Origin of the sequence: Streptomyces sp. NPDC050549 (assembly GCF_040655035.1) — a bacterium.
Classification (GTDB): domain Bacteria; phylum Actinomycetota; class Actinomycetes; order Streptomycetales; family Streptomycetaceae; genus Streptomyces.
This window is the reverse complement of the sequence record NZ_JBFAJD010000011.1, coordinates 112,180-223,597: the sequence shown is the minus strand read 5'-3', so window position 1 is coordinate 223,597 and position 111,418 is coordinate 112,180. Positions and strand designations below refer to the sequence as shown.

General features: G+C 71.6%; 108 protein-coding genes and 3 pseudogenes (2 of these 111 running past the window's edge). 49 read left to right on the top strand and 62 right to left on the bottom strand.

Features of this window, described 5'->3' with window-relative positions; translation table 11 throughout:
* On the top strand, positions 1-24 hold the end of the coding sequence (locus AB0I51_RS18975; RefSeq protein WP_362976460.1) for a GntR family transcriptional regulator. Its footprint begins 717 nt before the window's first position; only the last 24 of its 741 coding nucleotides appear in the window; its start codon lies beyond the left edge, outside the window; it ends in the stop codon at positions 22-24.
* A gap of 63 nt (positions 25-87) precedes the next feature.
* On the opposite strand, the gene helR is transcribed toward AB0I51_RS18975, so the two are convergent.
* Both helR and AB0I51_RS18965 read right to left on the bottom strand, forming a co-directional pair.
* A complete protein-coding gene (gene helR, locus AB0I51_RS18970; protein ID WP_362976458.1) occupies positions 88-2,262 on the bottom strand; it encodes an RNA polymerase recycling motor ATPase HelR in 2,175 nt (724 codons plus the stop codon).
* Between the two features lie 95 nt (positions 2,263-2,357).
* Positions 2,358-3,593 (bottom strand): glycosyltransferase, encoded by a 1,236-nt coding sequence (locus tag AB0I51_RS18965; protein ID WP_362976456.1) that lies wholly within the window; start codon positions 3,591-3,593, stop codon positions 2,358-2,360.
* Positions 3,594-3,844: 251 nt separating this feature from the next.
* Between AB0I51_RS18965 and AB0I51_RS18960 the strand changes: the two genes are divergently transcribed.
* Both AB0I51_RS18960 and AB0I51_RS18955 read left to right on the top strand, forming a co-directional pair.
* On the top strand, positions 3,845-4,264 hold the full coding sequence (locus AB0I51_RS18960; protein ID WP_362976454.1) for a YciI family protein: 420 nt from the start codon (positions 3,845-3,847) through the stop codon (positions 4,262-4,264).
* Positions 4,261-5,406 (top strand): DUF6596 domain-containing protein, encoded by a 1,146-nt coding sequence (locus AB0I51_RS18955; RefSeq protein WP_362976452.1) that lies wholly within the window; start codon positions 4,261-4,263, stop codon positions 5,404-5,406. The genes AB0I51_RS18960 and AB0I51_RS18955 overlap by 4 nt, the downstream gene beginning before the upstream one ends.
* 7 nt (positions 5,407-5,413) lie before the next feature.
* Here the strand turns inward: AB0I51_RS18955 and cynS are convergent, their stop codons facing one another.
* The 3 genes from cynS to AB0I51_RS18940 form a co-directional block, all read right to left on the bottom strand.
* Positions 5,414-5,860 (bottom strand): cyanase, encoded by a 447-nt coding sequence (gene cynS, locus AB0I51_RS18950; RefSeq protein ID WP_362976450.1) that lies wholly within the window; start codon positions 5,858-5,860, stop codon positions 5,414-5,416.
* Between the two features lie 82 nt (positions 5,861-5,942).
* Entirely contained in the window at positions 5,943-6,668 is a 726-nt protein-coding gene (locus AB0I51_RS18945) for a class I SAM-dependent methyltransferase (RefSeq protein ID WP_362976448.1), read from the bottom strand.
* A gap of 5 nt (positions 6,669-6,673) precedes the next feature.
* Entirely contained in the window at positions 6,674-7,237 is a 564-nt protein-coding gene (locus AB0I51_RS18940) for a PadR family transcriptional regulator (protein ID WP_362976446.1), read from the bottom strand.
* Positions 7,238-7,307: 70 nt separating this feature from the next.
* On the opposite strand from AB0I51_RS18940, the gene AB0I51_RS18935 reads away from it, so the two are divergent.
* The gene (locus AB0I51_RS18935) at positions 7,308-7,706 is read left to right on the top strand and encodes a nuclear transport factor 2 family protein (RefSeq protein ID WP_362976444.1); all 399 of its coding nucleotides are present in this window, start codon (positions 7,308-7,310) and stop codon (positions 7,704-7,706) included.
* 21 nt (positions 7,707-7,727) lie between these two features.
* Here AB0I51_RS18935 and AB0I51_RS18930 read toward each other — a convergent pair whose 3' ends face one another.
* The 5 genes from AB0I51_RS18930 to AB0I51_RS18910 all read right to left on the bottom strand — a co-directional run bounded on the left by AB0I51_RS18930 (position 7,728) and on the right by AB0I51_RS18910 (position 13,956).
* Positions 7,728-9,638, bottom strand: coding sequence for a hypothetical protein (locus AB0I51_RS18930; RefSeq protein ID WP_362976442.1), 1,911 nt, complete (start codon positions 9,636-9,638; stop codon positions 7,728-7,730).
* Between the two features lie 297 nt (positions 9,639-9,935).
* Positions 9,936-10,724, bottom strand: coding sequence for an SDR family NAD(P)-dependent oxidoreductase (locus AB0I51_RS18925; protein WP_362976440.1), 789 nt, complete (start codon positions 10,722-10,724; stop codon positions 9,936-9,938).
* Positions 10,721-12,022: a histidinol dehydrogenase gene (gene hisD, locus AB0I51_RS18920; protein ID WP_362976530.1), complete on the bottom strand. Its 1,302-nt coding sequence runs from the start codon at positions 12,020-12,022 to the stop codon at positions 10,721-10,723. Before hisD ends, AB0I51_RS18925 begins: the two co-directional genes overlap by 4 nt.
* Positions 12,023-12,058: 36 nt before the next feature.
* A complete protein-coding gene (locus tag AB0I51_RS18915; protein WP_362976438.1) occupies positions 12,059-12,994 on the bottom strand; it encodes a VOC family protein in 936 nt (311 codons plus the stop codon).
* Positions 12,991-13,956: a fumarylacetoacetate hydrolase family protein gene (locus AB0I51_RS18910; RefSeq protein ID WP_362976436.1), complete on the bottom strand. Its 966-nt coding sequence runs from the start codon at positions 13,954-13,956 to the stop codon at positions 12,991-12,993. Before AB0I51_RS18910 ends, AB0I51_RS18915 begins: the two co-directional genes overlap by 4 nt.
* A gap of 228 nt (positions 13,957-14,184) precedes the next feature.
* On the opposite strand from AB0I51_RS18910, the gene AB0I51_RS18905 reads away from it, so the two are divergent.
* The 8 genes from AB0I51_RS18905 (at position 14,185) to AB0I51_RS18870 (ending at position 21,917) form a co-directional block, all read left to right on the top strand.
* The gene (locus tag AB0I51_RS18905; protein WP_362976434.1) at positions 14,185-14,490 is read left to right on the top strand and encodes an antibiotic biosynthesis monooxygenase family protein; all 306 of its coding nucleotides are present in this window, start codon (positions 14,185-14,187) and stop codon (positions 14,488-14,490) included.
* A gap of 36 nt (positions 14,491-14,526) precedes the next feature.
* Entirely contained in the window at positions 14,527-15,651 is a 1,125-nt protein-coding gene (locus tag AB0I51_RS18900; protein ID WP_362976432.1) for an FAD-dependent monooxygenase, read from the top strand.
* Positions 15,648-16,655, top strand: coding sequence for an amidohydrolase family protein (locus AB0I51_RS18895; RefSeq protein WP_362976430.1), 1,008 nt, complete (start codon positions 15,648-15,650; stop codon positions 16,653-16,655). Before AB0I51_RS18900 ends, AB0I51_RS18895 begins: the two co-directional genes overlap by 4 nt.
* The gene (locus AB0I51_RS18890; RefSeq protein WP_362976428.1) at positions 16,652-17,632 is read left to right on the top strand and encodes a cyclase family protein; all 981 of its coding nucleotides are present in this window, start codon (positions 16,652-16,654) and stop codon (positions 17,630-17,632) included. The genes AB0I51_RS18895 and AB0I51_RS18890 overlap by 4 nt, the downstream gene beginning before the upstream one ends.
* 8 nt (positions 17,633-17,640) lie before the next feature.
* On the top strand, positions 17,641-19,011 hold the full coding sequence (locus AB0I51_RS18885) for an FAD-binding oxidoreductase (RefSeq protein ID WP_362976426.1): 1,371 nt from the start codon (positions 17,641-17,643) through the stop codon (positions 19,009-19,011).
* Positions 19,012-19,014: 3 nt separating this feature from the next.
* The gene (locus tag AB0I51_RS18880; protein ID WP_362976424.1) at positions 19,015-19,971 is read left to right on the top strand and encodes a fumarylacetoacetate hydrolase family protein; all 957 of its coding nucleotides are present in this window, start codon (positions 19,015-19,017) and stop codon (positions 19,969-19,971) included.
* A gap of 157 nt (positions 19,972-20,128) precedes the next feature.
* Positions 20,129-21,109 carry a LysR family transcriptional regulator gene (locus AB0I51_RS18875; protein ID WP_362976422.1) on the top strand — a complete coding sequence of 327 codons (981 nt, stop codon included), beginning with the start codon at positions 20,129-20,131 and terminating at the stop codon, positions 21,107-21,109.
* 37 nt (positions 21,110-21,146) lie between these two features.
* Complete coding sequence (locus tag AB0I51_RS18870) at positions 21,147-21,917, top strand: SDR family oxidoreductase (RefSeq protein WP_362976420.1); 771 nt, start codon at positions 21,147-21,149, stop codon at positions 21,915-21,917.
* A 48-nt stretch (positions 21,918-21,965) separates the two neighbouring features.
* Here AB0I51_RS18870 and AB0I51_RS18865 read toward each other — a convergent pair whose 3' ends face one another.
* Complete coding sequence (locus tag AB0I51_RS18865) at positions 21,966-23,765, bottom strand: FAD-dependent oxidoreductase (protein ID WP_362976418.1); 1,800 nt, start codon at positions 23,763-23,765, stop codon at positions 21,966-21,968.
* 64 nt (positions 23,766-23,829) lie between these two features.
* Positions 23,830-24,795, bottom strand: coding sequence for a zinc-binding alcohol dehydrogenase family protein (locus AB0I51_RS18860; protein WP_362976416.1), 966 nt, complete (start codon positions 24,793-24,795; stop codon positions 23,830-23,832).
* A gap of 111 nt (positions 24,796-24,906) precedes the next feature.
* Between AB0I51_RS18860 and AB0I51_RS18855 the strand changes: the two genes are divergently transcribed.
* On the top strand, positions 24,907-25,389 hold the full coding sequence (locus tag AB0I51_RS18855) for a MarR family transcriptional regulator (RefSeq protein ID WP_362976414.1): 483 nt from the start codon (positions 24,907-24,909) through the stop codon (positions 25,387-25,389).
* 10 nt (positions 25,390-25,399) lie between these two features.
* Here AB0I51_RS18855 and AB0I51_RS18850 read toward each other — a convergent pair whose 3' ends face one another.
* Positions 25,400-26,359: an NADP-dependent oxidoreductase gene (locus AB0I51_RS18850; protein WP_362976412.1), complete on the bottom strand. Its 960-nt coding sequence runs from the start codon at positions 26,357-26,359 to the stop codon at positions 25,400-25,402.
* A 153-nt stretch (positions 26,360-26,512) separates the two neighbouring features.
* Between AB0I51_RS18850 and AB0I51_RS18845 the strand changes: the two genes are divergently transcribed.
* Positions 26,513-27,355 (top strand): helix-turn-helix transcriptional regulator, encoded by an 843-nt coding sequence (locus AB0I51_RS18845; protein WP_362976528.1) that lies wholly within the window; start codon positions 26,513-26,515, stop codon positions 27,353-27,355.
* 13 nt (positions 27,356-27,368) lie between these two features.
* Here the strand turns inward: AB0I51_RS18845 and AB0I51_RS18840 are convergent, their stop codons facing one another.
* From AB0I51_RS18840 to AB0I51_RS18805, 8 genes are all read right to left on the bottom strand, one after another.
* Positions 27,369-27,503, bottom strand: a complete 135-nt coding sequence (locus tag AB0I51_RS18840) for a hypothetical protein (RefSeq protein WP_362976410.1) — start codon at positions 27,501-27,503, stop codon at positions 27,369-27,371.
* A 40-nt stretch (positions 27,504-27,543) separates the two neighbouring features.
* Positions 27,544-28,800 carry an RNA polymerase sigma factor gene (locus tag AB0I51_RS18835; RefSeq protein ID WP_362976408.1) on the bottom strand — a complete coding sequence of 419 codons (1,257 nt, stop codon included), beginning with the start codon at positions 28,798-28,800 and terminating at the stop codon, positions 27,544-27,546.
* The gene (locus tag AB0I51_RS18830; protein ID WP_362976406.1) at positions 28,797-29,138 is read right to left on the bottom strand and encodes a YciI family protein; all 342 of its coding nucleotides are present in this window, start codon (positions 29,136-29,138) and stop codon (positions 28,797-28,799) included. Before AB0I51_RS18830 ends, AB0I51_RS18835 begins: the two co-directional genes overlap by 4 nt.
* Entirely contained in the window at positions 29,135-29,779 is a 645-nt protein-coding gene (locus AB0I51_RS18825) for a YciI family protein (RefSeq protein WP_362976404.1), read from the bottom strand. The genes AB0I51_RS18830 and AB0I51_RS18825 overlap by 4 nt, the downstream gene beginning before the upstream one ends.
* A 142-nt stretch (positions 29,780-29,921) precedes the next feature.
* Positions 29,922-31,454 (bottom strand): MFS transporter, encoded by a 1,533-nt coding sequence (locus AB0I51_RS18820; RefSeq protein ID WP_362976402.1) that lies wholly within the window; start codon positions 31,452-31,454, stop codon positions 29,922-29,924.
* Positions 31,455-31,465: 11 nt separating this feature from the next.
* Positions 31,466-31,879 carry a VOC family protein gene (locus tag AB0I51_RS18815; RefSeq protein ID WP_362976400.1) on the bottom strand — a complete coding sequence of 138 codons (414 nt, stop codon included), beginning with the start codon at positions 31,877-31,879 and terminating at the stop codon, positions 31,466-31,468.
* Positions 31,880-31,885: 6 nt separating this feature from the next.
* Positions 31,886-32,656: an SDR family oxidoreductase gene (locus tag AB0I51_RS18810; RefSeq protein ID WP_362976398.1), complete on the bottom strand. Its 771-nt coding sequence runs from the start codon at positions 32,654-32,656 to the stop codon at positions 31,886-31,888.
* Between the two features lie 162 nt (positions 32,657-32,818).
* The gene (locus AB0I51_RS18805; protein WP_362976396.1) at positions 32,819-33,739 is read right to left on the bottom strand and encodes a zinc-binding dehydrogenase; all 921 of its coding nucleotides are present in this window, start codon (positions 33,737-33,739) and stop codon (positions 32,819-32,821) included.
* A 99-nt stretch (positions 33,740-33,838) separates the two neighbouring features.
* On the opposite strand from AB0I51_RS18805, the gene AB0I51_RS18800 reads away from it, so the two are divergent.
* From AB0I51_RS18800 to AB0I51_RS18790, 3 genes and pseudogenes are all read left to right on the top strand, one after another.
* Positions 33,839-34,666 carry a class I SAM-dependent methyltransferase gene (locus AB0I51_RS18800; protein ID WP_362976394.1) on the top strand — a complete coding sequence of 276 codons (828 nt, stop codon included), beginning with the start codon at positions 33,839-33,841 and terminating at the stop codon, positions 34,664-34,666.
* 286 nt (positions 34,667-34,952) lie between these two features.
* Positions 34,953-36,095, top strand: a complete 1,143-nt coding sequence (gene rho, locus AB0I51_RS18795) for a transcription termination factor Rho (protein ID WP_362976392.1) — start codon at positions 34,953-34,955, stop codon at positions 36,093-36,095.
* A 172-nt stretch (positions 36,096-36,267) separates the two neighbouring features.
* A pseudogene (locus AB0I51_RS18790) lies at positions 36,268-37,083 on the top strand (serine hydrolase); the annotation flags it as partial.
* A gap of 59 nt (positions 37,084-37,142) precedes the next feature.
* Here AB0I51_RS18790 and AB0I51_RS18785 read toward each other — a convergent pair.
* The 12 genes from AB0I51_RS18785 to AB0I51_RS18730 all read right to left on the bottom strand — a co-directional run bounded on the left by AB0I51_RS18785 (position 37,143) and on the right by AB0I51_RS18730 (position 49,133).
* Complete coding sequence (locus tag AB0I51_RS18785; protein WP_362976390.1) at positions 37,143-38,519, bottom strand: glycosyltransferase family 87 protein; 1,377 nt, start codon at positions 38,517-38,519, stop codon at positions 37,143-37,145.
* Positions 38,516-39,910: a polyprenol phosphomannose-dependent alpha 1,6 mannosyltransferase MptB gene (mptB, locus tag AB0I51_RS18780; protein WP_362976388.1), complete on the bottom strand. Its 1,395-nt coding sequence runs from the start codon at positions 39,908-39,910 to the stop codon at positions 38,516-38,518. The genes AB0I51_RS18785 and mptB overlap by 4 nt, the downstream gene beginning before the upstream one ends.
* A gap of 124 nt (positions 39,911-40,034) precedes the next feature.
* The gene (locus AB0I51_RS18775; protein WP_362976386.1) at positions 40,035-40,967 is read right to left on the bottom strand and encodes a glutaminase; all 933 of its coding nucleotides are present in this window, start codon (positions 40,965-40,967) and stop codon (positions 40,035-40,037) included.
* Positions 40,968-41,002: 35 nt separating this feature from the next.
* Positions 41,003-42,412 carry an aspartate ammonia-lyase gene (gene aspA / locus AB0I51_RS18770; protein ID WP_362976384.1) on the bottom strand — a complete coding sequence of 470 codons (1,410 nt, stop codon included), beginning with the start codon at positions 42,410-42,412 and terminating at the stop codon, positions 41,003-41,005.
* A gap of 122 nt (positions 42,413-42,534) precedes the next feature.
* Positions 42,535-43,554: an asparaginase gene (locus tag AB0I51_RS18765; RefSeq protein ID WP_362976382.1), complete on the bottom strand. Its 1,020-nt coding sequence runs from the start codon at positions 43,552-43,554 to the stop codon at positions 42,535-42,537.
* Between the two features lie 31 nt (positions 43,555-43,585).
* Entirely contained in the window at positions 43,586-45,025 is a 1,440-nt protein-coding gene (locus tag AB0I51_RS18760) for an amino acid permease (protein WP_362976380.1), read from the bottom strand.
* Complete coding sequence (locus AB0I51_RS18755) at positions 45,022-45,699, bottom strand: FadR/GntR family transcriptional regulator (RefSeq protein WP_362976526.1); 678 nt, start codon at positions 45,697-45,699, stop codon at positions 45,022-45,024. The genes AB0I51_RS18760 and AB0I51_RS18755 overlap by 4 nt, the downstream gene beginning before the upstream one ends.
* 172 nt (positions 45,700-45,871) lie before the next feature.
* Positions 45,872-46,708 carry an undecaprenyl-diphosphate phosphatase gene (locus AB0I51_RS18750; RefSeq protein WP_362976378.1) on the bottom strand — a complete coding sequence of 279 codons (837 nt, stop codon included), beginning with the start codon at positions 46,706-46,708 and terminating at the stop codon, positions 45,872-45,874.
* 88 nt (positions 46,709-46,796) lie between these two features.
* Positions 46,797-47,171 carry a fluoride efflux transporter CrcB gene (crcB, locus tag AB0I51_RS18745; RefSeq protein WP_362976376.1) on the bottom strand — a complete coding sequence of 125 codons (375 nt, stop codon included), beginning with the start codon at positions 47,169-47,171 and terminating at the stop codon, positions 46,797-46,799.
* Positions 47,168-47,548 carry a DUF190 domain-containing protein gene (locus AB0I51_RS18740; protein WP_362976374.1) on the bottom strand — a complete coding sequence of 127 codons (381 nt, stop codon included), beginning with the start codon at positions 47,546-47,548 and terminating at the stop codon, positions 47,168-47,170. Before AB0I51_RS18740 ends, crcB (AB0I51_RS18745) begins: the two co-directional genes overlap by 4 nt.
* Positions 47,545-48,006 carry a fluoride efflux transporter CrcB gene (crcB, locus tag AB0I51_RS18735; protein WP_362976372.1) on the bottom strand — a complete coding sequence of 154 codons (462 nt, stop codon included), beginning with the start codon at positions 48,004-48,006 and terminating at the stop codon, positions 47,545-47,547. The genes AB0I51_RS18740 and crcB (AB0I51_RS18735) overlap by 4 nt, the downstream gene beginning before the upstream one ends.
* Before the next feature lie 164 nt (positions 48,007-48,170).
* On the bottom strand, positions 48,171-49,133 hold the full coding sequence (locus AB0I51_RS18730) for an SMP-30/gluconolactonase/LRE family protein (RefSeq protein ID WP_362976370.1): 963 nt from the start codon (positions 49,131-49,133) through the stop codon (positions 48,171-48,173).
* Positions 49,134-49,312: 179 nt separating this feature from the next.
* Here AB0I51_RS18730 and AB0I51_RS18725 point away from each other — a divergent pair, with 179 nt between their 5' ends.
* Positions 49,313-50,152: a ribonuclease BN gene (locus tag AB0I51_RS18725; RefSeq protein WP_362976368.1), complete on the top strand. Its 840-nt coding sequence runs from the start codon at positions 49,313-49,315 to the stop codon at positions 50,150-50,152.
* 20 nt (positions 50,153-50,172) lie between these two features.
* Here the strand turns inward: AB0I51_RS18725 and AB0I51_RS18720 are convergent, their stop codons facing one another.
* Together AB0I51_RS18720 and AB0I51_RS18715 are read right to left on the bottom strand one after the other, a co-directional pair.
* On the bottom strand, positions 50,173-50,454 hold the full coding sequence (locus AB0I51_RS18720) for an ArsR family transcriptional regulator (RefSeq protein WP_362976366.1): 282 nt from the start codon (positions 50,452-50,454) through the stop codon (positions 50,173-50,175).
* Positions 50,455-50,759: 305 nt separating this feature from the next.
* Positions 50,760-52,781: a beta-galactosidase gene (locus AB0I51_RS18715; protein WP_362976364.1), complete on the bottom strand. Its 2,022-nt coding sequence runs from the start codon at positions 52,779-52,781 to the stop codon at positions 50,760-50,762.
* Between the two features lie 175 nt (positions 52,782-52,956).
* Between AB0I51_RS18715 and AB0I51_RS18710 the strand changes: the two genes are divergently transcribed.
* Positions 52,957-53,988 carry a LacI family DNA-binding transcriptional regulator gene (locus tag AB0I51_RS18710; RefSeq protein ID WP_362976524.1) on the top strand — a complete coding sequence of 344 codons (1,032 nt, stop codon included), beginning with the start codon at positions 52,957-52,959 and terminating at the stop codon, positions 53,986-53,988.
* A gap of 39 nt (positions 53,989-54,027) precedes the next feature.
* Here AB0I51_RS18710 and AB0I51_RS18705 read toward each other — a convergent pair whose 3' ends face one another.
* Both AB0I51_RS18705 and AB0I51_RS18700 read right to left on the bottom strand, forming a co-directional pair.
* Entirely contained in the window at positions 54,028-54,201 is a 174-nt protein-coding gene (locus AB0I51_RS18705; RefSeq protein ID WP_362976362.1) for a hypothetical protein, read from the bottom strand.
* A 48-nt stretch (positions 54,202-54,249) separates the two neighbouring features.
* Positions 54,250-54,642, bottom strand: a complete 393-nt coding sequence (locus tag AB0I51_RS18700; protein ID WP_362976360.1) for a hypothetical protein — start codon at positions 54,640-54,642, stop codon at positions 54,250-54,252.
* Between the two features lie 83 nt (positions 54,643-54,725).
* Between AB0I51_RS18700 and AB0I51_RS18695 the strand changes: the two genes are divergently transcribed.
* Positions 54,726-55,028, top strand: coding sequence for a hypothetical protein (locus tag AB0I51_RS18695; RefSeq protein WP_362976358.1), 303 nt, complete (start codon positions 54,726-54,728; stop codon positions 55,026-55,028).
* An 830-nt stretch (positions 55,029-55,858) separates the two neighbouring features.
* On the opposite strand, the gene AB0I51_RS18690 is transcribed toward AB0I51_RS18695, so the two are convergent.
* Positions 55,859-57,400, bottom strand: a complete 1,542-nt coding sequence (locus AB0I51_RS18690) for a nitrilase-related carbon-nitrogen hydrolase (protein ID WP_362976356.1) — start codon at positions 57,398-57,400, stop codon at positions 55,859-55,861.
* 143 nt (positions 57,401-57,543) lie between these two features.
* On the opposite strand from AB0I51_RS18690, the gene AB0I51_RS18685 reads away from it, so the two are divergent.
* From AB0I51_RS18685 to AB0I51_RS18675, 3 genes are all read left to right on the top strand, one after another.
* Positions 57,544-58,755 (top strand): histidine kinase, encoded by a 1,212-nt coding sequence (locus tag AB0I51_RS18685; RefSeq protein WP_362976354.1) that lies wholly within the window; start codon positions 57,544-57,546, stop codon positions 58,753-58,755.
* Entirely contained in the window at positions 58,752-59,450 is a 699-nt protein-coding gene (locus AB0I51_RS18680) for a response regulator transcription factor (protein ID WP_362976352.1), read from the top strand. Before AB0I51_RS18685 ends, AB0I51_RS18680 begins: the two co-directional genes overlap by 4 nt.
* Positions 59,451-59,525: 75 nt before the next feature.
* Entirely contained in the window at positions 59,526-60,524 is a 999-nt protein-coding gene (locus tag AB0I51_RS18675; RefSeq protein WP_362976350.1) for an NAD-dependent epimerase/dehydratase family protein, read from the top strand.
* A 49-nt stretch (positions 60,525-60,573) separates the two neighbouring features.
* On the opposite strand, the gene AB0I51_RS18670 is transcribed toward AB0I51_RS18675, so the two are convergent.
* Both AB0I51_RS18670 and AB0I51_RS18665 read right to left on the bottom strand, forming a co-directional pair.
* Entirely contained in the window at positions 60,574-61,686 is a 1,113-nt protein-coding gene (locus AB0I51_RS18670) for a HAMP domain-containing sensor histidine kinase (protein ID WP_362976348.1), read from the bottom strand.
* A gap of 2 nt (positions 61,687-61,688) precedes the next feature.
* Positions 61,689-62,444, bottom strand: coding sequence for a response regulator transcription factor (locus AB0I51_RS18665; RefSeq protein ID WP_362976346.1), 756 nt, complete (start codon positions 62,442-62,444; stop codon positions 61,689-61,691).
* Positions 62,445-62,549: 105 nt separating this feature from the next.
* Here AB0I51_RS18665 and AB0I51_RS18660 point away from each other — a divergent pair, with 105 nt between their 5' ends.
* The 3 genes and pseudogenes from AB0I51_RS18660 to AB0I51_RS18650 form a co-directional block, all read left to right on the top strand.
* Positions 62,550-63,302 (top strand): glycosyltransferase family 2 protein, encoded by a 753-nt coding sequence (locus AB0I51_RS18660; protein WP_362976344.1) that lies wholly within the window; start codon positions 62,550-62,552, stop codon positions 63,300-63,302.
* Positions 63,299-63,916, top strand: a complete 618-nt coding sequence (locus AB0I51_RS18655; protein ID WP_362976342.1) for a DUF2064 domain-containing protein — start codon at positions 63,299-63,301, stop codon at positions 63,914-63,916. The genes AB0I51_RS18660 and AB0I51_RS18655 overlap by 4 nt, the downstream gene beginning before the upstream one ends.
* Positions 63,913-64,527: pseudogene (locus tag AB0I51_RS18650) on the top strand (class I SAM-dependent methyltransferase); the annotation flags it as partial. The gene AB0I51_RS18655 and the pseudogene AB0I51_RS18650, both read left to right, overlap by 4 nt.
* A 59-nt stretch (positions 64,528-64,586) precedes the next feature.
* On the opposite strand, the gene AB0I51_RS18645 reads toward AB0I51_RS18650, so the two are convergent.
* Both AB0I51_RS18645 and AB0I51_RS18640 read right to left on the bottom strand, forming a co-directional pair.
* Positions 64,587-65,066 (bottom strand): hypothetical protein, encoded by a 480-nt coding sequence (locus AB0I51_RS18645; protein ID WP_362976340.1) that lies wholly within the window; start codon positions 65,064-65,066, stop codon positions 64,587-64,589.
* A complete protein-coding gene (locus AB0I51_RS18640) occupies positions 65,066-66,304 on the bottom strand; it encodes a molybdopterin-dependent oxidoreductase (RefSeq protein WP_362976338.1) in 1,239 nt (412 codons plus the stop codon). The genes AB0I51_RS18645 and AB0I51_RS18640 overlap by 1 nt, the downstream gene beginning before the upstream one ends.
* A 113-nt stretch (positions 66,305-66,417) precedes the next feature.
* On the opposite strand from AB0I51_RS18640, the gene AB0I51_RS18635 reads away from it, so the two are divergent.
* The gene (locus tag AB0I51_RS18635) at positions 66,418-67,845 is read left to right on the top strand and encodes a hypothetical protein (protein WP_362976336.1); all 1,428 of its coding nucleotides are present in this window, start codon (positions 66,418-66,420) and stop codon (positions 67,843-67,845) included.
* Positions 67,846-67,865: 20 nt separating this feature from the next.
* On the opposite strand, the gene AB0I51_RS18630 is transcribed toward AB0I51_RS18635, so the two are convergent.
* Complete coding sequence (locus tag AB0I51_RS18630) at positions 67,866-69,089, bottom strand: cation:proton antiporter (RefSeq protein ID WP_362976334.1); 1,224 nt, start codon at positions 69,087-69,089, stop codon at positions 67,866-67,868.
* A gap of 5 nt (positions 69,090-69,094) precedes the next feature.
* A complete protein-coding gene (locus AB0I51_RS18625) occupies positions 69,095-69,580 on the bottom strand; it encodes a TrkA C-terminal domain-containing protein (RefSeq protein WP_362976332.1) in 486 nt (161 codons plus the stop codon).
* 144 nt (positions 69,581-69,724) lie between these two features.
* On the opposite strand from AB0I51_RS18625, the gene AB0I51_RS18620 reads away from it, so the two are divergent.
* On the top strand, positions 69,725-70,645 hold the full coding sequence (locus AB0I51_RS18620) for a YihY/virulence factor BrkB family protein (RefSeq protein WP_362976330.1): 921 nt from the start codon (positions 69,725-69,727) through the stop codon (positions 70,643-70,645).
* On the opposite strand, the gene AB0I51_RS18615 is transcribed toward AB0I51_RS18620, so the two are convergent.
* Positions 70,615-71,280: an alpha/beta family hydrolase gene (locus AB0I51_RS18615; protein WP_362976522.1), complete on the bottom strand. Its 666-nt coding sequence runs from the start codon at positions 71,278-71,280 to the stop codon at positions 70,615-70,617. The genes AB0I51_RS18620 and AB0I51_RS18615 overlap by 31 nt on opposite strands.
* 274 nt (positions 71,281-71,554) lie before the next feature.
* Here AB0I51_RS18615 and AB0I51_RS18610 point away from each other — a divergent pair, with 274 nt between their 5' ends.
* Together AB0I51_RS18610 and AB0I51_RS18605 are read left to right on the top strand one after the other, a co-directional pair.
* On the top strand, positions 71,555-71,905 hold the full coding sequence (locus AB0I51_RS18610; protein ID WP_362976328.1) for a VOC family protein: 351 nt from the start codon (positions 71,555-71,557) through the stop codon (positions 71,903-71,905).
* A gap of 96 nt (positions 71,906-72,001) precedes the next feature.
* Positions 72,002-72,403, top strand: a complete 402-nt coding sequence (locus AB0I51_RS18605; RefSeq protein WP_362976326.1) for a MarR family transcriptional regulator — start codon at positions 72,002-72,004, stop codon at positions 72,401-72,403.
* Between the two features lie 21 nt (positions 72,404-72,424).
* On the opposite strand, the gene pqqB is transcribed toward AB0I51_RS18605, so the two are convergent.
* Complete coding sequence (gene pqqB, locus AB0I51_RS18600) at positions 72,425-73,276, bottom strand: pyrroloquinoline quinone biosynthesis protein PqqB (RefSeq protein WP_362976324.1); 852 nt, start codon at positions 73,274-73,276, stop codon at positions 72,425-72,427.
* A 147-nt stretch (positions 73,277-73,423) separates the two neighbouring features.
* Positions 73,424-74,272, bottom strand: a complete 849-nt coding sequence (locus AB0I51_RS18595) for a LysR family transcriptional regulator (RefSeq protein ID WP_362976322.1) — start codon at positions 74,270-74,272, stop codon at positions 73,424-73,426.
* 347 nt (positions 74,273-74,619) lie between these two features.
* Between AB0I51_RS18595 and AB0I51_RS18590 the strand changes: the two genes are divergently transcribed.
* The 10 genes from AB0I51_RS18590 to AB0I51_RS18545 all read left to right on the top strand — a co-directional run bounded on the left by AB0I51_RS18590 (position 74,620) and on the right by AB0I51_RS18545 (position 85,035).
* Complete coding sequence (locus tag AB0I51_RS18590) at positions 74,620-75,330, top strand: lysophospholipase (protein ID WP_362976320.1); 711 nt, start codon at positions 74,620-74,622, stop codon at positions 75,328-75,330.
* Complete coding sequence (locus AB0I51_RS18585) at positions 75,327-76,172, top strand: sulfurtransferase (protein WP_362976318.1); 846 nt, start codon at positions 75,327-75,329, stop codon at positions 76,170-76,172. The genes AB0I51_RS18590 and AB0I51_RS18585 overlap by 4 nt, the downstream gene beginning before the upstream one ends.
* Entirely contained in the window at positions 76,169-77,044 is an 876-nt protein-coding gene (locus AB0I51_RS18580) for an ABC transporter permease subunit (RefSeq protein ID WP_362976316.1), read from the top strand. The genes AB0I51_RS18585 and AB0I51_RS18580 overlap by 4 nt, the downstream gene beginning before the upstream one ends.
* Positions 77,045-77,046: 2 nt before the next feature.
* Positions 77,047-77,763 (top strand): ABC transporter ATP-binding protein, encoded by a 717-nt coding sequence (locus AB0I51_RS18575; RefSeq protein WP_362976314.1) that lies wholly within the window; start codon positions 77,047-77,049, stop codon positions 77,761-77,763.
* Complete coding sequence (locus tag AB0I51_RS18570) at positions 77,760-78,728, top strand: ABC transporter substrate-binding protein (protein WP_362976312.1); 969 nt, start codon at positions 77,760-77,762, stop codon at positions 78,726-78,728. The genes AB0I51_RS18575 and AB0I51_RS18570 overlap by 4 nt, the downstream gene beginning before the upstream one ends.
* Before the next feature lie 24 nt (positions 78,729-78,752).
* A complete protein-coding gene (locus tag AB0I51_RS18565) occupies positions 78,753-79,853 on the top strand; it encodes an LLM class flavin-dependent oxidoreductase (RefSeq protein ID WP_362976310.1) in 1,101 nt (366 codons plus the stop codon).
* 44 nt (positions 79,854-79,897) lie between these two features.
* Positions 79,898-80,908, top strand: coding sequence for an ABC transporter substrate-binding protein (locus AB0I51_RS18560; protein ID WP_362976308.1), 1,011 nt, complete (start codon positions 79,898-79,900; stop codon positions 80,906-80,908).
* Positions 80,905-82,011, top strand: a complete 1,107-nt coding sequence (locus AB0I51_RS18555; RefSeq protein WP_362976306.1) for an acyl-CoA dehydrogenase family protein — start codon at positions 80,905-80,907, stop codon at positions 82,009-82,011. Before AB0I51_RS18560 ends, AB0I51_RS18555 begins: the two co-directional genes overlap by 4 nt.
* Positions 82,012-82,039: 28 nt before the next feature.
* Positions 82,040-83,419, top strand: a complete 1,380-nt coding sequence (locus tag AB0I51_RS18550; RefSeq protein ID WP_362976304.1) for an FAD-linked oxidase C-terminal domain-containing protein — start codon at positions 82,040-82,042, stop codon at positions 83,417-83,419.
* A gap of 194 nt (positions 83,420-83,613) precedes the next feature.
* A complete protein-coding gene (locus AB0I51_RS18545) occupies positions 83,614-85,035 on the top strand; it encodes a family 2B encapsulin nanocompartment shell protein (protein ID WP_362976302.1) in 1,422 nt (473 codons plus the stop codon).
* A 13-nt stretch (positions 85,036-85,048) separates the two neighbouring features.
* Here the strand turns inward: AB0I51_RS18545 and AB0I51_RS18540 are convergent, their stop codons facing one another.
* The 5 genes from AB0I51_RS18540 to AB0I51_RS18520 form a co-directional block, all read right to left on the bottom strand.
* Entirely contained in the window at positions 85,049-85,933 is an 885-nt protein-coding gene (locus AB0I51_RS18540) for a PfkB family carbohydrate kinase (RefSeq protein ID WP_362976520.1), read from the bottom strand.
* Positions 85,934-86,199: 266 nt separating this feature from the next.
* The gene (locus AB0I51_RS18535) at positions 86,200-87,204 is read right to left on the bottom strand and encodes an ADP-ribosylglycohydrolase family protein (RefSeq protein WP_362976300.1); all 1,005 of its coding nucleotides are present in this window, start codon (positions 87,202-87,204) and stop codon (positions 86,200-86,202) included.
* 36 nt (positions 87,205-87,240) lie between these two features.
* The gene (locus AB0I51_RS18530; RefSeq protein WP_362976298.1) at positions 87,241-87,948 is read right to left on the bottom strand and encodes a GntR family transcriptional regulator; all 708 of its coding nucleotides are present in this window, start codon (positions 87,946-87,948) and stop codon (positions 87,241-87,243) included.
* Positions 87,945-88,499, bottom strand: a complete 555-nt coding sequence (locus tag AB0I51_RS18525) for an isochorismatase family protein (RefSeq protein ID WP_362976296.1) — start codon at positions 88,497-88,499, stop codon at positions 87,945-87,947. Before AB0I51_RS18525 ends, AB0I51_RS18530 begins: the two co-directional genes overlap by 4 nt.
* Positions 88,496-89,977, bottom strand: coding sequence for a cytosine permease (locus AB0I51_RS18520; protein ID WP_362976294.1), 1,482 nt, complete (start codon positions 89,975-89,977; stop codon positions 88,496-88,498). Before AB0I51_RS18520 ends, AB0I51_RS18525 begins: the two co-directional genes overlap by 4 nt.
* Positions 89,978-90,195: 218 nt before the next feature.
* Here AB0I51_RS18520 and AB0I51_RS18515 point away from each other — a divergent pair, with 218 nt between their 5' ends.
* The 4 genes from AB0I51_RS18515 to AB0I51_RS18500 all read left to right on the top strand — a co-directional run bounded on the left by AB0I51_RS18515 (position 90,196) and on the right by AB0I51_RS18500 (position 94,520).
* The gene (locus AB0I51_RS18515) at positions 90,196-91,395 is read left to right on the top strand and encodes a cytochrome P450 (protein WP_362976292.1); all 1,200 of its coding nucleotides are present in this window, start codon (positions 90,196-90,198) and stop codon (positions 91,393-91,395) included.
* Between the two features lie 156 nt (positions 91,396-91,551).
* The gene (locus AB0I51_RS18510) at positions 91,552-92,823 is read left to right on the top strand and encodes a cytochrome P450 (protein ID WP_362976290.1); all 1,272 of its coding nucleotides are present in this window, start codon (positions 91,552-91,554) and stop codon (positions 92,821-92,823) included.
* 85 nt (positions 92,824-92,908) lie between these two features.
* Positions 92,909-93,691 carry a polysaccharide deacetylase family protein gene (locus AB0I51_RS18505; RefSeq protein WP_362976288.1) on the top strand — a complete coding sequence of 261 codons (783 nt, stop codon included), beginning with the start codon at positions 92,909-92,911 and terminating at the stop codon, positions 93,689-93,691.
* A gap of 169 nt (positions 93,692-93,860) precedes the next feature.
* Entirely contained in the window at positions 93,861-94,520 is a 660-nt protein-coding gene (locus tag AB0I51_RS18500; protein WP_362976286.1) for a YceI family protein, read from the top strand.
* A gap of 8 nt (positions 94,521-94,528) precedes the next feature.
* Here the strand turns inward: AB0I51_RS18500 and AB0I51_RS18495 are convergent, their stop codons facing one another.
* Complete coding sequence (locus AB0I51_RS18495; RefSeq protein WP_362976284.1) at positions 94,529-96,136, bottom strand: amidohydrolase; 1,608 nt, start codon at positions 96,134-96,136, stop codon at positions 94,529-94,531.
* A gap of 270 nt (positions 96,137-96,406) precedes the next feature.
* Between AB0I51_RS18495 and AB0I51_RS18490 the strand changes: the two genes are divergently transcribed.
* The gene (locus AB0I51_RS18490; protein ID WP_362976282.1) at positions 96,407-99,292 is read left to right on the top strand and encodes an AAA family ATPase; all 2,886 of its coding nucleotides are present in this window, start codon (positions 96,407-96,409) and stop codon (positions 99,290-99,292) included.
* 141 nt (positions 99,293-99,433) lie between these two features.
* Positions 99,434-101,056 carry a S53 family peptidase gene (locus AB0I51_RS18485; RefSeq protein WP_362976280.1) on the top strand — a complete coding sequence of 541 codons (1,623 nt, stop codon included), beginning with the start codon at positions 99,434-99,436 and terminating at the stop codon, positions 101,054-101,056.
* Positions 101,057-101,138: 82 nt separating this feature from the next.
* Here the strand turns inward: AB0I51_RS18485 and paaE are convergent, their stop codons facing one another.
* From paaE to AB0I51_RS18445, 8 genes and pseudogenes are all read right to left on the bottom strand, one after another.
* Positions 101,139-102,242 (bottom strand): 1,2-phenylacetyl-CoA epoxidase subunit PaaE, encoded by a 1,104-nt coding sequence (paaE, locus tag AB0I51_RS18480; protein WP_362976278.1) that lies wholly within the window; start codon positions 102,240-102,242, stop codon positions 101,139-101,141.
* A 67-nt stretch (positions 102,243-102,309) separates the two neighbouring features.
* Positions 102,310-102,816 (bottom strand): 1,2-phenylacetyl-CoA epoxidase subunit PaaD, encoded by a 507-nt coding sequence (gene paaD, locus AB0I51_RS18475; RefSeq protein WP_362976276.1) that lies wholly within the window; start codon positions 102,814-102,816, stop codon positions 102,310-102,312.
* Positions 102,810-103,646, bottom strand: coding sequence for a 1,2-phenylacetyl-CoA epoxidase subunit PaaC (paaC, locus tag AB0I51_RS18470; protein WP_362976274.1), 837 nt, complete (start codon positions 103,644-103,646; stop codon positions 102,810-102,812). Before paaC ends, paaD begins: the two co-directional genes overlap by 7 nt.
* A gap of 9 nt (positions 103,647-103,655) precedes the next feature.
* Positions 103,656-103,940 (bottom strand): 1,2-phenylacetyl-CoA epoxidase subunit PaaB, encoded by a 285-nt coding sequence (paaB, locus tag AB0I51_RS18465; protein ID WP_019075091.1) that lies wholly within the window; start codon positions 103,938-103,940, stop codon positions 103,656-103,658.
* Positions 103,937-104,929 (bottom strand): 1,2-phenylacetyl-CoA epoxidase subunit PaaA, encoded by a 993-nt coding sequence (paaA, locus tag AB0I51_RS18460; protein WP_362976272.1) that lies wholly within the window; start codon positions 104,927-104,929, stop codon positions 103,937-103,939. The genes paaB and paaA overlap by 4 nt, the downstream gene beginning before the upstream one ends.
* A 142-nt stretch (positions 104,930-105,071) precedes the next feature.
* Positions 105,072-105,938 (bottom strand): 3-hydroxyacyl-CoA dehydrogenase family protein, encoded by an 867-nt coding sequence (locus AB0I51_RS18455; protein ID WP_362976270.1) that lies wholly within the window; start codon positions 105,936-105,938, stop codon positions 105,072-105,074.
* A pseudogene (locus AB0I51_RS18450) lies at positions 105,935-106,689 on the bottom strand (enoyl-CoA hydratase/isomerase family protein). Before AB0I51_RS18450 ends, AB0I51_RS18455 begins: the two are co-directional and overlap by 4 nt.
* The gene (locus AB0I51_RS18445; protein ID WP_362976268.1) at positions 106,686-107,891 is read right to left on the bottom strand and encodes a thiolase family protein; all 1,206 of its coding nucleotides are present in this window, start codon (positions 107,889-107,891) and stop codon (positions 106,686-106,688) included. The pseudogene AB0I51_RS18450 and the gene AB0I51_RS18445 overlap by 4 nt, the downstream one beginning before the upstream one ends.
* A 94-nt stretch (positions 107,892-107,985) precedes the next feature.
* Between AB0I51_RS18445 and paaI the strand changes: the two genes are divergently transcribed.
* From paaI to AB0I51_RS18430, 3 genes are all read left to right on the top strand, one after another.
* Positions 107,986-108,441, top strand: coding sequence for a hydroxyphenylacetyl-CoA thioesterase PaaI (paaI, locus tag AB0I51_RS18440; protein ID WP_362976266.1), 456 nt, complete (start codon positions 107,986-107,988; stop codon positions 108,439-108,441).
* On the top strand, positions 108,414-109,775 hold the full coding sequence (paaK, locus tag AB0I51_RS18435) for a phenylacetate--CoA ligase PaaK (RefSeq protein WP_362976264.1): 1,362 nt from the start codon (positions 108,414-108,416) through the stop codon (positions 109,773-109,775). Before paaI ends, paaK begins: the two co-directional genes overlap by 28 nt.
* A gap of 146 nt (positions 109,776-109,921) precedes the next feature.
* Entirely contained in the window at positions 109,922-110,710 is a 789-nt protein-coding gene (locus AB0I51_RS18430; protein WP_362976262.1) for an SAM-dependent methyltransferase, read from the top strand.
* Between the two features lie 21 nt (positions 110,711-110,731).
* Here AB0I51_RS18430 and AB0I51_RS18425 read toward each other — a convergent pair whose 3' ends face one another.
* Positions 110,732-111,418: the end of a protein kinase gene (locus AB0I51_RS18425; protein WP_362976260.1), read on the bottom strand. 936 nt of this gene lie beyond the right edge of the window; the window shows 687 of its 1,623 coding nt (coding positions 937-1,623); its start codon lies off the right edge, out of view — the gene reads right to left on this strand; it ends in the stop codon at positions 110,732-110,734.

Below are 111,418 nucleotides of genomic sequence, written 5' to 3'. Positions count from 1 at the left end.
TTCACGGTCCCGTCGGCGGGCTGAATCCCGGGCCGGGGCATGGCGCGCGGCGGGACCGATACCGAACTCGCCGCGCGCCGCCCGGTGTTACTCGCTCGTGAGGACGACGAGCTGCTGGGTCGCCCGGGTCATCGCCACATAGTGGTCGACGGCTCCCTCGATGCCCTTGCCGAACGTCTGCGGGTCGACGAGCACGACCAGGTCGAACTCAAGTCCCTTGGACAGCTCGGGAGTCAGCGACCGGACGCGGGGTGTCGCCCGGAAGGACGGGTCACCGATGACGCAGGCGGTCCCCTCGGTGTGTGCGGCGAGCCAGGTGTCGAGGACCGGCTCCAGGTCCGAGACGGGCCCGTGGACGACAGGGATGCCGCTGCTGCGGATCGAGGTCGGCACGTTGGCGTCCGGGAGCACGGCGCGGATGACCGGCTCGGCCTCCGTCATGATCTCTTCCGGGGTGCGGTAGTTGATGGTCAGGGAGGCCAGGTCAATCCGGTCGAGGCCGATCCGCTTCAGCCGTTCCTGCCACGACTCGGTGAAGCCGTGCCGGGCCTGGGCGCGGTCACCGACGACGGTGAAGCTGCGGGACGGGCAGCGCAGGAGCAGCATCTGCCATTCCGCGTCGGTGAGTTCCTGGGCCTCGTCCACGACGATGTGCGCGAACGGCCCGGCGAGCAGGTCGGGTTCGATGCCGGGCTGGGCCGCCTCGTCGATCAGTGCGTCGCGCAGGTCCTGTCCGTGCAGCATGCCCATCGCGCCCTCGCTCTCGTCGATCTCGACGTTCTGCAGCAGGCTGTCGATGACGTCGGTCCTGCGGGCGTGTTCGGCGGCGACCGCGGCCTCCTGCCGGCGCTTACGGCGCGCGGACTCCGGGTCGCCCAGCCGCTGTCGCGCCGCGTCCAGCAGCGGCAGGTCGGACACCGTCCAGGCTTGGGCGTCCTCTCGCTGCAGCCGCTGGACGTCCTCGCGGCTCAGCGAGGGGGCGCACTTGCGCAGGTAGGCGGGCACCGTCCACAGGTCGCCGACGAGGTCGGCCGCTTCGAGCAGCGGCCAGGCGCGGTTGAAGGCGGTGAGGAGTTCGCGGTTCTGCCGCAGCGACTTGCGGAGCAGTGCGGGCGTGACCGCCCCGTCCTGGGCCGAGCCGGTGTCCTCGTGCTTGTCGACCAGGATCGTGAGCAGTTCCTGCCAGACCTGCTCGCGTCCCTCGTTGTGCGGGGTGCCGGGTTCGGCCGCCTCGAAGGCGACGGCCCAGTCCTCGGCGCTGAGCCAGATGTCGGACCAGTGAGTGGTGACGTTCATGCCCTTGGTGGGCGGCTCCTCGTAGAACCGGACGGCCGGCTCGATCGCCCCCACCAGCTGCACGGACGACTTCAGGCGGGCCACCTCCGGGTCGGCCTCGATGCCTGCCGCGGCTCCCTCGTCGACGAGGTCCCGCAGGATGCAGGTCTGCACGCCCTCCTCGCCGAGGCTGGGGAGGACGTCGGCGACGTAGTCCAGGTAGGGCCGGTGCGGACCGACGAACAGCACACCGCCCCTGCGGTGGCCGAGGCGCGGGTCGGAGTAGAGGAGGTAGGCGGAGCGGTGCAGGGCGACGACGGTCTTGCCGGTGCCGGGGCCGCCGTCGACGACGAGCGCGCCACGTGATCCCGCGCGGATGATGGCGTCCTGGTCGGCCTGGATGGTGCCGAGCACATCGCGCATACGGCCGGAGCGGTTGCCGCCGAGGCTGGCGATGAAGGCGGACTGGTCGTCGAGCGCGGCGTGCCCGGCGAAGCCGTCCGCCGTGAAGACCTCGTCCCAGTAGTCGCCGATGCGGCCACGGGTCCAGCGGTACCTGCGGCGGCTCGCGAGGCCCATCGGGTTGGCGTGGGTGGCGCCGAAGAACGGCTCGGCCGCCGGGGACCGCCAGTCGAGCAGCAGCCGTCGGCCCGTGCTGTCGGTGAGGCCGAGCCGCCCGATGTAGACGGGCTCGGAGGTGTCGGCGTCGACCATGTGGCCGAGGCACAGATCCAGGCCGAAGCGACGCAGTGTCCGCAGCCGTGTGGTGAGCCGGTGGATCTCCGTGTCCCGGTCCATCGCCGCCCGGCCGATGCCCCCGGGCGCCCTGCGCTCGGCGTCGAGGCGCTCGGTCAGTTCCGCGATCGACTGCTCCAGGGACTCCGCGATGGCAGCGAAGTGCTGCTCGTCGCCGGCGATCAGCGCCGGGTCGGCCTTGGCTGAGAGACGGTCGGGAAGGTCGAAGGCGCTGGTGGTCAGGGGGTTCACGGCATCAATTCCGATCTGCGGTCGTTCACGGCCGTGCGGGCGGCAGGCCGTGGGGACCGATGCGTACGGGTTCTCGTGTTCGGGGTCGGGCCGGTTCACGCGCGTGCGGGCGTCCTTTCCCCGCCGGCCGGGTCGAGGAGCAGTTTCGCGGCCACTGTCGTCCCGTCGGTACGGAGCCGGCCGGCCACGGTCCGGGCCCGGGCCCGGACCTCGGGGGTCAGGACGGTGGTGAGTGCGGCCGACAGGGAGTCGTAGGTCGGCGTCGGCCCGTCGTGTGCGACGCCGATGCCCAGTTCGGCAACCCGTGCGGCCCAGTATGGCTGGTCCACGATCTGCGGCACGACCACCTGGGGTGCGCCGGACTGCGTGGCCGCCGTCGTGGTGCCCGCACCGCCGTGGTGAACGACCGCGGCCACCCGGCGGAACAGCGCCTGGTGACTGACCTCGCCCACGACGAAGCAGTCGTTCCGGTCGTCGATGGGAGCCAGGCCCGCCCAGCCGCGGCCGAGAACGACACGGCGTCCCTGCGCCCGCGCCGCTGCTACGGCGTCCCGCGCCATGTCGGGCGAGGTACGGAGTGCCATGCTGCCGAAGCCCACGTACACCGGCTCCTCGCCCGCCTTCAGGAACGCCTCCAGATCCGCGGGGAGCGGGCGCTCGTCGGGCAGGATCCACGGTCCGGTCACCACGAGGTCGAGATCCGTCTGGTCCTGCCACGGGAACAGGTCCGGGTCCGTGGCCAGCCACGGCCGCTCGGTGAACGCGTGGTCGCGGACGTTGTCGACGGGCGGCAGGCCGATCGCCGCCCGGTGCCGGTTCTCGGCCTCGCGGTACAGGGCGTTCACCCGCTTGGCGTCCTCCTCCCACAGCACCTTGATGTCGGTCTCGTCCGGCGAGGACTGATGGCCGGGCCGCGTCGGCGGCCGGTACTTCGACGACGGCAGCCCTGCCGTGTGGAAGCAGGCGAACACGTAGCGGATGCCCAGTTTCTCGGCCACCGAGCGGGCGCCGGTCGGCATCAGGCCGCTCGCCAGCAGCACGTCGCAGCCCTCGGCCGCCGGCATCAGCGTCCCGTACCGGGCGGCGACCAGCTCGGGCGCGAGCCGGAACGCGGTCGCCGCCGTCGGCGGCTTCGCCGCGGTCACCACCGAGCACACCGACGGTCCGAGCGGCACCAGCGGCACCCCGGCCCTGTCCAGCAGCTCCACGAACTCCTCGTCCGGCGGCGCGGCGACGCGCACCTCCGCGCCGAGTTCCAGCAGTCGGGCCGCGAGTCCCGCGACGGGTTCGACATCCCCGCGCGATCCCCACGTCGTCAACAGCACACGCATTCCACGACTCCCATTTCCGCAGGTCATGCCCTCAGGCCGGACATTCTGCGGTACCACGGGGGCCTTGCCGCAAGCCCCCCGGTGCGCTATACGTTAAGAAGGGAAGAGGAGTGAGTACGCCTCCCTTTCCGCCCTCCCCCGCGAAACTCGCGCGAAGAAATCCGCCCGGTGATGTCGAGAACCCGCGCCCGGCTCCGTCCCCGAGGTGAACGCGACCACAATGGGTCGCACCAGCACCGAGGAGAACGACCATGGCCAAGTACCTGCTGCTGAAGCACTACCGCGGCGCGCCCGCAGCCGTGAACGACGTCCCCATGGACCAGTGGACGCCCGAGGAGATCACGGCCCACGTGCAGTACATGAACGACTTCGCGGCCGGGCTGGAGAAGACCGGCGAGTACGTGGACAGCCAGGCACTCTCGCCCGAGGGGACGTTCGTCCGCTACGACGGTGAGGGGCGCCCGCCGGTCACCGACGGCCCGTTCGCCGAGACCAAGGACGTCATCGCCGGCTGGATGGTGATCGACGTCGACAGCTACGAACGCGCCGTGGAACTGGCCGGTGAGCTGTCGGCCGCACCCGGGGCCGGCGGCAGGCCGATCCACGAGTGGCTGGAACTGCGCCCGTTCCTGGGCGTGCACTCCACCACCACGGACTGCACCTTCAAGTGAACGAAGTCCTGCTGAGAAGCCTCACGCCGAGCGTGCTCGGGATCCTCGTCCGCCGCGGAGCCGACTTCGCGGCGGCCGAGGACGCCGTACAGGACGCGCTCGTCGAGGCGGTCCGGGTGTGGCCGGACGATCCGCCGCGCGACCCGAAGGGGTGGCTCGTCACGGTGGCCTGGCGGCGGTTCCTCGACGCGACGCGCGCGGACACGGCCCGCCGCAGGCGCGAGGACCTCGTGGACGAGGAGCCGCCGCCCGGCCCCGCGCCCGCGACGGACGACACGCTCCAGCTCTACTTCCTGTGCGCCCACCCGTCGTTGACGCCGTCGTCGGCGGTCGCGCTCACGCTGCGCGCCGTCGGCGGGCTCACCACCCGGCAGATCGCCCAGGCCTATCTGGTGCCCGAGGCGACCATGGCGCAGCGCATCAGCCGGGCCAAGCGCACCGTCTCCGGTGTGCGGTTCGACCGGCCCGGCGATGTCGCCACCGTGCTGCGCGTCCTCTACCTGGTCTTCAACGAGGGCTACTCCGGCGATGTCGACCTCGCCGCCGAGGCGATCCGGCTCACCCGGCAGGTCGCGGGCATGATCGACCACCCCGAGGTCTCGGGCCTGCTCGCCCTCATGCTGCTCCACCACGCCCGGCGCGCCGCCCGGACCGCTCCCGACGGCAGTCTGGTGCCGCTCGCCGAGCAGGACCGCGACCGGTGGGACACCACGTTGATCGCCGAGGGCGTCACGATCCTCCAACTCGCCCTCGCCCGCGACCGGTTGGGTGAGTTCCAGGCGCAGGCGGCGATCGCGGCGCTGCACGCGGACGCGCCCACCGCCGGGGAGACGGACTGGGTGCAGATCGTCGAGTGGTACGACGAACTCGTCGGCCTGACCGACAGCCCGGTGGTCCGCCTCAACCGCGCGGTGGCGGTCGGTGAGGCCGACGGCCCGCGCGCCGGCCTCGCCGCGCTCGCGGCACTCGACAACTCACTCCCCCGTCATACGGCGGTGGCGGCCTACCTCCACGAACGGGACGGCGACCTGACGGCGGCTGCCCGGCTGTACGCCGAGGCGGCGCACAAGGCCCCCAACCTCGCCGAACGCGACCACCTGACCCGCCAGGCCGCCCGGCTCAACTCCCGCAGGCGTCACTGAGCCACGATCACTCCCACTGGTACTGCAGATACTTCCCGTCGAGGGTGATGACGACCCGGTCGCCCGCGGGGTCGGGCACACGGCTGACGTCGAGGCGGAAGTTGATGGCGCTCATGATGCCGTCGCCGCACTGCTCGTGGATCAGTTCCTTGATGGTGGGGCCATAGACCTGGATGACCTCGTAGAGCCGGTAGATCGTGGGGTCCACGGGAACCGCCGCGTCCAACGCGCCGCGAGTCGGCTGGAGTTGGAAGGCGAGGGCGGCGTCCTCGCCGAGTTCGAGGAGAGCGGCGGCCGTCGTCGCCTCGTCCTTGGTCATGGGGTGCTGCCCCAGCAGGGCCGCGGTGGTCCAGGCGAGCGGCCGGCCCACGGCCTCCGCCAGTTGGGCCCATGTGACACCGGTCTTCACCTTGGCCTGGCGGACGGCTTCGGCGGCTTCACCCTTGCTGAGCATGCTCAACTCCGTTCCCGGACAGTACTCCTGGTCACCCGCCCGCTCAGCGTAGGAGATCACCCGTCCCCCGACAACGGAGCCCCTACGGCCGCCGCCGTGCCGCGACCACGCGGGCCCGGGGGCTGCCGTCGGCGCGGTACCCGAACCCGGGCAGGGCGTACAGGTCCACGTCGAATCCGATCCGCCTCAACTCCCGCTGCACGAAGCCGAGTTGGAAGTCCCGGTAGTACATGACGAAGGGCGGTCGCCAGACGGCGTTGCGGATCTTCATCACCGCGTCGAAACCGGACATCATCCAGTACGCGGGCGAGGTGGCGGGCGGCGGCGCGAGGAGGGGGAACGCGAAGCACCCGCCGGGCCGCAGCACGGAGTGGACCTGGCCGAAGAGCCCCGGCAGTTCGCGGGGCAGGAAGTGGCCGAACGCGCCGAAGCTGACCACCAGGTCGAATTCGCGCCCGAACGGCAGGGCCCGGGCATCACCGCGCACCCACGACACCCGGGGTTCGTCGCTCTTCACGCGCTCTCGCGCGACCGCGAGCATGCCCGCGCTGAAGTCGACGCCGGTGACGCTCTTCCGGCACACCGTCGTCAGCGCGTCGGCGCCCGCGCCGGTGCCGCAGCACAGGTCGAGTCCGTCGTCGAAGGGCCCGATGCTCCGCAGTGCCGAGGCCACCGCGTCGAGCACCGGGGCCGGTGTCCGGAAGGGGGTGTGGTCGAACTTGGGCGCGAGCAGGTCGTACCCGTGCTCGACGGACGACAGTGCCTGGACGGCGAGTTCACGCAGACTGGGACCTTCGGGGCTGAACATCCGGGTCAGCCTAGGGCAACCCGGTGCTTCAGGATCGCGAGAACGCGTTCGCACCAGCGCAGGTTCTCCTCCTCGAAGGTGATTCCGGCCGTCAGCGTGAGATACGGCCCGATGCGGTCGGCGTCCCGGAGGTACTCCTCCTCGGTCCGCCCGCCGAGGAGGTGGTCCCGTACCCGCTCGTAGCGGTCCAGCTTGCCGCGCGCCCACGACCTGCGTTCCTCGATCAGCTCGCGGATGACGGCGGGGTCGGTGCCGTCCATGGCCTGGATCTTGATGAGGAACTCGTCGCGGATGGCGGTGGGGCGCCTGGGCGGCTCGGCGGCGAAGGTGTCGAGGTCGCGCCGGCCGGCCTCGGTGAGCGTGAACATCCTTTTGTTGGGCCTGCGTTCCTGCTGTACGACCCGTGCCTCGATGAGTCCGTCCTGGGCGAGGCGTTCCAGTTCGCGGTAGAGCTGCTGGGGTGTCGCGGGCCAGAAGTTCGCCAGCGACACGTCGAAGGTCTTGGCCAGTTCGTAGCCCGAGGCCTCGCCTTCCAGGAGGGCCGCGAGGACCGCGTACTTGAGGGACATGTGGACACGCTAACAGCGGTTGATTAGTCTCATCCACACCTACTCAACTAATTGACTACGAGGTGAGCCGATGCGTGCGTTCCGCGAGGCGGTCGAGGCACAGGACATGGACGCCGTCGAGGCGCTGCTGGCGGAGGACGTGGTCTTCACCAGCCCGGTCGTGTTCAAGCCGTACCCCGGGAAGGCGATCACCGCGGCGATCCTGCACGCCGTCGCGCGGGTCTTCGAGGACTTCCGGTACGAGCGGGAGATCGGCGACCCGGACGGCACCGACCACGCGCTGGTGTTCCGCGCGCGGGTCGGCGACCGTGAGCTGACCGGCTGCGACTTCATCCACGTCAACGAGGAGGGTCTGATCGACGACCTGATGGTCATGGTCCGTCCGCTGTCGGGGGCGCAGGCGCTCCAGGAGGCGATGGCCGCACAGTTCGAGACCATCGCCAAGGAGGCGGCGGCGCGGATCGGCTGAGCCGCGCGCCTCCGCCACGGGTCACGCCAGGGTCAGGGTGAGCGCGCCCGTGTAGGTCCGGCCGGCCGTGATGGCCGTGGCCGTCCCGTCGACCGTCAGCGTGACCTTCTTGCCCCGGGGCGCCTTGACGGTCGCGTCGGCGGCGAGGGCGAGCCGGGTCAGGTACGAGGTGCCGGTGACCGTCCAGGTCGAGCCGCTGTTCAGCTGCACGATCGCGCCGTTGTTGACCGCGGGCTGCACGGTGTTGGTGACGATGCCCAGCTCGTAGAAGGTCGACGCGTCGATGCTGGAGACGCGGTGCCTGGCCGCCGTCGCGGAGATGACGCCCTCGACGCTCGCGCCCTCGAACGTGAGGACCATGTTCTTGCCCTTGCGCATGCCGTTGTAGAAGTCGCCCTTCAAAGCGATGGAGTTGAAGGTGGCGGCTCCGTCGGTGGTGTGCACGGCGGTCGGGTCGAAGGTGGCGTCCTTCGCCGGATCGCCGGTGGGCTCGGTGTAGACGCCGATGTTCATCATCTTGCCGTTGACCGGAACCGGGCCCGGGTCGTCCAGCTCGATCATCTGGAGGATGATCCCGTCGCGCGGGTCGAGCCGGGCACCCTGGGAGCCGTCGACGCTGATCGTGGTCTGCTGGCCCTTGTTGAGGAAGGTGGCCCGCTCGGAGTTGATCACCGTGCCGCCGTCGAGGGTGAGTTGGCCGGTGCCGAAGAACATGTAGCCGAAGTGCCCGGAGTCCACGACGGTGTTGCGCTCCTGGATCGACGCCAACTCGCCCTCGGACAGCCCGAGTTCAAGCTCGGCATTGAGGGCGGAGACGGCGGACCTGCTGCTGTCCCCGTAGTGCACGACGGCAGCCGGGCCCGCGATGATGGTCGCGTAGCTGCCGACGTCGAGCCGGGAGCCGAGCACGCGCACGGTCGCGTCGCCGATCGCGTAGGTGCCGTAGCCGTACTCCCCCGTATTGCCGAAGTGGCTGTTGATCGCGGTCAGTTTGAGCCCGCTGCCGCCCTCCACGGACAGGGCGCCCCAAGTCTCCGAGAAGACGGTGGAGTTGAGATAGGTGGCCTTGCTGTTCCTGCCGATCAGGTTGGTGGCGCGGACGTTGCCGTCGAGGCCGAGCATCCAGGGCACGGACTCCATGTACGGGGTTTCCACGGTGGCCTGGTAGTCGGCGGGCAGTACACCGTTGCGGGCACGGAGGACGGAGTCCTTGACGATGACGTTGGCGCCGTCGTCGGCGATGACGGCGGTGCGGACGACTCCCCTGTTGTCGATCCGGGCGCCGTCCACGACGAGCGTGGTCGAGGAACCGTTGCCGACGACCGCCGCGCCGTAGCCAGCGAAGTCGCAACGGCCGTTGCCCGTAAGGGAGATGGTGGGCCGGTCGAGCGTGTAGGTGGCGTCCTGGACGTACACGCCGTCGAAGCACTCGCCGGTCGAGGTGATCGACACGTTCCTGGCGTAGGCGTCGGTGAGCCTGCCGCCGAGGACGGCCGCGAGGACGGACTTGTCCTTCACCACGCCGTCGCCGTCGACGTACACGGCCTGCCGGAAGGGGAAGGTGAGCGTCTCGTACGTCACCTCGTTGGCCGCGGCGACGGTCAGGACGACGTCGCCCCGGTAGGTGCCGGCCTGGATCAGGGTGGCCGTGGCGCCGGTGGCGGTGAGCAGCTGGCCGGTCTCCACGCCGTCGACGGTCAGCGAGAGGCTGAAGCCGTCAGGGGCGACGATCTTCCCGCCGGACGCGATGGTCAGCTCGCTCACGCGGGTGGTCGCGGAGACCGTGTACGTCTCACCGGGTCCGACCGAGATCCGCGTGCCCGAAGCCTTCTCGGCCGTCGGCGCGGCGGTGGCGGAGACCGCGGGCACCAGTACGGCTCCGGCCGTGGCGGTACCGGCGATCAGGACCGAGCGTCGGGTGATCAGCGTCATTGCTTGCCTTCCCAGGGATCGATGCGCCGTTGCGCAGTGTGACCGGCCGGCCGTCGAACGCGGGATGCGGACGGACCCGGCGGAGGCACCGAAGGTGCGCACGAGGGAGTGAAGCAGCCATGAGAACCAGGGAACAGGCGGGCGGCACACACATATGGGAGCCCGATGCCTCGGATCACGCCGACCATTTCATGGCGGTCACACAGAGTTGTCATAGCGGTATGTGGACTGCGCACACGACGGTGAGGCGGACGGCTCGCCGGCCGTCCACCTCACCGTTTCCCGCACGCTGTTCGGCTACGCCGGGGCGATCATCCCCGCCGACAGGTCGATGTCGGCCCCGCACAGGCCGGGCATCGCGAGCATGGCCACGAGTGCCTGCGCGACCTCGTGCTCCTCGACGAGCCGGCCGAGGGCGGCACGGGAGGCGAAGTCGCGCTCGGCCTCGGCGGCCGTGCAGCCGGTGAGTTCCGCGGTGAGCCTGAAGTTGCGGTCCATGCGCGGGCCCCGAACCGGGCCGGGGGAAAGGGAGTTGACGGCGATCCCCTGCGGTCCGACCTCCCCGGCAAGGGTCCGGGTCAGGCCGAGCAGCGCCATCTTGGAGGCGGTGTACGGGGTGCGGTTGAGCAGCGGGCGTTTGCCGCTGACGGAGGCCACGTTGACGATGTCGCCGCGTCCGGCCGCGAGCATCGGCGGCAGGAAGGCGCGGCACATCAGATAGACGCCCCGGACGTTCGCGGCGAACACGTCGTCCCACTCGTCCGGCTCGATGTCGACGAGGGGCCGGACGGGGCCCGCGACTCCGGCGTTGTTCACGAGCAACGACACGTCCTCGTCGGCGAGTTGGGCGCCCAGGGCGCCGACAGCGGAAGGGTCGGAGACATCGCACACGGCCGCACGGGCCTGGCCGCCGTCCTTGACCAGGTGCGCGGCCGCCGCCGCCAGCGCGGCCTCGTTGCGCCCGACCAGTACCACCCGGGCACCGGCTTCCCCGAGGGCCCGTGCGAAGGCACGCCCCAGCGGTCCGCCGCCGCCGGTGATCAGCGCCGTACGACCGTCCAGGGCCCTGCGGTGTTCCGAGGTCACGGGGTGTTCCAGGGCAGTTCGTCGCCCGCGGCCTTCGCGGCGCGTACGTCACCGGAGCGCGCGTGTCCCTCGAACAGCTCGATGCGGGCCGCCCGTCCGCACAGCCGGCCCAGCAGCGCCCGGGAGTCGGTGTCGGTGACCTCCTGGTAGGTCACGGTCTTGAGGTACTTCCCCACCCACAGGCCGCCGGTGTAGCGCGCGGCACCGCGTGTCGGCAGCACATGGTTCGTGCCGATGACCTTGTCGCCGAACGACACGCAGGTGCCCTCGCCGAGGAACAGGGCGCCGTACTGGGTCATGCGCTCCAGTGCGAGGCGGGGTTCGGCGGTCAGCACCTCCACGTGCTCGAAGGCGAACTCGTCGGCGAGGGCGTACAGGTCGTCGAGCGTGTCGACGACGTGGACCTGGCCGTGGTCGCGCCAGGCGGGCCCTGCGAAGTCGCGGGTGGGCATGCCGGGCAGGAGGCGCTCCACCTCGGCGACGGTCTGCTCGGCGACCTCGCGGGAGGTGGTGATGAGGACGGCCGGGGAGTCCGGGCCGTGCTCGGCCTGGGAGAGCAGGTCGACGGCGCACACGAAGGGGTCGGCCTGTTCGTCGGCGAGGACGAGGATCTCGGTCGGCCCGGCGAACAGGTCGATGCCGATCTCCCCGAAGAGCTGCCGTTTGGCCTCGGCGACATAGGCGTTGCCGGGTCCGGCGATGAGGTTCACCGGCCGCATCGTGTCCGTCCCGACGGCCATGGCTGCCACCGCCTGTACTCCGCCGAGCAGCCAGATCTCGTCGGCGCCTGCGAGGTGCATGGCGGCGACGGTGGCGGCCGGGATCTCGCCGTGGATGGGTGGCGTGCAGGCGACGACCCGGGGCACACCCGCGACCTTGGCGGTGACGATGGTCATGTGGGCGGAGGCGGTGAGCGGGTAGCGCCCACCGGGGATGTAGGCGCCCGCCGCCTGCACGGGGATGTGCTTCTGGCCGAGGCGCACACCCGGGAGGGTCTCGACCTCGAACTCCCGCAGGGAGTCGAGCTGGTGGCGGGCGAAGGTACGCACCTGGTCCTGGACGAAGCGGATGTCGTCGATGACCTGCTGCGGCACCGACGCGACGATCTTCTCGACCTCCTCGTCGGACAGCCGGAAGGAGTCGGGGCTCCACTTGTCGAACTTCTCGGAGCAGGCGCGCACGGCGGCGTCGCCGCGCTGACGGATGTCCTCGATGACGCCGGTCACGGTCTCCCGCACCTGGTCGAGGGAGGCGGTCACCTCCGACTTGGGCACGGCGTGCTTCAGGATCGTTGCCACAACTGCGGCCTTTCTCATGCGGGTTGGGTGTTCTGCTCAGACCGGCGGCGCTACGAAGAGCACGTCGGGGTCGTTGAACTGCTCCTTGGCGACCGACTCGCTCATCGGGTCGGCGGTACCCCACTGGTCCTGGGTGACCGGGTCGTCGACGTCATGGCGGCCCGGGTGCCACAAGTCCTCTTCGAGGACGGCGAGTTCGGTCGTGTACTCGACGGTGTTGCCGTGCGGGTCGTGGAAGTAGGAGAAGGTGTTGTCACCGGCGAGATGCCTGCCGGGCCCCCAGGTCAGCCGGGTCCCCGCGCGCAGTGCCCGCCCGGTGCCCCGCATGTACTCCTCGACCCCGCGCATCTCGAACGAGGCGTGGTGCAGGGAGGCATGGGGTCCCCGGGCGATGGCGAACGAGTGGTGGAGCGGGCTGCACCGCAGGAAGTACATGAGGTCGCCCATGTGCGTGGAGTACAGGGTGTCGGTGAGCCGGAACCCGAGGTGCTGGACGTAGAAGTTCCGCAGGGCTTCCGGATTCTGGGAGTTGACCACGCAGTGCGAGAGCCGGACGGGGATCGCCTCGCGCTCCTCGATCCTGCGGTGGGTGCGGGTGGCGACGTCGGCGGAGACCTCGACCACCCGTCCGTCCGGGTCGAAGAACCGGAAACCGTAGCCACCGCCCGGGGTGTCCAAGGCGTTTGGTTCGCCGAGGAGTTGGACTCCGGCCCGCCCGAGCCGCCCGTGCAGCTCGTCCACGGCGGCGGCCGAGACGGCCCCGAAGGCGACCAGGTCCATCCGCTTCCGCTCGTCCTCGCGGATACGGACGATGTACTGCTCGGGGCTGCCTTCTGCGGCGAAGAAGGCGACACCGCTGTCGCCTGCGACCTCCGTCAGGCCCCAGGTGGTGCCGTAGAAGGCGCGCTGGCGGGCGAAGTCCGGTACGGCCAGGTCGACATGGCGCAGATGGGTGATGGGCTGGAAGGTCACTGTCCGCTCCTGACGGTGTTGCGCTGGTGGCCGAGGCCGGTGATCTCCGACTCGACGACGTCGCCGGGCTTCAGGAAGACGCCCCAGTGCGCGCCGTTGCCGGCCGGGGAGCCGGTGAGCAGCAGGTCGCCGGGGCGCAGGGTGGCGGTCGTGGAGACGTACGCGATGAGCTTCGGGATGTCGAAGATCATGTCCTTGGTCGACTCGTCCTGGCGGACAACTCCGTTGTGGCGCAGGGTGATCCGCAGGTCCCCGGGGTCTCCGACGAAGGCGGCAGGTACCAGGAAGGGCCCGGTGGGCAGGAAGGTGTCGGCGTTCTTGGCGGTGAACCAGTCGGTGCCGATGGCCTTGAGGTCGGGCCGGTAGAGGCGGTCACGGGTGGTGAGGTCGTTCGAGATGGTGTATCCGGCGACGTACTCCATCGCCTCCTCGGCAGGGATGTTCTTGCCCGGCTTCCCTATGACGAGGGCGAGTTCGAGTTCCCAGTCGTGCTGTTCGCCGAGCGCGGGGAGCACGATGTCGTCGTAGGGGCCGCTGATCGCCCGCGGGGAGCCGAGGAAGACGTACGGCACTCCGTTGCGGGATCGTTCGTCCATCATCAACTCGGCGTCGGCGCGGGCCTCTTCGGGCGTGGCGCCGTGCACGCTCTCCTTCTCGGCGGCGACCAGGTCGACCACGTGCTTGCGGTAGTTGGCGCCGCTCTGCAGGATCTGGCCGGGCTCGACCGGGGTCAGGACGCGCAGCGCCGCCAGGTCGTGCCAGACGCCTTCGGAGGACCGGGCGAGGCCGCCGAGCCGGGGCAGCCAGTCGTCCCAGTCCTCGACGAGGGCCCGGACGGAGGGCACGAGGTCGGAGAGATCGCGCACTCGGGAACCGGTGACCAGGCCGGGGAAGACCGCCGCACCGGAGGCGAACGTACCCAGTGCGAAGGGTCCGGCATGGGTGGGCTGTGGATCGGGCACGGCGCTCTCCTCGTACGGGTGGGGGCTCGCCCTCGACGCTAGGCAGCCCGGGCACCCGGCGGAAATGGCGATCCGCGATGCCTGCCATCACCAGCCGCGCAGGCCCCCAACTGCGGCTCCATCGCCGTACGGGATGCATGACGTCCCCCTTGCCGATGCCTCGATCCGTTGACCGTGGATCGACCGCCCACGCAGGCTCGGAGCACCCACTTTCCCGAGGAGAAGAACGTGATAGTCGAGCATGCCGAGCTGACCGTCGAGACGGGTCGGGAGCGGGAGTTCGCGGAGGTGTTCGGCAAGGCCCGTGAGGTGCTGGCCGAGGCGGCCGGGTTCCGCTGGGCCGAGTTGCTGCGCGGCGTCGAACGGCCGGGAGTCTTCCTGCTGCTGGTCGGCTGGGACTCGGTCGAGGCACACATGGTCGGCTTCCGGGAGTCCGAGGCCTTCGCGCGCTGGCGGGCCCTGGTCGGACCGTTCTTCACCGAGCCGCCGGCCGTCGAGCACTTCCGTGAACTCGGCGTCCGCTTCTCCCGATGACCCCCACTCCGCTGTCTACGTTCGCAAGGATCGCCCATGCCCGTACAGAAGGTGCTCGTCGTCGGCGGCGGCATCACCGGTAGCGTGCTGTGTCTCGCGCTCGCCCAGCGGGGCGCCGAGGTGGAGCTCGTCGAGATCTCTCCGCAGTGGTTCGGTGTGGGCCATGGCATCACCGTCCAGGGCAACGCGCTCAAGGCGCTGCGTTCCGTGGGCGTCCTGGACCGGGTGCTGGCCCGGGCGGTGCCGTTCGACATCATGCGGCTGCGTACGGCCGACGGCGGTCTGATCACCGAGTTGAGCACCCCGCACACCGGCGGGCCCGAACTGCCTTCCACGGCGGGCGCGTTGCGCTCGGATCTGCAGGACGCGCTGTGCGACGCGGTGCGCGGGCACGGGGTGCGGGTGCGTCTCGGACTGAGCGTGGAGCGGCTCGACCGGTCGCCCGCCCATGTGGACGTGGCCTTCACCGACGGTTCGACCGGCCGCTACGACCTCGTCGTGGGCGCCGACGGCATCAACTCGTCGATGCGTGCCCTGATCGGCATCGACGCCAAGCCCAGCCCCGTCGGCATGTCGATCTTCCGGGTCGTCGCGGAGCGCCCGGCCGAGATGGACTGCGCCGAGGTGTACTATGGCGGGCCCCGCTTCAAGGCCGGCTACAGCCCGATCTCGCCGGACCGGTGCTACGCCTACCTCCTCGACGAGAACCTCGACACCTCGCTCATCGGCCCACGCGCCCCGCTCTCCCTGCTGCGCGAACGCGGCGCCGGGTACGGCGGGACCTGGGGGAAGATCCTCGCCGCGCTGCCCGACGACACGGCGGTCGACTACCGCTGGATCGAGGCGATCCTCGTCGACGAGCCCTGGCACCGGGGCCGTGCGATGGTCATCGGCGACGCCGCGCACGCCTGTCCCCCGCTGATCGCGCAGGGCGCGGCGATGTGCATGGAGGACGCGGTGCTGCTGGCGGAGCTGGTGACGGCGGACGAGCCTATGGAGAAGGCCCTGGACCGCTTCATGGCCCGGCGGCTCCCCCGGGTGCGGATGGTCCTGGAGAATTCCCTGCGGCTCGCCGACTGGGAGATCCACCCGGGAACGCCGGGCGCCGACCCGGCCCGCATCATGTCGGAGACGCTCGACAACCTGACGGCGGCGGCGTGACCGGCTCGCCCGTGGTCGACTTCCACGGCCACCTCGCCGTCCCCGCCGCCGACGCCCTGGTCGCGGCCACCCCGGGTCTCGCCGCCGAGCTGACCGCCGAGCAGCGCGCCCACTCCCCCGCGTCCCTGGCTGTCAACCGCGCCCAACTCCGGCGCCTGGCGACAAAGTTGACGGACGTCACCACCCGTCTCGCCGACCTGAACGCGATGGGCGTCGACATCCAGGTGGTCGGCCCGATGCCGATGCACCACTACTGGGCGGACCAGGACCTCGCGATCCGGCTCGCCCGTACCGTCAACGCGGTCGTGGCCGACCACTGCGCCACCGCGCCGGACCGACTGTTCGGCCTGGGCACCGTCCCGCTCCAACACCCGGACCTGGCGGTCGCGTTGCTGGACCAGGCGGTCAACGTCCATGGCCTGTACGGCATCAGCGTCTCCACGACGGTCGACGGCCGCGAACTGGCCGACCCCGCACACGACACGGTGTGGCAGCGGGCCGAGGAACTGGGCGCGGTCGTGTTCATCCACCCCTGGGGCTGCTCCCTCGGCGAACGCCTGGCGACCGGCTACCTGGGAAACACGGTCGGTCAGCCCGTCGAGACGACCGTCGCCCTCTCGCATCTCATCTTCACCGGTGTCCTCGACCGCTTCCCGCGCCTGAAGCTGGTGGCGGCGCACGGCGGCGGCTATCTGCCGACGTACATCGGACGCTCGGACCACGCCTGGCGGGTACGCGAAGACGCCCGCGGCTGCGCCGAGTTGCCCAGCTCCTATCTGCGGCGGATGTGGTTCGACGCGCTGGTGTACACCCCCCGCGCGCTGCGCCGGCTCGTCGAGGAGGTGGGCGCGGACCGGGTGGTGCTCGGTACCGACCATCCCTTCGACATGGGTGTCGACGACCCGGTGGCGCGCCTCGACGCGGCCGGTCTCGCCCCTGCCGACCGGGCCGCGATCGCCGGGGGCAACGCTCTCGACCTGCTGTTGAAAGGACACACCCGATGACGACCCGCCCCATCCTCGGCCCGATCGAGGAAGAGCTCGCCAAGGCCCGTTCCGCCTACCGCAATTGGGGCCGCTGGGGTGAGGACGACGTACTCGGCACCCTGAACTTCATCGACGACGCGATCCGTGCCCACGCGGTGGGCCTGGTGCGGCGCGGGCGGTCCTTCTCACTGGCCCAGGAGTTCAACGAGTCGGGCCCGCAGCGCGGTTTCCGCGGCCGTATCAACCCGGTGCACTACATGAAGGACACCGGCTCCGACGCGGCGGCCGGCACCCAGGGTTTCCCGCACGGCTTCGGCGGCGCCGACGACCACGTCGTGATGCCCTTGCAGGCCTCCACACAGTGGGACGGCCTCGGCCACATCTACGACAACAAGCAGGCGTGGAACGGCCGTCCGTGCACCATCGTCAACGGCGACGGCGACTCGGTCACCGGCATCGAGCACATGAAGGACGCCTTCACCAGCCGCGGGGTCCTGCTCGACGTGGGCCGCGCGGTCGGCGACGAGCACGGTGAACTCCCGGACGGATTCCCCATCCTGGAGGAGCACCTGCGGGCCACGATCGAGGCGCAGGGCGCGACGAGTTCGGTCCGGCGCGGCGATCTGGTCCTCATCCGCACCGGGCAACTGGGCCGCGTACGACGGCTCGGCGCGTGGGGCGGTTACGCCGCCGGTGACGCGCCCGGCCTCTCCTTCACCACCCTCGGCTGGCTGCACCGCACCGAGATCGCGGCGATCGCCTCCGACACCTGGGGACTTGAGGTGCGGCCGTACGAGTTCCCGCAGCCCGCGATGTCCCCGCTGCACCAGATAGCGATCCCCAACATGGGCCTCCCGCTGGGCGAGATGTGGGACCTGGAGGCACTGGCCGAGGACTGCGCGGCGGACGGCGTCTTCGAGTTCCTGCTGGTCGCCGCACCGCTGCCGGTGACCGGCGCGGTGGGCGCCCCCGTCAATCCGATCGCGATCAAGTGAGTACGCGCGTGAACCTGAACCGATTCTCGGGCACCCTCCACCTCCCCGACGACGAGGACTTCGAGGCGGCCTGCTTCGGTCGGGTCTTCAACGCCCGCCGTCCGTCGGACCGTTCACCAGCCGCCGTCCTGATGGCCGAGTCGGAGCAGGACGTCGTGGAGGGGGTACGACTGGCTCTGGAGCGGGGCTGGCAGGTGGCCGTCCGTGCCGGCGGGCACAGCTGGGCCGCCTGGTCGGTGCGCGAGGACGCGCTGCTGATCGATCTCGGGGGCTTCCGCGAGATGGCGTACGACCCGGGGACCGGGATCGTGACGGCGACGCCCAGCGTCAAAGGGGGCGACGAACTCAACCCGTATCTCGGCGAGTTCGGCCGCTTCTTCAACGGCGGGCACTGTCCCTCCGTCGGCATCGGCGGCTTTCTGCTCCAGGGTGGGCAGGGCTGGAACGCGCGAGGCTGGGGCTGGGCGGCGGAGAACCTCGTGGCGATCGATGTCGTCACCGCCGAGGGCGAGTTGGTGCGCGCGGACGAGACCCGGCACAGCGACCTGTTCTGGGCGGCGCGCGGCGCGGGCCCGGGCTTCTTCGGCGTCGTCACCCGCTTCCACCTCCGCACGCGCCCTCTGCCGAGGCATCTCGGGCACACCGTGCACGCGTATCCGCTCGGCCTGTTCGACGAGGTCATGACCTGGCTGCACGGCATGCACCACACGGTCTCGGACCTGGTGGAGATCGTCGCGCTCACGCAGACACCGCCCGACCTGGACGAACCGGTGCTGCTGGTCACGGGCGTGTCGATGACCGACACCGCCGAGGAGGCCGCCGAGGCGCTGGCGCCGCTGCACGCCAACCCGTACGCGGACCGCGCCCTGTTCCGCGTGGAGGCCCAACAGACCACGCTCGCCGAACAGTTGGCGGGTCAGCGCGCCGCCAACCCCGAGGGTCACCGCTATCTGGTCGACAACGCCTGGCTGACCGGCCCGGCCGAGAAGGTCGTACCGGCGATCCGCAAGGCGTTCACCGAGCAGCCCACCCGGCGGACCTTCACCATCTGGTTCTCCATGGCACCACTGCGCGAACTCCCCGACATGGCCTTCTCGTTGCAGTCGGAGATCTACTGCGCCACCTACGTCATCCACGACGACCCTTCGCGGGATGCCGAGTTGCGCACCTGGCTGGACAGCGCGATGGCCGACATGCAGCCGGTCACGGCCGGCCAGTACCTCGGTGACTCGGACTTCACCGTGCGGCAGTTGAGGTTCATGGGCGGCGAACAGTGGCGGCGGCTGCGGGAGATCAGGGCCGCCTACGACCCCAAGGGGCTCTTCGCGGGACATCTCAGCGCGGGGACCGTCACCAACACCAACCACTGGGAGCAGTGAGCGATGCGTTTCGCGACATACGAGTACGAGGGCGTGGAGCGCGCCGGGGCCGTCCGCGACGGGACCATTCATCCGCTGCCCGAAGGGGTCACCGTACTGACCCTGCTGGAGCAGGAGGTGCTGCACGCGGCCGGCACCGAAGCGCTGCGCCGGCCCAGTGACCTGACGGTGGATCAGGTGCGGCTGCTGCCGCCGCTGAAGCCGCCGTCCATCCGCGACTTCGTCGGTTTCGAGGCGCACATCGAGGGGGTCTCGAAGTCCCTGGACGGGCTGGAGCACGTGCCCGAGGAGTGGTACCGGGCGCCCAACTTCTACTTCACCAACCCCCATGCCGCGTACGGAGCGCACGACGACGTGCCGGTGCCCGCTGGCTGCTCGGTGCTCGACTTCGAGCTGGAGGTCGGGGTCGTCGTCGGCCGCAGCGGGCGCGATCTCACGCCGGAGCAGGCGCGCGAGCACATCGTCGGCTATCTGGTCTTCAACGACTGGTCGGCGCGCGACCTGCAGAAGCCGGAGAAGAACCTCGGGCTCGGCTTCTCCAAGGGCAAGGACTTCGCGAACACGCTGGGCCCCTGTCTGGTCACCGCCGACGAGGTCGAGGACCGGCGCGACCCGGACGGCTTCCTGGACCTGGAGATGACGGTCACCCTCAACGGGGAGCTGATCGGCCGCGACACCCTCGCCAACGTGTCCTGGACCTTCGAGGAGATGATCGCCTACGCCTCCCGCGACGCCTGGGTGCGCCCCGGGGACATCCTCGGCTCGGGCACCTGCGGCTGGGGCGCGCTGGCCGAGTTCTGGGGCCGGGTCGGCGAGCGCACCCCGCCGCCGCTCAAGCCCGGCGACGAGGTGACCCTCGCGGTGGAGCGCCTGGGCACCCTCTCCAACCGCGTGGTGCCGGGCCGCAGGGACGCATACCTGCCGCGGGCCCGCAAGCGCGGCCGGACCCCGCGGCCGTAGCCCCGCGGCGAACGCCTTCCGACCTGCACACATCCAGGGATCCGATGGCAGCTATCGGATCCCTGTGACTTGCCTCCCAGGCTCTTCCTCGGCGGGGAGGCGGTCGTTACGCTCCGGTTTCACCGAGCTTCAACGACGCGGCCGGAAGGACAGGCGCATGGGTCTGGGAGCAATCGACCTGAATCTTCTGGTGGCTCTGGAAGCCCTCCTGGAGGAGAAGAACGTCACCCACGCGGGGGTGCGGCTGTCCACCAGCCAGTCCGCGATGAGCGGCTCCCTGGCCCGGCTGCGGCGGCACTTCAACGACGAGCTGCTGGTGCGGGTGGGCCGCGAGTACGAGCTGACCCCGCTCGCGGAGCGTCTCCTGCCGGTCGTCCGGTCCTCGCTGCACAAGGCGGAGGAGGCGCTGTCGCTGACCAGGCATTTCGATCCCTCGCGCAGTCGGCAGCGGTTCTCGGTGGTGATGTCCGACTACGTCATGACCGTGTTCGTGGAGCCACTGCTGCGGGCCCTCGCGCAGGAGGCCCCGGGCATCCGCATCGATTTCCACCCGATCGTCATCGGGCAGCTGGAGACCGAGACGCATCTGCGCTGCCACGACCTGATGATCGTGCCGCTCGGCTATCAGCTGCCGGGGGTGAGCGAGGCCGTGATGCACGACCGGTTCGTGTGCCTCGTCGACCCGGACAACCCGCGGCTGGTGGACGGTCGGCTCTCGCTGCGCGACCTCGCCGAGATGCCCCATGCAGCCTGCGCCGTCGGCAAACTCACGCCCGCCGACCGGCAGTTGGAGACCCTGGGCATCACGCCCCGGGTGCAGGTGAGCACGCCCGGCTTCAACGTGCTGCCGTTCCTGGTGAGCGGCACCGACCTGGTCGCCGTGGTGCCCGAGCGGCTCGCCCGGCGTTACGAGGGATTCGCGCGCTGTGCCGTCGTACCGACGCCCTTCCCCGACGTACCGCTGGTGGAGGCCATGTACTGGCACCACAACCGGCACGCGGACCCGGCGCACCGCTGGCTGCGGGAGACGGTCCGTGAGGTGGGGGCGTCGCTGGACGACCCGACGGTGCGGGAGATCGCCGGCGCGGATGCCACCCATGCCGATCGTGCGTTTCCGGAGCTGACCCCGGCTTCCTAGCGTGGACGAGGACAGCCCGCACCCCTCGGAGGTAGTCGTGAGCCGCACGCGTCTGGCCGGTCGTACCGTCGTCGTCACCGGGGCCGCGCAGGGCCAGGGAGCCGCCGAGGTGACGGCCGCGGCCCGGGAGGGGGCGACGGTGGTCGCGACCGACGTCCTGGACGAGCCGGGCGAGAAGCTCGCCTCGTCCCTGCGCGCCGACGGGCTGGACGTCTCCTATCGGCACCTCGACGTGTCGTCCGAGGACGACTGGGCGGACCTCGCGGCCTCCCTCACGGAAGTGCACGGCCTGGTCAACAACGCGGGCATTCCCATGCGGGCGCGGCTCGGCGACGTCCAACTCGCCGACTGGAACCGGGCGTTCGCGGTGAACACCACGGGCGCCCTGCTCGGCATCCAGGCGCTCGCCCCGCTGATGCCGGCCGGATCGTCCATCGTGAACGTCGGCTCGGTCGCGGGTCTCACCGCTCATCACGCAGTCGCGTACACGACCAGCAAGTGGGCGCTGCGCGGCCTGTCGAAGGTGGCCGCGCTGGAGCTGGCCCCGCGCGGCATCCGTACGAACGTGATCCACCCCGGCTACATCGAGACCCCGCTGATGGCGTCCGCGAACCCGGTCTTCGTACAGGCCCATCTGTCGCTGACGCCCCAGGGGCGGGCGGGGACGGTGGACGAGGTGGCGCCACTGGTCGTCTATCTGCTGTCGGACGAGGCGTCGTACGTCAACGGCGCGGAGATCACCGTCGACGGCGGGTACGCGGCGCACGGCGGGGTGAAGGCGATCACGAACGCGCTCGACGCGACGTGACGGCCGGTGTCCTGGGCGGCACCGGCCGTCGTGGGTGAGGGCCGCGCGCTACTGATCGGTCCGGTCGGTGCGGAAGTTGGCGGTCAGCCGGTTGATGCTCTTCACCGCAAGTTCGGCAAAGTTCGAACGGGCGACGATGGCGGTCGTCTCGCCGTGCCGCCGGACGCTTCGCAGGTCGCGCTGGACCTGGCGCGAGAGTTGGTGGAGTTCGCGCTGGGCGGTGGCGAGGCGCTGTTCGGCGGCGGTGCGGGCCTGTCGGTGCTCCCGTCGGGTGCGGGGAGTGCCGGTGCTGTCGGAAGAGGTCTCTGTGGGCATGTCGGTGCTCGGTTCCGTGGTGGTGGGTCGCGTCGCCGCGAGGGGGCGGACGCCAACGGTGTCCAAATAGGCTTCTGCGGCGCCGAGTTCGGCGGTGTGGACCACGGCGGCGACGTATCCGTCCGGGCGGACGAGCACCCACTGCTCGGAGGCGAGTCCGTAGGCGTTCTGGACGCGGTCGCCGCTGTCGAGGATGTCGCCCCGGGTGCCGATGGTGTGGATGTGCAGGCCGGGGCGCGGCGCCGGGGCCGAGGCCTCGTCCACGTCGTGCCCCAGCAGGGTCCAGTGGGGGCCTTGGAACAGGCTGAAGAGGCGGGTGGGGAGGCCGCCCGTGCCGGTGACGGGCGCGTCGGGCGCGCGGTCGCCGGCCAGTACGCCCTTGTCGCGCCCGGGGGTGTGCAGCGACAGGGGCGAGTTCAGGTAGCCGAGGTCGAGCTGACTGACCTCGCGGCCCCGGTGGATGTCGCGGTTCTTGGCCGCTTCCAGCAGCTTCTCGGACAGGCCGAGGACGGCTTCGGCGATGGGCCGGCGTTCCTGCTCGTACGTCTCCAGCAGGGAGTCCGGGGCACCTCGGAGTACGGCGGCGAGCTTCCAGCCGAGGTTGTAGGCGTCCTGGACGCTGGTGTTGAGGCCCTGTCCGCCGGTCGGCGGGTGGCAGTGCGCCGAGTCCCCGGTCAGGAAAACGCGTCCCCGCCGGTAGGTGTCGGCCAGCCGGGCGTTCATCTGGAACGCGGAGGCCCAGGACACGGAGCGGATGAGGACGTCGTCGCGGCCGGTGCGTTCGCGGAGGAAGGCGGTGAGCCCCTCGGCCGAGAGGTCCAGGTCGACGTCGAAGGGGACGGGGGCCTGGAGCTGGAACATGTCGGTGCCGTAGAGCGGGCACATGGAGACCTGCCCGGCGGTGTCCTCGCCCCAGCGGTGCCAGGCGTCCGACGAGACGCCGTCGGCGTACACGTCGGCCACGATCGCCCGCACGCCCAGGGTCTTGCCGGGGAAGCCGATCCCGAGCGTCTTGCGGACGAAGCTCGATCCGCCGTCGGCACCGATCAAGTACCTTGCCCGTACGGCCTGTTCGCCGTCCGGGGTGGCGATCCGCGCGCTCACGCCGTCGGTGTCCTGGTCGAAACCGACGAGTTCGTGGCCGTAGTGCGGGGCGTGGCCCAGCTCGGCGAGGCGTTCGCGCAGCCGGCGCTCGGTGAGGAACTGCGGGACGAGCAAGGGTATTTGGTACGGCTCCTCCGGCGTCGGCTCCGACATCTCCACGCCGACCTGGTCGATGGGCCCGTCGGCGGTGTAGACGCGCTGGACGGGATACTCGCCGCCGGAGGCGACGATCCGGTCGATCACGCCGAGGTCCTCGAACACCTCCTGGCTGCGGGGCTGGATGCCCTTGCCCCGGGAGCCGGCGAACGGCTGCGGCGCCTTGTCGATCAGCAGGAAGGCGATGTTCCTGCGGGCGAGGTCGAGGGCGAGGGTCAGACCGGCCGCGCCGGTGCCGCAGATGATGACGTCGGTGTCCGTGGTGGGGGACATGGCTCCGAGCTCCTTCGGTAACTTCATTGATTCCAGTACGAGTTGCATGACGGCCGTGCCGGGGTCAGGGCACCAGGACGGTGCGTACGCCCGGGACCTCGGGCGCGTTCCAGGCGCTCTCGACGTCGGCGAGGGGTACCGCCTGGGCGGTGACCGCGATGCCGCCGCTCTCGATCTCCTCGACGAGGGACGGGAGTTCCTCCAGGTACGTCCTGGTCGACACGGCGCCCTGGCCGTTGCCCTGGAGCCGGAAGTTCGCCGAGCGCAGTGCCACTGACGGGAGTTCGATGGTGGGACCCGCCATGGCTCCGATCTGGATCCAGTTCAGGGCGCGGCCGCGGTCGGCACGGGCCCGCAGCACCGCCATGATCGCGTCACCGGCGGGCTTGCCCCACAAGTAGTCGATGACCAGGTCGACTTCGGCGGCCTCCTTGGCCAGCGCCGTCGCGGTGGCGTCGGCGTCGTCGGTGAGTGCGACGGTCGCGTCCGCGCCGATTCCGGGCAGGGCCGCCAGGCGGGCCCGGTCTCGTCCGGCGCCGACGACCCGCCCGGCACCGAGTCGCTTGGCGACCTGGACGGCCATCTGTCCGGCGTTGCCGGTGGCGCCGAGGATCAGCACCGACTGCCCCGCCTCGATCGGGACGCGGCGGCGCAGCGCCACCCAGGACGACATGGCCGGGTTCATCGCCGCGGCGATCTTCACGACGTCCGCGCCGTCGGGCAGCGGGATGCTGTGCCGGCTGTCGATGACGGTCCGGGTGGCCATGGGGCCGGTCAGTTCGTCGTCGGCGACGAAGTACACCAGGCGTCCGTCCGCACGCCGGCCGACCCCGTCGACTCCGGGCACCATCGGCAGCTTCCCGGTGCTGGTGTAGTGGCTGCCCGACGCGCCGGTGCGCACCCGGGGGTGCAGGCCCACGGCGAGGACGTCGACGAGCTCCTGGTCCTCGTCGGCGGGGGCGGGCAGGTCGAACGGCTCGTGGCTGGGCGGGGCGTCGAACGAGTGGACCACCGCGGCATGGACATCCATGAGAGCTCTCCTCGGCTTTGGTACGCGACACAGAAAGTACGTGAAACAGAAAGTACGTGGCGCGAATTAAAGTAGTAGGTGTCACGTACCTTTGCAAGTAGAATCCGGAACATGACGCCACCGCACGACACCCCGCCCCCGGCCACCGAGGACCTCGGCCTGGTCGACGGCCTCGCCCAGCTGTCGTTCCTGGTGCAGAGCGCCCTCGCCGAGATCGCGGCGCAGTACGACATGTCGGTCGTCCAGACCCGGATGCTCGGGATACTGCGAGACCGGGAGCCGACGATGAACCAGCTCGGCCGCCACCTCGGCCTCGACAAGTCCTCGATCACGGGCCTTGTCGACCGGGCACAGCGCCGGGGTCTGGTCACCCGTACGGCCAGTACCGTCGACCGCCGCTCGTTCCAGGTGTCGATCACCGACGCCGGCCGGCGGCTCGTGGAGCAGGTCGCCGCCCGGTTCGCCGAGCGGATCGAGAAGTGTGTCGAGCCGCTTCCCGGCACCGACCGGAAGCTGCTGTCGCGGATGGCGACACGGATCGTGACCGCCGACGCCCACGACCGTGGCATCGACCTGCGCACCGATCCCCGCTGACCGGACTCCGTCAGAGGGAGCCGCGCGGCACCGTCACCACGTGCTTGCCCACGACGCCGCCGCGCTCGAACGCCCGGTGCGCCGCGGCGATGTCCGCGAGCGGGTACACACTGTCGATCACCGGGCGCAGCGCGCCCGAGGCGACCCGGTCGGCCACATCCCGCAGCACGGGGGTCTCGGGGTTGGCGCTGAAGGTGCGGATGCGGCGGGAGCCGTGCACGCTCGACGCGGCGATCGCGGCGATGGCGGACGGGGACAGTCCGACGGTGACCATCCGGCCGCCCTTGGCCAACCGGCCGCGGTAGCAGTGCAGTTCGGTGCCGACGGTGTCGACGATGACGTCGAACGGCCCGATCTGCTCCGAGGTGGTGGAACCGTAGTCCAGGACCTCGTCGGCGCCGAGCTCGGTCAGGATCTTGGCGTGGCGATCGCGGGCCAGCGCCGTCACGTGGCCGCCCATGGCATGCGCCAACTGCACGGCGGCCGTGCCGACTCCGCCGGCCGCCCCCCGCACCAGGACCCGTTCCCCGCTCACCAGGCGCACACTGTCGCGCAGCGCGATCAGCGCCGTGGAACCCGCGACCACCAGGGCGGCCGCCTCGACCGACGAGAGGTCCGCCGGGGCGTGCGAGATGCGCTCCGCGGGGACCACGACGCACTCGGCCGCCCCGGCGACGGAGTGCCGCTGCCTCGGATGCACCATGCCCCACACCCGGTCCCCGACCCGGTAGCCCTCGGCACCGGCGCCGGTCGCGGCGACGACACCGGCGAAGTCCAGCCCCACCCCGATCGGGAACCGGCGCCCCGACACCATCTTCAACTCCCCTGCCCGGACGATCACATCGTGCCCGTTCACGCTGGACGCCTCGACCGCCACCAGCACCTCACCCGGGCCGGGAGCGGGACGATCCACTTCATTGACCCGCAGAACGTCCGCGGTACCGAAACTCGTGATCTGAACGGCCTTCATGTCGCTGTCCTTCCGTGGCCCGCTGTGTGGTCGATCCGATGCTGGGCCCCGCACGCGACATCACGGTCGTTCTCCTTTTCCTGGGTCTGCCAGACCCACCCTCCCGGGCCGTGCCGACGGCATACTGACGCGGTGACCGACTCCTCCCCCGCCATGAGCAGCGACCCCCGACGCGAACTCGCGGAGTTCCTGCGCACCCGCCGAACCCGGCTGCGGCCGGAGGACGTCGGCCTGGAACCCGGCCCGAGACGGCGCGTCGCGGGGCTGCGGCGCGAGGAGCTGGCCCTGCTGGCGGGAGTGAGTTCGGACTACTACCAGCGCATGGAGCAGGGACGCGACGTACGCCCCTCCGAACAGGTCCTCGACGCTCTCGCACGCGCCCTCGACTTCTCCGCCGAGGAGACCCGCCACCTGCACAGTCTCGCCGCCGCCGCACGCACCCCGGCCCACCCGCCGCGTTCGTACGAGCCGGAGGAGGTGCCGGACACCACGCTGCGGCTGCTGCACGGCATGACCGCGCCCGCTCTGGTCGTCGGCCGTTTCCTGGACGTGCTGGCCTGGAACCCGCTCGGTGGTGCCCTGTTGGGGGACTTCACCCGGCAGCCCCAGAAGGAGCGGAACATGCTGGCGCTGTTCCTGCACCCCCAAGCCGACCGGACCTGCCCGAACCGGGCGGCCACCGTCGCGGAGCTGATCGGGATGCTGCGGACGCAGGTCGCCGCCGATCCCGGCAACCCGCGCGCCGTCGAGCTGGTGGGTGAACTCGCCGTCCGCAGCGACGAGTTCGCGGCCCTGTGGGCCCTCCACGACGTGGAGGAACCGACCTGCGGCCAGATGCGCCTGAACCATCCCCGGGTCGGCGAACTGAACCTGGACTGGGACGCCTACCCGATACCGGGCAACCCCGGTCCCGCGCTCATGGTCTGCACCGCCGCCGAAGGCAGCCGCGACGCCGAGCGGCTCCGACTCCTCGCCGGCCAACCCGACGCCCGCTGAGGACGGTTCCTGATCAGCCGCCCAGCCGAAGGCCCGCGAGCCAGACGTCAGGCGTGCCGGGTGCTGATTCCTCGGCCGTCAGGCGGGCCAGGATCTGCCGTGCGCGGCGCAGGAGTGCGAGGGCGGTCATCGGAACCTCCGGTGTCATGGGTTGATTTCCCTGTCTTCACCCCACCGACGAACGGCCCCTACACGGATCGACACTCCGCGAGCCTCCGCTCCAAGAACCTTCGCTCCGCGTCGTTCTCCACCAACTCCAGCGCCCGCCCGTACGCTTCGGCCGCTTCCTCCGTACGGCCGCTGCGGCGCAGCAGATCGGCGCGGGTGGCGGGCAGCAGGTGATAGTCAGTCAGTTCACCCGACCGCTCCAGTTCGGCCACCAACTCCAGCCCGGCGTCCGGGTGTTGGGCCATCCCGACGGCCACCGCACGGTTGAGGCGCACCACGGCCGAGGGCACGAAGCGCTCCAACTCGCCGTACAGGCCTGCGATGTCGGCCCAGTCGGTGTCGGCGGCGGTGGGTGCTGTGGTGTGGCAGGCGGCGATGGCGGCCTGGATCTGGTACGGCCCTGGCCTGCCCCGCCGGAGGACCGTCTCCAGGAGAGCGGCGGCCTCGTCGATCTCCAACCGGTCCCACGCCGCACGGTCCTGGTCCTCCAATGTCACCAACTCACCCGCAGCGTCCACGCGCGTGTCACGACGGGCGTCGTGCAGCAGCAACAGCGCCAGCAGGCCCAGCACTTCGGGCTCGTCCGGCATCAAGTGGGCCAGCGCGCGGGCCAGTCGGATCGCCTCCGCGCACAGGTTCGCGCGGACCAGTTCGGCGCCGGACGTGGCCGCGTACCCCTCGTTGAAGAGGAGGTAGACCACGCCGAGCACCCCCGTCGTGCGCTCGGGCAGCAGATGCGCGGGCGGTACCCGATACGGGATGCCGGCGTTGCGGATCTTCTTCTTGGCGCGCACCAGCCGCTGCGCCATGGTCGCCTCGGGGACGAGAAAGGCGCGGGCGATCTCGGAGGTGGTCAGCCCGGCGAGCGTGCGCAACGTCAGGGCGACCCGGGCCTCGATGGGCAGCGCGGGATGACAGCAGGTGAAGACCAGCCGCAGCCGGTCGTCCTCCACCCCGCTGTCGTCACCGTCGTACTCCGGGTCGTACGGTCCCTCGTCCCGCCCCAGCACCGCGACCTCCCGGAGTTTCGCCGCCCCGACCGCCTCCCGGCGCAGCACGTCGAGGGCGCGGTTGCGGGCGGTGGTGGTCAGCCAGGCGCCGGGGCAGCGCGGGATTCCGTCGCGCCGCCACCGGTCGAGTGCCTGGGCGAAGGCGTCCTGCGCGCACTCCTCCGCGAGGTCCCAGTCGCCGGTCACCCGGATCAGGGTGGCCACGACCTGGCCCCACTCCTCGCGGAAGGCGGCGGCGACGGCCTCCTCGACGTCCGGCACGTTCACTCCCAGACCGGCCGCACCTCGACCGAGCCGCCGGCGAGCGCGGCGGGGTGCCGGGAGGCCAGCGAGATCGCCTCGTCCAGATCGGCGACCTCGATGATGTCGATGCCCGCGACGTACTCCTTGGACTCGACGAACGGGCCGTCGCTGAGCAGGACTTCGTCGCCCTGGACGCGGACGGTGGTGGCGTCGGAGGACGGCCGCAGGCGGGCCCCGCCACGTATCAGGTCACGGCTGCGGACCTCGTCGATGTAGGAGGTGAAGCGCGGGTCGGCGGCGATCTCGGCGGGGCCGAGTTCCTCGCCGCCGACGGGGGTGCAGATGAGCAGGACGTACTTCATGCCTGCTCCCCGGCCTTCTCGGTGACGGCTGAGATGTGTTCGTGGACAATCTGCCAGGCCAGTCCGGTGTTGCGGTAGCCGGTGGTCACGCGCAGTACCTCGTCCAGCGGCCGGCCGTCGGTGCGGGTGCCGCGCAGCCGGACGAGGGCGTGCCCGAAGGCGACGGACTCGTCGACGTGGACGCGGAACTCCAGCACCTCACGGTTCAGGGGCCAGGTCACGCCCCCGAGGACGTCCTCCACGGCCTTGCGGAAGGCAGCGGTCCCGGGCCGTTCGGCGTCGAGCGCCCGGATCTGCGTCTCGCCGTCCTCCTCACCGTCCATCGGCCAGAAGGGGCGCACCTCCATGGCACCGATGGTGGCCACGGGGTGCTCGGCGGCGGCCTCGACGGCCTCCTCCAGGGTGTCGCACTCCAGGATGTCGAATCCGGCGACGTACTCCTTGGTCTCCGCGAACGGCCCGTCCGTACGGAGCACCTCCCCGCCGCGCACCCGTACGGTGACGGCGTCGGCGGGCAGCGCGAGCCGGTGGCCGTGCAGCCGTACGCCGCGGTCGCCGAGTTCCTCCACCCAGGGTTCGACGGGTGCCATACCTGAGGCGTCGGCGGTGTCGTCGCCGCACACGAGCAGCATGTACTTCATGGATCCTCCCGGTCCTCATGAGCTTCCTACACCCCACCGACGAACGCAGCCGAGCCGGATCGACACCCTCTCCGAAAAACTCCTTCGGAAAAACGAAGAGGCCGGGGCGCTGAGGCCCCGGCCTTCTTCCACGGCGTACGTCCTACGCGGTCGCCGCCTGCACCGACGGCTCCCCCGCGTCCACGGTCGCGCGTTCGGTGTTCCTGCGCACCAGCAGCAGGGTGACGACCGCGCCCAGCAGGGAGGCGCAGCCGCAGATCACCACACCGAGGGCCATGCCGTGGCCGAGGGCGGTCTGCGCCGCGGCCTTGGCCTGGGCGCTGCCCGCGTTGACGACGGCGAGGGGTCCGGCCGCCTTCTCCATGCCCGCGTCGGCCCCGCTGAGCTTGCCGACGAGGGCGGAGGACGCGGCGCTCATCGCGATGGTGCTGATGACCGCAGGGCCGAGGCCCTGGCCGAACTCGCGGACCAGGCTGGTCGCGCCGCTGGCCATCCCGGTCATGTTGATCGGTACGGCGTTCACGGCGGCGGAGGTCAGCGAGGACACCACGCAGATGAAGCCGACACCGAGCAGCAGCACCGGGCCGATGAAGGCGGCGAGGGAGGTGGTGGTGATGGGCAGCGCGGCGATCCAGAACTGGCCGGCGGCCATGGGCAGCAGGCCGCCCATCAGAAGCCAGCGGGCGTCGACGCGGGTGAGCATCCTGCTGAGCACCGGCGCCAGCAGCAGTGGGATCAACTGGAGGATCACGAACGGCATTCCGGCCCGCAGCGCGCTCAGGTGCATGACCGCGCCGAGGCGAATGGAGACGCAGTAGGCGGTGCCGATGAAGCCGAACATGCCGGCCAGGGCGACGACGGCCGCCGCCGCGAACGAGGGGATCTTCAGCAGGTCGAGGTTGAACATCGGGGAGGGCGCGCGGGTCTCCGCGACGACGAACCCGGCGAGTGCCACGGCCGCCAGGGTCAGCGAGCCGACGATCGCCGCACTGCCCCAGCCGCGGTCGCCGCCCTCGATGATGCCCCAGAGCAGGGCGGTGAGGCCGACGGCGATGGTGATCTGGCCCGGCCAGTCCAGTGCGCGGCCCTCGGGTGCCTTGGAGTCGGTGACGAGCTTCCAGCAGGCGACCGCGACGACCAGACCGAGGACGACCGGCGGCACGAACGCCCAGCGGAAGTCGGCGACCGTGGCGAGGATCCCGGAGGACAGCGGGCCGAGCGCGGAGGCGAGGGAGATCGACAGCGCCCAGGTGGAGACTGCCCTGGCCCGGTCCTTGCCGTCCGGTGTGGCCGCCGCGATGACCGCGAGGGAACTGGGGAAGAGGGCGGCGGCGCCGATGCCGGCGAGGGCCTGGCCGATCCACAGCATGGTGATGTTCTGCGAGGTGGCGTTGAGGAGTTCACCGAGCGCCAGGACGAGCCCGCCGAGCACCAACAGCCGCTTGCGTCCGAAGAGATCGCCCACCACACCGAAATTCAGTTCCAGAATCGCGGTGGGAAGAATGAAGGCGGAGGTGACCCAGGCGACCTGGGAACCCGAGGCGCCGAATGCGGCCTGGATTTCCCCGTTGATGGGCGAGGGAACGGTAATGCACAACTGTGCCGCCGCGACCGCGAGACAGCACGCTATGAGCGTTCCTGGGTCCAGTCTTTTCAAGGAGATCGAATCCGTCATCGTGCGTGCCCTCACTCTGCGTTTTTCTCTATGAGTTCGATGAGATTTCCCTCGGGGTCGCTGACCCAGGCCATGCGCACTCCGGGCTCGGGGGACGGCCCGGGTGCCATGACCTCGCCCGCGCCACGCGCCACCAACTTCGCGTGGACGGGGTCGAGTTCGGGGGTGGTGACCGCGAAGTGCCCGTATCCCTCGGTCAGTGCGGCGGTCATCGGGTCCGGCGCGCGAAGTCCGGGGGCGGAACCGGGTCTGGCGAGCAGCTCGATGCGCCAGCCCCGCGGATGCTCCAGGACAACGCCTCTCAGACCGGGCCCTTCCAGGTGGAACTCGAAGACTGCCTTCAGGCCGAACGCGCCCTGGTACCAGGCGGTTTGGGCGGTCAGGTCGCGTACGTTGACGCCCACGTGGTCGAGTCGGACGGTCACGGCGGCTCAGCCCGCCATCGCGCTGTCGCCGCCGTCGACCATGAGGTTGGCGCCGTTGACGAAGGCCGCCTCGTCGGAGCAGAGGAAGGCGGCGGCCCGCGCGATGTCCTCGGGCCGCCCCACCCGCCCGACCGGGATCCGCGCCTCCAACTGGGCCCTGGGCCCGTCCGGATCGTCGAGGAAGGGTGCGGTGGCGGAGGTGCGGGTCATGCCGGGGGCGATGGTGTTGACCCGGATGCGGTGCGGGGCGCCGGCCGCGCACAGGTGCATGCTCATCGCCAGCACCCCGCCCTTGGCGGCCCCGTGGGGCACCATCGGCATGAACGGCGCCCCGCGTACCGCGGCCACGGAGGCGACGTTGAGAACGGCCCCGCCACCACGGGCGATCAGGTGCGGCCAGGCGGCCTGGGTGCAGAAGTAGGGGATGTCCAGCTCGTTCTTGATGGTGAAGTACCAGTCCTCGGCGGGCATGGTCTCGAACGGGCCGTTCCGCAGCGCGGAGGCGTTGTTGTAGAGGATGTCGATCCCGCCGAAGGCCGCGATCCCGGCATCGATCCACTCACGGGCGCCGTCCTGGGTGGACAGGTCCACGGGTGCCAGGGACCGCATGATTCCACCGGCCTTTTCGACGAGCTCCACGGTTTCCGCGGCACTGTCCTCGTCGATGTCGCAGCCGAAAACCTCGGCGCCCTCCGCCGCGAATATCTGCGCCGCGGCCCGCCCTATTCCTGCCCCCGTTCCACTGATGAAAGCGATTTTTCCGGCCAGTCGACCCATGATTGCCAAGTCCCTTGTCCCGTGCCGCCGTGGTGCGGTGGTGGCAGCGTAGGTACGGCCATTGGCGAGAACAAGAAATGGGGCAGTGAAGGGCCATCGGGGGTTCGTATGGCTGGTATGGGGCGCGGGGCGGAGGACTCGTCCCGGGTTTCACAGGATTCGTCAGAGGACGTCGAGGACGGCCTTCCCGCGCAGGCTGCGACCGCTCAGCGCCTCGACCGCCTCGGCGATGCGGTCCCACGGGCCGCGCCAGCCGACCGGCACCCGCAGGCGGCCGTCGCCGACCAGCGCGAGCAGTCGCCTCAACTGCGCCTGCCGGTCGGTGAGTCCACCGCCGTTGTAGACCGACACGATCGCCCTGGGTGTGCTGCTGCCGAGCGTGACACCCACAGGCAGTACAGCGTCCCGCCCGGCGGCCCAGCCGACGCTCTGCAGACTGCCGCCCGGCGCCAACAGGCCGTAGGCGGACACCAGTTGGGCCCCGCCCACGGTGTCGATCACGACGTCCAGGGGCTCCTCCACCTCGTCGACAACGGCCACCGTCTCGCGCGCCCCCAGCTCACGGACCCACCGCGCACCGCCTTCGGAGCCGGCCACGCCGATGACGTACGCCCCGCCCAGCGCGGCGAGTTGCACGGCGAACCCGCCGACGCCGCCGGACGCCCCGGTGACCAGGACCCGGCGGCCCAGGAGCGGGCCGGCCTGTTCCAGCGCGCGCAGAGCCGTGCCGGCCGCGACGGGCAGGGCGGCGGCCTCGCCGAGATCGACCTCGTCCGGCACCACGGCCACATCGGCCACGTCCAGGGCGCGCAGCGCGCCGAATCCGCCGCCTTCCCCGAATCCGACGACGCGACTGCCCACCGCGGGCCCACCCCCGCCGGCGGCGGCCCGCACGACGACACCGGCCGAGTCGAAGCCGATCACCTCGCCGGGCGTGCCCCGCTGCGCGAAGTACAGCTCGGCCGAGTTGAGGGAGGTGTGCCCGACCTCCACCAGCAGCTGCCCCGGACCCGGCACCGGGTCGGGCGCCTCCCCGAGCCGCAGCCCACCGGCCGCCCCCGGATCCACGATCAGTGCACGCACGACCTGCCCCTCTCGTCGTAGGTCACTCGTCCCGGGACAACCGGCGCGGAACCGGTGTTCTTCCCGTCGTCCGCCGCACGATCACGATTGGATGGAGCCATGAGCACCGACGACCCCGCACGGCTGATGCGCGCGAACCAGGCGAACTGGGACGCCCGCACCCCCGTCCACCTCGCCAGCCGGTTCTACGGCCTCGACGGGGCCCGGGACCCGGACCGCTGGTTCGCCGCCTTCGAATGGGACGACCTCGGCGACCTGGCGGGCCGTGACGTGCTCCACCTGCAGTGCCATCTCGGCACCGAGACCCTCGCGTTCGCGCGGCGCGGGGCACGAGCCGTGGGACTCGACTTCTCCGGGGCTTCCGTGACGGCCGCGACCGGCATCGCGGCGAAGGCGGGCCTCGACGTCGACTACGTGCACGCGAACGTGTACGACGCCGTCGAGGCCCTGGGGCAGCGGCAGTTCGACGTCGTGTACACCGGCAAGGGCGCCCTCTGCTACCTGCCCGATCTCCCGCGCTGGGCAGATGTGATCGCCCAACTCCTGCGCCCCGGAGGCCTGTTGTACATCGTCGAATTCCACCCCCTGCTCAACTCTCTGGGCCCGAAGCCGAATCCGGGCGAGGGGCCCGAATTGCTGCTGCGGCACGACTACCTGGGCGGCGGCGGCCCGGTGCACCGGGACGCGACGTTCACGTACACCGACGGCCCGGCCGTGGCGGACGCGACCGACAGCTATGAGTGGATGCACGGAATGGACGAGGTCATCAACGCGTTGACAAGGGCAGGACTGAACATCCGACGGCTCCGCGAGAGCGACGAACTCCCGTGGCCGCGCTGGCCCCGGATGGAGCGGACCCCGACCGGCTGGTGGCGACTGCCGGAGCCGAGGATCCCCCTGCTGTACGGCCTGCTGGCGAGCCGCTGAGCCGTAACTCACAGCCAGACTCGCACCTGGTGTGCTACGGTGCGGTCAGCACTTGTGTACGCCCCGTTGTGGGCGCCGGTGCCGGCACCACTTCTTCTCCGCCGACGGGCCCGTCGATTCCGACCGGCACACGGCTTCTTCACACCGCCTCGTGACCGGCGTTCTTCCGCCGTACCCGAGGTGATGTTCCCGCCGCCCCGAGGAGCGCTCATGCGCCCTCCCTCTGCGGCTTCTCCCCCTTCCTTCCGCATGACACATGCAACCGTCCTTGAAAGGACCACTCATCATGACCACCACACTCGAACACCCCCCGGTACAAGAGCAGCCCCGCACCCAGACCGCCACCGGTGTCCTCGACATCGACGGCAACGGGAAGGGGCACCTGCGGGCGCTGGACTGCAAGCCCTCGCCCACCGACCTCCAGGTCTCCCCCGCGCTGATCCGCCGTCACGGCCTGCGCAAGGGCGACCTCGTGGAGGGCGTCCGCGGCGGGCAGCGCGCCCTGACCGAGGTCGCGTTCGTCAATGGGAGCACGCCCGACGAACTGCGCGGCCGGCGCCACTTCCGCGACCTCACTCCGCTGCACCCGCGCGAGCGGCTGCACCTCGAACACCCGGCGGCCGGACTCACCGGACGCGTCGCCGACCTGATCGCCCCCGTGGGCAAGGGCCAGCGCGGACTGATCGTGGCCCCGCCCAAGACCGGCAAGACCGTCCTGCTCCAGCAGATCGCGGCAGCCGTCGCCGGCAACCACCCCGAGGCCCGGCTGATGGTCGTGCTGCTCGACGAGCGGCCCGAGGAGGTCACCGACATGCGGCGTTCCGTGCGCGGCGAGGTGTACTCCTCCACCTTCGACCAGGCGCCCAAACAGCACATCGCGCTGGCCGAGCTCGTGATCGAACGGGCCAAGCGGCTCGTCGAGGCGGGCGAGGACGTAGTGATCCTGCTCGACTCCCTGACCCGGCTCTGCCGGGCGCACAACAACGCGGCGGCCTCCGGCGGCCGTACCCTCAGCGGCGGTGTCGACGCGACCGCGCTGATCGGCCCGAAGAAGTTCTTCGGCGCCGCCCGCCTCGCGGAGGAGGGCGGCTCGCTCACCATCCTCGCCACCGCACTTGTCGAGACCGGCTCCCGTGCCGACGACTTCTACTTCGAGGAGCTCAAGAGCACGGGCAACATGGAGCTCCGCCTCAGCCGCGAGCTGGCCTCCCGCCGGGTGTTCCCCGCCGTCGAGATCAACCCGTCGGGCACCCGCCGCGAGGAACTCCTGCTCACGCCGGCCGAGTTGACGGCAGTACAGGGCCTGCGCCGCGTCCTCCAGAACAGGGACGGCCAGACCAGCACGGAAACCCTGCTGGAACGCATGCGGGAGACCCGGGACAACGCGACGTTCCTGCGGCGCATCCAGCCCACGCTGCCTTCGAGCTGACCGGAGCCGCCGTTTTCAGGGGCGCGGGCCTGTGTCCATATGCGGCTCCGCCGTGCGGGCGCGACCAGCCTCCACCGGCCGACAGTCGAATCACTAGCGCATCCGGGTGCACACTCACCCCGCCCGGCCCCGCCAGCACCCTGGACAACGACTCCGTTCCTACGTTTGCGGTATGACAATCGGATTGCCATCCCGGATGACCGCGTCGGCCTGCGCCCTCTGCCTAGCGGGCGTGCTCGCGTTGACGCCCGTCGCGGCGACAGCACACACCGGGTCGGATCCCGGCACAGCGCCACCACCCCCCGCGCTCCTGAACAGCCCGGACACCCAGGTCCGCCCCCACCCCGGCACCCCCCAGGTCCCCGACGTCTCCGCCCTGTCCTGGCTGGTCGCAGACACCCGCACCGGCGAGGTACTCGCGGCCCACGACGCCCACCGCAGACTCCCGCCCGCCAGCACCCTGAAGACACTGTTCGCCCTGACCGTCCTCCCCACCCTTCCCGGAGGGCTCCGGCACCGCGTCAGCGAACAGGACCTGGCCGGCATCGGCGAGGGCAGCAGCCTGGTCGGGGTCGAGGAGGGCCACACCTACCGCGTCGCCGACCTGTGGCGCGGGGTCTTCCTCAACTCCGGGAACGACGCCGTGCACGTCCTGGCCGCCCTCGACGGCGGCTGGGACGCCACGGCCGCCCGGATGCAGGCCAAGGCCCGTTCTCTGGGCGCGCTCGACACGCATGTCATCTCACCGGACGGCTACGACACCGACGGCCAGGTGTCCTCCGCCTTCGACCTCGCGGTGTTCGGGCGGGCCGGACTGCGCAACGCGGACTTCGCGCGGTACTGCTCCACCGCCGAGGCCGCGTTCCCCGGTGGCGGATCGTCGTACGCGATCCAGAACACCAACCGGCTGCTGACCGGCAACGACGGCGTCGAGCCGTATCCGGGCCTGATCGGTGTGAAGAACGGCTACACCACCCACGCGGGCAACACGCTGGTCGCGGCGGCGCGTCGGGGCGGGCGGTCGCTCGTCGTCACGGTGATGAACCCTCAGGCGGGCGGCGGCTTCACCGTGTACGAGGAGGCGCGCGAACTGCTCGACTGGGGTTTCGCGGCTGCCGGTCGGGTCGATCCGGTGGGGTCGCTGGACGCGTTGCGGGCGAGCCCGAGGCCGGGTCCCGCCGCCGTACCGGTGGCCGCGGCGGTCGTACCGGACGACGGTCCGGGCTGGGCCGAGACGGCGGTGATCGTGGCCGCCGCGGTGCTGGGCGCGGGCGCGGTGGTGGCGGCGCTGCGGTTCAGGGGCCGGCGGATCCCCTCGGCCTGACCGGTCGGCAGCCACAGCAGCAGACCGAGCGTGACCCAGGTGTACGTGTTGCTGCCGAGGAAGCCGTCGATGCCCGAGGAGTCGTCGAACCACAGCCATACGACGCTGGTGCACATCACCGCGTACAGGGCGCCCGTGATCCGCTCGTGCCCCGCGCGGACCAGTACGGCGAACGAGGGCAGCAGCCACACGAGATGGTGCACCCAGGTGATCGGGCTGATCAGACACGCGGTCAGCCCGGTCAGCGCGAACGCGGCCGCCCAGTCCTCCGCGACGACCGCACGGCTTACCCGCACCGCCCATACGCACAGCACGATCAGCACGACCGTCGCCCACAGCGGGCGGCCGGTCTCGCCGAGGCGGGCCAGGACGCCCTGAAGGGACTGGTTGGAGACGTAGTCGAGACGGCCCACCCGGGTGGTGTCCCACATCGCCTGGGTCCAGTAGAACTTCGAGGCACCCGGGACCACCAGGGCCGCGAGCCCGGTCGCCGCCAGCGCCACAGCCGTCGCCACCGCGGCGGCTTTCCAGCGTCTGGCCACCAGCAGCAGACCGATGAACAGAGCCGGCGTGAGCTTGATTGCCGCCGCGAGGCCGATGCCGACGCCCGCCCAGCGGCCCCGGCCGGTGGAGAGCAGCCAGCCGTCGCCGAGGACGAGGGCCAGCAGCAGGAGGTTCACCTGCCCGAAGCTGAAGGTGTCGCGCAACGGCTCGAACAGCGCCAGCCCGCAAGCCACCAGGGCCCACCCGAACCAGCCGTAGCGCCGCCACCCGGGACCGGCCAGGATGCGCAGCACCACGGCGAGGGCCACCAGGTTGAGGACCAGCGCCGCGACGATCGCGGCGCCGAGCCCGAGGTACGCCATCGGAGCCATGCTGACGGCGGCGAACGGCGGGTAGGTGAAGCCGTAGGTCGTCCCGGGCACGTGGTAGTCGTAGATCCGGCCGCCGTGGTGGAGCCAGGTGTGGACGGTGCCGTAGTAGACGCGCAGGTCGAACCAGTCGCGCAGCAGTGGGACGGTCGCGGTGAAGACGGTCACGGCGGTGGCGAGGGCCAGCACCAGGAGGAGTCGGCCGCGGTCGGTGGTGGGCGTTCTCATGCCGTACGTCCCAGGGCCGGGGCCTCCGCCGCCTGGCGGGCCTGCCAGAGGACGACGATCGCGAGAACGCCGCCGGAGACGGCCAGCACTAGTTGCCCGATGTCGGCGGGCCCGCCGCTGGGCAGTACGGCGAGCGCGAGGACGCCGGTCACGGCGGCCACCCGGTGGCGCACGGACGTGCTGGGCGCGGCGGCGGCGATGAGGAACAGGCCCCACAGGGCGTACCAGGGGCGGATCGCCGGGCCGAAGGCGGCGACGACCGCGAGGCTCAGGCCGAGGGCGTAGACCGGGCTGGGCCTCAGCCGCAGCCATATGGCCAGGATGGCCGCGCCGGTGACCGCGAGTCCGAGGGCGTGCCAGGCCGGGATCGCGAAGGGGGCCAGGCTGCTGCCGAGGTGTTCCAGGAGGGCGCCGGTGGCGCGGCCGAGGAGGCTGGTGAGTGCCCAGTTGTGCGCCGAGACGGGTGTGTCGAGGGCGCCTATCCAGCCGTAGCCCGTGCCCGCGACGGCCGTGGCGGCGACCGTGGTGACCGCGGACGCGGCGACGGTCGCCGCGACGGCCTTGGCCGGGCGGTGGCCCGCGCGGATCTGGAGCAGCACGACCGCGGCGAGCCCGAGCGCGGCGGGTGCCTTGACGAGAGCGGCGAGCATGACGAGTACGGCGCCCAGGACCGGCCACCGGCCGCGCGCGGCGACCAGGCCCACACCGAGCAGCCCGAGCATGATCGCGTCGTTGTGGGCGCCCGCGACCAGGTGGAGCAGCACCAGCGGGTTGAGGGCGCCCAGCCAGAGCGCGGCGGCCGGGTCGGCGCCGCTGTGCCGGGCGAGCCGGGGCAGGGCGGCGGCCATCAGGCCCACCCCGAGCAGGGCGACGAGCCGCATCCCGAAGAGCCCGGCGGGGAGTTGGCCCCGGGTCAGTCCGGACAGCCCCGAGGCCAGGGCGAGGAACACCGGGCCGTACGGCGCCCCGGTGTGCTGCCACAGCGGGGCGACCTCGTCGGCGAGGGGGCCGCCGAGCGCGGCGGGGCCGTGCGCGTAGACGTCCATGTGGGCGTCGACCATGGCGCCCTGCGCGAGATAGCTGTACACGTCCCGGCTGAACAGCGGCGGCGCGAGCAGCAGCGGGGCCGCCCACACGGCGAGGACCAGCAGCAGGGCGCGCGGGCTGGGCGGTTCGGCGCTGCGGATCAGCTTGCCCAGCAGCAGCCAGGCCGCGATCAGCAGGACGACACCGAAGTAGACCCCGACCAGCCCCAGCGCGGCCTGCGCCGAGGCCGGGGAGAAGAGGTCGGCGGACGGAAGCGCTCCGGCCGTCTCGCCGCCCAGCGCGAGGACGGCGGTACCCGCCAGACCGAGTACCTGGCAGCGGCGGAGATCGACGGGAAAAGCCATGGCCAACACTCGCCAAGCGTGTCAACGCCGGATGGCGGGAAAGCGACGCCCCGCTCTCCGTGCGGCGGACTGCGCGTGACCTCCGTGTGATCGGGCCCGGACACCCGTGAATTCGCGCTGTCCGTCAGAACACCGACACCCCGGTGAGCGTCGTGAAACGGTCCAGGGCGGCGACGCCGGCCACCGAGTTCCCCCGTTCGTCGAGTCCCGGGCTCCACACGGCGATGGTGCAGCGGCCCGGCACTACGGCGATGATCCCGCCGCCCACTCCGCTCTTGCCGGGCAGGCCCACGCGGTAGGCGAACTCGCCCGCCGCGTCGTACGTCCCGCAGGTCAGCATCACTGCGTTGACCTGCTTGGCCTGGGTGAGGGTGAGCAGCCGGGTGCCGTCGGCGCGGCTGCCGTGCCGGGCCAGGAAACCGACCGCGAGGGCGAGGTCGGCGCAGGACGCCATGATGGAGCACTGCCTGAAGTACTGGTCGAGGAGGACGGGCACCTCGTTGTCGATGTTGCCGTAGGACTTCATGAAGTGGGCGAGGGCCGCGTTGCGGTCGCCGTGCGCGGACTCGGAGGCGGCGACCTCCTTGTCGAAGTCGAGGCTCGCGTTGCCGCTCTCGGTGCGCAGGAAGGACAGCAGCTCGCCCGCCGCGTCGCCGGTACGGGTCTGCAGCCGGTCGGTGACGACGAGCGCGCCCGCGTTGATGAACGGGTTGCGCGGGATGCCGCTCTCGTACTCCAGCTGGACAAGGGAGTTGAACGGGTTGCCGGAGGGCTCGCGGCCCACGTGCTCCCAGAGTTCGTCGCCCTCGCGGGCCAGGTCGAGGGCGAGGGTGAAGACCTTGGTGATGGACTGCGTGGAGAACGGCTGCCGCCAGTCCCCCACGCCGTAGACCGTGCCGTCCAGCTCCGCGACGGCCATGCCGAAGCTGCGCGGGTCGCAGGCCGCGAGCGCCGGGATGTAGTCGGCGGGCCGGCCGCGGCCGGGGGTCCGCTCGATCTCGCCGGCGATGCGCTCCAGGACCGGCAGGAAGGTCATCGAGGGGGACATGATCACCATTGTGCCTCCGGCCCGGTCCTGGTGCGCGTCCGCCGTCAGACGGCCACGGGACCGCTGCCCGCCAGGACCTCGGGCCGCAGCAGACCGGCGAGCGTCTCTGCGGGCAACAGGCCCTTCTCCAGAACGAGTTCGGCCACGCCCCGGCCGGAGGCGAGGGCCTCCTTGGCGATGTCGGTGGCGGCCGTGTACCCGATGTGCGGGTTGAGCGCGGTCACCAGGCCGATGGAGTTCTCCACGCTCGCGCGCAGCGCCTCGGTGTTGGCGGTGATGCCGTCCACGCACCGCTCGGCCAGCGTGAGGCACGCGGCCCGCAGGTGCGTGATGCTCTCGGACAGCGAGTGCAGGATGATCGGCTCGAACGCGTTGAGCTGGAGCTGTCCGGCCTCGGCGGCCATCGTGATGGTGACGTCGTTGCCGATCACCTCGAAGGCAACCTGGTTGACGACCTCGGGGATCACCGGGTTGACCTTGCCGGGCATGATGCTCGAACCGGCCTGAACCGGCGGCAGGTTGATCTCCCCGAGCCCCGCGCGCGGCCCCGAGGACAGCAGCCGCAGGTCGTTGCAGCTCTTGGAGAGCTTGGCCGCGACCCGCTTCAGCACACCCGACATCTGGACGAACGCCCCGCAGTCCTGCGTGGCCTCGACCAGGTTGGCCGCCGTCACGAGCGGCAGCCCGGTGATCTCGGCGAGGTGCCGCCGGGCCGACTCGGCATATCCTGCCGGCGCATTGAGTCCGGTGCCGATGGCCGTGGCGCCCAGGTTGATCTCATGGATCAACTGGACGGCCTCGTCAAGACGTTGACGGTCCTCGTCAATCATGACGGCATACGCGGAGAACTCCTGACCGAGCGTCATCGGCACCGCGTCCTGCAACTGTGTACGGCCCATCTTGAGCACGTCGCGGAACTCGACGGCCTTACGGGCGAACGCGTCCTGCAGTACGGACATCGACGCGATCAATCCATGTACGGCAAAGACGGTCGCTATCTTGACTGCGGTCGGATACACGTCATTGGTCGACTGCCCGAGGTTGACGTCCTCGTTCGGGTGCAGGTACTGGTACTCGCCCTTGCCATGTCCCAGCAACTCCAACGCCCGGTTGGCGACAACCTCGTTGGCGTTCATGTTGGTGGAGGTACCGGCCCCACCCTGCACCACGTCCACGACGAACTGGTCGTGCAGCTTCCCGTCCCGGATCTCCCGGCACGCGGCGACAATGGCGGCCGCCTTCTCCGCCGACAGCAGCCCCAACCCCTGATTGGCGAGGGCGGCGGCTTCCTTGACGGCGGCAAGAGCATTGACCAAGTGCGGGTAGACGGAGACCGGCGTCCCGGTGATGGGGAAGTTCTCCGTGGCCCGCAGGGTGTGAACACCCCAGTAGGCATCGGCGGGAACGTCCCGGTCACCGAGCAGATCATGTTCGCGACGAGTGACGACAGTCATGAGGTTCACTTTCCGAAGAGGCCAAGGACACTGCTTTTAGGGGTGCGGGGCTGTATCGATATGCGGCTCCGCCGCGTGGGCGCGACCAGTCACAACGGACCCGCAGCGACCCGACAACCGATCTAGGCACACGCGGACAACGGCGGCACGGGGTCCAGAGCCCGCACAGGCCGCACACACCCCACCGGCTCCCCTCCCCCGAGCAACGGTTCCCCCGCGAACTCGGCAAGCCGAACCGGATCAACCCCGGCCCGGGCAAGCCCAGCGGCAGCGACAGGCACCCGCGCCCGACCGGCCCCGTCCGCGATCTTCACCGCGACAGCCCGCCCATCGGGCAACGCGGCAACCTCAACACCCTCGAACCCGTCCTTGGCCAACAGCCCGGGAACGGCCCGCATCAACGCGGCCACATCGCGCCCGGCCCCGGACGCCATCTCGGCATACTCGCGCATCGCGTCCGCGACCCGGGCCTCGGGCGTACCGGGCGCGGCCGTGGTGATCCGCGAAACGGCCCGAGCAAGCCCGTGCAGCGAAATGGAGAACAGCGGAGCCCCGCACCCGTCGACACTCACGCGGGCGATCCGCTGCCCGGTGAGATCCTCGACGATCTCCGCGATCGCCTGCTGGAGCGGGTGCGCGGGGTCGAGGTAGTCGTCGAGGGACCAGCCGTTGAGCTTCGACACGTACAGCATGGCCGCGTGCTTGCCGGAGCAGTTCTGGGCGAGCCTGGACGGTGGCCGTCCCTCGCGCACCCAGGTGTCCCGGACGACCGGGTCGAAGGGCAGATCCGGGACGTTGCGCAGATCTCCCTCCTTGAGCCCGGCGAGTTCGAGGATGCGCCGGGTCCCGGCGAGGTGACGTTCCTCGCCGGAGTGGCTGGCGGCGGCGAGCGAGAGCAGCTCGCCGTCGAGCGGCAGTCCCGCCCGCACCATGGCGACGGCCTGGACGGGCTTGATCGCCGAGCGCGGGTAGAACGCGGCCTCGATGTCGCCGATCTGGAGCTGGACCTGTCCGTGGCCGTCGAGGACGACGACGGAACCGTAGTGGATGCCCTCGATCATTCCGCCGCGTATGAGGTGGGCGACGGGTGCGTGGAGGGGTTCACGGATGAGGGGTGGATCCGCGAGAGGACTGCTGTACATCACTGCCTGTCAGGTCAGGACGGCGTGGGTCTCACGCGTCGGGTGCGGTGGTGGACGTGCTCGCCACGCGGCGGCGGACGGCGAACCATCCGGCGACCAGCGCGGCGGCGATCAGCGGCAGACACAGCACTGTGGTGCGTCCGGCGCCGCCGTCGGCGTACATGAGGACCAGGACGGAGGCCAGGAAGGCCAGCGTCACGAGTTCGGTCCAGGGGGAGCCCGGCAACCGGTAGCTCGGCCGGGTCAGTTCACCCTTCTCGGTCTTCCGCCAGAAGAGGAAGTGACAGAGCATGATCATGCCCCAGGTGGCGAGGATGCCGATCGCGGCGAAGTTGAGGACGATCTCGAACGCGTCGGCGGGCACTACGAAGTTGAGGCCGACGCCCAGGACGCAGATGCCGCTGGTGAGCAGGATGCCGCCGTAGGGGACCTGGCTGCGGCTCATCACCGAGGTGAACTTGGGGGCCGAGCCGGACATCGCCATGGAGCGGAGGATGCGGCCGGTGGAGTAGAGGCCGGAGTTGAGGGAGGACATGGCCGCGGTGAGGACGACGAGGTTCATGACGCCGCCCGCCGCCGGGATGCCGATGTTGGACAGTACGGTCACGAAGGGGCTCTGGCCGGCGCTGTACTTGTTCCAGGGCAGCAGCATCGAGAGCAGGAGCACCGAGCCGACGTAGAAGAGGCCGACGCGCCACATGATCGAGTTGATCGCCTTCGGCATGATCTTCTCGGGGTTCTCGGTCTCGCCGGCGGCAACGCCGACCAGCTCGACGGAGGCGTAGGCGAAGACGACGCCCTGGATGATCAGGAGCATGGGCAGCAGGCCGTTGGGGAAGATGCCGCCGTTGTCGGTGATCAGGGACGGGCCGGGGGTCGTGCCGTCGACCTGGTGCTGGGTGACCAGCAGGAAGATGCCGATCAGCATGAAGACGACGAGCGCGCTGACCTTGATGATCGCGAACCAGAATTCCAGCTCCCCGAACATCCTCACCGATATCAGGTTCACGGTGAGGACCACGGCCAGGGCGATGAGGGCGATCACCCACTGGGGGATGTCGGAGAACATGCTCCAGTAGTGGGTGTACACGGCCACGGCGGTGATGTCGGCGATACCGGTGGTGGCCCAGTTCAGGAAGTACATCCAGCCCGCCACATAGGCGCCCTTCTCGCCGAGGAACTCGCGGGCGTACGACACGAAGCCGGACGAGGGCCGGTAGAGGACGAGTTCGCCGAGGGCGCGGACGACGAGGAAGGCGAAGAGTCCGCAGACCGCGTACGCGATGAAGAGGGAGGGGCCCGCGTCGGCGAGGCGGCCGCCGGCGCCGAGGAAGAGGCCGGTGCCGATCGCGCCGCCGATGGCGATCATGTTGACGTGGCGGGACTTCAGGGACTTGCTGTAGCCGGCGTCTCCGGCGTCGACATGGCCGGATCGTTTCTGCACGCCGTCGTGCAGGGACTGCTCGCTCACGCCTCGGGTCCGCCTTCCGTGGGGGTGTCCGTGCGCGCGGGGCGCACGATGTCGGTGAGGGTCGTCTCGACCCGGTCGAGGTGGTGGGACATGGCCTCGACGGCGTCCGGTTCACTGCCGTCGATCAGCGCCTCGACGATGGCCCGGTGCTCGCGGTTGGACTGCTCGCGCCGGCCGCCGAGTTCGTTGAGGAACGCGGACTGGCGGGCCAGCGCGTCACGGATCTCCTCGATGACCCGGCGGAACACCGGGTTCTGGGCGGCCTCCGCCACCGCGAGGTGGAAGAGGGTGTCCATCGCGACCCACGCGGTGGTGTCCGTCTCCTGTTCCATGCGGTCCAGGAGGTGGGCCAGGTGGTCCAGGTTCTCCGGGGTGCGGCGCAGGGCCGCGTACCCGGCGACCGGGATCTCGACGTGGCGGCGCACTTCCAGGAGGTCGCTGGCCGCGTAGTCGCCGAAGGTGGGGTCCTCCACGGCGCTGGCCACCACGAAGGTGCCCTTGCCGGTCTTGGAGACGGTCAGGCCCATGGTCTGCAGGGCCCGCAGGGCCTCGCGGAGCACGGGCCTGCTGATCTCCAGGGTGCGGCACAGCTCGGCCTCGGAAGGCAGCTTGTCGCCGATCGCGTAGTCGCCGCGCTCGATGGCGCCGCGGAGGTGGACAAGCACCGCTTCCATGGCGCTGACGCGCCGCGGCCCGACTCCACCTGTCTGGCTGTCTGACAGGTTCACGGACGTGATCCTCCGGGTGACGGGACAGTGCTGTCAAGCGATCGGAAAAGAAACATTCAGGGGGCGCGCTGCCTGAAAATCCGGCTGCGCGCCCCCTGCGACGATCGTCCGTCCGGTGTCAGCTGTTGAGCACACCCGTGCCGAGCAGCCCGAACAGCAGGACGCCGATGATGATCCGGTAGACCACGAAGGCGTTGAAGGAGTGCTTCGCGACGTATTTCAGCAGCCAGGCGATGGAGGCATAGGCCACCACGAACGACACGATCGTGCCGACGGCCAGCGGGGCGGCGCCGACTCCCGCACCCAGGGCGTCCTTCAGCTCGTAGATGCCGGCGCCGGTCAGGGCGGGGATGCCGAGGAAGAAGGAGAGCCGAGTGGCGGCGACGCGGTCCAGGTCGAGGATGAGACCGGTGGACATCGTGGCGCCCGAGCGGGAGAAGCCGGGGAAGAGCAGCGCGAGGATCTGCGAACTGCCCACCAGCATCGCGTCCTTGAAGGTGGTGTCGTCCTCACCGCGCTTGTGCCGGCCCATCTGGTCGGCCGCCCACATGACACCACTGCCGACGATCAGCGAGGCGGCGACCACCCACAGCGAGCCGAGGGGCCCGTCGATGAGCGGCTTCGCGGCGAGGCCCACGATCACGATCGGGATGGTCGAGTAGATGACCCACCACGCGAACTTGTAGTCGTGGTGGTAACGCTCCTCCCGGTTGAACAGGCCTCGGCCCCAGGCGGTGACGATCCGCACGATGTCCTTGAAGAAGTACAGGAGCACGGCGGCGATGGCGCCGACCTGGATGACGGCCGAGAACCCGACGACGGAATCGTCGTCCACGGGGATTTTCATCAGCCCCTCGACGATCTTCAGATGGCCGGTGGAGGAAACGGGCAGGAACTCGGTCACCCCCTCGACGACTCCGAGGACGGCGGCCTGACCGACGCTGATGACGCTCATGAGATCCAGTTCTTCGGGATTGGTCGACAGTGCTGTAGACAATAGCGCTGGAGGTGGTCCTGCACGGGCGCGGGATCCGCCCGATTTCTTACGCCCACAGGGCCTGCGCGATCGACACCCCGACAAATGCCGCACCGAGGCCCGCGGTCACGCTGCCGACGACGTTGGCGGCAGCGTAGAGCCCCGCCCCCGTCTCGGTCAGTCGCAGTGTCTCGTACGAGAAGGTCGAGTACGTCGTCAGGGCCCCGCAAAGGCCTGTCCCGACGAGGAGTTGGAGATGCGAGCCCGCCGCGCCGGCGGACACCGCACCGGTCAGTGTGCCCAGGATCAGACAGCCGGTGACGTTCACCGCGAAGGTGCCCCACGGGAAGACGGAATCGTGTCTGGTCTGCACCGCGCGGTCGGTGAGATAGCGGAGCGGGGCGCCGACGGCGGCTCCCGCGACGACCAACAGCCAGTTCACAACGACTTCTTACCCTTCGCGTCGGTCTCGTGGGGTACGTCCGTACGACCCACGTACCGGATGACCTCGCAGTCGTCGAGGATCACCAGTCCCTCGCCGACGAGTTCGTCGAGCTGCGGCAGGAAGGCCCGTACGCGCTCCTCGGTGTCCACGATCACGATCGCCACCGGCAGGTCCTCGCTGAGCGACAGCAGCCGCGAGGTGTGGATCAGGGAGGAGGCGCCGAAGCCCTCGATGCCCCGGAAGACGCTGGCACCGGCCAGCCCGGCGGTGTGCGCGCGGTGCACGATCTCCGTGTAGAGGGGCTTGTGGTGCCAGGTGTCGTTCTCGCCGATGAAGACGGTCACGCGCAGGGCGCTGCCGGTCAGCCTGGTCATCGCTGCCTCCACTTCAGGACGCGCCGGGCCGCCGTCACCGCGAGCCACACCGCCGCGAGCGCCGCGAGCAGGGTCACGGCGAGATAGGCCAGCGCGGTACGGGGATGGCCCGCGTCGACCAGTTTCTGGATGTCGACGGCGTACGTCGAGAAGGTGGTGAAGCCGCCGAGCACCCCGGTGCCGAAGAACGGCCGCACCAGCCGGTGGGCGGCCCACACATCGGTGATGACCACCATGAACACGCCGATGACGGCGCAGCCGACCACATTGATCCAGAACGTCGCCCAGGGAAATCCGCCGCTCTGGGTGGGCCACCACAGGGAGGCCGCGTAGCGGCCCGTCGCCCCGATCGCGCCGCCGAGCGCGACCACGGCGACCACGGGCCCCTGACCGCGCCAGACGGACGGACGCGGGGCCCGTGGTCGGGTGCGCACGCTCTCGGCTTCGGGAGCTGTCATGGCCGTACGTCTCCTACTCGTCGGGGGCCCTGAGGGCACACGCCTCTACAAGTAGGGACCGTTGGCGGCACCTCTGCCGCGGTTCGGGTACGGCGGGCCCCACCGCCGCGCCGCGAGGGATGCTCGCGGCCGGGCATCAGGGTAACGCCGGGGACGTGCCGGGGTCACTTCGGGGCGGGCGGCTCGCACAGCGCGATCCCGCGCTCCCGCACGCTGCCCAGCACCAGGTGCCCGGCCGCCTCGCACACGCTGGTGGCCATCCGGTACGACGAGCCGCGCGCGACGAGGTGATGGACGACGGCTCCGTCGTCGTCGAACGCCATGGCTCCGATCATGCCGGTGGGGCGGAAGGGCACGCGCACGGCGACACGGGCCGCAGCCTGCCGTACGGCGGGCGAGGCCTGGTGGAGGAGTTCGAGCGGCGCGACGCGCGGGCCGGCCAGCGCCACCCAGATCGGTCCGTCCGGGCCGGCGCGCCAGAGGTTGTCGGGCATTCCGGGGAGGTCGTCGACGAAGGACCCGCTGTGGCCCGCCTTCGGTCCGGTGAGCCAGTAGCGGGTCAGCCGGCGGGCGCCGGTCTCCGCGAGGACCAGGAAGGACTCGTCGGCGCTCGGGGCGAGCCCGTTGGCGAACTGAAGTCCGTCCAGGAGGACTTCGGGACTGTCGGCACCTGGCGCCAGACGCAACAGCCGTCCCGTGCCGGTGTGTTCGACGATGTCGCCGATCCACCGCTCGATCGGGTAGCGGAGGCTGAAGACGGTGAAGTACACACTGCCGTCCGACAGCGCGACCACGTTGCTGCAGCCCACCAGCGGCTCCCCCGCCACCCAGTCGGCGAGGACGCGTACGGTGCCGTCCGCCAAGTCGACGCGCAGCAGCCCGCGTTCCGCGTCGCACACCAACAGGCCGTTGTCCGGAAGGAGTTCGAGGCCGAGCGGCCGTCCGCCGGTGTCGGCAAGGGTCTCCACCCGGACCGCGTCGGGGTCGATCAGTCCGTCGAGGCGCAGGATGCGGCCGTCCTCGACGCCGGTCAGCACCCGGCCGCGGGCGTCGGCCACCACGTCCTCGGGACCCACGCCTCCGATCGCGACGTAGCGGCGGGCGAGCAGTGCACTGGGGCGGTCCACGAACACCTCCACGGTTGGGTCCGGCGCGCGTACGCTTGCTGTTCTTCCCGGTCGTCGCGGCACCCGGTCACGTTTGCCGAGCGTATTCCCGGTGACCCGGATCGCGCTGCCGGTCGGCGAGAAGTGGGAAGGGGGCCCCGTATGACGTGGTCGGCCGCCCGCCGCGCGGGAACTCCCCGGTGAACCGCGTCCGCAGCGCGTGGCAGCGCCTCGGGCTCGCCGAACTCAACCGGCGCGGGCGGGAGTTGGAGCTGCTGCACCGGGCCATGGGGTTCGCGACGCTCGCCCTGGTCACCCTGGCGCCGCTGCTGATCGTGGTGGCCGCGGCCGATCCGATCGGGCACGGCGGGTTCGCACTGTGGCTGGTGGACGGCATGGACCTGTCCGGCCGCTCGGCCCGCGCGCTCACCGACGTCTTCACCCCGCCCCGCAAGGTGATCGGCACCACCAGCGCCTGGAGTGTGGCGCTGCTCGCGCTGTTCGGGCTGTCCTTCGCGTCGAGTGTGCAGAGCGGCTACGAGCACGTGTGGCGCCCGGCCGGCGCGCCCTGGCACCGTATCTGGCGCCAACTGATCTGGCTGGTCATGCTGATGGGCTATCTGTACGCGCAGGTGCAGACCCGCAACGTCCTCGCGGGCACGCCCCGGATCGTGCTCAGCATGGCGGCCGGACTGCTGTTCTTCTGGTGGGGCCCGCACTTCCTGCTCAACCGCCGGGTCCACTGGCGCTATCTGCTGCCGGGTGCGCTCGCCACGATGGCGGGCCTGGTCGGCCTGCGCTGGTTCTCGTACCTGGTGTTCACCCCGCTGCTGGTCACCAACGCGGTCAGCTACGGCCCGGTCGGCACGGTGCTGGTGGTGGAGTCCTGGCTGGTCGGCGTGGGGTTCGTGCTCTACGGCGGCGCGCTGGTGGGCAGGCTGCTGTGCGAGCGGTTCGGGGACCCGGACGCGTCGTTCCGCACCGAACCGGAAGAAGCAGAAAAAGCAGAGGAAACGGACGCCGGGCAGGACACGGTGTGACGCTCGGGCCGGCGGTCCCGCTACCAGCCCTTCTCGAACATCCGGGCCACCTCGGCGATACGGACCTCGTCGCGCCGGTAGTAGGTGCGCAACCGGATCCGCCGGGTGCGCAACAGGCCCAGGGACGCCAGGAGTTCGAGGTGGGTCTCGGCCACCTGGCGGGACACACCCAGCTTGGCCGCCACCACCTCCGCACCGACCCCGGCCTCGTCGAGATACCGGTGTGCCGGGAAGTGGGCGGCCGGATCTCTCAGCCACTCCAGGATGTCCAGTCGCCGGTGACTTGCCGGAGTCCTCAGCATCTCGTGCCCCTCCGTCCTGCGCGCCGCTTGCCGCGCCCTCCCACTCTCCCGCAGCACGGTCCGCCTCGTCCCCGACTCGGTGCCCCTTGTCCGGGACCGACCGTTCCTGTTCGGCACGACCGACGCCACTGAGGCATGGGGCAACGGGCGGGACGCGCCGAAACCGCAGAGAACGAACTCCGGCTTCCGGAAACGGAGTTGGCCGAACCACACCGTCGCAGCCGAACAAGAACGCACGCGCGCCGGGCGTCGGACGTCCCCCTCCGCCCGCGGCTCACGGCTCTCGCGGGCGGAGGGGAGCCGGCTCAGCCGTCGAGTCTTACGACCCGCACAGCTCCGGCGGGAACCGCGAGACCGCCCGCGGCCCGCTCACCGGTCAGCAACTCGGTGCCGTCGGCGCCCAGCGGCACCTTGACGTCCGAGCCACTGTGGTTGATCGCGAAGAGGAAACTGCCCGACTCGCCTTCCCTGCGCACGACTTCGACGTCGTACGGCAGCTCGGCGCGCGGGGCGATCCGGGCGTCCTCGGCCGCCCAGCCGAGCAGGGCGTCCAGGCCGTGGGCGTCAAGACGCGTGGACACGTACCAGGCGGCGCCCTCGCCGAGCCGGTGCCGGGTGACGGCCGGGTGTTCGGCGGTGAGGCCCTCGGCGTACGTCCACACGGTCTCGGCGCCGCGCGGGACCACGAACTCGGTCCATACGTCGCCGGTGAGTTCGGAGCCGTCCGGGCCGGTGATGCGCACCCGCTCGCCCGCCAGGAGCGGCGAGAACTCCTCGACGGTCAGGCCGAGTACGTCCCGCAGCGCACCGGGATACGCGCCCTCGTGGACTGCGTCGTGCTCGTCGACGATGCCGGAGAAGTAGGAGACGACGAGGGTCCCGCCCTGCTCGACGTACCGCTTCAGGTTGCGGCCGGCCGCCTCCGTCGTCAGGTACAGGGCGGGTACGACGACAAGGGGATAGGCCGACAAGTCGGCTTCCGGGTGGGCGAAGTCGACCGTGAGGTGACGGTCGTAGAGGGCCTCGTAGAAGGCGTCCGCGCGCTCGCGGGCGTCGTGGTCCTGGCTGGGGCGCCACTCCAGTTTCTGCGCCCACCACGACTGCCAGTCCCATAGGACGGCCACGTCGGCCTGGGTGCGGGTGCCGCGGATTCGGCTCAACTCCTCGACGGAGGAGCCGAGTTCGACGACCTCGCGCCACACGCGGGTCTCGGTGCCGCCGTGCGGGAGCATCGCGGAGTGGAACTTCTCGGCGCCGCGCCGGGACTGGCGCCACTGGAAGAACATTGCGCCGTCGGAGCCGCGCGCCACGTGCGAGAGGGCGTTGCGGGCCATCTGGCCGGGGGCCTTGGCCGGGTTGCGGGGCTGCCAGTTGACGCCCGAGGTGGAGTGTTCGAGCAGCAGCCAGGGGGCGCCGCCGGCGACGGAGCGGGCGAGGTCGGCGGCCATCGCCAGGTTGACGTGGGTGCGGCGGCCGTCGGTGATCAGGTAGTGGTCGTTGGTGACGAGGTCGACCTCGCGACCCCAGGCCCAGTAGTCGACGGATTCGCACTGGCTGAGGGCGGCCATGAAGTTGGTGGTCACCGGGATGCCGGGCGCGAGACGGTGCAGGATGTCCCGTTCGGCGACGAAGTTCTCGCGCATGGTGGCGTCCGCGAACCGCGTGTAGTCCAGCGCCTGGGCCGGGTTGACGGCGGTCGGGGTGAGGCGTGGGGGGTTGATCTGGCCGAGGTCCGCGTAACGCTGGCCCCAAAAGGCCGTACCCCAGGCCTCGTTGACGCCGTCGACGGTTCCGTACGTCGTCGTCAGCCAGCGGCGGAAGTGGGCGGCGCAGGAGTCGCAGTAGCAGGCGGAGACGGGGACGCCGTACTCGTTGAACACGTGCCACAGCGCGAGGGCGGGGTGGGTGCCGTATCGCTCGGCGAGCAGGGTGGTGATGTTCGCTGCGGCTGCGCGGTAGTCGGTGTTGCTGTGGCAGATCGCGCCGCGTGAGCCGAACTCGTAGCGGGTGCCGTCGGCGGTGACGGGGAGGGCGTCGGGGTGGGCGCGGTAGAACCAGGCGGGCGGGGCGACCGTGGGGGTGCCGAGGTCGACGCGGATGCCGTGCTCGTGCAGAAGGTCCAGGAGGCGGTCGAGCCAGCCGAAGTCGTACACACCGGGCTCGGGTTCCAGCAGGGCCCAGGAGAAGATCCCGACGCTCACCATGGTGACGCCGGCCTCCCGCATCAGCCGGACGTCCTCCTGCCAGACGCTCTCCGGCCACTGCTCGGGGTTGTAGTCCCCACCGAAGGCGAGCCTGGTGAGCCCCTTGGGTGTGGTCTCCGGCATGGATCTCTCCCGTAGTCGATCATTTGGGAACGTGCACACAGCGCGCTCTGGAGCATTGCCCCAACATAACCGCACGTCCGTGACCGCTGACAAGTGTCCCTGATGATTCTCTGCCACGAATGCTGTGAACGCTCCCATAGTGGTGCTTCGGGCTCCCGGTCCGGAGCCGTAGAGTCTGACCATGAGCAATACGGGGGGTCGGCGCAGGCCGCCGACGATCCATGACGTGGCACGCGAGGCGGGTGTCTCGCGGGGCACTGTGTCGCGGGTCCTCAACGGCGGGCACTATGTGAGCCCGGCCGCGCAGGAGGCCGTCAACGCGGCCATCCGCAGGACGGGTTACGTCGTCAACCGGCACGCCCGCTCGCTGATCACCGGGCGCTCGGACTCGGTCGGCTTCCTGCTGACGGAACCGCAGGAGAAGTTCTTCGAGGACCCGAACTTCAACGTCCTGCTGCGCGGCTGCACCCAGGCGCTGGCCGCGCACGACATCCCCCTGCTGCTGATGCTGGCCGGCACCGAGGACGAGCGGCGGCGCATCACGCGGTACATCACATCGGGGCACGTCGACGGGGTGCTGCTGGTCTCCAGCCACTCCGGGAACCCGGTGGCGGAGGAGCTGAGCGAGGCGGGCGTGCCGCTGGTCGCGTGCGGCAAGCCGATCGGGCTCGGCTCCAAGATCAGCTACGTGGCCGCCGACGACCGGGACGGTGCCCGGGACATGACCCGGCATCTGCTCTCCCTCGGTCGCCGCCGCATCGGCATGGTCACCGGTCCGCCGGACACCCCGGGCGGTGTCGAACGCCTCGCCGGATACCGGGAGGTGCTCGCCGAGGCGGGCGTCGAGGTGGACGACCGGCTCGTCGTCCCCGGCGACTACAGCCGCCTCAGCGGCGAGCGGGGCGCCGAGCGGCTGCTCGCCCAGGTCCCGGACCTGGACGCCGTGTTCGTCGCCTCCGACCTGATGGCGCGGGGCGTGCTCACCACGCTGGAGCGGGCCGGGCGGCGGGTGCCGGAGGACGTGGCGGTCGGCGGCTTCGACGACTCCCCCGCCGCGCTCGCGTCCAGCCCCGAACTCACCACGATGCGGCAGCCGTTCGACCGGATCAGCGCGGAGATGGTGCGGGTGCTGCTGGCGCAGATCGGGGGCGAGGACACCGCGGCTGTGATCCTGCCGACGGAGCTGGTGAAGCGGGAGTCGACGTAGGAGGGAGCGGGCTTTCGGGCCGCCCCCTCGTCGTCGCCGTCAGGCGGTCGGGGTGACGATCACTTCGGCCGCGTTGTTGGCGCTGTCCGGGTCGAAGACCACGGGCTTGTCTCCGTGGGGGTGGACAACGACACGGCCGGTCGCGTCGGGGACGACCCGGCCGATGCGCAGCTGGAACGGGAAGCTGATGTCCAGGTCGGGCTTGGCCGACATCCGCGGGTAGCAGGCGTAATGGCCGACGGCCGGGTCCTCGCCCGATGCTCACGCGGTCTCACAGCCCTCGGGCACGGACGTGGCGGTGGTGCCCTCCGGGAGGTAGAAGTCGATCACGGCGACCGGTTCGCCGGAGCCGACGTTGCCGACCCGGGCCGGGCCGGCGTTGGTGAACCGGAACGCGGCGGTGACGGTGTCGCCGGCCGCGCCGCCCACCTCGGTGCCGTGCGCGGCGAAGTCGGCGGTGTTGTCGGCGTCGATGCTCCAGGCGCGGCTGTTGTCCGAGCTGTCGAGGTCGGTGACGCCGTCGACGGGCTCGACCTCGTAGTCGAACCGGTCGAAGAGCGCGTGGTCGGTGACGGCGAGCCGCAGCGGCGCGGGCAGTTCGACGGTGGCGCCGGGCGCGATGTCGGTGTCGAAGGTGCAGGTCGCGTGTGTCATGGGCATTCAGGTGCCGCCGATGTCGGGCTCGGTGCAGGTGCACTGCGGGTAGCGGGTAGCGGGTAGCGGGTAGCGGGTAGCGGGTGACGACGTCGAGGCCGTACGCCGCGTACATCTGCGCGGTGAAGCCGTGGGCGGTCTCGTTGCCGGTGTTGGTGACGGCGAACGGCGCGGTGAGTTCCGTGCCGGGCGCGACGCCGGGCGCGCCCTGCGCGGCGCCGATGCCGAGGTCCGGGCCGGAGCGGACGGTGACGGGGGTCTCCGCGTCGCCCCCCGGAGCGGTGAGTGTGGCGTCGGGTCCGCCGGTGGCCTCGGTGGAGTACTCGATCGTGCCCTGCGCTCCCAGGGCGGCGGCCCGCACCTTGAGCTGCACCTGTGCGCTGTAGCGGGTGGGCACGTCCCGGTGTCGCACACGGCGGCGGTGCCCGCGGCGTTCGGTGTGCAGTTGTCGGGCCAGGCGACCCCAGTGAGCCCGGTGAGCCCGGAGACGTCGACGGTCAGACGCCCGTCCGTCACGGTGAAGTTGGCGTTGTCGTGGTACGGGCCGAACGTCAGCGTCCGGTACTGGGCCGTACCGCCGGCCGGGGCGACGGTGACCGACCGGTCGTACGGCGCCTGGATCCACAGCTGGTCGGTCTGCGGCTCGTCGTCGGCGAAGGCGGCCCCGCTCCGGAGACCGGCGAGGACCGCCGCCCCCACCGCTCCGGCACAAGCTCCGCGACGCAGTGGACGCCCGGCGGAGACAGATCTCATGACATCCCCTATGTCGGCACGCCAGAGACCCCGGCAAGTAGTCGGTGCCGGGCGGGAGTTGAACGGACCGCCGATACGAAAGGTTGTAGTGGGGAGGCACGTCTATACCCTTCGGCAGAGACGCCGATCCTCCGCCGCGCCGACGATTCGCCGTCCGGCGGGCGGAATGCTCGTGGCCATGGACATCACTTCGCTCACCGTCGTACTCAGCGCGATCGTGGTCCTCGCCGCCTCGGTCCTCGTCGTCTCCAACGAACCCCCGCTGTGGGTCTACCTGTTGAGCGGTGCGGGCTCGTTGCCCCTGGGTGGTGTCCTGCTGGACGCGCCGACCGTCACCTCCGTGCTCGCGGACGGCTCCCCCGCGACGTGGGCCCTGCGGCTCGCCGTCGCCGCCACCGTCACGGTCCTGCTGAGCTTCTTCTTCGGCGGGGACGGCCGCACGGCACGGGTGACTGACGGTGCGTCACCTCGGGCGGGCGAGGGCGGTGACGGTGAGCGCGAGGACACCGGCAAGGCAGAGCCAGGCGAAGGTGTCGCCGATCCGGTCGTAGACCGTGGTGACACCGTGGACGGGCACGTAGGCCACCATGGTCTGGCGTTCGGTCGTGAAGTAGTCGGTGGAGGCGAGGACATGACCCTCGTCGTCGTAGGCGGCCGAGACGCCCTCCGCGTCCTGGCGGACCAGTGAGTAGCCGCCCTCGATCGCCCGCAGACTCGCCTTCTCGGTGTGTGCGGCTCCGTACTCCCGCCAGTCGTGGGAGGGGACGAGCATGATGTCGGCGCGGGTCCGCATCATGGCGGGGAAGTCGGCGTCGTAGCAGATGACGTCGGCGATCCGGCCGTACGGGGTGTCGGCGACGGGCACGCGGCCGTCGCCGGGGGTGAATCTCTCCGAGCCGGGGATGGGGTGGGCCTTCTGATAGGTCCACAGCACCTTTCCGCGCGGGTCGATGAGGAGCGCCTCGTCCTTGTCGTGGGCCGGTCCACTTCTGCTGTAGACCCGGACGCCGATCTCCAGGTAGACACCGGACCGGCGGGCACCGTCCTGTGCGGCGGCGATGGCGGCCGGCTCGTGGGACTCCTGCGTCCTGACGGCCTCCTCGGGCCAGATCACGATCTTCGCCCCGGCGGCGGCCTCGCGCCGGGTGGCGGTCAGCAGGTCGTTCTCGACGGCGGTCATGGCGGGTTCGACCGTCGCGGCGGACGCGGTGGCGATGTCCGGGACCCGGGCGAACACCGCCCGCTGGGCGTCCGTGACGGTCCGGGCGGGGCTGATTCCGGCGACGCGGACGGTGGGGGCCGTGGAGGGGGCGAGGGCGAGACGGGCACCACCGGCGAGCACGACGGCCGGCAGTACGGCCGCGTAGACCAGGCCGGCGCGCCAACCGGGCCGCTCCCAGAGGCGGTTGACGGTACTTGCGAAGTAGGCGATCAGGAATCCGATCCCCCACGGGCCGGTGACGGAGACGACCTGGAGGAGCGGAAGATCGCCGTACTGGGTGACCGCGAGCGAGCCGTAGGCCGTACCGAACGGGGACACCACGGTGATCAGGAACTCCGCGGCGGCGACAGCGGCCGGGAAGGCGAGGGCCGCCACTCCGGGGCGCAGCCGACCGGTCAGGAGTCTGTCGGCCAGGAACGGCAGCGTCTGCAGCGCGGCCAGTGCCACGGCGCCCGCGACCACCACCGGGCCGAAGCCGATCGCCGACTCCTGGACCCAGAAGACGGCGGCCACCGTGTGCGCCGCCCAGATCCACAGGGCCCCGGACCACGCGCGGCTCAGCCGTGTGAAGCGCAGCAGGACCACGAGGGAGATCCAGGCGGCGGCCGGGACGTCCCATCGGCCGCCCACCGCGAACAGCGTGGCCGCGATGCCGGGCGCCAGCAGGGCCCACCTCACGGCGGGCCGTGAACTCCCTCGTGGATCGGGGGACTTGACCGCAGCCGTCGTACCGGGAGAAGGGCGGGTCGGTGGTGGGGGCTGTTCGGTGGGGAGGTTCGTCATGGGGAACGACGCTAGGAGCGCGGCACCCCCTGCCGCCTCCGTCGCGGCGGCGATCTCCCGCGGGACCGCGCAACCATCGATGTGCGCCCGGCGGAGGATCCCGCCGGACCCGCGCTCCCCTAGCCTGATGAACTGAAATGGTCATGGAGACAAGGGCCCTGCCACGGGCCGCACAGCGCTGGTTCGCCGCCCGGCCGCGTCTGACGGATGTCGCGCTCGGCGGCGGTCTGACGTTGTTCGACATGGCCACGGTGCTCGGCCGCAGCCCGACGCCGGGCGGCTGGGCCGTGGCCCTGTGGGGAGCGCAGACCGTCCCGCTGCTGTGGCGGCGGACCCGTCCTCGTACCGTCCTGGCCGCGATGACCGTCCTCTACGTCGCCTTCCAGGTGCTCGACCCGATCCCGGGCAAGATCCCTGGTCCGTTCCTGCTGATGATCGGTGTGTACGCCCTCGCCCGGTACGAGCCGGTCGCGGTCGGCGTGCGGGGAACGCTGCTGTGCCTGGCCGCGGCGATGACGGCCGACGCTCTGAGCGGGCACTGGCAGCCCCCGCAACCCGGTTCGCTCGAACCGATCAGCGCCACCACGTTCGTCTTCTTCTTCGCCCTCGCCTGGACACTGGGACACGGCGGACGCAGGATCGGCGCCGACGCCGACCGGCTGCGCGAACTCAACCGGCGGCTCAGGGCCGAGCAGGAGCTCAACGCCCGGCAGGCGGCGATCGCCGAGCGGGCCCGCATCGCCCGCGACCTGCACGACGTCGTCGCCCACCACGTCAGCGCCATCGCCGTACAGGCACGTGCCGCGCAGGACGTCATGGACGACGATCCGCCCCTCGCGGCCCATGGGGTGGAGCTGATCGCCACCACCGCCGACACCGCGCTCGTGGAGATGCGGCGCCTGCTGGGGCTGTTGTCGTTCCGGGAGCGGGAGCTCTCGCCCGAACCGTCCCTGGACCATCTCGGCACGCTCATCGACACCGCAAGGTCGGCGGGGTGCCGGGTGACGTACACGCCGGAGATCCGGGCGGGGACGGCGCCGTCGGCGGGGATGCGGGTCTCGGCGTACCGGATCGTCCAGGAGGCGCTGACGAACGTGGTCAAGCACGCGGGGCCCGTCGAGGTGCAGGTCACCGTGCGGGGCGACGACGCCGGCCTCGTCATCGAGGTGCGCAACGACCCGGCCGCCCCGGGCCACCGGTCCGTCACCGGATCCGGCCGGGGGCTCATCGGCATACGGGAACGCGTGGCGGCCTTCGACGGCGAGCTGGCTGCCGGGCCACGCGCGGACGGTGGCTGGGGACTGCGCGCCGTCCTGTCCGGGACGGCACCACGACCCGCGGAGGCGGCCGGATGAACGTACGCGTGCTCGTCGTCGACGACCAGGAGATCGTCCGGACCGCGCTGCGGCTGGTCATCGACCGCCGCGAGGGCCTGACGGTCGTCGGCGAGGCTGCGGACGGGGAGCAGGCCGTGGCCCGGGCGGTCGAACTCCGGCCCGACGTCGTGCTGATGGACGTACGCATGCCCGGCACGACCGGTGTCGAGGCCACCCGGCGCATCGTCGGCGACTGGCCGGGGCCGGGACCGGCGCCGCGGGTCGTCGTCCTCACCACGTTCGACCTGGACGAGTACGTGCACGCGGCCCTTCGTGCGGGCGCCGACGGCTTCCTGCTGAAGAACAGCCGTCCCGACGACCTCGCCCGCGCCCTCCACGCGGCCGTCGGCGGAGAGCCCGTGCTCGCACCGAGCGTCACCCGCCGGCTCATCGACTCCCTGACCGCGCTGCCGACCGCGCTCCTCCCCGGCACACCGGGCGCGTCACCGGCACCCGACCAGCCCACGCTGACGGAACTGCTCACCGAACGCGAGCTGCAGGTTCTCGTCCTGGTCGCCCGGGGTCTGTCCAACGCCCGGATCGCCTCGGACCTCGGGCTCAGCGAGGCGAACGTGAAGAGCCGCGTCAACCGCATCCTCACCCGCCTCGGCCTCGACAACCGGGTGCAGGCCGCCCTGGTCGCGCAGCGGGCGGGCCTCACCGGAACCACGTGAGCAGGTCTTACGGAGCGGTGACACCGCGGCCCTGACACTGCCGTGCGGTGGGTTCGCGGTCCTAGCGTCTGACGCATGCGAGTACTGGTCACCGGCGGTGCCGGGTTCATCGGGTCCCATGTCGTCGAGGCGCTGACCGCGCGCGGGCACGAGGCGGTCGTGTTCGACCTGCGCGACGGCCCGGACGTGCGTGACGGCGAGGCGGTCGCCCCCGCACTGCGGGGTGTGGACGCCGTGTGCCATCAGGCGGCGATGGTCGGACTGGGCACGGGATTCGGCGACGCGCCCGACTATGTCTCGCACAACGACCTCGGTACGGCGGTGCTGCTCGCCGCGATGGCCGACGCCGGGGTGCGCCGGCTGGTGCTCGCCGGGTCGATGGTCGTCTACGGCGAGGGTTCCTACGCCTGCGAGCGGCACGGGCCGGTGCGGCCGGGCCCCCGGGCCGTGGCCGATCTGGATGCGGGGCGCTTCGAGCCCCGATGTCCGCGCTGCGGCGAGGAGTTGAGGCCGGGGCTGGTGAGTGAGGACGCTCCGGTCGACCCCCGCAACGTGTACGCGACGACCAAGCTGGCACAGGAGCATCTGGCGGCGGCGTGGGCGCGCGCCACGGGTGGTTCGGCCGTCTCGCTGCGCTACCACAACGTGTACGGCCCCAGGATGCCGCGCGACACCCCGTACGCCGGGGTCGCCTCCTTCTTCCGGTCCTCGCTCGCCCGTGGCGAGTCGCCCCGGGTGTTCGAGGACGGCGGCCAGCGGCGGGACTTCGTGCATGTACGGGACGTGGCGGCGGCGAATGTGGCGGCGCTGGAGTCCGAGCCACGAGAGGGGGCGCTGACCGCGTACAACACCGGCAGCGGGGACCCGCACACGGTCGGCGAGATGGCGCGGGTGCTGGCCGCCGCGTACGGCGGGCCCGAGCCCGTGGTGACCGGAGAGTACCGGCTCGGCGACGTCCGCCACATCACGGCGGACTCCGCGAGGCTGCGGGCCGGGCTGGGGTGGAAGGCGGAGGTCGCGTTCCCGGAGGGGATGCGGGAGTTCGCGGTGGCGAAGCTGCGCGGAGAGCGGTAACCGGCCGGCCTGTGGCCGAGAGTGCCTCCGGCGTTCGCCGCCCGGCCGGCTACCCCTCGGCCATCGGCAGTGTCACCTCGAAGCGGCAGCCGCCGGACACGTTCCGTACGGCGGCCCTGCCCTGGTGGGCCTCGACGATGCCGCGCACGATCGCCAGGCCCAGCCCGGCCCCGGCCGGGGGTGTCCGCGCGTGGGTGCCGCGCCAGCCCGTGTCGAAGACCCGCGGCAGATCCTCCTCCGGGATGCCGCCGCAGCCGTCCGTCACGGACAGCACCACACCGTCGGCGGACCGCTCGGCGGCAACCGCGACCGTGCCGTCGGCCGGTGTCCGCCGGATCGCGTTGACCAGCAGGTTTCCCAGCACCCGGCTCATCTCCCGGCCGTCCACCTCGACCGGCACCGCCACGATCCGGTCGCCGACCAGCCGCACCCCGTGCTCGCGGGCGAGCGGGTCGGCCCCCGCGAGGGCGTCGCCGATCAGGTCGTAGAGCGACATCCGGGACGGGGAGAGCGTGAGCGTCCCGGCGTGTATGCGGGAGAGTTCGAAGAGGTCGCCGACCATGTCGTTGAGGCGTTCGACCTCGGTGCGGATCTGGCGGAGATAGCGGTCGGGGTCGGCTGCGACCCCGTCCTCCAGGGCCTCGGACATCGCGCGCAGACCGGCGAGCGGGGTGCGCAGGTCGTGGGAGATCCAGGCGACGAGTTCGCGGCGCGAGGACTCCAACGCGCGTTCGCGGTCCCGGGATTCGGCGAGCTTGGCGCTGGTCGCGGCCAACTCGCGGCTCAGGTCGGCCAGTTCGGCCGTCACCGGGCCCTCGGGTGCCGAGAAGTCGCCACCGTCGCCGAAGTCCCGTGCCGCACGGGCGAGTTCACGGCTGCGGGCGACGACCCAGCGGCCCAGCAGCAGCGCGGTGGCCAGGGAGACCACGGCCGCCATGGCGACGACGGTGGTGACCACGGACAGGTCGTGCGAGGACAGGAACATCGCCTGGGCCACCGCCAGCGTGCCCGCGAACATCGCCGTCACCGCGACCGCTGCGACCACGGAGACGGACGCGGTGAGCGACCGCCGGCGCAGCAGCCACAGCGCGCCCGCGCCGAGCACTCCGGCCCCGGCGGCGCCCAGAAAGGCGAACAGGGCGATGAGCAGCATGTCGCGCATGATCAGCCCTCCTCGACCGAGCCGGTGCGGGCGGGCTCGAAGCGGTAGCCGACGCCCCACACCGTCTGGATCAGACGGGGCCTCGCCGGATCGTCCTCGACCTTGCCGCGCAGCCGCCGCACATGGACGGTGACGGTCGACAGGTCGCCGAAGTCCCAGCCCCACACCTCCCGCATCAGGTCCTCCCGGCTGAAGGCCCGCCCGGGGTGTCGCAGGAAGAACGCAAGGAGGTCGAACTCCCGCAGGGTGAGGGCGAGTTCGGTGCCGTTCTTGGTGGCGCGGCGGGCGGCGGGGTCGGCGGTGAGTCCCGCCGAGCGCAGGGGGCGGGTCGCGGCCGGGGGGCCGCTGCGGCGCAGCACGGACTCCACGCGGAGGACGAGTTCGCGTGGGCTGAAGGGCTTGGTGACATAGTCGTCGGCGCCGACCTCCAGGCCCAGGATCCGGTCGTCCTCGTCGCCGCGCGCGGTGAGCATGATGACCGGCACGGGTCCGTGGCCGCGCAGCCGGCGGCACACCTCCAGGCCGTCCATGCCCGGCAGCATCAGGTCGAGGACCACCAGGTCCGGCCAGTGCGCGGCGGCCAGGGCGAGCGCGCCCGGCCCGTCCTCTGCCCGGTCCACGACGTATCCGGCGCGGTCGAGGTATCCGGAGACGATCTCGGCGACGGTCGGATCGTCGTCGACCACGAGGACGCGCTTCGGGTGCGCGTGCCCGCTCGGGGCGGGTACGGCACCTGGGGATTCGTACGGTTGCTGCATGCGGTCCAGGGTCCCACCGGCCGCGCCGACCGCTCGACTCCGCTGCCCCGACGTCCGTGTTTCGTAAGGATCCGAAGTCCGGTATGCCCGTTTCACGCTCGTAGGGTGAAAGCCGTGACGACCTCTCCCCCACCAGAACCCGACCCGGCGCGCGTCGACGTGGTCCTCCCCTGTCTCGACGAGGCCGAGGCCCTGCCCTGGGTGCTCGCCCGCATTCCGCGAGGCTGGCGCGCGCTGGTCGTGGACAACGGATCCACGGACGGTTCCGCGGCGCTCGCCCACAGCCTCGGCGCCACCGTCGTGCGTGAGGAGCGGCGCGGGTTCGGCGCCGCCTGTCATGCCGGGCTGCTGGCCGCCACGGCGGACATCGTGTGCTTCTGCGACTGCGACGCCTCGCTCGACCCGTCCTTGCTGATGGACTTCGTCCGCGAGGTTCGCGACGGCGAGGCCGATCTCGTACTCGGGCGGCGCCGGCCGCAGGGGCGCGGTGCCTGGCCCGCGCACGCCCGGGCGGGCAACCTCGCGCTGGCCCGGATGCTGCGCCGCCGCACCGGACTGCGGCTGCACGACCTCGGCCCGCTGCGGGCCGCGCGCCGCGCGGATCTGCTCGCGCTCGGCCTCACGGACCGCCGCAGCGGCTATCCGCTCCAGATGGTGGTGCGTGCCGCCGACACGGGTCTGCGCGTCGCCGAGCACGACGTGCCGTATCTGCCGCGCACCGGCGCCTCCAAGGTCACCGGGACCTGGCGCGGCACCTGGCAGGCGGTACGGGACATGCGCCGGGTGCTGACCGAACCCCCTGTACCCGCGCCGGTGCCGACAGCCGCCCCCTCACCTCAAGGAGCCACTTCCCGGTGACCACCCTTCTCGTCATCGCCAAGGAACCGCGGCCGGGACGGGTGAAGACCCGGCTGACTCCGCCGTTCACGCCCGAGGAGGCCGCCGCGCTCGCCGAGGCCTCGCTGGTCGACACCCTGCACGTGCTGCTGGCGACGCCCGCACGGCGGCGGGTGCTGGTGCTGGACGGAGCGCCGGGCCCCTGGCTGCCGCCGGGCTTCGACGTCGTGCCGCAGTGCGGCGGAGGGCTCGACGAACGGCTGGCCGCCGCCTTCGCGGGCTGTTCCGGGCCCGCGCTGCTGATCGGCATGGACACACCCCAGGTGACGCCCGCGCTCCTCACCGTCGACTTCGCCGACTGCGACGCGTACTTCGGGCCGGCCGAGGACGGCGGCTTCTGGGCCCTGGGCCTCGCCGACCCCGACCCGGCGCTCCTGCGCGGCGTACCGATGTCGACGCCCACCACCGGCGCCGTCCAGCGCGCCCGGCTGACCGCGGCGGGCCTGCGCGTCCACGACCTCCCGAACCTGCGGGACGTCGACACCGCGCACGACGCCGAACTGGTCGGCGCCGGGGCGCCGGAAGGCCGGTTCGCGAAGGAACTGGCACGGCTGAGGACGGGAGTCGGCCGGTGAGTGGGGTGGGGCGGCCGGCGCCCACGAGCGAGGGCCCGCTCCCGGTGAGCGCGCTCATCGACTGCCCGCCACCCGACTCCCCCGCACGCCCCTGGTCCGCCGACCCGTACACCGACGCCCTGCGCGCCGGTCGCGGCCCGCTCTTCCTCCGCCGTACCGACGGCTGGCTGCTGCCCCTGGAGGTGGAGCGCTGGTGCGCCGAGGCCGACGCGGTGGACCGGGAGGTGCTGCGCCGGTGCGAGGGGGCCGTGCTCGACGTGGGATGCGGGCCCGGGCGGCTCGTCGCCGCGCTCGCCACGCAGGGGCGGCCGGTGCTGGGCATCGACGTGAGCGAGGCCGCCGTGGCGCACACCGTCCGGCTGGGCGGGCAGGCGCTGCGCCGGTCCGTCTTCGAACCCGTCCCCGGTGAGGGCCGCTGGGACACCGCCCTCCTCATCGACGGCAATGTCGGCATCGGCGGCGACCCGCATGCGCTGCTGCGGCGGTTGTCCCAACTCCTCGCACCTGGAGGGTTGTTGGTGGTGGAGACCGCTGCGGTCGACGTCGACGAACGGGTTCGGGTGCGCGTCGCCGACGGCCGTGGAGCCTCCGGTACGTCCTTCCCGTGGGCCCGCCTGGGGACTCCGGCCCTGCTGCGCCACGCCGGCTGGGCGGGGTGGCGCCCGGAGGGTCAGTGGACGGCCGACGGCCGCTCCTTCCTCGCCCTGCGCAGCCGCAGGAGCGGCCGCACGACGAGCAGCACGGCCGAGCCGCCGAACAGCGCTGCCGTGACCAGCAGCCAGCGGGACAGGAACCCGTCGCCGGACAGTGTGGTGGCGGACCTGTAGCGGTCCGCCACCTGCCCGCTGATCAGCGGGAACCACACCAGCAGCAGAAGGCCGGAGAGCAGTGCCGGGACACGGACGCAGCCCGTCCACTCCCGGTGTCCGGCGGCGCCCAGCACCCGGGCGAGCGCCCGGTCCACGCCCGCGTACAACGGCACCAGCACCAGGTCGTGCAGCACCGCCGCGCCCACGAACCACAGCCCCACCCCGAACCAGTCGTCCGCGAGCAGCCGTACCCCCGCATACCCGGCGAGCACGAACGAGCAGGCCAACAGCAGGAGTTGGAGAGGGCTGCCGAGGGCCGGCCGCCGGAACGGAACACGCATCACAGCTCTCCGAACGTCATACGGGCCACCCATTTGGTGTTGAGCACGCCGGGCGCCGCCGGGACGACGACCCGTGCCGGGTAGCCGTGGTCGGGGGTGAGGTCCGCGCCGTTGACGAAGAGGGCGAGCAGCGAGCGCGGGTCGCGGACCTGGTTGTCGCGCAGGGCGGACCGGCGGAACGCCCCGTGCCGTTGCAGGGACTCCACCAGGACGTCGGGGGCGGTGTCGGTGTCGTAGCCGACGAGTGCCGCGAGGTCCCGCAGCCGTACGCCTCGCCACCACTGGTCGGAGGTCGACCAGCCCTCCACGCAGGCGATGGGCAACGCGGCGCTGTGCAGGGGGAGTTGGAGCAGCGCGGCCCGGCCCAGCCGGACCGTGCGGCCGTTGCCCTCGACGAGCAGTCGCCATGCCTCCTCGGAGGTCTCCCTGGCGTCGATGCCGACGGCCGCCGCCGTCTTGTTGATCTGGAAGGCGCCGGGGCCGGAGCCCGGTTCGGGTCCGCCGTGCGGGGCGAGCAGGGCCGTCTCCCGCAGCGGTCCGTCGAAGCCGCGGCCCGCCGTCGTGGCGAACAGCAGCAGCGATCCGCCGCCGACCACACCGAGGGCGCCGCGTCGCGAGACGGTGGGTTCGGCCGGATTCGGGGACACCAACTCCCCGTCCTCTGCCGGGTGTTCGCCTCTGAGGTGGCGCAGGTTGCGCAGGGCCGCGGGGGTCTTCAGGACGGCATGGGCGAGGAAGGCGGCGAAGAAGACCCAGGCGCCGTAGAAGTGCAGGGGGTAGAAGGAGCCGGGGAACACATAGTCGAGCTGGACGTTGAGCACGCCCGTGGTGAACTCGAACAGGCCGCCGCCCACGAGGAGCAGCAGCGAGAGCCGCTCCAGGGCGTGGGGGAGGGAGCGCGCCGGGGGCAGGGCGAACAGTTTCGGGACGACCGACCACAGCTTCGCCAGCAGTACGGGGACCAGCGCGATGCCGAGGGTGACGTGTGTGCCCTGTGTGAGGCGGTACAGCCAGGACGGGTCGGTCGGCCAGGCGAAGAGGTAGAAGCCGAGCAGGCCCTTGTCCGGGGTCTGGTCGTTCACCGGCGACAGGTCCGGGTTGTAGGCCGCGTACGACAGCAGACCCGTCACGAACAGCACGGTGATCCCGACGAGCAGCACGACGCCGAGCACTGAGGTGAACCAGGGGCCGCGCAGCGGGCTGCGCCAGAAGGCGGGCGAGGAGGGGGAGCGTGGCATGCCCCGACCGTAGGCCGGGGACACCCCCCGAACGGGTTCGCAAACCATGACGAAACCCTGACGTCTCTCTCGGCGGCGGCTCCGCCGGGCACACCCCGACCTAGCGTGTCGGCGTGAACCCCGATCTTCTCCGCGACCGCGAGCGCCACCAGGACGTCCGGACCGACGACCGTCCCCGTGACGTCCCGGGCCACCGCCCGCGCGACCACGTCCGCGATCTGTCGGCCGCCCTCGCCGCCGCCCTGCTCGTCCTGGCGGCGGTGCTGGTCGGCACCGTGATCCAGAAGCGCCATCACTCGCTCTTCGTCGGCTGGCCGCCCGTGTTCGCCCAGTGGGAGCCGCACGTCGGCCCCGGCACCCCGGCGGCGCTCGCCGTCGCGGTCGCCGTGGTGGCGTACGGTCCCGCGCTCGCCGCCCGACTGCCTTGGCGCGCGCTGCTGTTGACCGCCTGGGGCACCGCCATGGCGTGGACGTTCTCGCTGGCCCTGGTCGACGGCTGGCAGCGGGGCATCGCGGGACGGCTGACGAGCACGAACGAGTACCTGACGGTCATCGGCCGCTTCCACGACATCCCCGCCACCCTGCGCGACTTCACCCACCACATCCTCAGCCACTCCCCCGCTCCCTGGCCCGCGCACATCGCCGGGCATCCCGCGGCGGCCACCGTCACCTTCGTCCTCCTGGACCGGATCGGGCTGGGCGGCGGGGCCTGGGCGGGCGTGTGGTGCATCACCGTCGGGGCGACGGCGGGCGCGGCGGTCCTCGTCACCGTGCGTGTGCTCGCCGGTGAGCAACTCGCCCGGCGCGCCGCCCCGTTCCTCGTCCTCGCCCCGGCCGCCGTATGGGTGGGCACCTCGGCGGACGGGTACTTCGCGTCGGTCGCCGCCTGGTCCGTCGCGTTCCTCGCCCTCGCGGTCACCGGACACCGGCCGCGCTCGGCCGGCCTGGCCGCCGGGCTGTTCTTCGGCCTCACCGCGTATCTGTCGTACGGGCTCATGCTGTTCGCGGTGATCGCGGGCGCCGCACTGCTGCTCGGGCAGCGGCGGCTTCGCCCGCTCCCGTACGTCGTCGCCGGACTCGCCGTCGTACCAGTGCTGTTCACGCTGCTCGGCTTCAACTGGTGGGAGGCGTACCGCCTGTTGATCACCCGCTACTACGAAGGGGTCGGCGGGATCCGGCCGTACGGCTACTGGGTGTGGGCGAATCCGGCCTGCACCGTGCTGATCGTGGGCCCGGCGACGGTGGCGGGTCTGCGGCGGGCGGGCACCGCTCCCGTACGTCCCCAACTCCCCGAGCTGCGTGGCGGTCTGCGCACGGCCGCGCCCCAACCCCGGCTCGCCCTGCTGGTGTCCGCCGCGCTGCTGGCCCTTCTCGTCGCGGATCTCTCCGGTATGAGCAAGGCGGAGACGGAGCGCATCTGGCTGCCGTTCGCGATGTGGCTGCTGCCCGCGTGCGCGTTCCTTCCCCGGCCCCGCGCCTGGCTCACCGCGCAGGCCGTCCTGGCCCTGCTCCTCAACCACCTGCTCCTGACGGGCTGGTGATGTGGGCGACCAGTGCGGGTCTACGCCACCTCGTGGGGCTCGGGAGCCGTGCTGTTCGCCTCGGCCACCGGGGCGGCCTTGTCGCGCCCTCGCCCGGTCAGACGGGTGGCCAGCGGCTCGGTGTACCGGGCGCTGAGCGGGCCGACGACGACCAGGATCAGCACGTACGCCGTCGCCAGCGGACCGAGCGAGGATTCGATGCCGGCGGTGACGGCGAGGCCGGCGATCACGATGGAGAACTCTCCGCGGGCGACCAGCGTGCCGCCCGCCCGCCAGCGGCCCTTGGCGGAGATCCCCGCGCGCCGGGCCGCCCAGTACCCCGTGGCGATCTTCGTGCCCGCGGTGACGATCGCCAGGGCGAGCGCGGGCAGCAGGACGGGCGGGATGCTCGCCGGGTCGGTGTGCAGGCCGAAGAAGACGAAGAACACGGCGGCGAACAGGTCCCGCAGCGGGGAGAGCAGACTGTGCGCGCCCTCCGCGGCCTCCCCGGACAGGGCGATGCCGACCAGGAACGCGCCCACGGCGGCGGACACCTGGAGCTGCTGGGCGAGGCCTGCGACCAGCAGGGTCAGGCCCAGGACGACCAGGAGCAGTTTCTCGGGGTCGTCGCTGGAGACGAAGCGGGAGATGTGGCGGCCGTAGCGGACCGCGACCAGCAGCACCAGGGCCGCGGCGCCGAGGGCGACGACCAGCGTGAGGCTGCCCGAGGCGAGGCCGGTGCCGGCGAGGAGTGCGGTGACGATCGGCAGGTAGACGGCCATCGAGAGGTCCTCGAGGACGAGGATGCTCAGGATGACGGGGGTCTCGCGGTTGCCGAGGCGCCCCAGGTCGCCGAGGACCTTGGCGATGACGCCGGAGGAGGAGATCCAAGTGACGCCGGCCAGCACCACCGCGGCGACCGGTCCCCAGCCGAGCAGCAGGGCCATGGCGGCGCCGGGCAGCGCGTTCAGGGCGGCGTCGACGAGACCCGCGCTGTACTGGGTCTTGAGGTTGGAGACGAGATCGCTGGCCGTGTACTCCAGGCCGAGCATCAACAGCAGCAGGACGACGCCGATCTCGGCGCCGATGGCGACGAACTCCTCGCTGGTGCCCAGCGGCAGCAGTCCGCCCTCGCCGAACGCGAGCCCGGCCAGCAGATAGAGCGGTATCGGGGAGAACTGGAAGCGTGCGGCGAACCGGCCCAGCAGTCCCAGGGCCAGGATGATCGCGCCGAACTCGATCAGGAACCTCGCGGAGGAGTGCATCGCGGTCACTCCCGCCCGAGTATCGCGGCGGCCGACTCGACACCCTCGCGCGTGCCGATCACGATCAGGGTGTCCCCGCCGGCCAGCCGGAAGTCCGGTGCCGGGGAGGGGACGGCCTCGGCCCGGCGCAGCACGGCCACGATCGAGACACCGGTCTCGGTGCGCATCCTGGTCTCGCCGAGCACCCGTCCGTTCCAGTACGAGAGCGTCGACAGCCGAATGCGCTCGGCGACCAGGCCCAGTTCGGTGGTGGACAGCAGGTTCGGGCTGTGGTGCTCGGGCAGCAGGGCGTCGACGAGCGCGGCCGTCTCCGCCGTGGTCAGCCGCACGGACAGGGCGCAGGCGTCCGGGTCGTCCGAGCGGTAGGCGTTCAGAGTTCGCTCCCCGTCCCGGTGGGCGACCACCGACACACGGCGTTGCTCACGTGTCGTCAGGTCGTAGCGGACACCGATCCCCGGCAATGGTGTACTGCTCACGCGTGGAGTGCCCATGACGCGTCCCCCTGTTCCTCGCAGATCTCCGTGAACCTTACATGTTCTTGACGTTTCTTTACCGGTTCTTGAATGATCTGCCGCCGGGCCCGCGTGGAGTAGACCTGCCCAACACGGGCAGAAGGGGAACCGGGTGAGAGGTGGATGGGCATGAGCACACCGTTCGCGGGGATGATGGCGGTCCGGCCGCCCGCCGCGTGGTGGCCCGCGCTGCGGCGGACGCCGGTCGCGCTGTGGAACGACGACATCACGGACTACGCGGCGGCGCTGACCTACTACGCGATCCTGACCGTGCTCCCCGCGATGCTGGCGACGGTCCTGGGGTTCGGGATGATCAGCCCGGACACGGCCGAGGAGTTCATCAGCCATGTCGCCGCCTACGCGCCGGCCGACTCGGGCGCCGATCTGCACACCGTCCTGTCCCATGCGCTGGCCGCGGACGGCACGGCCTGGCCGTTGCTCGTGACCGGTGCAGGCAGCGCGCTGTGGTCGGCCTCCAGTTATCTCGCCGTGTGCCGCCGCGCCCTGCACCGGATGCACGGCACGGAGGACCGGCGTTCGACCTGGCGCAAGGCGCCGCGCATCGTGCTCACCGCGCTCGTGCTGCTCGGTCTGCTACTGGTCGGCTCGCTCACCCTCCTCCTGACCGGCCCGCTCGCGGAGGTCGTCGGCCGGATGTTCGGCATGGGCTCCACTGCGGCCTGGGCCTGGAACCTGCTGCGCTGGCCGGTGCTGCTGTGCCTGGTGGTCCTCCTGGTCGTGGTCGTCTTCCACACCGGCCCGACCTCGGCGCGCCGACGCGGGCACACTCTGCCCGGCGGCGCCCTGGCCGCCGCGCTGTGGCTGGCCGTCTCGGCGGGCTTCTCGTCGTACGCCTCGACACTCGGCGCCTACAGCAGGCTCTACGGCTCGCTCTCCGGGATCGTCGTCTTCCTGGTCTGGCTGTGGCTGTCGAACCTGGCGCTGCTCACGGGAGCGCAGTTCGCCGCGGAACTGGCCGCGCCGCCCGGTGGTCCGGTTCCTCGGTCACCCGGTCACAGCACGGGGAAGTCGGCCGTCCCGTAGGACTCCTCGGGCAGTGGGTCCGGTGTGCCGGCGGGGTCGAGGAGGTGGGCGACGAGGGCGGCCGCGGTGTCGTGCCAGAGGCGGTGGCGGCGGAGCATGGCGTGGTCGCCGCCGCCGACGAGGGCCATTCCGGCACGGGTGGCCGTGGCCCGCGCCCTGTGCACGCAGTCCGCCGAGTCGGCGGGTGAGGTGACGTGGTCCCGGTCGCCGTGCAGGCAGACGACGTACCGGCCCGCCGTCTGTTCCACCGGCTCCCCCGGCGGCCACCACGGTGCCAGTGCGACCACACCGCACACCTGCGGGTGACCGGCGGCGCGCAGGGCGGCCCGGCCCCCCATGGAGTGGCCGAGCAGCAAGGTCGGTACGGGGCCCGCCAGTTCGGCGAGTTCGTCCAGCGCGCGGTGGGTGTCCCGCACGGGGTCGGCGCGCTCGCCGTTCCAGCCGCGCACGCGGTATCGGGTCCGGGCGAGGAGGACGTCGCCATCCGGCAGCGCACCGGACATCGCCCGCACGAACGGTCCCATGCGCAGCGCGGCGAGCTGCCAGGGCCTGGCGGGCCGACTGCTCGCCTCCTGGCCGCCGTGCAGGACCAGGACGGCCGCCCGCGGGCGGGCCGGACAGTGCCGGAGCAGCAGTGCGGCTCCGGGCGCGGGCGGCGGAAGTTCGGTCTCGTCCTGCTGCACGAAGGTGTGCCCCCTGTTCCGTTGTTCGGGCCTCTCCGCGACCTCCGCGTCGCGGGTCACGGAGATGATCCTCCCCCGGACGACGCGTCGCCCCGGCCCGGCAGTTGTGACGGACCCGCCCCGCGCGGCAGCCGGTCAGGATTGGAGAAGCCTTCGTCCGCTCCCCCGCCCTAGCCTGAATTCACCGGCGAAATCCGTCGGACCACGCTTCACGGAGGAGCTCGCCATGACCGACGGTCTGAACACGATCATCTACCCCGTCAAGGACCTCGACCGCACGAAGGCCCTGTTCGGCGCGCTGCTGGGAGTCGAGCCGTACGCGGACGAGCCGTACTACGTCGGCTACAAGGCCGCGGGCCAGGACGTCGGTCTCGACCCGAACGGGCACTCCAGGGGCATGACCGGACCGGTGCCGTACTGGACCGTGGACGACATCCGGACACGGGTGGCGGCGCTGGTGGAGGCGGGGGCCGAGCTGGTCCAGGACGTCCAGGACGTCGGCGGCGGCAAGCTGATCGCCTTCGTGAAGGACGCGGACGGGAACTTCGTCGGGCTGACCCAGAATCCGGCTGCCTGACACCGCTGCCGCACCGGCCGGCCACCCGCCCGAGCTACTTGCACACGCACTAGTTGCAGACTCAACGATTGGCCGGATCGGTGTTACCGTGCAGGTATGGCAGTGAAGTCGGCCGGTGCCCGGCAACTAGAGGATCAGTGGCGGGACATCCTGTCCGTGCACGCGCGCACGATGTGCGAGATCGACCGCGTGCTGCACCCGCACGGGCTGGGCGCGAGCGACTTCGAGGTGCTGGACATGCTCGCGTCCCAGGCGCCCCGGGACGGCGACCAGTGCCGGGTGCAGAACCTGGTCGGACGGGTCCATCTCAGCCAGAGCGCGCTCTCCCGGCTCATCGGCCGGCTGGAGAAGGACGGCCTCGTGGAACGCTCCGTGTGCGTCGAGGACCGCCGCGGCGTGTGGGTCGCGCTTACCCGCAAGGGCCGCGACCTGCACGCGGAGGTGCTGCCACTCCAACGGGGTGTACTGGCAAGGATGTTGGAGAGCACGCAGCAGTAACCGCCGCCCGGCCCGGCCGCCTCACACCACGAACTCGGCTCCGTCCACGAGCACTTCGACCCCCGCACCGTTCACCTGCGCCCGCGCCGTCGAACCGGGGTCGAGCAGCGGATTCGTGTTGTCGAGGTGGGTGTAGATCCGGCGGACACCGGGGTGACGGGCGAGGGCGGCGAGGCTGCCGCCGGGGCCGGTGACGGGCAGATGTCCGATGCCCACCTCGTCGGCATCGAAGAAGGTGCCGTCCAGCACGGCGCAGTCCGCCGTCTCCAACAAGTCGTCCAGGGCGTCCGTCCAGGCGGCGATGCGCGGCGCGTAGACGAATGCCCCGCCGGTCGCCAGATCCTCGACGCGGTACGCGACCGCCCAGCGGTCGTCCGGACGGCGGGACTGCACGTACTCGGGTGGCCCGTCGCCCACCGGGTGGGCCGTGACGACCAGCCCTCCGGCGAGTACGAACCCGTCCTCGGCGAGGCCGTCGGCCCACTCCCAGGGGGCGTAGCGGTCGAGGACCGCGCGAGCCGGGGCGAGCGCGACGAGGACGGGCTGCGGGGCGTACACCTTGAGGCCCGCCGCCCCGCTCAGCACGGTCAGACCGGCCACGTGGTGGGGCTCGGCGTCGGTGAGCAGCACGCCGCGCACAGGGGTGTCGCGCGGACCGGGGCCCGGCCGGAGCGCGGAGGTGGCGGTGAGCTGGGTGCGGACGTCGGGCGAGGCGTTGAGCAGCCACCAGTCGCGCGTGTTGCCGGTGACGGCCACGCAGTCCTGGGTGCGCGAGGGCAGTGTCCCGTCGCGGGCGGCGGCGCACAACGCGCAGGCGCAGTTCCACCGCGGGAAACCGCCACCGGCGGCGGTACCGAGCAGGACGACCCTCACGACGACCGCGCCCCCTCGCAGAATCGGAATCCGAATCGGCATCGGAATCGACGCACCGAATCTCCCCCGGGGGATCTTTCCTCCGAAACGGGCCGGACTACCCCGTCGCAGGGGGCAGTTCCGGCCGATCTGCCGCTGGGACACGCCTCAGCGCAGCAGATCCCGTACGGCGGCGAAGGCCGCGTCGACCGTCGCCGGGTCGGCGCCAGGGCGGGCGAGCGCGCTCATGGGGATCGGGGTGACCGAGGGCAGGCCGACGTAGGGGGTGAGGCCGTCCGGGGCCGATCCGACGGCGGCGAGCAGGGCGACGCCCTGTCCGGTGCGGGCGATGTCGAGGACTCCGGCGAGATAGCCGGCGTCGCCCACGACCGCCGCCGGTACCCCGTGCGCGGCGAGGGTTGAGATGGCGCGGCGGCGGATCGCGCACGGGTCCTCGATGGCGACGAGCGGGACGGGCGCGGGCGCGGCCGGTGGCTGCCAGCCGGGCGTCGCGTGCCAGGTCAGCGGGAGGCCGCCGACCGGTGTGCCCTCGGTGGCGGCGGCCTCGGTGACGTACACCGCGACGTCGACGCTGCCGCGTTCCACGGCCTCGACGAGGCGGGCCGAGCGGTCGATGCGGAAGCGGACCCTGCAGCCCGGCCGCACCTCCTGGACGGCCGCGGTCAGCCGTGGCAGAAACTGGTCGGCCGCGTGTTCGGTGGAGCCGATGGTGATGGTGTCGCCGTCCACGTCGAGCAGGGTGCGTACGGCCTCGTCGTGCACGGCGAGGATACGGCGGGCCTGTTCCAGGAGCAGTCGCCCCTCGGGCGTGAACCGGGTACCGCGCCCCTCCCGCTCGACGATCGGCAGACCGAGCGTCTTCTCCAGCCTGCGCACATGCTGGCTGACCGCGGACTGGCTCAGGGCGAGGGCCCGGGCCGCGCGATGGAAGCCGCCGCAGTCGGCTATCGCGGTCAGGCTGCGCAGGGCCACGATGTCGAGGACAGGTTGGGGCATGCCGGTGACGGTAGCCGTTTCGGGGATCGATCGCGATAACTGATCGATTTCGATGCGGAATCATCGTTGGACGCGATCGGTCGGATCCGGTCATGATGAGCGCATGCTGCACACGACCGCTTCCGCTGCCTTTCTGACGCAGCGCCGAGTCATCGACTTCGGCGTGGCGTGCAGCGCGCGCTGTCGTTGAACTGTCGCTGCTCTCCGGCACCCACCCCGCGTTCTCGCTGATCACGTCCGCCTCGCGCACTGACACGTGACGGCGGCTCCGGCCTGCGCTCTTCCCCGCGCTCTTCTCCCGTTGCCCGCGTTTCCCCTCGTTTCCCCTCGTTGGGAGTTGTCACCCCATGCCCTCTCACTCCGTCTCGTCCTGGGACGAACCCGAAGGCCTCGCCGCGCGCGGCACGTTGATCGTGCTGGCCGGGCGGGGCGAACACGGCGGCGTCTACGAGCGGTTCGGCCGCCGGCTCGGCTACGACGCCTACCGCGTCCGCGCCCTCGGCGACCCGGCCGCCGACCCCGCCGTTCTGGAGCAGGCCGCCAAACTGCTCGCCGACGGGTCGCTGCCGGGCCCGAAGGTGCTGGTCGGTTCCGACACCGGCGCTCTCTACGCCCTCCGGCTCGCCGCGGAGCAGACCGCGGGCATCGACGCGCTGATCCTGGCCGGGCTGCCCACCGGCGCCTGGACGGCGGGGAGTTGGGAGGACGAGGCCGCGGCACGTACCGCCTGCCCGACCCATCAGGGGCGCCTCACCAACGACCCCGAGTTCCGCCGGGGCGCCATCGACGGCGCCCCCGAGCTGCCCGAGCCGAGCCTGGACCTGGTGCGCGTCCCGGTCCTGGCCCTGCACGGCAAGGACGACACGATCAGCCCGCTCGGCCGTGCGCTGAGCGTCTACGACGGTCACCCGAACGTGCACACCGTGACCTTCGTGGACGGCCGCCACGACGTCCTCAACGACGCCCTGCACCGCACCGTCGCCGCCACGGTCGTCCTCTTCCTCGAACGGCTCCGGCTCTCCCCCGAACTCGCCGCGATCGCCGAGGAGTTGACATGAGCCGCCGCGTGACGACCACGGTCCCCGAGCTCGCCGGACTCCTCGGCTCCGAGCAGCCTCCGGTGCTTCTCGACGTCCGCTGGGCCCTCGGCGATCCCTACGGCCGCGACCACTACGCCGACGGGCACATCCCCGGCGCGGTCTATGTCGACCTGGACACCGAACTGGCCGCACCGGCAAGCCCGGAGGGCGGTCGGCACCCGCTGCCGGACCTCGCGGAACTGCAGGAATCCGCGCGCCGCTGGGGCATCGGGAGCGGGCGGTCCGCCGTGGTCTACGACGACCTGGGCAACACGGCGGCGGCCCGCGCCTGGTGGCTGCTGCGCTACGCCGGAGTCGACGAAGTGACGCTGCTGGACGGGGCGTTGGGCGCCTGGCGCACGGCGGGGCTGCCGCTGGAGTCCGGGATTCCCGCCGATCCGGAACCGGGTGACGTCGTACTCCGCGCGGGTGCGCTGCCGGTCACCGACGCCGACGGCGCGGCCGAACTCACCGTGTCCGGACTGCTGTTGGACGCCCGCGCCGGTGAGCGCTACCGGGGCGAGGTCGAGCCGGTGGACCCGCGCGCGGGGCACATCCCGGGGGCGGTGTCCGCACCGACCGGAGAGAACCTGACGGCGGAGGGGACCTTCCGCTCGCCCGAGGAACTGCGCAAGCGGTTCGAGGAGCGGGGTGCGGGCGCCGCGTCACGCATCGGCGTGTACTGCGGGTCCGGGGTCACCGCCGCCCACCAGATCGCGGCGCTGGAGATCGCCGGGTTCGAGGCGACGCTCTTCCCCGGTTCCTGGTCCGCCTGGTCCGCCGATCCCGCCCGTCCGGCAGCGACGGGAGACAAGCCATGACGACGAAACCACTGGACGCGGCAGTGCTGCCGCAGCAGACGGAACGCGCTCCCGAGCAGCCCGCCCGCGTCACCATCCGGGGCACGGCGAGGACCGCCCGCCGCTTCACCGTCCCGCGTTCCGTGCGGCGTACCGCCGGACCGGTGGGCCTCGTGCTCCTCTGGTTCCTGGCCTCCGCCACCGGGGTGCTCCCGGAGTCCGTGCTGGCCTCCCCCGTCGACGTCATCCGACAGGCCGTGGACCTGACGAAGGACGGTGAACTCCCCCGCGCCGTAGCCGCGTCGGGCCGCCGCGCCGCCATCGGGTTCGTCATCGGCGCGAGCGTCGCGCTCGTCCTGTCGCTGACGGCCGGGCTGTTCCGGCTCGGCGAGGACGTCATCGACTCCTCGATGGGCATGTTCCGGGCGATCCCCTGGGTGGGTCTGATCCCGCTGTTCATCGTCTGGTTCGGCATCGAGGAGACCCCGAAGATCGCCCTGGTCGCACTCGGTGTGACCTACCCGCTGTACTTCAACATCTACGGCGGCATCCGCTCCACCGACGCCCAACTCGTCGAGGCCGCACGGATGATGGGGCTCGGCCGGTTCGGTCTGATCAAGTACGTCATCCTGCCGAGCGCGCTGCCCGGGGCACTCGTGGGCCTGCGGTACGCGCTGTCCACCGCGTGGCTCGCACTGGTCTTCGCCGAGCAGGTCAACGCGGACGCGGGGCTCGGCTATCTGATGAGCAACGCCCAGCAGTACTTCCGCACGGACGTGATCGTGCTGTGCCTCGTCGTGTACGCGCTGCTCGGCCTCGCCTGCGACTTCGCCGTACGGATCCTGTCGCGCCGCCTGCTGACCTGGCGGGCCAACTTCGAGGGCGAGGCGTAGCCATGGCCAACTCCATTGAGATACGGGGACTTTCGCGGGCCTTCGACGGCAACACCGTCCTGCACGACCTCGATCTGGACATCCGCGAGGGCGAGTTCGTGGCCCTGCTCGGGCACAGCGGCTGCGGCAAGTCGACGCTGCTGCGGATTCTCGCGGGGCTCGACGACGAGATCGGCGGCGAGGTGACCGTGCCGGCCCGGCGCAGCGCGGCCTTCCAGTCCCCAAGGCTGCTGCCCTGGTTGAAGGTGTGGCGCAACGTCGTGCTCGGCCTGCCGGGCCGCCCGGACAGGGACCTTGCCGTCAAGGCGCTCGACGAGGTCGGCATCGCGGAGCGCGCGACCGTCTGGCCGAAGACGCTGTCCGGCGGTCAGGCCCAGCGCGTGTCGCTGGCCCGCGCCCTGGTCCGTGAGCCCGAACTCCTGCTCCTGGACGAGCCGTTCGGCGCTCTGGACGCGCTGACCCGGGGCAAGGTGCAGGCGCTCGTCGCCGAGCTGTGGCGGCTGCACGGGTGCGCGATCCTCCTGGTCACCCATGACGTGGAGGAGGCGCTGCTGCTCGCCGACCGCGTGCTGGTGATGGACGAGGGCCGTATCGCCCACGAGTTGACCGTCGATCTGCCCCGTCCCCGTGATCTGACCGCCCCCGAGTTCGTGACCCTGCGCGCCCGCCTCCTGAACTGGCTCGGCGTGACCCGCACCCTGGAAGGAACCCCCTCGTGATCCGCAGAATCGCCGCCGCCACCCTGAGCCTGACCACCCTGCTGGCGTTGAGCGCCTGCGGCGCCGACTCCTCGGCGGACACCGCCTCCGGCGGACAGGTCACCCTCACCATCGGCGACCAGGCCAAGACCCTACAGACGATCATCGCCGCCTCGGACGCGCTCAAGGGCGCCGAGTACAAGGTGAAGTGGGCCGAGTTCCAGGGCGCGGCCCCGCTCTACCAGGCCGTGCAGGCGAACGCCGCCGACACCGGGTACTCCGCCGACCTGCCCGCGCTCCAGGCGCTCAGCGGCGGGGTCAAGATCAAGAACGTGGCGGCCCTCAAGAACGACGGCACGCACGTCGGGATCGTCGTCCGCAAGGACTCCGGCATCGCCAGCGTGAAGGACCTCAAGGGCCAGAAGGTCGTGGTGTCCTCCGCGAAGGGCAGCGTCTCGGAGTATCTGCTGGCCAACGTCCTCAAGCAGAACGGGCTCAGCTACAAGGACGTCAAGGTGCAGTACCTGCTGCCGACCGACGCGCAGGCCGCCTTCGCCTCCGGGAAGATCAAGATCTGGGCGACCTTCGGCGTCTACCAGGCCGTCGGTCTGGAGCAGGGCGGCAAGCTCCTCGTCGACGGCGCGGACGGCCGGGTCAGCGGCATCGGCTTCATCAACGCCTCCGACAAGGCCCTTGCCAACTCCGCGAAGAAGACCGCGCTGAGCGATTTCCTCAAGCGCCTGAGCACGGCGCTGAAGTGGACCAGCACCCACCAGGACGCGTACGCGAAGGCCATCGAGCAGCGCAACGGCGCCGACGCCTCGGTGGCCAAGGCCCTCGCCTCGGCCGCCTACAGCCAGGTGCTGCCGATCACGTCGGACGTCAACACCACCGTCCAGCAGGTCGCCGACCTCATGAACGGCATCGGGGTCCTCGACCCGAACGTCGACGTGGCCAGGGCCGCCGACACCTCTCTGCTCAAGTGACCTTCATGTCTTAGGAGTTCGCTCATGCCTGTCGAGTTCATCAGCGCCGTCCACACCGACTCCGGGGCCTCGGGTCCCGCCGCCGCGAGCCGTACCGGCTTCGACGTCGACCACCTCCGCAAGTACGCCCGCGCGCTGGACGACGGCGGTTTCGACCACACTCTGGTCGCCTACCATTCGGCCTCGCCGGACGCCTTCCAGATCGCCCAGTTCGTCGCCACCCACACCGAGCGGATCCGCCCGATCCTCGCCCACCGACCCGGCGTGGTCTTCCCGACGCACGCGGCCCGCGCCCTGGCCACCCTGGACCGGATCAGCGACGGCCGGCTCACCCTGCACATCATCTCCGGGGGCAGCGACGAGGAGCAGCGCCGGGAGGGCGACTACCTCAACAAGGTGGAGCGGTACGAGCGTTCGGACGAGTACATCCAGATCCTGCGGAAGGTGTGGCAGGCCGAGGGACCCGTCTCGCACGAGGGCAAGTACTTCAGGTTCGAGGGCTACTACTCCGATGTGAAGCCGGTGAACGGCCTGGTCCCGATCTCCGTCGGCGGCTCCTCGCAGGACGCGTACCGGGTGGGCGGTCAGCAGGGCGACATCTTCGGGCTGTGGGGCGAGCCGCTGAAGGAGACGGCCGAGCAGATCGCCGCCGTCAACGCCGTCGCCGACGCCGTCGGACGCCCGCACCCCCGTATCTGGGTGTCGTTCCGCCCGATCGTCGCGCCCACCGAGGAACTCGCCTGGGAGAAGGCCCGCCGCACCCTCGGAGTCCTCAAGGACCAGGCGAAGAACACCGAGTTGCTCCGTCACTACCGCACCACCGGCCGCCCGGCGAACGTCGGCTCGCAGCGCCTCCTCGACATCGCCGAGCGCGGTGAGGTCCAGGACCGCTGCCTGTGGACCGCCCCCGCCGTCGCCACCAACGCGGCCGGCGCGTCAACCGCCCTTGTCGGCACGCCCGAGACGGTCGCCCAGGCGCTCCTCGACTACGTCGACATCGGCTGCGACCTGCTGTCGATCCGCGGCTACGACCCGCTCAACGACGCGATCGACTACGCCCGGCACGTGCTGCCCCTGGTCCGCCAGGAACTCGCCCACCGGGCGACGACCTCGCATGCCGCCTGATCCGTCCGCCCCCCTCTGATTGCGAACCCCCTTATGGAGAAACCGTGTTGTTGCGCCACACCCTGCGCGCGTCCACCGCCGCCCTCGCCCTTCTCCTGCCCTTCGCCGCGGCCTGCGGAGGCAGCGCGACGGCCGACTCCTCGTCCTCCGACATCTCCTCCGTGACCCTGCGGGTCGGCGACACCGGCTGGAAGGTCGACGAGGCCGTCCTCAAGTACGCCCACCTCGACGACACCCCGTACAAGGTGAAGTGGGACCTCTTCCAGGGCGGCGACAAGCAGCTCCAGGCCGTCCGTGCCGGAGCTCTGGACCTGGCCTCCTCCAGCGAGATCCCGCCCATCTTCTCGGCCGCCGACGGCAAGCCGAACTTCAAGGTCGTCGCCGTCCAGCGCGGCACGACCCTCAACCAGGAAGTCGTCGTCCCCAAGGGCTCGAAGGTGACCGACATCGCCGGTCTGAAGGGCAAGAAGGTCGGCTACGTCCAGAACACCACCGCCCACTACTTCCTCTACGAACTGCTGAAGCAGGCCGGCCTCAAGTGGTCGGACATCGACGCCAAACCGCTGCTGCCGAACGACGGCCTCGCGGCCCTGAACGGCGGCTCCATCGACGCCTTCGCGTCCTACGGCACGTCGATCATCACGGCCCACCAGCAGGGCGCCCGCACGGTCGGCTCCGGCGCGGGCATCCTGTCCGGCAACTTCCTCTGGTCCGCCCGCGACAGCGTCCTGAAGAGCCCCGCCCGGCGGGCCGCCGCGGCGGACCTGATCGCCCGCATCACCAAGGCGTACGCCTACGTCCGCGACGGCCACGAGGACGGATTCGCGAAGGTCACCGCCGACGCCACCCACCAGCCGGTGGCACAGGCCAAGTCGGACCTGGTCGCCGCGCAGAAACAACGCCCCACTCAGGCCAGGACAGTCGGCGCCGACGCGATCGCCTCCCAGCAGAAGGTGGCCGACGCCTTCACCGAACTCGGCGCGCTGAAGGAGCACCTGGACGTGAAGTCGTTCTGGACCACCGCACTCAACTCCGACCTGAAGAAGGCCCTGTGACCGCCCGCATCGCCGAACTGGCCGCCGGCTACGACCAGTCGGGCGTCTTCCCCGCCGAGTCCCTCCGGATCGCCCACGAGGCCGGACTGCTCACCGCGACCATCGGGGAGCGGTACGGCGGCCGGGGCGCCCGGGTCGAGGAGAGCGCGCGCATCCTCCACCGGATCGGGCGCGGCGACCCGTCCGTCGCCCTCATCGCGGCGATGACCCTCAACACGCACGCCCGGCAGGCCGTACAGCCTCACTGGCCCGAGGAGTTGTACGCGCGCCTCGTCAAGGAGTCCTTCGAACGGCCCGTGCTCGTCAACCACGCCCGCGTGGAACCCGAGCTGGGCTCCCCCGCGCGCGGCGGCCTCCCCTCGACGCTCGCCCGGCGCACCCCCGACGGCTGGTCGCTGAGCGGCACCAAGCGTTTCGTGACCGGCGCGGAGGGCCTGGACTGGTTCCTGGTGTGGGCCACCACCGACGAACCGGAGCCGCGCGTCGGCACCTTCCTGGTGCCGGGAGGCTCCCCCGGTATCGGGATCACCGGCCGCTGGGACCAGTTGGGGCTGCGGGCCAGCGGCAGCCACGACGTGACGTTCCGGAACGTGGAGATCCCTTACGAGCACGTCATCGGCATCGGCCCCTACGGCGCGGCGGCCGAGCAGGACAACCGGGTCGGCGCGGCCCTGCATCTCCCGCTCGCGGCCCTCTACTTGGGGGTCGCGCGAGCCGCGCAGTCCTTCTTCCACACGTTCGCCCACGAGCGCGTACCCGCCAACCTCGGTCATCCGGTGGCCCGTACGGAACGGTTCCGCAGGACCGCCGGGGAGATCGAGGTGCTGCTGACCGGTGCCGAGGAGCTGGTGTTCGGCGGAGCGGCGCGCCTCGACGCGGGTGACACCACCTACACCCCCGAACAGGCCCTGGGAGCGAGGGTGTTGGCCGACCGGCACGGTGTACGGGCGGTGGAGCTGGCGGTACGGCTGCTCGGCAATCCCGGGCTCGCGCGCGGCAATCCGCTGGAGCGGCACTTCCGGGACATCCAGTGCGCGCCCGTGCACGCACCCCAGGAGGACATCTCCCTGCTCGTGATCGGAACGAAGGCGTTGAATCCGTGAAGGCACGCACAGCGAAGGTACGGAACCCGTGACCACAGCTCCCCCGACCGCCACCGCCGCCGCCCGGCTCCTCGGTCTGCTCGCCCGGGATCTGCCGCCCGACCGACTGGCCACGGACCCGCGCACGTTGGCCGCGCACGCCACGGACCGGTCGGGCACCCGGCCGGACGGTGTCCCGCTGGCCGTGGTGCACGCCCGGCGCACCGAGGACGTGACCGTCACACTCCGGCACGCGAACGCGCTGCGGGTGCCGGTGGTGCCGCGCGGCGCGGGCACCGGGCTGTCGGGCGGGGCGTCGGCCGGTGAGGGGGTGCTCGTGCTGGACCTGTCCGGGATGAACCGCATCCTGGAACTGTCGGCCGACGACCAGCTGGCCGTCGTCGAACCGGGCGTGATCACCGCCGAGTTGGACCGGGCGGCGGACGAGCACGGGCTGCGGTACGCGCCGGATCCGGCGAGTGCGGCGATCTCGACGATCGGCGGGAACATCGCAACCAACGCGGGCGGGCTGCGGTGCGCGAAGTACGGGGTGACGCGGGACAGTGTGCTCGGCCTGGAGGCCGTCCTCGCCGACGGGACGGTGGTCACGACCGGTCGCCGTACCGTCAAAGGGGTCACCGGTTACGACCTCACCGCGCTACTGACCGGCTCCGAGGGCACCCTCGCCGTCATCACCTCGGCGACCCTGCGGCTGCGTCCGGTGCCGGTGGCGACCGCCACGATCGCCGCCTGGTTCGAGTCGTTCGAGGCGGCAGCGGAGGCCTCGTACGCGATCGGGCGGGCCGGGGTCGTGCCGTCGCTCGCGGAGCTGCTCGACGGGCCGGTGCTGCACGCCGTCGACCCGGCACTGGGCGCGCGCGGGGCGGCGCTGCTGCTGGTGCAGTGCGACGGCGCGGGGGCGAGCGCCGAGGCGGAGCAGGTCGCGCGGGTGCTCGCTGCGACGGCCACGACCGTGGAGACCACGGCGGACCCGGTGGAGGCGGAGGCGCTGCTCGCGGCCCGCCGGCTCGCCCTGCCCGCACTGGAGCGGCTGGGCCGGCCGCTGATCGAGGACATCGCCGTACCCCGCTCCCGGCTCGCGGAGGCGGTCCGCGCGATCCGCGCGATCTCGGCCCGTCATGCCGTGCCCGTCTACACGCTGGCGCACGCGGCGGACGGCAACCTCCATCCGATCATCGTGGTGGATCCGGCCCTGGACCGGCTCCCGGAGGCGGCCTGGGAGGCGGCCGGCGAGATCTTCGCGCTGGCGCTGCGGCTCGGCGGGACGCTGACCGGTGAGCACGGCGTGGGCGTACTGAAGCGGCAGTGGGTGGCGGACGAACTCGGGCCCACCGCCCACGCGTTGCAGCGGCGGCTGAAGGACGCCTTCGATCCGCACGGGATCCTCAATCCCGGCAAGACGCTCTGAGCCGCCCGGGCTCTGATCCCCCGAACGAGTGATACCGGGTCGACCGGGGGTGGTGCGGAGGCACGTGCGACCGGCATGTGCCTCGACCGCTGTCCGAGGTCATCACTCGTCGTGACCGATGACGGGTAGCTGTACGCACGGAACGTGACGGGACGCAGGCATTCCGCCATCCGCGCGACAGGAGAGAAGGCACCATGTCGGTCGAGACCGGTACCGCGCCCGAGGCGGGCGCCGAGGAGCGGGAACAGCAGAGCCTCGGAACCGCCGCGGCACGCACCCTGGCGACCACGACCAAGTCCGAACCCCAGATGCAGGGCATCAGCTCCCGGTGGCTGACCCGCATGCTGCCCTGGGTGAACGTGCCCGGTGGCACCTACCGCGTCAACCGTCGGCTGTCGTACACGCGCGGCGACGGACGGGTGACGTTCGTGCAGACCGGTGCGCAAGTGCGGGTCGTCCCGGCCGAGTTGACCGAACTCCCGCTGCTGCGCGGCTTCGCGGACGGCGACGCGCTCGGCGCGCTGGCCGAGCGGTTCGAGCAACGGGACTACGCGCCGGGGCAGTTGATCGTCCAGGCGGGCCAGCCCGCCGACTCGGTGTTCCTGGTCGCGCACGGAAAGGTGGAGCGGCTCGGTGAGGGCCCCTACGGGGACGAGGCGGTCGTCGGGCTGCTGGCCGACGGCGGCGCCTTCGGCGGCCAGGTGCTCGCCGAACCCGACGGCGCCTGGGAGTTCACGGTCCGCGCGGCGACGGCCACCACGGTGCTGACGCTGCCGCACGTGGCGTACCAGGCCGTCGCCGACCGGCACGCGGAGCTGCGCGCGCATGTCGAGGCGCGCGCCACGGACGAGCCCGGTCCGCTCAACACCTTCGGCGAGGCGGCGATCGCGCTCAGCGCCGGACATGCGGGCGAGCCGGATCTGCCGGGAACGTTCGTGGACTACGAACTGGCCCCGCGCGAATACGAACTCAGCGTCGCGCAGACCGTGTTGAAGGTGCACAGCCGCGTCACCGACCTCTACAACCAGCCGATGCACCAGACGCAGCAGCAACTCCGGCTGACCGTCGAGGCGTTGCGCGAGCGGCAGGAGAACGAACTCGTCAACAACCGGGACTTCGGGCTGCTGCACAACGCCGACTACGACCAGCGGATCTCCACCCACTCCGGGCCGCCGACCCCCGACGACCTGGACGAACTGCTGAGCATGCGGCGCGACACCCGCTACCTGTTCGCGCATCCACGGGCGATCGCCGCCTTCGGCCGCGAGTGCAACAAGCGGGGCGTCTACTTCAGCGGCATCGACGTCGGCGGCCACCATCTGCCGGCCTGGCGCGGAGTACCGCTGCTGCCGTGCGGCAAGATCCCGGTCAGCTCCTCCCGCACGTCGTCGATCATCGCGATGCGCACCGGGGAGGACGACCAGGGCGTGGTCGGTCTGTACCAGACGGGCATCCCGGACGAGCTCGAACCGGGCCTCAACGTACGGTTCATGGGCATCAACGAGCAGGCGATCATCTCCTACCTGGTGAGCACCTACTTCTCGGCGGCGGTCCTGGTGCCGGACGCGATCGGCATCCTGGAGAACGTCGAGGTCTCCCGGCGGGACGGCAACTGACCTTGGAGTACGCCTAGGTCAGGAACGCGTCCAGCCGTGCCGCGTCCGGCGCGGTCGCCGGGCCCGGTGCGGTGACGGCCAGGGCGGCGCCCGCGTTGGCCCGGCGGGCGGCGGCAACCGGGTCCAACCCCAGGGCCAGGGCAGCCATGAAGACACCGGTGTGCGCGTCACCCGCGCCGTTGAGGTCGACGGCGTCCACGGCGAACCCGGGGACTTCGACGAGGCGTGCGTCCTGGTGCACCAGACAGCCGCCGGGACCGGTGCGGACCAGCACCGAGCCGCGCCCCAGACGGGATTGGAGGGTGCGGGCCGCCTCGGCCGGGTCGTCGACGCCGGTGAGCAGCGCGGCCTCGCGGGCGTTGCAGCTCCACCAGTCGGCACGGGCGAGCAGCAACTCCAGTGCGGTGTCCGGGATTTCGGCCGCCAACGGGCCCGGATCGACGACCAGCGTGACGGCCGGGTCAAGTCGGGGCAGGAGGCAGAGCAGGGCGGCCCGGTTGCTGTCGTACAGCAGGCTGTATCCGGTGACGTACACCAAGTCGCCCGGGGCTGGCAGGAGTTGGGTCAGGTCGGCGGGGGTCAGGGTCGCCTCGGCGCCGGGACTGGTGACGAAGGTGCGCTCGCCGTCCGCGTCGACCAGGCAGACCACGAAGCCGGTGTCCCGTTCCGGGCGCTGGGCGAGCAGGGCGTCGATGCCCTCGGCGCGCAGCGCGACGCGGGCGCGGTCGCCGAAGGGGCCGGTGCCGTGCGCTCCGGCGTAGGTCACCGGGAGGCCCTGCCGAGCGGCGGCGGCCATCACGTTGAAGCCACCGCCGGGGGTGCGTTCGGTGCGGGTGGCGAGGACGTCGCCGCCGCGCTCGGGGAGGGCCGGGACCTCCAGGACGACGTCGACGACGATGTTGCCAGAGCCGCCCGCTCACGACCGCCCCCGCAGGCCAAGCCCGGCCATGACCGAGACATCCAGGTCACCGATGGCAGCGCCGAGGTCCCGGAGCCTCGCACTCGCAACTCCCGCAGGACGCGCAGGGCCGCGGCCGAAGCGACCAGGCCGACGACGTCGCCAAGACGCCACCCCCGCCCCGACCACCCCCGCAAACCGAACAGCGCCGCCACTGTGACATCCAGGCCGATCACGACGCCGCAAAGACGCCACCCCCGCCCCGCTCACGACCGCTCCCGCAGGCCGAGCAGTGCTGCCGCCGTGGCGTCCAGGTCCAGCGCCGGGTTGACGCGGACGAGCGTCTCGCGCGCGTCGGCCGGGAAGGCGTCCACGCCGTGGCAGGCGCCGCCGACGGTGCCCGCGATCGCGGCGATCGTGTCGCAGTCGCCGCCGACGGACGCGGCGAGCAGTGCGGCCTGCCAGGGGTCGTCGGGGCAGGCGGCCAGGACGGCGAAGGCGGCCGGCACGGACTCCTGTGTGGCGAGGCTCGTCCCGACCAACGTGTAGACCCGCTCGCAGACTTGGGTCCGGCCGAGGCCCCGCACCAGTCCCGTCGCCCACACGATCCGCTCGGCGACGTCGGCGGCGGCCACCCAATGTCCCCGTCCCGCCGCCAACCGGGCCGCCGACACGGCCACTTCGACCGCCTCGGGAACCGACGCCCCGTCAACTCCCGCGCTCACGGCGGCTGCCACGGCCGCGGCACCGGCGAGGGCGACCCCGGTGTTGTGGGTGAGGCTGCTCGCCTCCACCACCCGGTCCACCAGAGCCACCGGGTCCGCGACCGGCATCGCGATGCCCACGGGGGCGATACGCATCGCCGCGCCGTTGGTGGTGCCGTAGCGTCCCACCTCGTCGACGGGAGTGCCCGCGAGGACCTGCTCCACGGCGCGCTTGGTGGACGGGCCGAGCAGGTCGAGGGAGCCCCTGGCCCGCATGTCGTCCTCCCAGGCGACCAGGCGCCGGGCGAGTTCCGCCGGGTCGATCCGGCCCTTGCCGTCGAGCAGCAACCCGGCCAGCAGCAGGGCCTGTTCGGTGTCGTCGGTGACGGTGCCGGCCGGCATGCCGGCGGCCAGCGGATGGTCGGGGTCGGCCGGGTGGAAGCCGGTGAGGAAGGGGCCGTAGCGTGCGGTGATCCGTGGGCGGGACAGCATTTGGGTGGGCATGCCGAGGGCGTCGCCGAGGGCGAGTCCGTGGAGGGCTCCGGTGGCGCGGCTCTGGAGGGTCATGGGTACTTTCCGGGGCGGGTTCGCGAGTTCGGCGGTTCAGCCGAAGGCGAGGGTCAGTTGGAAGTGGTCGGGGTCGAGGAGGCTCACGACATGTTCGACGAAGGAGCCGTCGGCGGCCCTGCTGGTGCGGCGCGTGTCGAGGAACCAGTCACCCGGTTCGCGGCGCAGCAGCTCCGCCTCCCGCCCGTCGATCCGTCGCCCGCCGACCCGCTGTTCGCCGTGGTCGGGCCGCAGCCCGGCCCGCAGCATCACATCGGTCAGCGACTCCTGGTCCAGGCCTCGGGACGGCAGCTCCCGTACCCCGGGCACGGGCGGCAGGAAGCTGCGTTCGTAGGACACCGCGACCCCGTCCGCGACCAGTTCCCGTATCCGCTCCACACACACGAACTCGACGCTGTTCAGGGTGAGTTGACGGGCCAGCTCCTCGTCCCGTCTGGCGTCCACGGCGAGCGTCCGGACCCGGGTGTCGATGCCCTGGGTGGCGAGCGCGTGGGCCCAGCCGAGGCTGTCGTCCAGTGGGCGGCCGTCGAAGAGGACGTAGGAGCCCTTGCCGGTGCGGGTGGCGATCAGGCCCGCCTCGCTGAGTTCGGCGAGGGCCGCGCGGACGGTCGTGCGGCTGACGCCGAAGCGTTGGGCCAGGGCGTGTTCGCCGGGCAGCTGCTCGCCGGCGGGGCGGTGGCCGCTGCGGATCTCCTTGGCGAGGACCTCGGTGATGCGCTGGTGTTTGAGCCGGACGCCGGTCATGACGCCTCCCCGACCGCCTCGGCGACGGTGACCACCCGGATCAGGGGCCGGTAGAGGTCCATGACGTGCAGCGCCTTGGCGTGGGAGTCGTCGTCCACCCCGGCGCAGGCGTCGGAGACGACCAGTACCTCGGCGCCGGCGTCGGCGGCGGCGAGCGCGGTTGACAGGACGCAGCAGTCGGTGCTGACGCCGGCCAGGACGAGGCGGCCGGTGGGGGCGACGCGCTCTGCGAGTGCCGGGGTCCACTTGCCGAAGGTGGGCGCGTCCACCAAGTGCCGTGCCCGGGCGGCGAATTCGTCGGTCAGCCGCCAGAGCGGGGCGTCCGGCGGCTGGAGGGCGAAGGGCCACTGGTCGTAGTAGGCGCGCCAACTGCCCTCGGGTTTCTCGGGGGCCAGGAAGCGGGTGAAGGTGACGTCCTCCCCGAAGGCCGGCAGCAGTCGCCGTACACCTGCTGCCGCTTCGTCGAAGCGGGGGGTGGCCCAGGGGCTGTCGGGTTCGGCGAAGACGCGCTGCATGTCGATGACTGCGAGGTGGCCGGGTGCGGTGGTCATACGGCGGGCACCGCCTCGGGGCTGGCGGCCTGCTGCTCCTGGCGCTGGATGCGGCCGCGCCCCAGGGCGAGGGTGCCGAGGAAGCCGAGGGCGAGGGCGGCCAGGACGCCGAGGTTGGCGTAGGCCCAGGCGCCGGACTTGCCGCCGAGGCCGAGCGGGTCGAGAAGGTAGCCCTGCCAAGTGAGCCAGCTGGCGGCCGTGTTGGTGACCAGGCCCCAGCCGATCGCCGTGGCGGCGAGGGTGAGGAGGAGGGGCGTGAGCGGTACGTCGCCGTAGCGGCCGGCCGGGCGGTAGAGGTCGCCCTCGTCGTAGTCGCGGCGGCGCAGGGCGAGGTCGGCGAGCATGATGCCGCACCAGGCGGCGATCGGGACGCCGAGAGTGGTGAGGAAGCCCATGAACTGGCCGAGGAAGTCGTCGGCGAAGAACACGATGTAGATGGAGCCCGCGATCATCAGGACGCCGTCGACGAGCGCGGCGAGATAGCGCGGGACCCGCAGGCCCGCCGAGAGGAGGGCCAGGCCGGAGGAGTAGATGTCGAGGACCGCGCCGCCGACCAGGCCGAGCACGGCGACCACGGCGAAGGGGACCAGGAACCAGGTGGGCAGGATCGTCGTGAGCGCGCCGATCGGGTCGGCGGCGACCGCCTTGTTGAGCGTGCTGGAGGAACCGGCGAGCAGCAGGCCGAAGACCAGCAGGAGCAGGGGGGCGACGGAGGCGCCGAACGTGGTCCAGCCGATCACGCCTCTGCTGGACGAACTCCGGGGCAGATAGCGGGAGTAGTCGGCGGCGGCGTTGACCCAGCCGAGGCCGAAGCCGGTCATCATGAACACCACCGCGCCGATGAACTCCTGGGCGGAGCCCGCCGGTAGGGCGCTGACCGTGCTCCAGTGGATGTGGTCGGCGACGAGGGCGATGTAGACGACGGTGAGCACGGCGGTGACCACCGTGATGACCGTCTGCAGCCGCATGATCAGGTCGAAGCCCATGACTCCGCCGACGACGACGAGCGCGCCGACGATGATCAGCGCGACCACCTTGGTCTCGGTGCCGCCGCCCCAGCTGAGCCTGTCGAAGACGGTCGCGGTGGCCATGGTCGCGAGGGCGGTGAGGACGGTCTCCCAGCCGACGGTGAGGATCCAGGAGATCACCGACGGCAGCCGGTTGCCGCGTACGCCGTAGGCGGCGCGGCTGAGCACCATCGTGGGCGCGGAGCCGCGCTTGCCCGCGACCGCGATGAACCCGCAGAGCAGGAAGGAGAACACTATGCCGATCACACCGGCGATCAGCGCCTGCCAGAAGGAGATCCCGAAGCCGAGCGCGAAGGCGCCGTAGCTCAGGCCCAGGATCGAGACGTTGGCCCCGAACCAGGGCCAGAACAGTGTGCGAGGGGTGCCTTTGCGTTCGGCGTCGCCGATCACGTCGAGGCCGTGGGTCTCGACCTGAAGTTGCCGGGACTGGGAAGTCTGGGAGTCCGCCATCGTCGACCTACCTGTCTAGACGTGTTCAGTCGAGGCTAGGTGCGGTGGTGACGGGCGTCAAGAGACGAGGGCCGTGGAGCAGGGGACGCCCTGCCGTTCCGCTCAACGGCACAGCACGCGACAGGGCGCCGGGCGGTCAGCAGGCTGGTTCTGCCGGTCGGGCGTCGCACGTACCGCACGTGGTGTGCCGCGCTTCCGCGTTCTCGAAGGAGGGCACCATGGAGTCGTCCGCGACGCGTCAGGGGCACGGTGAGCCCGCCCGCACTCCCCGCGGCACCGTCCCCCGCGTCCGCGACCCCCTCGCCCTGCTGACGGCGGAGTTCGACGGCGTCCACGACGTGTGGCGCTCGGCCGCGGGCACGGTGTGCGTGGCGGGTCCGGAGCCGGCCCGGGCGGTGCTCGGCAACCGGGACGGGGCCGTCGCCGAGGCGGCCGACTTCTACCGCACCCGGCACGGCGAATTCGGCCCCCGTGCGACCCAGATCCGGATCGGCCGGGCGGGCCGTGCGCTGATCCGCCGCCATCTGGACGCGCGGCGGCCGGAGTTGCCCGCGCTGGTCACCGAACACCTTGTCCCCAGCAGTGTCTGGCCGGACGCGGGGAACCTGCTCGTGTTCCGGCATCTCCGGGACGTCCTGCTGCACCGGGGCGCCCCGCCGCAACTCCACGCCACCGTCGGGCAGATCGTCCACCGGGCGGTACTGGCGGGCGCGCGGCGCCGGCACTCACCGCCGTCGCGGATGCTCTTCCGGCGTCGCGCGCTGAGCATGCTGCATGCCGAAATACGCTCCAGGCAACGGGAGTCGGCGGGCAGTGCGAGCGAGCCCCGCGACCTCATGGACGTCGTCGTACAGGAGAGCGAGCCGGGATCGGACCCGAAGGACCTCGCCGAGGTCTATCTCTCCTTCCTGTTCGCCGCCGTCGGCTCGGTCGGCTTCGCTCTCGGGTGGACGGTCCATCTCCTCGGCACCCATCCCGACCGCCTTGCCATGGAGCCGAGTTGGACGGTCCGGGAGGCGCTGCGGCTGTGGCCGGTGGCGTGGCTGTTCGCGCGGACGCCGAGCCATGTGCAGCGGCTCGGCGGGACGGAGGTCGGCCCGCACGACCGACTCGCCGTCTGCACCTATCTGGTGCACCGGCACCCCGGGCACTGGGAGCGGCCGGACGAGTTCGTGCCGGAGCGCTGGGCGGCGCCCGTGCCGGACGGGGCCTACCTCCCGTTCGGCCACGGGCCGCACACCTGCGCCGGAGCGACCGTCACCATGCGGCTCCTCGAAGACCTCGTCACCACCATCACCCGTGACCGGCGGCTGTCGGTCACCCACGACGGCGCCGGTCCCCAGGTGGGCCCGGCGCTCGCTCCACCGCGTTTCACCGCGGTGCTGAGCGACCGCACCGGCTGTCCCGGAAGGAGGTGAACGCGCATGCGCGCCCTGTATCTCAAAGCGAAGTCGGTCCTCAACATCCGAGGCCAGTACGAGTACTTCTGGTACCTGTACCACCACATCTGACCGGCCCGGCGCGGGGAGCCGCCGCAGACCGGCGCCCCGCGCCCCACGAGGGGAACGTTCACGATGACCACCCCGCAGCACCCCGAGGACTTCCTGCGCTTCATGCGGATGCGCAGCGCGAACGAGGACGGGATCTTCTGGGTCGACGACATCCGGCTCGGTGTGTTCGAGCCGGAGGCGGCGCGCCGGGTCAGCGCCACGAACTGGCGCCGGTTCGTCATGCACGACCGGCTGATCGACATGGTGCGGCGGCGGCGCAGCCCCGAGGTGCGGTGGAGCGAGGTCCGTTCGGCGTGGCTCACCCAGTTGCACACGCTGGCCACGGCGGAGCACCACGGCGATCTGATCGACCGCATGCGGCGAATCCTCGACGAGCGGCTGGGCGACGACGTCGACCTGGTGATGCTGACCCAGGACGTGGCACTGCGGTCCATGCTGCCGGTCGCGCTGACGGGTCTCACCTCCGGCGAGGCGGATCTGGTCCGCCGGGACCTGGAGATGAAGCTGCTGCGGCTCATCTCGCCGGATCCGGGCGGCACCTGGCACCATCTGAAGTTCGTCGTCGTACAGTTGCGGTCCGGTCTTGTCGTGCGCCGGGTGCTGCGGCAGCGCGCGCACGGGAAGCGGAGGCGCGAGCCGGACCTGGCCGATCCCTTCGTCGACCTGCTGCCCCGAATGGGCATGGACCGCGCGCTGGACGTGGTGACCGCCGTCCTCACCGCCATCGGCGGGCCGCCGGGCACCGCCGCGGCGAGTCTGCTGTACGAGTTCGTCCGCAACCCCGAGTGGCAGCGGCGGCTCACCGAGGAACTGTGCGCCGTGGACCCGGTGGAGTTCCGCACGGCACCGACGCACGCGGCCCCGGTGACGCACCGGTTCGTGAAGGAGGTGCTGCGCCTGTGGAGCCCGCCGCTGCTGCTGGTCCGGCGGAACCAGTTCCCCTTCGACTTCGGCAAAACCCGGCTGGAGCCCGGCGACTGGTATCTGCTGAGCCCGCATCTGATCCACCGGGACGAGCGGGTGTGGAAGCATCCGGACGTCTTCGATCCGGACCGCTTCCTGCCGGGCGCGCCGCACGGGCCCGCGGACCGTACCTGCTACGTGCCGTTCGGCTGGGCGCCCAAGAAGTGCGTCGGCGCGAACATCGGCACCGTCCAACTCATGGGCCTGTGTCACCTGTTGTGCACCCGGTACCACCTGAGTGTCGACCGCCCGGAGGACCTCACGATGGCGCTGCGCTTCGCCCCGGTCCCGCAGAACTTCCGCGGCCGACTCACCCTGCGCCGAGCGGGATCGCCCTCCGCCGACCTCGAACTCCCGGAAAATTGTCCGTAATCCGTAACAGCGGGATCCCTTCGCTCGTTTATACCGTCCTGACGAATGCACGGAAGCGGACAACAGGACAGGGAACAGGGCGGACATGGCACGGCATGGTGGGCGGGGTTGGTACGGCCGGGTACTCGCGGCGGCGGTCGGTGTGACGGCGGTGGCGGCGGCCACTTCCATGTGGACCGCGCAGGCCGGTGTGGTCAACGCGCAGCGGGGCGGAGCCCATGCGCGTCCCGGCGCCTCCAGTTCGGCCCCGGACCGGGCGGCCGCCGTGTCGGCGGAGATCGTGCACGCCTCCGACAAGGGCGCGCGGGGCGTCAACATCACCATCGACGACGGGCCGGACCCGACCTGGACACCTCAGGTGCTCCAAGTGCTGCGGGAGTACGGCGTGAAGGCCACCTTCTGCATGGTGGGCCCGCAGGCCGAGGCCCACCCGGACCTGGTCAAGGCGGTGGTGGCGGCCGGGCACCGGCTCTGCGACCACTCGGTGTCGCACGACACCACCATGGACAAGAAGTCCGAGTCCTACCAGAAGCAGGAGATCCTGAACGCCGCCGCCATGATCACCAAGGCCTCCGGGGGCGTACGGCCGCTGTACTACCGGGCGCCGGGGGGCGCCTTCACGCCGTACAGCCGTCATCTCGCCGCCGCGCAGGGCATGCGCCCGCTGGGGTGGAACGTCGACTCCAAGGACTTCGAGCTCCCCGGCACCGGCACCATCGTCACCACCGTCAAGAGCGAACTGCCCAACGGGCCGACCATCCTGTTCCACGACGCCGGCGGCGACCGCTCCGAGACCGTGGCCGCGCTGCGCGAGATCCTGCCGTGGCTGAAGCAGCAGGGCTATTCGTTCGGTTTCCCGATGCGCTGAACAGTGCGCCGAATTGACGGTCGTCGTTTTTCGGGTGGCGAATATGTGTGGGAAATGTGGAACGGCCGCCGAGGTGGCGGTATTTAAGCGTGTCAGTGCCGATTCGCGCTGCTGTCGATTCGCCGTGAAGGGTTGCGGGGATATCACCCGTGCAGTAACTACGTGAAGCATGAACCTGTTCAACCGTGCTGCGCCCCTCCGCCGCCCGGCATCCCCCACAGCTCCGCAACGCCCCGCCGCCCCACCGGCGTTCACCCCCTCCGGCCTGCCCGATCCCGCCCTGGCGGCGCTGACCGGAGAGTGGATGATCGACCCCGCGCACAGCCGGATCGGTTTCTCCGTCCGGCACGCGATGGTGACGACTGTGCGCGGGTCGTTCGCCGAATACAAAAGCCGGCTCTACTTCGACGGCCGCAACCCGGCCCGTTCGCGGGCGGAGATCGTGGTGTCCACGGGCAGCGTCGACACCGGAGTGGAACAGCGCGACGCCCACTTGGTGGGCCGCGACTTCCTGGACTCCGCGACCTACCCGCGTATGCGTTTCGCCAGTACGGCGGTGCAAATGGCCGGCAACGATGTCTACCGGATGCTCGGTGACCTCACCATCAAGGACGCCACGCGTCCCGTCGCCCTGGAACTCACCTACATCGGACATGTCACCGACCCTTTCGGCTACGAACGGGCCGGTTTCGACGGGACGACCACCATCGACCGTTCCGACTGGGGTCTGACCTACAACTCCCGGCTGGCCGAGGGCGGTGCGATGGTGAGCGAGAAGGTACGGCTCCAGTTCGACATCGCCGCGATCAGGACGGTGCCGGCCGCCTGACGGAACGTCTACGCGGTGACCGGTCGGCCGCCGACGAACGTGTACAGGGGGTTGAGGTCGCGCAGGGCGTCGCTCGGGCAACGGGCGGGGTCCTGCTCCCAGACGGTGAGATCGGCCAGGCGGCCCGGGCTCAGCGCGCCGCGCAGGTTCTGGTCGCCCAGCAGCAGCGCCGCGTTGGCGGTGTGCAGGGTGAGTGCCTCGTCGTAGGTGATGGCGTGCTCGGGGCCCTTGGGGCCGATGACGGTCTGGCGGGTGATCATGCCGTGGACCGAGCGCATGGCGCCGAACTGGCCGACGGGGAAGTCCGATCCGGCGCTGACCTGTGCGCCCAGGTCGATCCAGCCGCGGGCGGGGAAGAGCCGGGCCACGCGCTCCGGGCCCCAGAAGCCCTCCTCCACCTCGGCGGTGTCGTGCAGCAGGGGCTGCTGGATGGTGACGGGGATGCCCAACTCGACGGCGCGGGAGCGCTGTTCGGGCCCGGCCAGACCGCCGTGCTCCATGACCAGTGTGCCGGCGGGCAGTCCGGGGTTGCGGACGAGGACCCGCTCGTAGACGTCCAGCAGGGTGCGGACCGCGCGGTCGCCGTAGGCGTGGGTGCCGACCCGCCAGCCGCGCCGGACCACGGCCTCGACGGCCTCGACCAGCGCGTCCGGCTCCCAGATCAGCGTCCCGGAGAAGGCGTGGTCACAGGCGTACGGCTCCTCGGTCGCCCCGGCCTCCAGGCCGCCGTCGAGCCCGAACTTCACGCCCCACACGCGCAGCCACGGATCGGAGTCGTAGCGCCACTTCTCCATGGCGTCGAGCAGATCCTCCACCTGGGCGGCGCCGGTCATGCCGAGCGCCGAGATCAGGGCACGGACCCGGATGGCGAGCGCCCCCGCCTGGCGGGCGGCCAGCAGCACGGCGTAGTCCTCCAGGCCGACCGCGCAGTCGCGCACGGTGCCGATGCCGGTGGCGGCGTACTGGGCGGTGGCCAGCCGCAGCCCGTCGATCCGCCCGGCCCGGTCCGGGGCCGGGACCAGGCGTTCCACCAGGCCCAGGGCGTTGTCGATCAGCCGCCCGTCGAGCCGCCCGCCGGCGTCGCGGCCGATGACGCCGCCCGGCGGTACGGGCGTGTCCTCGGTGATGCCCGCCAGGCGCAGCGCGTAGTTGTTGACGACGTCGTTGTGGCCGCCGCGCTTGACCAGAACAGGGTGGCGGTCGGTGGCCGTGTCGAGTTCGGCGGCCGTGGGCATGCGGCGCTCGGCGAGGTTGAGTTCCTGCCAGTTGGTGGTGGTGCGGATCCACTCGCCGTCGGGGGTCGTCCTCGCCCGCTCCCGCACGAGCTCCAGGAACTCGGGGATGTCGCGGGCCTGATGGACCGGGACGTCGTGCGCGCCGAGCGCCGCGTAGATCAGGTGGGTGTGGGTGTCGTCGAAGGCGGGCAGCACGGTGGCGCCGGGCAGGTCGTGCACCGTGGTGTGCGGGCGCAGCAGGTGGTCGAGTGCGTCGGGGTCGGGCGAGAGGGCCGTGACGCGGTCGCCCCGCACGGCCAGCGCCCGCTGCGGGGCCTGGCCGGGTACCAGCGTGTGGATCGCCCCGGCCCGGATCACCAGATCGGCTCCGTGATCAGTCATCGTTCTCTCCCACTCCCGCGGTGCATCCGCTGACCAGGCCGTTGTACGGGCGCTCGGCCGATTGACGCACTCTTGGCAGGTTCCAACGCAGGAAACACGCCATGACAGCCGTTCAAAATGGAGATCATGCGCCAATCTCCCGACAGGTCTCGTCCACCACCCTGGACCGTCATTGACAAGGCGATTCCGCAACGGTTGCCATGAACACATGCCGAGATGCCCGGAGACCCGCCGCACCCACCGACCCGCCCGCCCCGCCGTGGCGCGGAAGTGCGGTCGTTGACCGGGCACCGCGAGCTGATCGGCACCGCCCGCACCGAGTTGACGGCCCGTCAGGGAGTGTTGCTCCACGGTCCGGCCGGGATCGGCAAGTCCGTGCTCGTGGCCGCCCTCGTGGCGTCCTCGGACGCCCGTGTCCAGCCGTCCGGAACGGTGCTGCACTGCTCGCCCGCCGAGGAGGACGCCCGGCTGCCGTTCGCCGGTCTCGTCGACCTGTTCGCACGCGTGCCGGAGAGCTGCCTCGATGCCCTGGCGTCGGAACCCCAAGGGGCTTTGCGGGCCGCCCTGTTGCGCGGTGAGGCACCGGCCGGCGACCGTGACCGGCTCGCGGTGCGTGTCGCCGTTCTCGAAGTGCTGCGCGCCCTCGCCGCCACCGGCCCGGTGCTGCTGGTCCTCGACGGCCTCCAGTGGCTCGACGAACGGACCGTCGAGGTGCTCGCCTTCGTCGTACGCCGTGTCGAGGGCCTCGACGTAAGGGTGGTGGCCGCCGAGCGGGTGGCGGACGGCGAGCAGCCCGGACGGCCGAGCTGCTGCCCGCCCGGCACCGTCGAACTGCCCGTGCCACCACTGACGGACGACGAGGTGGCGCGGCTGCTCCCGGCCGACCTGCCACCGGCTGTGCTGCGGGCCGTGCAGGACACCGCCGCCGGAAACCCTTGGTACGCCCTGGAGTTGGGGCGGGCGGCCCCGCGCGACGGGGCGGCCGTCGGCCTCGGCCGGACGCTGCCCGTGCCGCACCGGCTGCGCACCCTGCTGCTGGAGCGGGTGCACACGCTGCCGGAGAGCACACGGCACGCTCTCCTCGTCACGAGCGCCGCCGCCCGTCCCACCCTCACACTGCTGCGCGCGGCCGGATTCGACGATCCGGCCGCCGACCTGGCGGAGACCGAACGGCTCGGTGTCGCGACAGCCGATGCCCACGGGACCGTAGGTTTCCGGCATCCGCTGATCCGGGCCGCCGTCTACGCGGACGCTCCGGAGTACGGCCGCCGGCAGGCGCACGCTCTGCTGGCCGACGCGGTCGCCGATCCCGTGGAGCGGGCCCGGCATCTCGCGCTCGCCCGCCCCTACGAGGACGAGACCACCGCCCGCATGCTGATGGCCGCCGCCGGGTGCGCCCGCCGTGACGGCGCGCCCGAGGTGGCCTTCGAACTGGCCGGGCTCGCGGCCCTGCGCACTCCGGGCGACCGCCCGGCCGAGCGCGCCGACCGGCTGCTGGCGGCGGCCGAATACGCCTGTGACGCCGGGCAGTTGGAGGAGGCGGGGCAGGCGGCCGAGACCGTCCTCGCCGGGTCGGGCTCGGCCCGGCAGCGGGTACGGGCGCGGCTGGTCCTGCTGCGCAACGCCGGTCAGGCCCTGCACGGCACCCACGCGCTGATCGAGGAAGGACTGCGGGACGCGGCCGGCGATCCGGAGGCGGAGGCGTGGCTGCACCACTGGGCGGCGGTACGGGGCCTGTTGTGCGGGGAGTTGGGGGAAGCGGCCCGGCATGCCCGGCGCGCCGCCCGGCAGGCGGCCGTGGCCGGCGACACCGACACCCGGATCGGCGCGCTCGCCACCCTCGCCCGGGTGCGCTCGCTCGGCGGTGAACCGGTCGCCGCCGACGCCGCGTTGGCGGAGGCCCTCACGCTGACCGGCGGCGCGGGCGCCGGACCGGAGAGCTGGGGACTGATCCGGATGCGGGCGATCCTCGCCCTGGACTCCGACAAGGTCACCGAGGCCCAGCGGCGGGTCACCGAACTCCTCGCGGAGATCGGGGAGTTCGCCGGGGTCGAGGAGGTCATGGCGACCCTGGTCGCGCTGACCCGCATCCAAGTGCGCGCCGGACACTGCCGGGAGGCGCTGGACACCGGCGCCCGCTGCACCCGCGCCGTGGCCGAGACCGGCGTACAGGCCGCTCCGGCGCTGTACGCGGCGGCGCTCGCGGCGACCGCGGGCGGCAGCGCCGAGGAGGCCCGGCAGTTGGCCGGGCAGGCGGTTCGGGCCTCGGAGGCGGACGGCGACCGGCTGTTCCTGCTGCGCGCCCTCGCGGTGCTGGGGCAGGCCGAGTTGCTGGCCGGCGATCCGCGCGGGGCCGCCGCGGCGGTCGAGGCGCTGCAGCGCGTCAAGGAACTCGGCGAGGCCATGTCGGCCGCCGACCCGCCCCTGCTGCACTGGTACAGCGATCTGGCCGAGGCCCTGGTGGTGCTGGGCGAGACGGACGAGGCCGGGGCGGTGCTGCGCGAAGCCCGCACTCGGGTGTCCGGCGACGCGCCCGGCAGCGTACTCGCGGCCCTGGAACGCGCGGAGGGACTGCGCGAGGCGGGGCTCGGCCGGGCGAAGGAGGGGGCGGTACGGCTGCGCACCGCCGTGGACCGGCTGCGGCAACTCCCCTTGCCCGTGGAGCTGGTACGCACGCTGATCTCGCTCGGCGCGGTCGAGCGCAGGGCCCGCCACCGCAACGCGGCCCGCACCGCGCTCGGCGAGGCGCTGGAGACCGCGACCCGCATCGGTGCCGCTCCGCTGGCGGCACGGGCGGGCGACGAACTGGCCCGGCTGGAGGCCGGCGACCGGGACGGCGAGGGGCGGCCCGAACTCACGCCCACCGAAGCACGGGTGGCCGAACTGGTCGGCGGCGGGGCCACCAACCGGGAGGTCGCCGCCGAGCTGTTCATCAGCGTCAAGACGGTCGAGGGCACCCTGTCCCGCATCTACCGCAAGGTCGGCGTCCGCTCGCGCACCGCGCTCGCCCATGCCATGGCGGTCGCCGTCATCGCCTCCGGAGCGGCGACCGTGAGCATCGGCGACGACGACCAACAGCAGTCCACCGCGCAGGCCGTGACGATCAGTCAGCCGGGGCGGCTGCGGACTCACCGCACTCTCGACACCCGCCGCTGACCTGTCATCCACGGTTCATGTGACACCCGCCGTTAACACGAGACGCAAGGGTTCCCCCGCTTATGCGGGTGGGGCGGATGTTCCTACGGTGAAGCCGTTCCCCTTCCGGGACAGCAACCCCCCACTCCTCGGAGGACTTCCGTGACGTCACGTCTGAAGCTGGTCGGCCTCGTCGCCGTACCGGCCCTGCTCGCCGCCGCCGTCCCCAGCGCCTACGCCGCCGTCCAGCCGCACTCAACTCGTGCCGCCGTCGCGGGAGATGTCCTCAAGGGCCTGAACCACGACGCGTCCCGCACCGGCGCCGTCGCCGCCGGCAAGCGCATATCGGTGGCCATCAGCCTGACGCCCAGAAACGACAAGGCGCTGGACGCGTTCGTCGCCAACGCCAGCAATCCGCGGTCGAGTTCGTACGGCCACTATCTGACGAAGGCCCAGTTCGCGGCCCGGTTCGGCCGGACCGACGCCGAGGTGAAGCAGGTCAAGGACTTCCTGCGGGCCCAGGGTCTGACCGTCGGCAAGGTCCACTCGGGAAACCTGCTGGTCGACGCCAGCGGTACCGCCGCCCAGCTGGAGAAGGCCTTCGGCACCAAGCTGTCGACGTGGAAGGACGCCAGGTCGGGCCGCGCGTTCTACGCCAACGAGACCGCGCCGACCCTGCCGACCGGCATCGCCGGCCTCGTCAGCGACGTGACCGGCCTCAACAACCGCGCCCAGCTGCACCACCAGGGGTCCGCCAAGGTCAACCCGCACAACGGCCCCGGCGGCGGCTACACCCCGGCCCAGATCAAGGGCGGCTACAACGTCTCCGGCACGTACACCGGCAGCGGCCAGAAGATCGCGCTGCTGGAGTTCGACGGCTTCCAGCAGTCCAACATCACGAAGTACGACACCAACTACAGCCTGGGCTCGCCCACTCCGACCGTGTCGAAGGTGGACGGCGGTTCCGGCGCGCTGGGTGACGGTCAGGTCGAGGTCGAGCTCGACATCGAGGTCCTGCACGCGATCGCCCCGAAGGCGAACGTCACCGTCTTCGAGGGCCCCAACTCCGACGCCGGCGAGGTCGACACCTACCAGGCCATCGTCGACAGCGGCATCCCGACCACCTCGATCAGCTGGGGCGCCTCCGAGAGCCAGCGCACCACCTCCAACATCAACGCCGTGGACGCCGTCTTCAAGGCGGGCGCGGCCGAGGGCCTCGGCTTCTACGCGGCCTCCGGCGACGACGGCTCGGACGACGCGGGCGACGGCACCACCACCGTCGACTACCCGGCCAGCGACCCGTACGTCACCGGTGTCGGCGGCACCACGCTGACGGTCACCTCCGCCAACGCGTGGAGCAAGGAGACGGCCTGGTCGGGCGGTGGCGGCGGCAAGTCCTCCGTCTTCAAGATCCCGAGCTGGCAGACCGCGGTGCAGAAGACCGCGGGCGGCGGCTACCGGCAGGTCCCGGACGTGTCGGCGCTCGCGAACCCGAGCCCCGGTGTCTCCATCTACTCGCAGGGCAGCTGGGGCACGGTCGGCGGCACCAGCGCCGCCGCGCCCGAGTGGGCGGCCTTCGGCGCGCTCTACAACCAGCAGGCCGCGGCGGCCGGCAAGGCCGACCTCGGCTTCGCCAACCCCGCGCTCTACACGGCGAGCGGCACCGGTTTCCACGACATCACCAGCGGCAGCAACGGCGCCTACTCCGCCGCCGCCGGCTGGGACTTCACCACCGGCTGGGGTTCGTACAACGCCGCGACCCTGGCGGCCAAGCTCCTCGGCTGACCGCCGGTGGCTGACTGAAGAGCGGGCCGGGATCCCTCCCGGCCCGCTCTTCACGTCATCAGTCGAAGTGCCGTGGCCCGCCTCAGCTGTCGTAGTCGACGGCGAGCGTGTCGGACATGGGGAAGGTCTGGCAGGTGAGGACGTAACCGGCGTCGACCTCGGCGGGTTCGAGGGCGTAGTTGCGCCGCATGTCCGCCGTGCCGTCGGTGACCAGCGCGCGGCAGGTGCCGCAGACGCCGCCCTTGCAGGCGAAGGGCAGATCGGGCCGGGTCTTCTGGGCGCCGTCGAGGATCGAAGTGTCCTTGTGCAGGGCCGAGTTGGTGGTACGCCCGTCGAGCGTGACGCTCACCTGGCTGACGGGACCCTCGTAGGCCTTGTCCACGTGTTCGTTGGGCCGTACGGGCTCGTCGTCGGCGTAGAACAGCTCCTGGTGGACACGTTCGGCGGGGACACCGAGTCCGGCGAGGACCTGCTGGGCGTCGCGGACCATGCCGTGCGGGCCGCACAGCCACCAGTCGTCGGCGGTGTCCACGTCCACGAGCGCGTCGACGAGCGTGGTGAGCCGGTCGGCGTCGAGGCGGCCCGTGAGGATCTCGGCCTCGCGCGGTTCGCGGGACAGGATGTGCGCGAGCTGGAAACGGCCGGGGTACAGGTCCTTCAGGTCGGCGAGGTCGTCGGCGAACATCACGGTGTCGCTGCGCCGGTTGCCGTAGAAAAGCGTGACGCGGGAGCGGGTGTCGGCGGCGAGGACAGATTCCGCGATGGACAGCATCGGGGTGATGCCGGAGCCGGCGGCGATCAGGACGTGGTGGCCGGGGCGGGTCAGGTCGGGGGTGAAGACGCCGGTGGGGGCCATCACCTCGACGATGTCGCCGGGGCGTACGTCGTTGACCAGCCAGGAGGAGAACAGGCCGCCGGGGACGACCCGTACGCCGATGCGCGGTCGTGCTCCCGCCGGGGAGCAGATGGAGTACGAGCGGCGCTCGTCGCGTCCCTCGACCTCGCGGCGGAGCGTGAGCGACTGGCCGGGCCGGTGGGCGAACTCCTCGGCGAGGTGCTCGGGGATGTCGAAGCCGATGGCGGCGGCGTCGTCGCACAGCGGCTCGACGGCGGCGACCCGCAGCGCGTGGAAGGCCGGGCGGCGGCGCGCCGGGCGGGCGGGAGTGGTGGGGGCCGGGGCGGTCACTGGTCCACCGTCCTTTCCGCGGGCGGGAGTTGGGGGCTCGCTGCGAGCGGGGGTCGGGGGCTCGCCATCAGATCTCCTTGACGTACTCGAACGGCTCGCGGCAGGCGCGGCACCGCCACAGGGCTTTGCAGGAGGTCGCGGCGAAGTGCGAGGTCTCCTCGGTGTCCGTCGCCCCGCAGCGGGGGCAGGGCACCGTACGGCGGGTCGGCGACAGCGTGAGCACCAGCGGACCGCGCGGGGCGGCACCGGGCGGGGCGATGCCGTGTTCGGCGAGCTTGGCGCGGCCGGCCGGGGTGATCCAGTCGCTGCTCCAGGGCGGGTCCAGGACCGTACGGATCTCGACGCGCGGGTACCCGGCGTCCGTGAGCCGCGCGGCCACCTCGGCGCGCATCTCGGCCATGGCGGGGCAGCCGGAGTAGGTGGGCGTCAGGCTCGCGACGACCGTGCCGTCCTCGCCGATCTCGACGTCGCGCAGTACGCCGAGGTCGGCCAGCGTGAGCATGGGCATCTCGGGGTCGGGCACCTGCGCGGCGATGTGCCGGGCGCGCCGCGCGTCGGGCAGGGTGGTCACCATGCCGCCTCCGGATGGGCGCGGGCCACGCTCTGGAGTTCGGTCAGCAGCGGGGCCAGGTGTTCCGTGTGGTCGCCGTCGCGGCCGTGCCCGGGGACCGGTGCCGCCTCGGGCCAGGCGAGCCCGGCGGCATCGGTGACCTGGTGGAGTACAGCCAGTACCTCGTCCCTCAACTCCCCCGTGGTCGCGAAGAGTTCGTGCAGGTGGGGCGCGATGGCGAGCAGCGCGTCGCGCATCCTCCGCTGCGACTCCTCCGTGCCGTCGCCGAGCCGCACCACCCACTCGCCGGCGTACTGGCGGTGGTACGCCAGCTCCTTGACGCCCTTGGCTGCGATGGCGGCGAGCACCGGGTCCGGTGTGGTGACGGCGAGCCGCTCGAAGAGGGCCAGCCGCCAGGAGGCCAGCACCAGGAGGCGGGTGATGGAGAACGCGAAGTCGCCGTTGGGGAGTTCGGCCAGCCGTACGTTGCGGAAGGCGTCGGCGTCGCGGAAGTAGGCGTAAGCGTCCTCGCCGCGTCCGGTGCCGTCGACCTGGCCGGCACGCGCGTAGAGCAGGCGGGTCTGACCGAGCAGGTCGAGCCCGATGTTGGCCAGCGCGACCTCCTCCTCCAACTCGGGGGCGGCGGTGCACCATTGGGCCAGTCGCTGGGCACTGACGAGCGCATCGTCGCCAAGTGCCAGGCAGTCCGCGGCAAGTCGGTCGGTGTCCGTGCCCTCCGGCACGCTCTGGTCGACGCCGTGCAGCGGGTCCTCGAAGCCGGTGCCGAAGGCCCAGCGGGCGTCGCTGTCGTCGTGCCCCTCGGCCAGGGACAGATAGACGTGGTCGTCACTCATTCCCTGCTCCTAGATGTGGGGGACGTCGTCGGGGATGTCGTAGAACGTGGGGTGGCGGTAGACCTTGTCGGCGCTCGGCGCGAAGAAGGGGTCCTTCTCGTCGCGGGTCGAGGCGGCGATGTGCTCCGAGCGCACGACCCAGATGGACACGCCCTCGTTGCGCCGGGTGTAGAGGTCGCGGGCGTGGGTGAGGGCCATCGCGTCGTCGGCGGCGTGCAGCGAGCCGACGTGGACGTGGTTCAGGCCGCGCTTCCCGCGCACGAACACCTCGTACAGGGGCCAGTCCTGCGTCATGCCGCCGCTCCTTCGGTCTTCTGTGTACGGGCGGCCTGCTTGGCCGCGTGGGCGGTGGCCGCCTCCCGGACCCAGGCACCCTCCTCGTGGGCCGCCCGGCGGCGGGAGACGCGCTCGGCGTTGCGCGGTCCGTCGCCGCTGATCACGCGCTGCAACTCGGACCAGTCGGGGGTGCCGAAGTCGTGGTGGCCGCGCTCCTCGTTCCAGCTCAACTCCGGGTCGGGCAGGGTGACTCCGAGCTTCTCGGCCTGCGGGACTGTCATGTCGACGAATCGCTGGCGCAGTTCGTCGTTGCTGTGCCGCTTGATCTTCCAGGCCATGGAGCGGGCCGAGTTGGGCGAGTCGTCGTCGGGCGGCCCGAACATCATCAGCGACGGCCACCACCAACGGTCCACCGCGTCCTGGACCATGGCCCGCTGGGCGTCCGTGCCGCGCATCATCGTGAGCAGCAGCTCGAAGCCCTGGCGCTGGTGGAAGGACTCCTCCTTGCACACCCGGACCATGGCCCGCGCGTACGGCCCGTACGAGCAGCGGCACAGCGGCACCTGGTTGCAGATCGCCGCGCCGTCCACGAACCAGCCGATCACGCCGACGTCGGCGAAGGTCGGCGTCGGGTAGTTGAAGATCGACGAGTACTTCTGCCGGCCCTCGATCAGCGCCGCGGTCAGCTCGGCGCGGTCCGCGCCCAGGGTCTCGGCGGCCGAGTACAGATACAGCCCGTGCCCGGCCTCGTCCTGCACCTTCGCGAAGAGGATCGCCTTGCGGCGCAGGGAGGGCGCCCGGGTGATCCAGTCGCCCTCCGGCTGCATCCCGATGATCTCCGAGTGCGCGTGCTGCGCGATCTGCCGGATCAGGGTCTTGCGATAGCCCTCGGGCATCCAGTCGCGGGGCTCGATCCGCTGATCCTTCGCGATCGTGGCGTCGAACTGCTCCTCGTACCGCGTCTCGTCCCGGTCGGCGGCTGACGCCTCCGTGCCCGTGCTGGTCATCGACACACCAACTCCCCTACCGACCATTCGTTCGGTTCCCAGTGTGAAGGGTTTCCCCCGGTGAGGCAAGACCTGCCGGGTGAACGGCCGGTCAGCGGTCCACGAACCACGGCTCCGACCACGCCTTCCACCTGCGACGCGCTCACTCCCACGTGTAGAACCCCTGTCCCGTCTTGCGGCCCAGTTCACCGCGGGCGACCTTCTCGCGCAGCAGCCGGGGCGGGGCGAAGCGCTCGCCGAGGGTGGAGTGCAGGTATTCGGCGATGGCCAGGCGTACGTCGAGGCCGACCACATCGGTCAGCCGCAGCGGTCCCATGGGGTGCTTGTAGCCGAGGCTCATCGCGTCGTCGATCGCCTGCGGCTCGGCGACGCCCTCCTCGACCATGCGGATCGCCTCCAGGCCGAGCGCCAGTCCGAGGCGGCTGCTGGCGAAGCCGGGCGAGTCCTTGACGGTCACGTCCTTCTTCCCGAGGGCGTGCGTCCAGGCGAGGGCGGCGCCGACCGCGGCGGCCTCGGTGCCGGGCGCGACGACTATCTCCACCAGGGCCGAGGCGGGCACGGGGTTGAAGAAGTGCATGCCCAGGAAGCGGCCGGGCCGGGTGAGCGCGGCGGCGAGCTCGGTGACCGACAGGGAGCTGGTGTTGGTGGCCAGCACGGTCGTCGCGCCCACCGCCCGCTCGGCCGCCGTCAGCACCCGGGCCTTGAGACCCGCGTCCTCGGGAACGGCCTCGACGACCAGGTCCGCGCCGGCGGGCAGTCCGTCGACCGAGTCGGTCATGGCGACCCGGGCGAGGACCTGCTCCGCGTGCTCACCGAGCAGGCCGCGCTCCGCGGCCCGCTTCAGTCCGGTCGCGATTCGGTCCAGCGCGGCGGCCGAGGCCTCCTCACCGCTCTCCACGACGGTCACGGACGATCCGGCCGCGGCGAAGGACTGCGCGATACCGGCACCCATCCGGCCACCGCCGATCACCCCGACAACTGCGGGGGCGAAATGGGGTGTTGGGCTCATGCGCAGCTACTCCTCTTCTCCAGGAAGCGTGTCATACGGTCCCTCTTGTCCTGCCGCTCGAAGAGCACGGCCTGCGCGAGGTCGTCGGCGACCGGGTGGGCGCCGGGCGAGTCGACCACGAGCTTGGTGAGCCGCAGCGCGGTGGCCGAGGACCGGGCCATCCGGTCGAGCAGCACGTGCGCCTCGTCCAGCAGCTTCTCCGCCGGTACGACGTCGGTGACCAGCCCGGCGGCCAGCGCGGCCGCCGCGTCGAGGTTCCGCCCGGCGAGCAGCACCTGCTTGGCGACGGACTCGCCGACCAGCTCGGGCAGCCGCCAGCAGCACCGGCCGCGGCGAGGATCCCGAGCCCGGGCTCCGGGTTGCCGAAGACGACGTCCGGACCCGCGATCCGGAGGTCGCAGGCGTACGACAGTTCCGCGCCGCCGCCCAGCGCCCAGCCGTCCACGGCGGCGAGGGTCGGCATCGGCAGTCGGCGTACGCGCTCGAACAGCCGGCTGTTGATGCCCTGCAGCGCCTCGTCCCGACCGCGCGCCGGCAGCTCCGCGATGTCGGCGCCGCCCGCGAAGACCCCGCCGTGGCCGGTGAGCAGGAGCAGCTTCGGATCCTGCTCCAACTGCTCGCAGACGGCGTGCAGTTCGCTGATCATCGGCCCGCTGATGGCGTTGCGGGCCTCGGGTCGGTGCAGGGTGACGACGACTCGGTCCGCGCGCTCTTCGACGAGGAGGGTCCCGTACGTCCTCGGGGTGCTCACACCCGCTCCACGAGCATCGCGACGCCCTGGCCGACACCGACGCACAGCGTGGCCAGCCCCCGCCGGGCATCCTCCCGCTCCAGCCGGCCGAGCAGGGTGAGCAGGATGCGGGCGCCGGAGCAGCCGAGGGGGTGGCCGAGCGCGATGGCACCGCCGTCGGCGTTGACCTTGTCCTCGTCGAGCTTGAGGCGGCGCACGACCGCGAGCGCCTGGGCGGCAAAGGCCTCGTTCAGTTCCACGGCGTCCAGGTCGCCGGTCCCCCATCCGGCGCGGGCGAGCGCCTTCTCGGTGGCAGGTACGGGGCCGAGGCCCATCAGGTGGGGCTGCACTCCGGCCGAGGCGGAGGTGACGATGCGGGCCCTGGGGGTGAGCCCGTGGCGCCGGACCGCCGCCCCGCTCGCGACGACCAGGGCGGCGGCACCGTCCGACAGCGGCGAGGAGGAGCCCGCGGTGACGATGCCGCCGTCGCGGAAGACGGTGCGCAGGGAACCGAGCTTCTCCAGCGTGGTGCCGGGGCGCGGGCCCTCGTCGCGGGTGACTTCCCCGTCCCTCACCGCGACCGGCACGATCTCCCGGTCGAAGCGGCCCGATTCCTGTGCGGCGACGGCCCGTTGATGGCTGCGCAGCGCGAAGGCGTCGGAGTCGGCGCGGCTGATGCCGTCGAGCGCGGCGACCTCCTCTGCCGTCTCGCCCATGGACAGGGTGTCCTGGGCGGCGAAGCGCGGGTTGGTGAAGCGCCGGCCCAGCGAGGTGTCGTGCACCTCCCCCGGTTTGGCCCACGGGGTGCCGGGCTTGGCCATCACCCACGGCGCGCGGGTCATCGACTCGACGCCGCCCGCGACGACGAGGTCCGCCTCTCCGGTGCGTATCGCCTGGGCTGCCGAAGCCACGGCGGTGAGTCCCGAGGCGCAGAGCCGGTTGACGGTGTAGCCGGGCACGGTGTGCGGCAGCCCCGCCAGCAGGACGGCCGTACGGGCCACGTCCCGGTTGTCCTCGCCGGCCTGGTTGGCGGCGCCGAGGATCACCTCGTCCACCTCGTCGGCCGGGATCGCGGCCCGGCGGACCGCCTCGCCGACGACCAGCGCCGCGAGGTCGTCGGGCCGTACGGACGCCAGGGCGCCGCCGTAGCGGCCCTGCGGGGTGCGGGCCCCGTCGATCAGATAGACCTCGCCGGAGGAAGGCTCGGAGCTGGTCAGGGGCATGCGTTCCACCTCTTGACAGGCAGTGGTGATGCTGGATTACTTGGCCGCGGCGCACGCTAACCGAATGTTCGGTAGGTCCACAAGGTGGTGGAAAATGACGCAGGCCACGAACACGGCCTCCGGCCCCACGGAGAAGATGTTCGCCGCGGACGAGGCGTCCCGGGCTCTCGGTATCGAGCTCGTCGAGCACGGCGAAGGGACCGCCGTGCTCCGTATGACCGTGACCCCGGCCATGGTCAACGGTCACGGGACGGCCCACGGCGGCTATCTGTTCCTGTTCGCCGACTCCGCCTTCGCCTGTGCCTGCAACAGCCACGGCCCGGTGACCGTGGCCGCCGCGGCCGACATCGACTTCGTCGCCCCGGCGCACGAGGGCGACGTCCTGATGGCGACCGCGCGCGAGCGCACCCGTTTCGGCCGCAGTGGCATCTACGACGTGAGCGTGGAGCGCGGCGACCAGGTGATCGCGGAGTTCCGGGGACGGAGCCGCAGTATCGACAGCACGAAGACGAAGGAGTCTCCATGGGCAGCGACCCGTCGGCCCCGGTGACCGCGCCTTCGGCGCCCGCGAGCCCGCGCCTGGGCGAGCCGCTCCCAAAAGGGCTGCTGGACGCCGCCGAGCGCCTCACCCGCGAGGAGCTGCGCGCGCACCAACTCGGCCTGCTCCAGGCCACGTTGCGGCACGCCTACGACAACGTGGAGCTGTACCGCCGCAAGTTCGACGAGGCCGGTGTCAAACCCGGCGACTGTCGCGCTCTTGAGGACCTGGCCCGGTTCCCCTTCACCACCAAGGCCGACCTGCGGGACACCTACCCCTTCGGCATGTTCGCCGTCCCCATGGACCAGGTCCGCCGCGTCCACGCCTCCAGCGGCACCACCGGGCGCCCCACGGTCGTCGGCTACACGGAGAACGACCTCTCCATGTGGGCCGACGTGGTGGCCCGTTCGATCCGCGCGGCCGGCGGCCGTCCCGGTCACAAGGTCCATGTGTCGTACGGCTACGGGCTGTTCACCGGCGGCCTGGGCGCGCACTACGGCGCCGAGCGCGCGGGCTGCACCGTGATCCCCGCCTCCGGCGGCATGACCGCCCGCCAGGTGCAGATCATCACGGACTTCAAGCCCGAGATCATCATGGTCACCCCCTCCTACATGCTGACCCTCCTCGACGAGTTCGAGCGCCAGGGCATCGACCCGCGCACCAGCTCCCTCAAGGTGGGCATCTTCGGCGCCGAGCCGTGGACGGAGGAGATGCGCCGCGAGATCGAGGAGCGCATGGACATCCACGCGGTCGACATCTACGGCCTGTCGGAGGTGATCGGCCCCGGTGTGGCGCAGGAGTGCGTGGAGACCAAGGACGGCCTGCACGTGTGGGAGGACCACTTCTTCCCGGAGGTCGTCGACCCGTTCACCGACGAGGTGCTTCCCGACGGCGACAGCGGCGAACTCGTCTTCACCTCCCTCACCAAGGAGGCGCTGCCGATCATCCGCTACCGCACCCGTGACCTGACCCGGCTGCTGCCCGGCACGGCCCGCCCGGCCTTCCGGCGGATCGAGAAGATCACCGGCCGCTGCGACGACATGATCATCCTGCGCGGGGTGAACATCTTCCCCAGCCAGATCGAGGAGATCATCCTGCGCACCCCCGCCGTCGCCCCGCACTTCACGATCCAGCTGACCCGCCGCGGCCGGATGGACCACATGACGGTCCGCGCCGAGGCCCGCCCCGACGCCGCCCCCGGGCAGCGGACGGCCGCGGCTGCGGCGATCGGCAAGGGCGTCAAGGACGGCGTGGGCGTGACCGTGGACGTGGAGATCGTCGACCCCGAGACGCTGGAGCGCTCGGTGGGCAAGATCCGCCGGGTCAGGGACCTGCGGGAGCAGTGACGTCCGTGGGGGGACCGGGCCGGTTCCGCCGTGCCGGTGACCGGCCCGGCGGGCCCAACTCCCCTCCCCCACAGGCCACATGACCGTTCCGAGTACGATGATCGGGAGCTCGTCCCGATCCGTCCGCCCGGCACGATGGAGTTGCCATGACGACCGACCCCCAGTCGGCCCCGCAGATCGACACCGGCAAGGCGCATCCCGCGCGGGTCTACGACTGGCTGCTGGGCGGCAAGGACAACTACCCGGTCGACGAGGCCGTGGGGGAGAAACTGCCGCCCGAGGCGAAGGACGCGGCCCGGCAGAACCGTCAGTTCATGCACCGCGCGGCGACGTGGCTGGCCGGCCGGGGCATCGACCAGTTCCTGGACATCGGCACGGGCATCCCCACCGCCCCCAACCTCCACCAGATCGTCCAGGAGACCGTGCCGGCCGCGAAGGTCGTCTACACCGACAACGACCCGATCGTGCTGCGCCATGCGGAGGCGCTGCTCATCAGCCACCCCGACGGGGTCACCGACTACATCCAGGCCGACGTGCGCAGTCCCGAGGCCATCGTCGAACACGCCCGCCACGTCCTGGACTTCAGCCGCCCGATCGCTCTCTCACTGATCGCGCTGATGCACTTCGTCCCGGACGAGCAGGACGCCCACGGCATCGTCCGCGACCTCGTCGCGACCATGCCGTCCGGCAGCTACCTGGTCCTGTCGCACGCCGCGTCCGACCTCTACCCCGAGCTCGCCGCACAGGTCACCGCCGAATACGCCAAGGGCGGCATCAAGCTCGGCTTCCGCACCCGCCCGGAGGTCGCCCGCTTCTTCGACGGTCTCGACCTGGTGACGCCCGGCCTGGTGACGGCGACGGAGTGGAAGCCTCCGGCGCCGGGCGAGACCCCGGAGGGCAGCGGGATCTACGCGGCGGTCGCGCGGATCCCCTGAGGCCTCGCATCCACCGCGCCCTCAGTGCGCGGTGTTGGTCTGCCATACGACCCCGCCGTCGGTCGCGATGACCATGTTGCCGTCCTCCAGCACCTTGAGGGTCGCCCCGGCGGCGCCCCCTGTGTTGCTGGCCCACACCGGCTGCGTCCGGGCGTTGTAGACAACCAGGTTGCCGTCCGCCTGAAACACCGCCGTGTTCCCCTCGCCCGAGGTCTGGCTCGCCCAGTGCGCGGTGCCGTCCTTGTCGTAGAGCACCAGGTTGCCGTCCGTCTGCATGATCAGTTTCGAGCGGACGGTCTGCAGGACCTTCCCGGGGTCGAAGGTGAAGGGGGCCTTCACCACCACGGCGTCGGGCAGGTCGCCCGTACCGGAAGCGGAGGGTGACGCCGACGCTCCGCTCGCGGACGCTGAGGCCGATGCCGATGTGTCGGTGGCTCTGCTCGAACTCGCGGACGGTGAGGGGTGTGCGGAGCCGGAGCCCTTGTCCTCGAAGGCGTGGGACAGCAGCAGCGCACCGGTGGCGGCCACGACCAGCGAGCCCGCGCCGACGGCGGCCCACAGCGCGCGGCGCCCGCGGCGGGTCCCGCCGCCGTCCGGCTGCGCGGCCGGGTAGGGGCCGTAGGTGTCTGCCGCGTGCGGCGGCGCGAGGGTGTCGAGGCCCGCGTCCGGGGCGAGCAGTGTGACGGCGTTGGCCTGCCGGGCGCCGTC

Excerpts from the sequence above, each read along its gene's own strand:
- AB0I51_RS18965 (WP_362976456.1), bottom strand. The coding sequence starts at position 3,593 with ATGCGTGTGCTGTTGACGACGTGGGGATCGCGCGGGGATGTCGAACCC.
- AB0I51_RS18960 (WP_362976454.1), top strand. The coding sequence starts at position 3,845 with ATGGCCAAGTACCTGCTGCTGAAGCACTACCGCGGCGCGCCCGCAGCC.
- cynS (WP_362976450.1), bottom strand. The coding sequence starts at position 5,860 with ATGCTCAGCAAGGGTGAAGCCGCCGAAGCCGTCCGCCAGGCCAAGGTG.
- AB0I51_RS18945 (WP_362976448.1), bottom strand. The coding sequence starts at position 6,668 with ATGTTCAGCCCCGAAGGTCCCAGTCTGCGTGAACTCGCCGTCCAGGCA.
- AB0I51_RS18940 (WP_362976446.1), bottom strand. The coding sequence starts at position 7,237 with ATGTCCCTCAAGTACGCGGTCCTCGCGGCCCTCCTGGAAGGCGAGGCC.
- AB0I51_RS18935 (WP_362976444.1), top strand. The coding sequence starts at position 7,308 with ATGCGTGCGTTCCGCGAGGCGGTCGAGGCACAGGACATGGACGCCGTC.
- AB0I51_RS18930 (WP_362976442.1), bottom strand. The coding sequence starts at position 9,638 with ATGACGCTGATCACCCGACGCTCGGTCCTGATCGCCGGTACCGCCACG.
- AB0I51_RS18900 (WP_362976432.1), top strand. The coding sequence starts at position 14,527 with ATGCCCGTACAGAAGGTGCTCGTCGTCGGCGGCGGCATCACCGGTAGC.
- AB0I51_RS18890 (WP_362976428.1), top strand. The coding sequence starts at position 16,652 with ATGACGACCCGCCCCATCCTCGGCCCGATCGAGGAAGAGCTCGCCAAG.
- AB0I51_RS18880 (WP_362976424.1), top strand. The coding sequence starts at position 19,015 with ATGCGTTTCGCGACATACGAGTACGAGGGCGTGGAGCGCGCCGGGGCC.
- AB0I51_RS18875 (WP_362976422.1), top strand. The coding sequence starts at position 20,129 with ATGGGTCTGGGAGCAATCGACCTGAATCTTCTGGTGGCTCTGGAAGCC.
- AB0I51_RS18865 (WP_362976418.1), bottom strand. The coding sequence starts at position 23,765 with ATGTCCCCCACCACGGACACCGACGTCATCATCTGCGGCACCGGCGCG.
- AB0I51_RS18860 (WP_362976416.1), bottom strand. The coding sequence starts at position 24,795 with ATGGATGTCCATGCCGCGGTGGTCCACTCGTTCGACGCCCCGCCCAGC.
- AB0I51_RS18855 (WP_362976414.1), top strand. The coding sequence starts at position 24,907 with ATGACGCCACCGCACGACACCCCGCCCCCGGCCACCGAGGACCTCGGC.
- AB0I51_RS18850 (WP_362976412.1), bottom strand. The coding sequence starts at position 26,359 with ATGAAGGCCGTTCAGATCACGAGTTTCGGTACCGCGGACGTTCTGCGG.
- AB0I51_RS18845 (WP_362976528.1), top strand. The coding sequence starts at position 26,513 with ATGAGCAGCGACCCCCGACGCGAACTCGCGGAGTTCCTGCGCACCCGC.
- AB0I51_RS18840 (WP_362976410.1), bottom strand. The coding sequence starts at position 27,503 with ATGACACCGGAGGTTCCGATGACCGCCCTCGCACTCCTGCGCCGCGCA.
- AB0I51_RS18830 (WP_362976406.1), bottom strand. The coding sequence starts at position 29,138 with ATGAAGTACGTCCTGCTCATCTGCACCCCCGTCGGCGGCGAGGAACTC.
- AB0I51_RS18825 (WP_362976404.1), bottom strand. The coding sequence starts at position 29,779 with ATGAAGTACATGCTGCTCGTGTGCGGCGACGACACCGCCGACGCCTCA.
- AB0I51_RS18820 (WP_362976402.1), bottom strand. The coding sequence starts at position 31,454 with ATGACGGATTCGATCTCCTTGAAAAGACTGGACCCAGGAACGCTCATA.
- AB0I51_RS18810 (WP_362976398.1), bottom strand. The coding sequence starts at position 32,656 with ATGGGTCGACTGGCCGGAAAAATCGCTTTCATCAGTGGAACGGGGGCA.
- AB0I51_RS18800 (WP_362976394.1), top strand. The coding sequence starts at position 33,839 with ATGAGCACCGACGACCCCGCACGGCTGATGCGCGCGAACCAGGCGAAC.
- rho (WP_362976392.1), top strand. The coding sequence starts at position 34,953 with ATGACCACCACACTCGAACACCCCCCGGTACAAGAGCAGCCCCGCACC.
- AB0I51_RS18785 (WP_362976390.1), bottom strand. The coding sequence starts at position 38,519 with ATGAGAACGCCCACCACCGACCGCGGCCGACTCCTCCTGGTGCTGGCC.
- mptB (WP_362976388.1), bottom strand. The coding sequence starts at position 39,910 with ATGGCTTTTCCCGTCGATCTCCGCCGCTGCCAGGTACTCGGTCTGGCG.
- AB0I51_RS18775 (WP_362976386.1), bottom strand. The coding sequence starts at position 40,967 with ATGGTGATCATGTCCCCCTCGATGACCTTCCTGCCGGTCCTGGAGCGC.
- aspA (WP_362976384.1), bottom strand. The coding sequence starts at position 42,412 with ATGACTGTCGTCACTCGTCGCGAACATGATCTGCTCGGTGACCGGGAC.
- AB0I51_RS18765 (WP_362976382.1), bottom strand. The coding sequence starts at position 43,554 with ATGTACAGCAGTCCTCTCGCGGATCCACCCCTCATCCGTGAACCCCTC.
- AB0I51_RS18755 (WP_362976526.1), bottom strand. The coding sequence starts at position 45,699 with ATGGAAGCGGTGCTTGTCCACCTCCGCGGCGCCATCGAGCGCGGCGAC.
- AB0I51_RS18750 (WP_362976378.1), bottom strand. The coding sequence starts at position 46,708 with ATGAGCGTCATCAGCGTCGGTCAGGCCGCCGTCCTCGGAGTCGTCGAG.
- AB0I51_RS18740 (WP_362976374.1), bottom strand. The coding sequence starts at position 47,548 with ATGACCAGGCTGACCGGCAGCGCCCTGCGCGTGACCGTCTTCATCGGC.
- crcB (WP_362976372.1), bottom strand. The coding sequence starts at position 48,006 with ATGACAGCTCCCGAAGCCGAGAGCGTGCGCACCCGACCACGGGCCCCG.
- AB0I51_RS18720 (WP_362976366.1), bottom strand. The coding sequence starts at position 50,454 with ATGCTGAGGACTCCGGCAAGTCACCGGCGACTGGACATCCTGGAGTGG.
- AB0I51_RS18715 (WP_362976364.1), bottom strand. The coding sequence starts at position 52,781 with ATGCCGGAGACCACACCCAAGGGGCTCACCAGGCTCGCCTTCGGTGGG.
- AB0I51_RS18705 (WP_362976362.1), bottom strand. The coding sequence starts at position 54,201 with ATGTCGGCCAAGCCCGACCTGGACATCAGCTTCCCGTTCCAGCTGCGC.
- AB0I51_RS18700 (WP_362976360.1), bottom strand. The coding sequence starts at position 54,642 with ATGACACACGCGACCTGCACCTTCGACACCGACATCGCGCCCGGCGCC.
- AB0I51_RS18690 (WP_362976356.1), bottom strand. The coding sequence starts at position 57,400 with ATGACGAACCTCCCCACCGAACAGCCCCCACCACCGACCCGCCCTTCT.
- AB0I51_RS18685 (WP_362976354.1), top strand. The coding sequence starts at position 57,544 with ATGGAGACAAGGGCCCTGCCACGGGCCGCACAGCGCTGGTTCGCCGCC.
- AB0I51_RS18680 (WP_362976352.1), top strand. The coding sequence starts at position 58,752 with ATGAACGTACGCGTGCTCGTCGTCGACGACCAGGAGATCGTCCGGACC.
- AB0I51_RS18675 (WP_362976350.1), top strand. The coding sequence starts at position 59,526 with ATGCGAGTACTGGTCACCGGCGGTGCCGGGTTCATCGGGTCCCATGTC.
- AB0I51_RS18670 (WP_362976348.1), bottom strand. The coding sequence starts at position 61,686 with ATGCGCGACATGCTGCTCATCGCCCTGTTCGCCTTTCTGGGCGCCGCC.
- AB0I51_RS18665 (WP_362976346.1), bottom strand. The coding sequence starts at position 62,444 with ATGCAGCAACCGTACGAATCCCCAGGTGCCGTACCCGCCCCGAGCGGG.
- AB0I51_RS18645 (WP_362976340.1), bottom strand. The coding sequence starts at position 65,066 with ATGCGTGTTCCGTTCCGGCGGCCGGCCCTCGGCAGCCCTCTCCAACTC.
- AB0I51_RS18640 (WP_362976338.1), bottom strand. The coding sequence starts at position 66,304 with ATGCCACGCTCCCCCTCCTCGCCCGCCTTCTGGCGCAGCCCGCTGCGC.
- AB0I51_RS18630 (WP_362976334.1), bottom strand. The coding sequence starts at position 69,089 with ATGCACTCCTCCGCGAGGTTCCTGATCGAGTTCGGCGCGATCATCCTG.
- AB0I51_RS18625 (WP_362976332.1), bottom strand. The coding sequence starts at position 69,580 with ATGGGCACTCCACGCGTGAGCAGTACACCATTGCCGGGGATCGGTGTC.
- AB0I51_RS18620 (WP_362976330.1), top strand. The coding sequence starts at position 69,725 with ATGGGCATGAGCACACCGTTCGCGGGGATGATGGCGGTCCGGCCGCCC.
- AB0I51_RS18610 (WP_362976328.1), top strand. The coding sequence starts at position 71,555 with ATGACCGACGGTCTGAACACGATCATCTACCCCGTCAAGGACCTCGAC.
- AB0I51_RS18605 (WP_362976326.1), top strand. The coding sequence starts at position 72,002 with ATGGCAGTGAAGTCGGCCGGTGCCCGGCAACTAGAGGATCAGTGGCGG.
- AB0I51_RS18595 (WP_362976322.1), bottom strand. The coding sequence starts at position 74,272 with ATGCCCCAACCTGTCCTCGACATCGTGGCCCTGCGCAGCCTGACCGCG.
- AB0I51_RS18590 (WP_362976320.1), top strand. The coding sequence starts at position 74,620 with ATGCCCTCTCACTCCGTCTCGTCCTGGGACGAACCCGAAGGCCTCGCC.
- AB0I51_RS18585 (WP_362976318.1), top strand. The coding sequence starts at position 75,327 with ATGAGCCGCCGCGTGACGACCACGGTCCCCGAGCTCGCCGGACTCCTC.
- AB0I51_RS18580 (WP_362976316.1), top strand. The coding sequence starts at position 76,169 with ATGACGACGAAACCACTGGACGCGGCAGTGCTGCCGCAGCAGACGGAA.
- AB0I51_RS18575 (WP_362976314.1), top strand. The coding sequence starts at position 77,047 with ATGGCCAACTCCATTGAGATACGGGGACTTTCGCGGGCCTTCGACGGC.
- AB0I51_RS18565 (WP_362976310.1), top strand. The coding sequence starts at position 78,753 with ATGCCTGTCGAGTTCATCAGCGCCGTCCACACCGACTCCGGGGCCTCG.
- AB0I51_RS18545 (WP_362976302.1), top strand. The coding sequence starts at position 83,614 with ATGTCGGTCGAGACCGGTACCGCGCCCGAGGCGGGCGCCGAGGAGCGG.
- AB0I51_RS18535 (WP_362976300.1), bottom strand. The coding sequence starts at position 87,204 with ATGACCCTCCAGAGCCGCGCCACCGGAGCCCTCCACGGACTCGCCCTC.
- AB0I51_RS18530 (WP_362976298.1), bottom strand. The coding sequence starts at position 87,948 with ATGACCGGCGTCCGGCTCAAACACCAGCGCATCACCGAGGTCCTCGCC.
- AB0I51_RS18525 (WP_362976296.1), bottom strand. The coding sequence starts at position 88,499 with ATGACCACCGCACCCGGCCACCTCGCAGTCATCGACATGCAGCGCGTC.
- AB0I51_RS18520 (WP_362976294.1), bottom strand. The coding sequence starts at position 89,977 with ATGGCGGACTCCCAGACTTCCCAGTCCCGGCAACTTCAGGTCGAGACC.
- AB0I51_RS18515 (WP_362976292.1), top strand. The coding sequence starts at position 90,196 with ATGGAGTCGTCCGCGACGCGTCAGGGGCACGGTGAGCCCGCCCGCACT.
- AB0I51_RS18510 (WP_362976290.1), top strand. The coding sequence starts at position 91,552 with ATGACCACCCCGCAGCACCCCGAGGACTTCCTGCGCTTCATGCGGATG.
- AB0I51_RS18505 (WP_362976288.1), top strand. The coding sequence starts at position 92,909 with ATGGCACGGCATGGTGGGCGGGGTTGGTACGGCCGGGTACTCGCGGCG.
- AB0I51_RS18500 (WP_362976286.1), top strand. The coding sequence starts at position 93,861 with ATGAACCTGTTCAACCGTGCTGCGCCCCTCCGCCGCCCGGCATCCCCC.
- AB0I51_RS18495 (WP_362976284.1), bottom strand. The coding sequence starts at position 96,136 with ATGACTGATCACGGAGCCGATCTGGTGATCCGGGCCGGGGCGATCCAC.
- paaD (WP_362976276.1), bottom strand. The coding sequence starts at position 102,816 with ATGGTGACCACCCTGCCCGACGCGCGGCGCGCCCGGCACATCGCCGCG.
- paaC (WP_362976274.1), bottom strand. The coding sequence starts at position 103,646 with ATGAGTGACGACCACGTCTATCTGTCCCTGGCCGAGGGGCACGACGAC.
- paaB (WP_019075091.1), bottom strand. The coding sequence starts at position 103,940 with ATGACGCAGGACTGGCCCCTGTACGAGGTGTTCGTGCGCGGGAAGCGC.
- paaA (WP_362976272.1), bottom strand. The coding sequence starts at position 104,929 with ATGACCAGCACGGGCACGGAGGCGTCAGCCGCCGACCGGGACGAGACG.
- AB0I51_RS18455 (WP_362976270.1), bottom strand. The coding sequence starts at position 105,938 with ATGAGCCCAACACCCCATTTCGCCCCCGCAGTTGTCGGGGTGATCGGC.
- AB0I51_RS18445 (WP_362976268.1), bottom strand. The coding sequence starts at position 107,891 with ATGCCCCTGACCAGCTCCGAGCCTTCCTCCGGCGAGGTCTATCTGATC.
- paaI (WP_362976266.1), top strand. The coding sequence starts at position 107,986 with ATGACGCAGGCCACGAACACGGCCTCCGGCCCCACGGAGAAGATGTTC.
- paaK (WP_362976264.1), top strand. The coding sequence starts at position 108,414 with ATGGGCAGCGACCCGTCGGCCCCGGTGACCGCGCCTTCGGCGCCCGCG.
- AB0I51_RS18430 (WP_362976262.1), top strand. The coding sequence starts at position 109,922 with ATGACGACCGACCCCCAGTCGGCCCCGCAGATCGACACCGGCAAGGCG.